The organism is Micromonospora sp. NPDC005299 (assembly GCF_042872345.1).
In the GTDB taxonomy this organism is placed as follows: Bacteria; Actinomycetota; Actinomycetes; order Mycobacteriales; family Micromonosporaceae; genus Micromonospora.
In genome coordinates, this window is the sequence record NZ_JBIAKG010000003.1 from 132,036 (window position 1) to 220,118 (window position 88,083).

The 88,083-nt window shown below is 72.7% G+C and carries 84 protein-coding genes, 2 pseudogenes and 1 riboswitch; of the genes and pseudogenes, 26 read left to right on the forward strand and 60 right to left on the reverse strand.

Annotation, left to right across the window (positions count from 1 at the left end; genetic code table 11):
* The first annotated feature begins 212 nt into the window (after positions 1–212).
* From eccE to rarD, 4 genes are all read left to right on the forward strand, one after another.
* Positions 213–2,018 (forward strand): type VII secretion protein EccE, encoded by a 1,806-nt coding sequence (eccE, locus tag ACFYPD_RS09900; protein ID WP_387110888.1) that lies wholly within the window; start codon positions 213–215, stop codon positions 2,016–2,018.
* 47 nt (positions 2,019–2,065) lie between these two features.
* Entirely contained in the window at positions 2,066–2,452 is a 387-nt protein-coding gene (locus ACFYPD_RS09905; protein ID WP_151461348.1) for a phage holin family protein, read from the forward strand.
* 95 nt (positions 2,453–2,547) lie between these two features.
* A complete protein-coding gene (locus ACFYPD_RS09910) occupies positions 2,548–3,036 on the forward strand; it encodes a GNAT family N-acetyltransferase (protein WP_387110889.1) in 489 nt (162 codons plus the stop codon).
* Positions 3,033–3,956, forward strand: coding sequence for an EamA family transporter RarD (gene rarD, locus ACFYPD_RS09915; RefSeq protein ID WP_387110891.1), 924 nt, complete (start codon positions 3,033–3,035; stop codon positions 3,954–3,956). The genes ACFYPD_RS09910 and rarD overlap by 4 nt, the downstream gene beginning before the upstream one ends.
* Before the next feature lie 7 nt (positions 3,957–3,963).
* Here rarD and ACFYPD_RS09920 read toward each other — a convergent pair whose 3' ends face one another.
* On the reverse strand, positions 3,964–4,680 hold the full coding sequence (locus ACFYPD_RS09920; protein WP_387110892.1) for an anti-sigma factor family protein: 717 nt from the start codon (positions 4,678–4,680) through the stop codon (positions 3,964–3,966).
* Positions 4,677–5,192: a sigma-70 family RNA polymerase sigma factor gene (locus tag ACFYPD_RS09925; RefSeq protein WP_387112320.1), complete on the reverse strand. Its 516-nt coding sequence runs from the start codon at positions 5,190–5,192 to the stop codon at positions 4,677–4,679. Before ACFYPD_RS09925 ends, ACFYPD_RS09920 begins: the two co-directional genes overlap by 4 nt.
* Before the next feature lie 221 nt (positions 5,193–5,413).
* Here ACFYPD_RS09925 and ACFYPD_RS09930 point away from each other — a divergent pair.
* Positions 5,414–7,524 (forward strand): annotated as a pseudogene (locus ACFYPD_RS09930) (PhoX family protein).
* Between the two features lie 66 nt (positions 7,525–7,590).
* Here ACFYPD_RS09930 and ACFYPD_RS09935 read toward each other — a convergent pair.
* Positions 7,591–8,373, reverse strand: coding sequence for an IclR family transcriptional regulator (locus tag ACFYPD_RS09935; RefSeq protein WP_387110894.1), 783 nt, complete (start codon positions 8,371–8,373; stop codon positions 7,591–7,593).
* 154 nt (positions 8,374–8,527) lie between these two features.
* Between ACFYPD_RS09935 and ACFYPD_RS09940 the strand changes: the two genes are divergently transcribed.
* A complete protein-coding gene (locus ACFYPD_RS09940; RefSeq protein WP_387110895.1) occupies positions 8,528–9,706 on the forward strand; it encodes an MFS transporter in 1,179 nt (392 codons plus the stop codon).
* Between the two features lie 111 nt (positions 9,707–9,817).
* Here ACFYPD_RS09940 and ACFYPD_RS09945 read toward each other — a convergent pair whose 3' ends face one another.
* The 20 genes from ACFYPD_RS09945 to mqnC form a co-directional block, all read right to left on the reverse strand.
* Positions 9,818–10,900 carry a polyprenyl synthetase family protein gene (locus ACFYPD_RS09945; protein WP_387110897.1) on the reverse strand — a complete coding sequence of 361 codons (1,083 nt, stop codon included), beginning with the start codon at positions 10,898–10,900 and terminating at the stop codon, positions 9,818–9,820.
* An 87-nt stretch (positions 10,901–10,987) separates the two neighbouring features.
* Entirely contained in the window at positions 10,988–12,541 is a 1,554-nt protein-coding gene (gene nuoN, locus ACFYPD_RS09950) for an NADH-quinone oxidoreductase subunit NuoN (protein WP_387110899.1), read from the reverse strand.
* Positions 12,538–14,070 carry an NADH-quinone oxidoreductase subunit M gene (locus tag ACFYPD_RS09955; protein ID WP_387110901.1) on the reverse strand — a complete coding sequence of 511 codons (1,533 nt, stop codon included), beginning with the start codon at positions 14,068–14,070 and terminating at the stop codon, positions 12,538–12,540. The genes nuoN and ACFYPD_RS09955 overlap by 4 nt, the downstream gene beginning before the upstream one ends.
* Positions 14,071–14,134: 64 nt before the next feature.
* Complete coding sequence (nuoL, locus tag ACFYPD_RS09960) at positions 14,135–16,093, reverse strand: NADH-quinone oxidoreductase subunit L (RefSeq protein ID WP_387110903.1); 1,959 nt, start codon at positions 16,091–16,093, stop codon at positions 14,135–14,137.
* Between the two features lie 10 nt (positions 16,094–16,103).
* The gene (nuoK, locus tag ACFYPD_RS09965; protein WP_073834091.1) at positions 16,104–16,403 is read right to left on the reverse strand and encodes an NADH-quinone oxidoreductase subunit NuoK; all 300 of its coding nucleotides are present in this window, start codon (positions 16,401–16,403) and stop codon (positions 16,104–16,106) included.
* Complete coding sequence (locus ACFYPD_RS09970; protein ID WP_387110904.1) at positions 16,400–17,170, reverse strand: NADH-quinone oxidoreductase subunit J; 771 nt, start codon at positions 17,168–17,170, stop codon at positions 16,400–16,402. Before ACFYPD_RS09970 ends, nuoK begins: the two co-directional genes overlap by 4 nt.
* Positions 17,167–17,808 carry an NADH-quinone oxidoreductase subunit NuoI gene (nuoI, locus tag ACFYPD_RS09975; protein ID WP_387110906.1) on the reverse strand — a complete coding sequence of 214 codons (642 nt, stop codon included), beginning with the start codon at positions 17,806–17,808 and terminating at the stop codon, positions 17,167–17,169. Before nuoI ends, ACFYPD_RS09970 begins: the two co-directional genes overlap by 4 nt.
* 1 nt (position 17,809) lies before the next feature.
* Positions 17,810–19,165, reverse strand: coding sequence for an NADH-quinone oxidoreductase subunit NuoH (nuoH, locus tag ACFYPD_RS09980; RefSeq protein WP_387110909.1), 1,356 nt, complete (start codon positions 19,163–19,165; stop codon positions 17,810–17,812).
* A gap of 61 nt (positions 19,166–19,226) precedes the next feature.
* A complete protein-coding gene (locus tag ACFYPD_RS09985; RefSeq protein WP_387110911.1) occupies positions 19,227–21,707 on the reverse strand; it encodes an NADH-quinone oxidoreductase subunit G in 2,481 nt (826 codons plus the stop codon).
* Complete coding sequence (gene nuoF, locus ACFYPD_RS09990) at positions 21,707–23,023, reverse strand: NADH-quinone oxidoreductase subunit NuoF (protein ID WP_387110914.1); 1,317 nt, start codon at positions 23,021–23,023, stop codon at positions 21,707–21,709. The genes ACFYPD_RS09985 and nuoF overlap by 1 nt, the downstream gene beginning before the upstream one ends.
* Positions 23,020–24,135 carry an NADH-quinone oxidoreductase subunit NuoE gene (nuoE, locus tag ACFYPD_RS09995; RefSeq protein ID WP_387110917.1) on the reverse strand — a complete coding sequence of 372 codons (1,116 nt, stop codon included), beginning with the start codon at positions 24,133–24,135 and terminating at the stop codon, positions 23,020–23,022. The genes nuoF and nuoE overlap by 4 nt, the downstream gene beginning before the upstream one ends.
* Positions 24,136–24,190: 55 nt before the next feature.
* On the reverse strand, positions 24,191–25,516 hold the full coding sequence (locus ACFYPD_RS10000; protein WP_387110920.1) for an NADH-quinone oxidoreductase subunit D: 1,326 nt from the start codon (positions 25,514–25,516) through the stop codon (positions 24,191–24,193).
* On the reverse strand, positions 25,513–26,250 hold the full coding sequence (locus ACFYPD_RS10005) for an NADH-quinone oxidoreductase subunit C (RefSeq protein ID WP_387110923.1): 738 nt from the start codon (positions 26,248–26,250) through the stop codon (positions 25,513–25,515). The genes ACFYPD_RS10000 and ACFYPD_RS10005 overlap by 4 nt, the downstream gene beginning before the upstream one ends.
* A gap of 55 nt (positions 26,251–26,305) precedes the next feature.
* Complete coding sequence (locus ACFYPD_RS10010) at positions 26,306–26,983, reverse strand: NADH-quinone oxidoreductase subunit B family protein (protein WP_357332497.1); 678 nt, start codon at positions 26,981–26,983, stop codon at positions 26,306–26,308.
* A gap of 14 nt (positions 26,984–26,997) precedes the next feature.
* A complete protein-coding gene (locus ACFYPD_RS10015; protein WP_073834101.1) occupies positions 26,998–27,363 on the reverse strand; it encodes an NADH-quinone oxidoreductase subunit A in 366 nt (121 codons plus the stop codon).
* Between the two features lie 122 nt (positions 27,364–27,485).
* Positions 27,486–28,760: a geranylgeranyl reductase family protein gene (locus tag ACFYPD_RS10020; RefSeq protein ID WP_387110926.1), complete on the reverse strand. Its 1,275-nt coding sequence runs from the start codon at positions 28,758–28,760 to the stop codon at positions 27,486–27,488.
* Between the two features lie 133 nt (positions 28,761–28,893).
* Positions 28,894–29,112, reverse strand: a complete 219-nt coding sequence (locus ACFYPD_RS10025) for a hypothetical protein (protein ID WP_091261244.1) — start codon at positions 29,110–29,112, stop codon at positions 28,894–28,896.
* 76 nt (positions 29,113–29,188) lie between these two features.
* Complete coding sequence (locus ACFYPD_RS10030) at positions 29,189–29,899, reverse strand: demethylmenaquinone methyltransferase (protein ID WP_387110928.1); 711 nt, start codon at positions 29,897–29,899, stop codon at positions 29,189–29,191.
* 95 nt (positions 29,900–29,994) lie between these two features.
* Positions 29,995–31,251 (reverse strand): cell wall anchor protein, encoded by a 1,257-nt coding sequence (locus ACFYPD_RS10035; protein ID WP_387110930.1) that lies wholly within the window; start codon positions 31,249–31,251, stop codon positions 29,995–29,997.
* Between the two features lie 333 nt (positions 31,252–31,584).
* Complete coding sequence (gene mqnC, locus ACFYPD_RS10040; protein ID WP_387110931.1) at positions 31,585–32,775, reverse strand: cyclic dehypoxanthinyl futalosine synthase; 1,191 nt, start codon at positions 32,773–32,775, stop codon at positions 31,585–31,587.
* A gap of 277 nt (positions 32,776–33,052) precedes the next feature.
* Between mqnC and ACFYPD_RS10045 the strand changes: the two genes are divergently transcribed.
* Positions 33,053–33,583, forward strand: a complete 531-nt coding sequence (locus ACFYPD_RS10045; RefSeq protein ID WP_387110934.1) for a hypothetical protein — start codon at positions 33,053–33,055, stop codon at positions 33,581–33,583.
* A 55-nt stretch (positions 33,584–33,638) separates the two neighbouring features.
* Here the strand turns inward: ACFYPD_RS10045 and paaE are convergent, their stop codons facing one another.
* The 5 genes from paaE to paaA are packed head-to-tail and all read right to left on the reverse strand — an operon-like array spanning position 33,639 to position 37,327.
* Positions 33,639–34,775 carry a 1,2-phenylacetyl-CoA epoxidase subunit PaaE gene (gene paaE / locus ACFYPD_RS10050; RefSeq protein ID WP_387110937.1) on the reverse strand — a complete coding sequence of 379 codons (1,137 nt, stop codon included), beginning with the start codon at positions 34,773–34,775 and terminating at the stop codon, positions 33,639–33,641.
* On the reverse strand, positions 34,772–35,251 hold the full coding sequence (gene paaD / locus ACFYPD_RS10055; protein ID WP_387110940.1) for a 1,2-phenylacetyl-CoA epoxidase subunit PaaD: 480 nt from the start codon (positions 35,249–35,251) through the stop codon (positions 34,772–34,774). The genes paaE and paaD overlap by 4 nt, the downstream gene beginning before the upstream one ends.
* The gene (gene paaC, locus ACFYPD_RS10060) at positions 35,248–35,982 is read right to left on the reverse strand and encodes a 1,2-phenylacetyl-CoA epoxidase subunit PaaC (protein WP_387110943.1); all 735 of its coding nucleotides are present in this window, start codon (positions 35,980–35,982) and stop codon (positions 35,248–35,250) included. Before paaC ends, paaD begins: the two co-directional genes overlap by 4 nt.
* On the reverse strand, positions 35,979–36,266 hold the full coding sequence (gene paaB / locus ACFYPD_RS10065) for a 1,2-phenylacetyl-CoA epoxidase subunit PaaB (RefSeq protein WP_091261268.1): 288 nt from the start codon (positions 36,264–36,266) through the stop codon (positions 35,979–35,981). Before paaB ends, paaC begins: the two co-directional genes overlap by 4 nt.
* Entirely contained in the window at positions 36,263–37,327 is a 1,065-nt protein-coding gene (gene paaA / locus ACFYPD_RS10070) for a 1,2-phenylacetyl-CoA epoxidase subunit PaaA (protein ID WP_387110946.1), read from the reverse strand. Before paaA ends, paaB begins: the two co-directional genes overlap by 4 nt.
* A gap of 371 nt (positions 37,328–37,698) precedes the next feature.
* Between paaA and ACFYPD_RS10075 the strand changes: the two genes are divergently transcribed.
* Positions 37,699–38,664 carry a hypothetical protein gene (locus ACFYPD_RS10075; RefSeq protein ID WP_387110948.1) on the forward strand — a complete coding sequence of 322 codons (966 nt, stop codon included), beginning with the start codon at positions 37,699–37,701 and terminating at the stop codon, positions 38,662–38,664.
* Positions 38,664–39,599 (forward strand): hypothetical protein, encoded by a 936-nt coding sequence (locus tag ACFYPD_RS10080; protein WP_387110951.1) that lies wholly within the window; start codon positions 38,664–38,666, stop codon positions 39,597–39,599. Before ACFYPD_RS10075 ends, ACFYPD_RS10080 begins: the two co-directional genes overlap by 1 nt.
* 73 nt (positions 39,600–39,672) lie before the next feature.
* On the opposite strand, the gene ACFYPD_RS10085 is transcribed toward ACFYPD_RS10080, so the two are convergent.
* From ACFYPD_RS10085 to ACFYPD_RS10095, 3 genes are read right to left on the reverse strand one after another with little or no spacing between them, the layout of a single operon-like run.
* The gene (locus tag ACFYPD_RS10085; protein ID WP_387110953.1) at positions 39,673–40,524 is read right to left on the reverse strand and encodes a menaquinone biosynthetic enzyme MqnA/MqnD family protein; all 852 of its coding nucleotides are present in this window, start codon (positions 40,522–40,524) and stop codon (positions 39,673–39,675) included.
* A gap of 33 nt (positions 40,525–40,557) precedes the next feature.
* The gene (locus tag ACFYPD_RS10090) at positions 40,558–41,835 is read right to left on the reverse strand and encodes an MFS transporter (RefSeq protein ID WP_387110956.1); all 1,278 of its coding nucleotides are present in this window, start codon (positions 41,833–41,835) and stop codon (positions 40,558–40,560) included.
* 42 nt (positions 41,836–41,877) lie between these two features.
* Positions 41,878–42,459: an ArsR/SmtB family transcription factor gene (locus tag ACFYPD_RS10095; RefSeq protein ID WP_387110959.1), complete on the reverse strand. Its 582-nt coding sequence runs from the start codon at positions 42,457–42,459 to the stop codon at positions 41,878–41,880.
* Between the two features lie 183 nt (positions 42,460–42,642).
* On the opposite strand from ACFYPD_RS10095, the gene ACFYPD_RS10100 reads away from it, so the two are divergent.
* Positions 42,643–44,682 carry a HelD family protein gene (locus tag ACFYPD_RS10100; RefSeq protein WP_387110962.1) on the forward strand — a complete coding sequence of 680 codons (2,040 nt, stop codon included), beginning with the start codon at positions 42,643–42,645 and terminating at the stop codon, positions 44,680–44,682.
* A gap of 72 nt (positions 44,683–44,754) precedes the next feature.
* Here the strand turns inward: ACFYPD_RS10100 and ACFYPD_RS10105 are convergent, their stop codons facing one another.
* The 4 genes from ACFYPD_RS10105 to ACFYPD_RS10120 are packed head-to-tail and all read right to left on the reverse strand — an operon-like array spanning position 44,755 to position 46,980.
* Complete coding sequence (locus ACFYPD_RS10105; protein ID WP_387110965.1) at positions 44,755–45,357, reverse strand: hypothetical protein; 603 nt, start codon at positions 45,355–45,357, stop codon at positions 44,755–44,757.
* Positions 45,358–45,361: 4 nt separating this feature from the next.
* The gene (locus ACFYPD_RS10110; protein WP_151461307.1) at positions 45,362–45,715 is read right to left on the reverse strand and encodes a YbaB/EbfC family nucleoid-associated protein; all 354 of its coding nucleotides are present in this window, start codon (positions 45,713–45,715) and stop codon (positions 45,362–45,364) included.
* Between the two features lie 9 nt (positions 45,716–45,724).
* Entirely contained in the window at positions 45,725–46,651 is a 927-nt protein-coding gene (locus ACFYPD_RS10115; RefSeq protein WP_387110967.1) for a WXG100 family type VII secretion target, read from the reverse strand.
* Between the two features lie 8 nt (positions 46,652–46,659).
* A complete protein-coding gene (locus ACFYPD_RS10120) occupies positions 46,660–46,980 on the reverse strand; it encodes a type VII secretion target (protein ID WP_387110970.1) in 321 nt (106 codons plus the stop codon).
* A 177-nt stretch (positions 46,981–47,157) separates the two neighbouring features.
* Between ACFYPD_RS10120 and ACFYPD_RS10125 the strand changes: the two genes are divergently transcribed.
* From ACFYPD_RS10125 to ACFYPD_RS10135, 3 genes are all read left to right on the forward strand, one after another.
* Positions 47,158–48,045, forward strand: a complete 888-nt coding sequence (locus tag ACFYPD_RS10125; RefSeq protein ID WP_387110973.1) for an ABC transporter ATP-binding protein — start codon at positions 47,158–47,160, stop codon at positions 48,043–48,045.
* A gap of 9 nt (positions 48,046–48,054) precedes the next feature.
* On the forward strand, positions 48,055–48,792 hold the full coding sequence (locus ACFYPD_RS10130; RefSeq protein WP_387110976.1) for an ABC transporter permease: 738 nt from the start codon (positions 48,055–48,057) through the stop codon (positions 48,790–48,792).
* A gap of 95 nt (positions 48,793–48,887) precedes the next feature.
* The gene (locus ACFYPD_RS10135) at positions 48,888–49,646 is read left to right on the forward strand and encodes a VOC family protein (protein WP_387110979.1); all 759 of its coding nucleotides are present in this window, start codon (positions 48,888–48,890) and stop codon (positions 49,644–49,646) included.
* Positions 49,647–49,670: 24 nt separating this feature from the next.
* Here the strand turns inward: ACFYPD_RS10135 and ACFYPD_RS10140 are convergent, their stop codons facing one another.
* From ACFYPD_RS10140 to ACFYPD_RS10155, 4 genes and pseudogenes are all read right to left on the reverse strand, one after another.
* A complete protein-coding gene (locus ACFYPD_RS10140) occupies positions 49,671–50,450 on the reverse strand; it encodes an ABC transporter ATP-binding protein (protein WP_387110981.1) in 780 nt (259 codons plus the stop codon).
* The gene (locus ACFYPD_RS10145) at positions 50,447–51,535 is read right to left on the reverse strand and encodes a FecCD family ABC transporter permease (RefSeq protein WP_387110984.1); all 1,089 of its coding nucleotides are present in this window, start codon (positions 51,533–51,535) and stop codon (positions 50,447–50,449) included. Before ACFYPD_RS10145 ends, ACFYPD_RS10140 begins: the two co-directional genes overlap by 4 nt.
* Before the next feature lie 125 nt (positions 51,536–51,660).
* On the reverse strand, positions 51,661–52,599 hold the full coding sequence (locus ACFYPD_RS10150; RefSeq protein ID WP_387110987.1) for an ABC transporter substrate-binding protein: 939 nt from the start codon (positions 52,597–52,599) through the stop codon (positions 51,661–51,663).
* A gap of 111 nt (positions 52,600–52,710) precedes the next feature.
* Positions 52,711–52,802, reverse strand: a riboswitch (cobalamin riboswitch).
* 106 nt (positions 52,803–52,908) lie between these two features.
* Positions 52,909–54,213: pseudogene (locus tag ACFYPD_RS10155) on the reverse strand (M14 family metallopeptidase); the annotation flags it as partial.
* Between the two features lie 206 nt (positions 54,214–54,419).
* Between ACFYPD_RS10155 and ACFYPD_RS10160 the strand changes: the two are divergent.
* Positions 54,420–55,739 carry a C39 family peptidase gene (locus ACFYPD_RS10160; RefSeq protein WP_387110990.1) on the forward strand — a complete coding sequence of 440 codons (1,320 nt, stop codon included), beginning with the start codon at positions 54,420–54,422 and terminating at the stop codon, positions 55,737–55,739.
* A gap of 29 nt (positions 55,740–55,768) precedes the next feature.
* Positions 55,769–57,109 (forward strand): C39 family peptidase, encoded by a 1,341-nt coding sequence (locus tag ACFYPD_RS10165; RefSeq protein ID WP_387110993.1) that lies wholly within the window; start codon positions 55,769–55,771, stop codon positions 57,107–57,109.
* Between the two features lie 55 nt (positions 57,110–57,164).
* On the opposite strand, the gene ACFYPD_RS10170 is transcribed toward ACFYPD_RS10165, so the two are convergent.
* From ACFYPD_RS10170 to mqnE, 4 genes are all read right to left on the reverse strand, one after another.
* Positions 57,165–57,650, reverse strand: a complete 486-nt coding sequence (locus ACFYPD_RS10170; protein WP_387110996.1) for a hypothetical protein — start codon at positions 57,648–57,650, stop codon at positions 57,165–57,167.
* Positions 57,651–57,702: 52 nt separating this feature from the next.
* A complete protein-coding gene (locus ACFYPD_RS10175; protein WP_387110999.1) occupies positions 57,703–57,981 on the reverse strand; it encodes a DUF4229 domain-containing protein in 279 nt (92 codons plus the stop codon).
* A gap of 85 nt (positions 57,982–58,066) precedes the next feature.
* Complete coding sequence (locus tag ACFYPD_RS10180; protein ID WP_387111001.1) at positions 58,067–58,495, reverse strand: hypothetical protein; 429 nt, start codon at positions 58,493–58,495, stop codon at positions 58,067–58,069.
* 10 nt (positions 58,496–58,505) lie between these two features.
* Positions 58,506–59,675 (reverse strand): aminofutalosine synthase MqnE, encoded by a 1,170-nt coding sequence (mqnE, locus tag ACFYPD_RS10185; RefSeq protein ID WP_387111004.1) that lies wholly within the window; start codon positions 59,673–59,675, stop codon positions 58,506–58,508.
* A 239-nt stretch (positions 59,676–59,914) separates the two neighbouring features.
* On the opposite strand from mqnE, the gene ACFYPD_RS10190 reads away from it, so the two are divergent.
* The 4 genes from ACFYPD_RS10190 to ACFYPD_RS10205 all read left to right on the forward strand — a co-directional run bounded on the left by ACFYPD_RS10190 (position 59,915) and on the right by ACFYPD_RS10205 (position 65,817).
* Positions 59,915–61,504, forward strand: coding sequence for an NlpC/P60 family protein (locus tag ACFYPD_RS10190; protein ID WP_387111007.1), 1,590 nt, complete (start codon positions 59,915–59,917; stop codon positions 61,502–61,504).
* Positions 61,505–61,615: 111 nt separating this feature from the next.
* On the forward strand, positions 61,616–62,953 hold the full coding sequence (locus tag ACFYPD_RS10195; protein WP_387111010.1) for a hypothetical protein: 1,338 nt from the start codon (positions 61,616–61,618) through the stop codon (positions 62,951–62,953).
* A 186-nt stretch (positions 62,954–63,139) separates the two neighbouring features.
* Positions 63,140–65,077, forward strand: coding sequence for a DEAD/DEAH box helicase (locus ACFYPD_RS10200; RefSeq protein ID WP_387111012.1), 1,938 nt, complete (start codon positions 63,140–63,142; stop codon positions 65,075–65,077).
* A gap of 119 nt (positions 65,078–65,196) precedes the next feature.
* Positions 65,197–65,817 carry a putative glycolipid-binding domain-containing protein gene (locus tag ACFYPD_RS10205; protein WP_387112322.1) on the forward strand — a complete coding sequence of 207 codons (621 nt, stop codon included), beginning with the start codon at positions 65,197–65,199 and terminating at the stop codon, positions 65,815–65,817.
* A gap of 4 nt (positions 65,818–65,821) precedes the next feature.
* Here ACFYPD_RS10205 and ACFYPD_RS10210 read toward each other — a convergent pair whose 3' ends face one another.
* Genes ACFYPD_RS10210 through ACFYPD_RS10220 form a run of 3 tightly spaced genes read right to left on the reverse strand, consistent with a single transcriptional unit; the run spans position 65,822 to position 68,271 of the window.
* Positions 65,822–66,913, reverse strand: coding sequence for a PLP-dependent cysteine synthase family protein (locus ACFYPD_RS10210; protein WP_387111015.1), 1,092 nt, complete (start codon positions 66,911–66,913; stop codon positions 65,822–65,824).
* A gap of 10 nt (positions 66,914–66,923) precedes the next feature.
* Positions 66,924–67,766 (reverse strand): SDR family NAD(P)-dependent oxidoreductase, encoded by an 843-nt coding sequence (locus ACFYPD_RS10215; RefSeq protein WP_387111018.1) that lies wholly within the window; start codon positions 67,764–67,766, stop codon positions 66,924–66,926.
* Between the two features lie 46 nt (positions 67,767–67,812).
* The gene (locus ACFYPD_RS10220; protein ID WP_387111021.1) at positions 67,813–68,271 is read right to left on the reverse strand and encodes an Lrp/AsnC family transcriptional regulator; all 459 of its coding nucleotides are present in this window, start codon (positions 68,269–68,271) and stop codon (positions 67,813–67,815) included.
* A gap of 268 nt (positions 68,272–68,539) precedes the next feature.
* On the opposite strand from ACFYPD_RS10220, the gene ACFYPD_RS10225 reads away from it, so the two are divergent.
* Positions 68,540–68,806 carry a BldC family transcriptional regulator gene (locus tag ACFYPD_RS10225; RefSeq protein WP_013473529.1) on the forward strand — a complete coding sequence of 89 codons (267 nt, stop codon included), beginning with the start codon at positions 68,540–68,542 and terminating at the stop codon, positions 68,804–68,806.
* Positions 68,807–68,859: 53 nt separating this feature from the next.
* On the opposite strand, the gene ACFYPD_RS10230 is transcribed toward ACFYPD_RS10225, so the two are convergent.
* A complete protein-coding gene (locus tag ACFYPD_RS10230; RefSeq protein ID WP_387111024.1) occupies positions 68,860–69,504 on the reverse strand; it encodes a UbiX family flavin prenyltransferase in 645 nt (214 codons plus the stop codon).
* Between the two features lie 160 nt (positions 69,505–69,664).
* Between ACFYPD_RS10230 and ACFYPD_RS10235 the strand changes: the two genes are divergently transcribed.
* The gene (locus ACFYPD_RS10235) at positions 69,665–70,627 is read left to right on the forward strand and encodes a terpene synthase (protein ID WP_387111027.1); all 963 of its coding nucleotides are present in this window, start codon (positions 69,665–69,667) and stop codon (positions 70,625–70,627) included.
* A gap of 12 nt (positions 70,628–70,639) precedes the next feature.
* On the opposite strand, the gene mqnP is transcribed toward ACFYPD_RS10235, so the two are convergent.
* Complete coding sequence (gene mqnP, locus ACFYPD_RS10240; protein WP_387111030.1) at positions 70,640–71,554, reverse strand: menaquinone biosynthesis prenyltransferase MqnP; 915 nt, start codon at positions 71,552–71,554, stop codon at positions 70,640–70,642.
* A complete protein-coding gene (locus tag ACFYPD_RS10245; protein ID WP_387111033.1) occupies positions 71,554–73,014 on the reverse strand; it encodes a menaquinone biosynthesis decarboxylase in 1,461 nt (486 codons plus the stop codon). Before ACFYPD_RS10245 ends, mqnP begins: the two co-directional genes overlap by 1 nt.
* 154 nt (positions 73,015–73,168) lie before the next feature.
* Here ACFYPD_RS10245 and ACFYPD_RS10250 point away from each other — a divergent pair, with 154 nt between their 5' ends.
* Positions 73,169–74,041, forward strand: a complete 873-nt coding sequence (locus tag ACFYPD_RS10250) for an alpha/beta fold hydrolase (RefSeq protein WP_387111037.1) — start codon at positions 73,169–73,171, stop codon at positions 74,039–74,041.
* A gap of 9 nt (positions 74,042–74,050) precedes the next feature.
* On the opposite strand, the gene ACFYPD_RS10255 is transcribed toward ACFYPD_RS10250, so the two are convergent.
* Positions 74,051–74,611 (reverse strand): carboxymuconolactone decarboxylase family protein, encoded by a 561-nt coding sequence (locus tag ACFYPD_RS10255; RefSeq protein WP_387111040.1) that lies wholly within the window; start codon positions 74,609–74,611, stop codon positions 74,051–74,053.
* A 64-nt stretch (positions 74,612–74,675) separates the two neighbouring features.
* Between ACFYPD_RS10255 and ACFYPD_RS10260 the strand changes: the two genes are divergently transcribed.
* Both ACFYPD_RS10260 and ACFYPD_RS10265 read left to right on the forward strand, forming a co-directional pair.
* A complete protein-coding gene (locus ACFYPD_RS10260) occupies positions 74,676–75,146 on the forward strand; it encodes a MarR family winged helix-turn-helix transcriptional regulator (protein WP_387111043.1) in 471 nt (156 codons plus the stop codon).
* 53 nt (positions 75,147–75,199) lie between these two features.
* Positions 75,200–75,418: a hypothetical protein gene (locus ACFYPD_RS10265; RefSeq protein ID WP_387111046.1), complete on the forward strand. Its 219-nt coding sequence runs from the start codon at positions 75,200–75,202 to the stop codon at positions 75,416–75,418.
* Here ACFYPD_RS10265 and ccsB read toward each other — a convergent pair.
* The 6 genes from ccsB to hemL are packed head-to-tail and all read right to left on the reverse strand — an operon-like array spanning position 75,403 to position 81,436.
* Complete coding sequence (gene ccsB / locus ACFYPD_RS10270; RefSeq protein ID WP_387111049.1) at positions 75,403–76,383, reverse strand: c-type cytochrome biogenesis protein CcsB; 981 nt, start codon at positions 76,381–76,383, stop codon at positions 75,403–75,405. The genes ACFYPD_RS10265 and ccsB overlap by 16 nt on opposite strands.
* Positions 76,383–78,005 carry a cytochrome c biogenesis protein ResB gene (locus ACFYPD_RS10275; protein ID WP_387111052.1) on the reverse strand — a complete coding sequence of 541 codons (1,623 nt, stop codon included), beginning with the start codon at positions 78,003–78,005 and terminating at the stop codon, positions 76,383–76,385. The genes ccsB and ACFYPD_RS10275 overlap by 1 nt, the downstream gene beginning before the upstream one ends.
* Complete coding sequence (locus tag ACFYPD_RS10280; RefSeq protein ID WP_387111055.1) at positions 78,005–78,874, reverse strand: cytochrome c biogenesis CcdA family protein; 870 nt, start codon at positions 78,872–78,874, stop codon at positions 78,005–78,007. Before ACFYPD_RS10280 ends, ACFYPD_RS10275 begins: the two co-directional genes overlap by 1 nt.
* Positions 78,874–79,446, reverse strand: a complete 573-nt coding sequence (locus tag ACFYPD_RS10285; protein ID WP_387111058.1) for a TlpA family protein disulfide reductase — start codon at positions 79,444–79,446, stop codon at positions 78,874–78,876. The genes ACFYPD_RS10280 and ACFYPD_RS10285 overlap by 1 nt, the downstream gene beginning before the upstream one ends.
* Positions 79,446–80,093 (reverse strand): histidine phosphatase family protein, encoded by a 648-nt coding sequence (locus ACFYPD_RS10290; RefSeq protein WP_387111061.1) that lies wholly within the window; start codon positions 80,091–80,093, stop codon positions 79,446–79,448. The genes ACFYPD_RS10285 and ACFYPD_RS10290 overlap by 1 nt, the downstream gene beginning before the upstream one ends.
* Before the next feature lie 5 nt (positions 80,094–80,098).
* Positions 80,099–81,436: a glutamate-1-semialdehyde 2,1-aminomutase gene (hemL, locus tag ACFYPD_RS10295; protein ID WP_387111064.1), complete on the reverse strand. Its 1,338-nt coding sequence runs from the start codon at positions 81,434–81,436 to the stop codon at positions 80,099–80,101.
* Positions 81,437–81,586: 150 nt separating this feature from the next.
* Here hemL and ACFYPD_RS10300 point away from each other — a divergent pair, with 150 nt between their 5' ends.
* Complete coding sequence (locus tag ACFYPD_RS10300; RefSeq protein WP_387111067.1) at positions 81,587–81,919, forward strand: STAS domain-containing protein; 333 nt, start codon at positions 81,587–81,589, stop codon at positions 81,917–81,919.
* An 87-nt stretch (positions 81,920–82,006) separates the two neighbouring features.
* On the opposite strand, the gene ACFYPD_RS10305 is transcribed toward ACFYPD_RS10300, so the two are convergent.
* Positions 82,007–83,599 carry an ABC transporter permease gene (locus tag ACFYPD_RS10305; protein ID WP_387111070.1) on the reverse strand — a complete coding sequence of 531 codons (1,593 nt, stop codon included), beginning with the start codon at positions 83,597–83,599 and terminating at the stop codon, positions 82,007–82,009.
* The gene (locus tag ACFYPD_RS10310) at positions 83,596–84,498 is read right to left on the reverse strand and encodes an ATP-binding cassette domain-containing protein (protein WP_387111073.1); all 903 of its coding nucleotides are present in this window, start codon (positions 84,496–84,498) and stop codon (positions 83,596–83,598) included. The genes ACFYPD_RS10305 and ACFYPD_RS10310 overlap by 4 nt, the downstream gene beginning before the upstream one ends.
* 91 nt (positions 84,499–84,589) lie before the next feature.
* Between ACFYPD_RS10310 and ACFYPD_RS10315 the strand changes: the two genes are divergently transcribed.
* Complete coding sequence (locus tag ACFYPD_RS10315) at positions 84,590–85,093, forward strand: GbsR/MarR family transcriptional regulator (RefSeq protein WP_387111076.1); 504 nt, start codon at positions 84,590–84,592, stop codon at positions 85,091–85,093.
* A gap of 4 nt (positions 85,094–85,097) precedes the next feature.
* Here ACFYPD_RS10315 and ACFYPD_RS10320 read toward each other — a convergent pair whose 3' ends face one another.
* Both ACFYPD_RS10320 and ACFYPD_RS10325 read right to left on the reverse strand, forming a co-directional pair.
* The gene (locus tag ACFYPD_RS10320) at positions 85,098–85,655 is read right to left on the reverse strand and encodes a two-component system response regulator (protein WP_091261373.1); all 558 of its coding nucleotides are present in this window, start codon (positions 85,653–85,655) and stop codon (positions 85,098–85,100) included.
* On the reverse strand, positions 85,652–88,083 hold a 2,432-nt coding region (locus ACFYPD_RS10325; RefSeq protein WP_387111079.1), incomplete at its 5' end, for an ATP-binding protein. The genes ACFYPD_RS10325 and ACFYPD_RS10320, both read right to left, overlap by 4 nt.

The window sequence follows — 88,083 nt, forward strand, 5'->3', positions numbered from 1 at the left end:
CCGCGCCCCTAGGCCCCGCCCCCCGCCCCCCGCCCCCCCCCCCCCCGCCCCCCCCCCCCCCCCCCGCGCCCGGCGGGCGCGCTCGACGGAACTCGTCGCTGACGGTAGCCGTCCGACTCCGGTTCTGCTACCCCCTCGGGCTCCCCTGTGGACGACGAAGCTCTACGATGAGCCACGGCGGCGTCACCCGGCGAACGGGCGGAGGAGGTGCGGTGACCGCGACCACCACCGTCCGGCCGGCGTCCGCCGACCCACCACACCGGACCCGGCGCCCGGCACCGCCCGTCCGGGCCGGGCAGGTGGTGACGGCGCAGGTGGCGGTGGCGGCGCTGGTCGCGGCCGTGGGCCGGGGCGTCCTGGTGACCGCGGCCGCCCTGCTGCTGGCGGCGGTGCTGTTGCCCGCCGCCTGGGTCCGGCTCCGGGGCCGCTGGCTCTTCGAGTGGCTCGCCGTCGGCACGGCGTACCTGACCCGGCGGCGCGGCCTCCCGGCCACCTCCGGGCCGGCGGCGCTGCTGGAGTTGGCCCGCCCCGGCGCGGCGCTCCACGCGGCGGAGCTGGCCGGCGGCCCGGCGGCGGTGCTGGAGGATGCCGCCGGGATGACCGCGCTGCTGGAGATCGGCGATCCGGACGACCTGCTCGGCGACGGCCCGCGGGAGCTGCCGCCGCCGCTCGGCCTGCTGCCCCCGGCGGGGCCGGAGAGTCCACCGGTCCGGATCCAGCTGCTGTTCTCCGCGTCGCCCGCGCCGGCACCCGCCGCCGGAGCGGGCACGGCCGGCACGTCGTACCGGCAGCTCACCGACGGGCGGCTGGCGGCCCGGGCCCGGGTCGTCCTGGCCGTCCGGGCGCTCCGGGTCGACGGCTGGTCGGACGACGAGCTGCGCCGGGCCCTGTCCGGCACGGTCCGGCGGATCGTGCGCCGGCTCGGCCCGCTCACCGGTCGCCCCCTCGGCGGTCCCGCGGCGCTGCGCGTGGTGGCCGAACTGGCCCACCACGACGCCGGGGCTCCGGTCCGGGAGAGCTGGCCGGCGGTGACCGTGGGCGGGCTCCCGCAGACCACCTGGCGGCTGCGCCGCTGGCCCGATCCGCGCACCGACGCCGCGCGGCGGCTGGTGCCCCGGCTGCTGGCGCTGCCGGCGACCGCCACCACCGTCTCGCTCTGCGTGGGCCCACGTGCCGGCGCGGACGCCGCGCCCACGCCGGCCGAGCTGACCGTACGTCTGGCCGCCCACACCCCCGCGGAGCTGTCGGTGGCCGAGCGGGCGCTGCGCCGGCTCGCCGGGGATCTCGGCACCGAGCTGCGCCGACTCGACGGCGAGCACCTGAGCGGGCTGGCCGCCACCCTGCCGCTGGCGGTGGCCCGGCCGGACGCACCCCCGGTCGGGCCCGAGCTGGCCGCCCTGGAGTTCGCCCTCGGCGAGTCCGGGTTGATGGTGGGCGCCAACCGGCACGGCGGCGCGGTGACCGTACGCCTGTTCCGCCCCACGACGACCCGGCTGCTGCTGGTCGGTGGGGTGCGCGCCGCCCAGCTGCTGACGCTGCGGGCGCTGGCGCTCGGCGCGCGGGTGGCGGTGCAGACGGCGCGGCCCCGGGTCTGGGAGCCGTTCGTCCGCGGGGTCGGCGCGCCGGGCGGCGCGGTGCCGCTGGTCCCGCCGGGGCGGCCGGTCGGTGGCGCGCCCGGCTCCCCGCTGCGTCCCCTGCTGCTGGTGGTCGACGCCGGCCCGGTGCCGCCGGAGGTCGGCCCGGCGGCGGCCTGGCAGTCCGTCCTCGTGGTCCGCGACGAGCTGACCCCGGCCGACACGGCCGCGTTGGCCCGCGCCGACCTGGCGATCCTGCAACCGCTCGACCCCGGCGAGGCGGCGCTGGCCGGCGCGGCGCTCGGCCTGGGCGACTCGGCGGAGTGGCTGACCCGGATCCGGGACGACATGGTGGCGGTGGTGAACCGGCGGGCGCTGCGCTGGGCGCTACTCTCGCCCACGCCGATCGAGTCGCAACTGGTCGGTCGCCCGGCCCGCCACTGAGCCGGCACGGGTTCCGCGAGTCGACGCGGCGTGGCACGATCCCGGCCATGGATTTTCTGAAGGGTCTCCTGATCCGGCTGGGCACGACGGCAGTGGCGTTCTGGTTGGCCACGCTGCTCATCCCGGGCATCACGCTGGACTCGGATTCGGCCACCGAGACCGTGACCACGCTGGTGCTCGTCGCGGTGATCTTCGGGGTGGTCAACGCGGTGCTCCAGCCGATCATCAAGACCGTCGGCTGCGGGTTCTACCTGCTGACCCTCGGCCTGATCGCGCTGGTGGTCAACGGCCTGCTCTTCCTGCTCACCAGCTGGATCGCCGGTGAGGCCGGGCTGCCGTTCCACGTGGACGGCTTCTGGCCGGCCGCGGTGCTGGGCGCGCTCTTCGTCGGCATCGTCACCTGGATCCTCGGCGCCGTCCTCGACCGCGACTGAGCCCGCACCACCCGTCGATTCCCGCCCGCCGGCCCAGGCCAGTGGGCGGGAATTGGCTGGTGAGGCCAGGTTGGGCCGCGACTAGGGTCGGAGTGGTGTTCACCCTGACCCGCCCCGACGGCTACCTGCTCAGCACCGATCCGGACCGGCTCGACCTGGACCGGGTGCACCACTGGCTCTCCACGGACGCGTACTGGGCGCTCGGGCGGGACCGGGACACGGTCGGGCGGGCCTTCGCCGGGTCGATCGGCTTCGGCGTCTACCGGCCCGGGGACGGGCGCCAGGTGGCGGTGGGCCGGGTGGTCACCGACCGGGCGACCTTCGCCTGGCTCTGCGACGTCTACGTCGACCGGGCCGAGCGGGGCCGAGGGCTGGGCACCTGGCTGGCCGGAGCGGCCCGCGACCACCTGGCCGAGTGGGGCGTACGCCGGATGGTGCTGGCCACCGCCGACGCGCACGGGGTCTACGCGAAGGTCGGCTTCACGCCGGTCGAGCCGGGCCGCTGGATGGAGTACGACCAGCGCGTGACCCAGCTCACCGGAAAGGACCAAAGCGCCGGTTCACCACTTACGGTGGAGGGGTGAACCAGACCCGTCTCGGCTACCTCTACGGTTTCGGCGCGTACCTGCTCTGGGGTTTCTTCCCGATCTACCTGAAGCTGCTCCGCCCCGCCGGTCCGGTGGAGATCCTCGCGCACCGGATCGTCTGGTCGGTGGTCTTCGTGGCGCTGCTGCTGGCCGCGATGCGCAACATCGGCTTCCTGCGGGCACTGGCCCGGCGACCCCGGGCGCTGGCCGCCATCACGGCCGCCGCCGCGCTCATCGCGGTCAACTGGGGCACCTACATCTACGGGGTGAACTCCGACCGGGTGGTGGAGACCGCCCTCGGCTACTTCATCAACCCCCTGGTCGTGGTGCTGATCGGGGTCTTCGTGCTCCGCGAGCGGCTGCGCCCGGCGCAGTGGGCGGCGCTCGGCGTGGGTGGCCTCGCGGTGGCGGTGCTGACCGTCGACTACGGCCGGCTGCCCTGGCTGGCCCTCGTGCTGGCCTTCAGCTTCGCCGGGTACGGGCTGGTCAAGAAGCGGCTCGGGCTGCCCGCCGCGGAGGGGCTCTTCGTCGAGTCGGCGGTGCTGGCCCTGCCCGCGCTGGCCTACCTCGGCTGGCTGGGCCGGCAGGGTGAGGCGACCTTCGGGCACGGCTCGGCCGGGCACACCGCGCTGCTGGTGCTGGCCGGCGCGGCCACCGCGATCCCGCTGCTGCTGTTCGCCGGGGCGGCCAATCGGCTGCCGCTGACCGGGTTGGGCATGCTGCAGTACCTGGCGCCGATCCTTCAGCTCGGCTGCGGCGTGCTGGTCTTCCACGAGCCGATGCCGCCGGCCCGGCTGGCCGGGTTCGGCCTGGTCTGGCTCGCCCTCGTGGTGTTCACCGTGGACGCCCTCCGCCACACCCGCCGGACCCGCGCGCAGGCGCGGGCCGCCGCCCTGGTGCCCGCCGGGACCCGCTGACCACGCCTCAACGGGCGTCGAAGGCGAGCACCGGGGTGCCGTCGGCGCGGACCAGTTCGAGGCGCACCAGCTCGCCGTGGGTGAAGTGGGTGGCGCCGACCACGCGGACGTTGTCGCCGGGGGCGGCCAGCCAGGTGCCGACCTGCTCCGTCGCGCCGTCCGGGCCGTGCGCCACCAGCCGGAACGTGTACGCCTCACGGTGACCGGCGCGCTGGTCGTATCCGCAGCGCATGGTGACCTCGGTTCCCCACCTCTTGTCGGTCAGGCCGACCTCGGCGTGCAGCGGCACCGCGCCGGCGACCGGACGCATGGCCGTCATGGGCACCTGCGCCGTCGCGGTGGCCGTCGCCGTCGCCGTCGGTGGCGGGGCGGCGGGCGGGCGGACCAGGGACACCCCCACGCCGGCCAGCACGGCGAGCACGGCCGCGGCGAGCGCGGTCAGCGCGTACCGTCGCCGGGACCGCGACCGCTCGCGGCGCCGGCGGTCCCGTGCGGCGTCGAGCAGCGCGGGCACCCGGGAGGTCTCCGTGGCGGACGGCAGGAACTGCTCCAGCCCGGCCGGGTCGAGCCGGCCCAGCAGGCCGGGCAGCACGGCGATCTCGGCCACCGCCTCGCGGCAGGACGCGCAGCCGGCCAGGTGCCGCTCGTAGGCGGCCCGGTCGGCGGGGGCGAGGGCGCCCAGGACGTACGCGCCGTCGTCGTGCTCGAACTCGCAGCGGGTCATCCGGTCACCCCCATCTCGGCCAGCACCAACCGTAGTGAGCGCAGCGCGTAGTGGGTCCGCGACTTCACCGTGCCCGGCGGCACCCCGAGCCGGGCGGCCGCCTCCGCCACCGACCGCCCCTGGTAGAAGCACTCGACGAGCACCTCACGATGGGTCGTGCTGAGCCGGTTCAACGCCTCGGCCACGGTCCACGCCTCCACCGCCCGCTCCGTCTCGTCGACCGTCTCGGCAGGTTCGGGCAGCTCGTCGGTGAAGACCTCGCCGACCCTGGTGGACCGCCGGCGCCAGGCGTCGATGGCCAGGTTCCGGGCGGTGGTGAAGAGCCAGGCGCGGACGGAGCCACGCCGCGGGTCCAGCGACTCGGGGTGCCGCCAGGCCCGGAGCAGCGTCTCCTGCACCAGGTCCTCGGCGCGCGACCGGTCGCCGTTGACCAGCCGAAGGGCGTGCGCGAAGAGCGCGTCGGCATGCTCGTCGTGCAGCGCGCGCAGCAGTTGGGCGTCGTGGTCGCTGATGGCGGTACCTCGCTTCCGGCGGCGGGGAGACCGGCGATGCGTTCGCCCTTTGATACGTGCCGTGACGCCGAACGGTTCAGCCGCAGGTCACGCCGCAGCTGTTCACGTCTGGTTCATTCTCCTGCCGGTGACCGCTCACCGGGCCCTGGCAGCGTCCGGCCCGTACGTGCGACCGGGTGAACCGGGCGCGCCACCGACGTCCGATCAGGAGGCACCACCCCATGAGCGACCGTCCTCGGCTGCTCCCGCTGCTGGGCGCCACCCGCCACGGCGCCCGGGACGCCATGACCTGCCAGTACCGGTGTGGCAACGCCTGCGACCACCCGGTGCCGAACCGTTCCGACAACCCGTACTTCGGGGACCTGGTCGACGCCGAGGTCTCCCGGCGGGGCGTGGTCCGGGCCGGTGCGGCCGGCGCTCTGGTGCTCGGCTTCGGCGGCGCCGTGGCCGGCGCCCTGGCCGGCGCGGCCCCGGCCGCCGCCGTCCCGGCCGTCCCCGGCGCGGGCGAGGCCGCCGCGCCGGCCGGCGGCGTGGGCAGCGGCGCGCTGACCTTCAAGCCGATCCCGCCGAACAAGCTCGACACCCTGGTCGTGCCGAACGGGTACGACCACGCCGTGGTGATCAAGTGGGGTGACCCGGTGGTGCCGGGCGCGCCCGCGTTCGACGTGCACGCGCAGACCGCCGCCGCCCAGGCGAAGCAGTTCGGCTACAACAACGACTTCGTCGGGGTGCTGCCGATCGACCGCAAGCGGGCGCTGCTGGTGGTCAACACGAGTACACCAACGAGGACCTGATGTTCCCCGGCTTCACCAGCCAGGACGCGCTCTCGGTGGAGCAGTTGCGGGTGGCGATGGCCGCGCACGGCATGTCCGTGGTGGAGCTGGAGCGGGTCGACGCCACCGGGCAGTGGCGGCCGGTGCGCAGCGGCCGCCGGCAGTACAACCGGCGGGTCACCGCGCTGGCCACCAAGTTCGAGCTGACCGGCCCGGCCGCCGGCTCAGCCTGGCTGCGCACCGCCGCCGACCCGAAGGGTCGTACGGTGGTCGGCACCCTGAACAACTGCGCCGGCGGGATCACCCCGTGGGGCACGGTGCTCTCCGGCGAGGAGAACTTCAACCAGTACTTCGTCGGCGGCGACGGCGCGCCCGAGGAGCTGAAGCCGAAGCTGCTCCGCTACGGCATCCCGACCGACGTGCGGTACCCGAGCGGCAGCCGCAAGTGGGAACGCGCCGACGAGCGCTTCGACCTGGCGAAGCACCCGAACGAGGCGCACCGCTACGGCTGGGTCGTCGAGATCGACCCGTTCGACCCGGAGAGCCGCCCGCGCAAGCACACCGCGCTGGGCCGGGTCAAGCACGAGGGCGCGAACGTGATCGTCGCCAGGGACGGGCGCGTGGTCGCGTACATGGGCGACGACGAGCGCTTCGACTACCTCTACAAGTTCGTCTCGGACAAGAAGTTCATGCCGGGCAACTCGTGGGTGGCGCGCAAGCACAACCTGACCCTGCTGGAGTCGGGCACGCTCTACGTGGCCGCCCTGGAGGGCACCAGCGCCGCCGAGATCGACGGCACCGGCAAGCTCCCCTCCGACGGGGCGTTCGACGGCCGGGGCCGCTGGATCAAGCTGGTCAGCGGCAGCCGCTCGTACGTCGAGGGGATGACCGCGGCCGACGTGCTGACCTTCACCCGCCTCGCCGGCGACAAGGTGGGTGCGACCAAGATGGACCGTCCGGAGGACGTCGAGCCGAGCCAGCTCACCGGCAAGGTCTACGTGGCGCTGACCAACAACACCGACCGGGGCAAGGCCGGCAAGGCGGCGGCCGACGAGGCGAACCCGCGCAACCTCAACAAGCACGGGCAGATCCTGGAACTGGTCGAGGACCGCGGCGACAACGCGGCCGAGACCTTCGCCTGGTCGCTGCCGATCGTCTGCGGCGACCCGACCGACCCGTCGACCCACTTCGCCGGGTACGACAAGACCACGGTGTCCCCGATCTCCTGCCCGGACAACGTCGCCTTCGACGCCACCGGGAACCTCTGGATCTCGACCGACGGCAACGCGCTGGGCAGCAACGACGGCCTCTTCGCCACCGCCGTCGAGGGCCCCGAGCGCGGTCACCTGAAGCAGTTCCTCACCGTGCCGCTCGGCGCGGAGACCTGCGGCCCGTTCATCACGAAGGACAACCGCTCGGTCTTCGTGGCCGTGCAGCACCCGGGCGAGATCACCGGCGCCTCGGTGGAGAACCCGGCCTCGACCTGGCCGGACGGCGACTTCGCCAAGCCGGGCGTGGTCGTCACCTGGCGCCTCGACGGCCGCCCGGTCGGCAGCTGACCCCACCCCGGGCGGCCGGCAAAGGGCCTCTTCCCCGCCGGGAAGGGGCCCTTCGGCCGTCACCCCTCAGGCGTCCGCGGCGATGCCGTCGGCGACCGCGCGGGCGACGGTGAGCAGCTTGGCCCGGACCACCCGGGCGGAGGTCATCATCTCGCTGGCCGGCAGCGCGCAGGCCAGCACGACGCGGCGCTCGATGTCCTTGTCGGGGGTGACCAGCACCGCCGCGCACGCCACCCCCTGCCGGAACTGCCCCAGCTCCAACTGCATGCCGCGCCGGTCGCCGGCGGCCAGGTCCGCCTCGAGCGCCTCAGTGGTGGTGAGGGTCGCGCCGGTGAACGGCCGCATGCCGTATTCCCGCAGGTAGCGGAAGCGCTGCTCGGCGGTGAGGGTGGCGAGCAGGCTCTTGCCGAGCGCGGTGGCGTGCGCCCCCTCGTCGAAGCCCGGCACCAGATCCTCCAGGTACGGCGAGCGCGGCCCCTCGGACACCGCCGTGACCGCCACCTGGCCGCCCACGAACCGGCCCAGGTAGTGACTCCAGCCGGTGTCCGCGGCGGCCCGCCGCAGCGCCTCCCCGACCGGCGGCGGCCCGCGGAACGCGGTGACCAGCTCGCGGTAGCGGTCAGCGACCTCCAGCCCGACGATGTACGTGCCGTCCTCCCGACGGATCACGTAACCCTCGTAGGCCAGCGTGCGCACCAGGTGGTAGGTGGTGGCGACGGTCAGCTCGCAGCGGCGGGCGATCTGCTTGACGGTGAGGCCCTTCGGCGCACGGCCGACCGACTCGAGCACTCGTAGCGCGCGGGAGACACTTCGGATCAGGTCCGAAGGTTCCGCCAAGGGGTCACGCACAACCACCTCCGCCGCCGGGGACTTACACCATATGAAAAACAGGCCGAGTGCGAAATGCCTGTTCGGATCGAGGATGCCAGATCACCGGGCACAGACAGTGCACCGACAGACACGATCAGCTGCCGAAACGCGGCTGGCGTAGGTTTGCCGGACCATGACCGAAACAGCGCTGCACCCCGCTCCGCCCGCGCCCCGGCGTACCGTCCGGGTCAACGCGGGCGCGATCGCCACCACGATCGCCTGCGTCCTGCCCGTCTTCCTGGTCGGCGGCCTCGCGGTGCAGATGGGCGACGACCTCGACTTCACCCCCGCCGGGCTCGGGCTGGCCGTCTCGGTCTACTTCGGCGTCAGCGCCCTCGCCTCGGTGCCCTCCGGCGCCCTGGTCGAGCGGTACGGGTCGGCCGTGGTGGCCCGCGCCGGCATCCTGCTCTCCGCCGGCTCGCTGCTGGCCGTGGCGGGGCTGACCCGGTCGTACCCGGTGCTGGTGGCGCTGCTCGCGCTCAGCGCCGCCGCGAACGCCCTGGGCCAGCTCGCCAGCAACGCCGCGCTGGCCCGCCACGTGCCCGCCCACCGGCAGGGGCTCTCCTTCGGGGTGAAGCAGGCCGCCATCCCGGTCTCCACCCTGCTGGCCGGCGCGGCGGTGCCGACCGTCGCGCTGACCGCCGGCTGGCGCTGGGCGTTCGTGGTGGCCGCCCTCGCGGCGCTGGCCGCGCTGCCGGCCGTACCCCCGGCCGAGCGGGACCGGGTCCGGCCCGCCGCCGGCCGGGCGGGCCGGGCCACGACGGCTCTGGTGGTGGTCGGCGTGGCGGCGACCCTGGCGGCCGCCGCGGCGAACGCGCTGGGCACCTTCGTGGTCGACTCGGCGGCCGGCCGGGGGCTGTCCCCGGCGCTGGCCGGGCTCACCCTCACCCTGGGCAGCGCGGTCTGCGTGGCGGCCCGGGTGGGCGCCGGCTGGCTGGCCGACCGCCGGGCGACCGGGCACGTCGCGCTGATCGCCGCGATGCTGGTGGTGGGCGCGGTGGGGCTGGTCCTGCTCGCGGTCGCCGGCCCGGTGCCGCTGGTCGCCGGCGTGGTGCTCGGCTTCGGCCTGGGCTGGGCCTGGCCCGGGCTGATGAACTTCGCCGTGGTCCGGCTCCACCCGCAGGCCCCGGCCGCCGCCACCTCGATCACCCAGACCGGGGTGTACGCGGGCGGCTGCCTCGGCCCGCTCGGCCTCGGCACGATCGCCGAGGCGGCCGGCTACCCGGCGATGTGGGTCACCGCGGCGGCCGCCATGCTCCTCGCCGCCCTGTTCATGCTCACCGGCAGCCGGCTGCTGTCCCGCGCCTCCTGACCCACCCTCAGCGCGTCGATCATGACGCTGGCGGCAGTTCAGTAGATCGACATCGCCGCCAACCTCATGATCGACCGGCTGGGCGGGCCAACCGGGGGCCGGTGGAGCGGGTCAGCTGGTGCGGTCGGCGATGTAGTCGCAGAGCGATTCGAGGGCGCGGCGGGCCGGGCCCTCAGGGAGCGGGGCGAGGCGGGCGCGGGCGTCCTCGGCGTAGCTGCGGACGGTCTCCCGAGCGCGCTTGAGCGCCGGGGAGTCGCGGAGCAGGCCGAGGGCCTCGGCGTGCAGCGCGTCGTCGACCAGCGGGCCGGTGGCCAGGATCTCCCGCAGCCGGACGCTGGCCGCGTCGGAGTCGTCGGAGGCGAGCGCGTAGAGCACCGGCAGGGTCGGCACGCCCTCGCGCAGGTCGGTGCCGGGCGTCTTGCCCGACTGCACCGACTCGCTGGCGATGTCCAGCAGGTCGTCGGAGAGCTGGAAGGCCACCCCGATGATCTCGCCGTAGCCGGCCAGAGCCTCGATGTGCTCGGCGGACGCCCCACCGAACATGCCGCCGAAGCGGGCCGAGGTGGCGATCAGCGAGCCGGTCTTCTCGGCGATGACGTGCAGGTAGTGCGCGACCGGGTCGGTGCCGCGCGGGCCGACCGTCTCGGCGATCTGCCCGTGCACCAGCCGGGCGAAGGTGCGCGCCTGGAGGCGTACGGCCTCCGGCCCCAGGTCGGCCGCGATGGCCGCGGCCCGGGCGAAGAGGTAGTCGCCGACCAGGATGGCCACCGAGTTGGTCCAGCGGGAGTTGGCGCTCGGGGCGCCCCGGCGCACGGCCGCCTCGTCCATGACGTCGTCGTGGTAGAGCGTCGCCAGGTGGGTGAGCTCCATCACCACGGCGGCGGGTACGACGTGCGCGGCGTCCGGGTCGCCGAACTGGGCGCCCAGCGCCACCAGCAGCGGGCGGAACCGCTTGCCGCCGGCCTCGACCAGGTGCCGGGCCGCCTCGGTGACGAGCGGATCGGCGCTGGCCACGCTGGCCCGCAGATCGGTCTCGACCCGATCCAGGAGGCCCAGCACGGACGCCTCGACGCGCGGATCGGCGAGGTGCAGTCCGAGCGCGCCGAACTGACCCGTGCCCTCCGGGCCCGGACGACCGCCCGGCCCGGTGGCACCTGAACGCTCGCCAGCCGGAATCACCACGCCATCAACCATGCCACACCCGTTCGACCTGCCCAGCGAGGGGGATACGGACCGGGGGCCGGTACGCCATGGCGTACCGGCCCCCGGAGGGAACCAGGGTCATCGCACGAATTCGGCGGCACCGTTGGCCAGGTCGAGCAGGGGCGCCGGGGCGACCCCCAGGACCAGCGTGGCGAGCACGCCGATGACCAGGGCGGCCGAGGTGAGCGCGCCCGGCACGGTGACCGTCGGGGTGGCGTCGCCCGGCTCGGAGAGCCACATCATCACCACGACCCGCAGGTACGGGAAGGCCAGCACCATGCTGGTCAGCACGCCGGCGATCACCAGCCAGGCCTGGTTCGCGTCCAGCGCCGGGGCGAAGACGGCGAACTTGCTGGTGAACCCGCTGGTGAGCGGGATACCGGCGAAGGCCAGCAGGATGAACGTGAAGATCGCCGCGAAGAACGGCGACCGGCGGCCCAGCCCGGCCCAGCGGGACAGGTGGGTGGCCTCCCCGTCGGCGTCCCGGACCAGGGTCACCACGGCGAACGCGGCGAGCACCGAGAAGCCGTACGCGACCAGGTAGAACATCGTGCCGGAGAGCCCCTCCTTGCTGGGCGCCAGCACGCCCACCAGGAGGTAGCCGGCGTTCGCGATCGACGAGTACGCCAGCAGCCGCTTGATGTCCGTCTGGGTGACCGCCAGCACCGCGCCGACCAGCATGGTCAGCACGGCCACCGCGCCGAGCACCGGGGTGAAGTCCCAGGAGGCGCCGGCGAACGCGACGTGGAAGACCCGCAGCAGGGCGCCGAACGCGGCGACCTTGGTGCAGGCGGCCATGAAGCCGGTCACCGGAGTGGGCGCGCCCTGGTAGACGTCCGGGGTCCAGACGTGGAACGGGGCGGCGGCGGCCTTGAAGAGCAGGCCGATGGCGAGCAGCGCCATGCCGGCGAAGAGCAGCACCGGGCTGGACGAGGACTCGGTCACCGCGGCGTGCACGGTGGCGAAGTCGACGCCGGCACCGCGGTTCGGGATCCCGGAGGTGAAGCCGTAGATGAGGGCCACGCCGAAGAGGAAGAACGCCGAGGCGTACGCGCCGAGCATGAAGTACTTCAGCGCGGCCTCCTGGCTGAGCAGCCGCCGGCGGCGGGCCAGCGCGCAGAGCAGGTAGAGCGGCAGCGAGAAGACCTCGAGCGCGATGAACATGGTCAGCAGGTCGTTCGCCGCCACGAAGGTCAGCATGCCGCCGATCGCGAAGGTGACCAGCGGGTACACCTCGGTGGCGCCGCCCATCCCGTCGGCCTGCCGTCGGTCGTCGTCGGACTCGGCGGTGACCGCGGCCTGGGCCACGAAGGCCCCGCCCCGCTCCACCGTGCGCTCGCCGACGAGCAGCAGCGCCATGGCGGCCAGGATCAGGATGGCGCCCTGGAGGAAGAGCGTCGGCCCGTCCACGGCGATGGCCCGGCCGGCGGTGATCAGCCGGTCGTCGGCGTTCAGGATCACCATGGTCAGTGCGGCGAGCACGGCCAGCAGGGCGAGCGTGAGCTGCACCGCGTTGCGCAGGCGGCGCGGCACGAACGCCTCGACCAGGACGCCGACCAGGGCGGCGCCCAGCATGATCAGGATGGGAGCGAGCGCCGCGTAGTCGATCGACGGCAGCTTCAGTTCACTCACTTCGCGGCCTCCTGGACGCTGCCGACCTCAGGGGCGGGATCGGTCTTGCCGACGTCCTGCATGGTCGCCTGGACGGCGGGGTTGATGACATCGGTGACCGGCTTGGGATAGAAGCCGAGCAGCACGATCAGCGCGATCAGCGGAGCGACCACGATCTTCTCGCGCAGGCTGAGGTCCCGGCGCATGCCGTCGACCTCGGTCAGGGCCGGGTTGAGGGTGCCCTGGGTGGTGCGCTGCACCATCCACAGCACGTAGGCCGCGGCCAGGATGATGCCGAGCGTGGCGATCACCGCGACCGGCTTGTTCGTGGTGAACGTGCCGATCAGCACCAGGAACTCGGAGACGAACGGCGCGGTACCCGGCAGCGCCAGCGAGGCGAGACCGGCAAAGAAGAGCACCCCGGCGAGCACCGGCACCAGCTTGCCCGCGCCGCCGAAGTCGCTGATCAGCGCCGAGCCCCGGCGGGCGATCAGCATGCCCACCACGAGGAAGAGCAGGCCGGTGGCCAGGCCGTGGTTGAGCATGTAGAGCACCGCGCCCGTGCCGGCCTGGGTGGTGAAGGCGAAGATGCCGACCCCGATGAACCCGAAGTGCGCGATCGAGGTGTACGACACCAGCCGCTTGAGGTCGTTCTGCCCGACCGCCAGCAGCGCGGCGTAGATGATGCCGATCACGCCGAGCGCCAGCGCCCACGGGGCGAACCACCGCGACGCCTCGGGGAAGAGCGGCAGGCAGTACCGCAGGATCCCGAAGGTGCCGACCTTGTCCAGCACGCCGACCAGCAGTGCCGCCGCGCCGGCCGGAGCCGCGCCACCGGCGTCCGGCAGCCAGGTGTGGAACGGGAAGAACGGCGCCTTGATCGCGAACGCGAGGAAGAAGCCGAGGAACAGCCAGCGGGCCGTGTCGGTGGCGAACTCGGCCTGGCTGAGCGCCTGCCAGTCGAAGGTCTTCCCGCCGACCACCCAGAGGCCGATCACCGCGGCCAGCATGAACAGGCCGCCGACCAGGGAGTAGAGGAAGAACTTGACCGCCGCGTACTGCCGCTGGTGGCCGCCGTAGCTGCCGATGAGGAAGTACATCGGCACCAGCATGACCTCGAAGAACACGTAGAACAGGAAGACGTCGGCGGCGGCGAAGACGCCGATCATCGTGCACTCGAGGACGAGCAGCAGCGCGAAGTAGACCGGCACCGAGCGCTTGGACGACTCGGCGTCGTGCCACGACGCCAGGATCACCAGCGGCACCAGGATCGCGATGAGCATCAGCATGACCAGCGCGATGCCGTCCACCTCGAAGGTGAAGTTGACGCCCCAGTTCGGGATCCACGCGTACGACTCGCGGAACTGGAACCGGTCACCGTCGGCCTGGAAGGCGATCCACATGGCCACCGAGAGCACCAGCACCAGCAGCGACCAGCCGAACGCCACGAGCTTGGCCAGGTCCGGGTTGCGCCGCGGCAACAGGGCCACCACCAGGGCGCCGACCAGCGGTGCCACGGTCAGCACCGAGAGGAACGGGAAGTTGGACATTATTCGGCCTTACCTCCGTCGTGACTGCGTGGCCCGCCGGCGGGGGCGGCCGCGTTGAGGTCGATCACGCCAGCCACCCCGCCTGCACCGCCAGGAAGGCCGCCACCACGAGCAGCGCGCCGGTGAGGATCGAGGTCGCGTATGACCGCACGAAACCGGTCTGCAGCCGCCGGAGCCGGCCCGAGCCCCCGCCCACCGCGGCGGCGAGGCCGTTGACCAGCCCGTCGACGCCCCGGTTGTCGAGGAAGACCAGCGCCCGGGTGAGGAAGATGCCCGGCTTCTCGAAGACCGCCTCGTTGACGGCGTCCGTGTAGAGGTTCCGGCGGGCGGCGGTGACCAGCACGCCGGCCGGCTGCGGCTCGGTGGCCGTGCCGTTGCGGAACAGGAACCAGGCCAGCCCGGCGCCGAGCACGGTCACCAGCACCGAGAGCGCGGTGATCAGCCAGTGCGCGAGGACCGGGGCGTGCTCCGCGTGCTCACCGCCGAGGCCAGCGGTCGCCTCCAGCCAGTCCGGCACGGTGGTGGCCATCAGGCCACCGGCAGCCACCGAGCCGATCGCCAGCAGGATCAGCGGGACGGTCATCAGCTTCGGCGACTCGTGCGGGTGCTCGATGTCCTCGGTCCACCGCTTCGGGCCGTGGAAGGTGAGCACGAAGAGCCGGGTCATGTAGAACGCGGTGAGCCCGGCGCCGAGCAGCGCGGCCAGGCCGAAGAGCCAGGCCGTCCAGCCCTCCCGCTCGAAAGCGGCCGCGATGATCGGCTCCTTCGAGAAGTAGCCGGAGAGCGGCGGGATGCCGATGATGGCGAGCCAGCCCATCATGAAGGTCAGCCAGGTGACCTTCATGTACTTCGACAGGTTGCCGAAGCGCCGGATGTCCACCTGGTCGTTCATGCCGTGCATGACCGAGCCGGCGCCGAGGAACATGTTGGCCTTGAAGAAGCCGTGCGCCAGCAGGTGCACGATGGCCAGCGCGTACGCCGCGCCGCCCAGGCCGACGCCCAGGAACATGTAGCCGATCTGGCTCACCGTGGACCAGGCCAGCACCCGCTTGATGTCGTCCTTGGCCGCGCCGATGACGCAGCCCATCAGCAGGGTGACCGCGCCGACGCTGACCACCACGAGCTGGAGGGTGTGGTCGGCCGAGAAGATCGGGTTGGAGCGGGCGATCAGGTAGACGCCCGCGGTGACCATGGTCGCCGCGTGGATGAGCGCGGAAACCGGGGTCGGGCCCTCCATGGCGTCCGGCAGCCACGCCTGGAGCGGGAACTGGCCGGACTTGCCCGTCGCGCCGAGCAGGAGCAGCAGGCCGAGCACCAGCACGGTCGTGCTGCTCAGCGCGCCGACGCCGTTGAAGACCTCGTCGTACTGGGTGGTGCCCAGCATGGCGAACATGACGAAGATGCCGATGGCCAGGCCGGCGTCGCCGACCCGGTTCATCAGGAACGCCTTCTTGCCGGCGGTGGCCGCGCTCGGCCGGCCGTACCAGAAGGAGATCAGCAGGTACGACGCCAGACCGACGCCCTCCCAGCCGAAGTAGAGCATCACGTAGTTGTTGCCGAGCACCAGCAGCAGCATCGCGGCGACGAACAGGTTGAAGTACCCGAAGAACCGCCGCCGGCCCTCGTCGTGCGCCATGTACTCGACCGCGTAGAGGTGAATCAGGAAACCCACCCCGGTGATCAGCAGCACGAAGACCGCGGCCAGCGGGTCGAAGAGCAGACCGAAGTCCACCTTGAGGTCGCCGACCGTGATGAACTGCCAGAGGCTCTGCTCGACCTGCTTGTTCTCCAGCCCACGGAGCTGGAAGAAGTAGGTCAGACCGAGCACGAACGCGGCCCCGATGGCCGCCACGCCCAGCCAGTGACCCCAGCGGTCCGCCCGCTTGCCGAGCAGCAGCAGGATCGCCGCGCTCACCAGCGGGATGGCCACCAGCAGCCAGACACTGCCCAGAAGCCCATCTGCCGTCGCGAAGGCGACGGTTCCGGCCGGTTCGGCCTGGGCGTACGTCAGAATCTCTTCCACCACGAGCCCCTCAGTACTTCAGCAGGTTGGCGTCGTCGACGCTCGCCGAGCGCCGGGTCCGGAAGATCGACATGATGATGGCGAGCCCGACCACGACCTCGGCCGCGGCCACCACCATCACGAAGAACGCCATGATCTGGCCGTTCAGGTCGCCGTTGATGCGGCTGAACGTGACCAGCGTCAGGTTGGCCGCGTTGAGCATCAGCTCGACGCACATGAACAGCACGATCGCGTTGCGCCGGATCAGCACGCCGACGGCGCCGATGGTGAACAGCACCGCCGCGAGGATCAGGTAGTAGTCCGGGGTCATTTGTCGGTCCCCTTCAACGAGGTCTCCTCGGCCGTCAGCTCGCGCACCGGCAGGATCGCCGGGATGCTGCGGTCGGTCAGCCGGCCGTCGGGCAGGCGGGCCGGGGTGGCCACCGAGGACGACGTGGCGAAGACGCCCGGTCCGGGCTTCGGGCCGGGGTAGTTGCCGGGGCGGAACCGGGCCTTCATGGTGGCGACCTGGTCCATCCGGTCCTCCTTGCGCCGCTCCACGTGCGCCAGCACCATCGCGCCCACCGCGGCCGTGATGAGCAGCGCGGAGGTCAGCTCGAAGGCGAAGACGTACTTGGTGAAGAGCAGCCGGGCGATGCCCTGCACGTTGCCCTCGGCGTTCGGCTGGTCCAGGCCGGCCGCCTGCACGCCCTCCAGCGCCCGGTAGAGCCCGGAGCCGACCAGGCCGGCGAAGCCGAGCCCGAGCACCACGGCGGCGACCCGCTGGCCGCGCAGCGTCTCGATGAGCGAGTCGGAGGCGTCCCGGCCGACGAGCATCAGCACGAACAGGAACAGCATCATGATCGCGCCGGTGTAGACGATGATCTGCACCATGCCGATGAACGGTCCGGCCTGGAGGACGTAGAACACGCCCAGGCAGAGCATGGTCAGCACCAGCCAGAGCGCCGAGTGCACCGCGTTGCGCGCCCAGACCATGCCGAGGGCCCCGATCAGGGCCAGCGGGGCGAGGATCCAGAAGGTGACCTCCTCACCCCCGGACACCTGGCCCGCCGCGGCGAGCACCGTCTGACTGGTCATGCCCCTGCTCCCTTGCCCGCCTCGGCCCGCTGCGCGGCCTGCTCGGCGCCGGGGAAGGTCACGCCGGGGTGCTCCTCCACCTGGTACCGGCCCGGGCCCATCGGCGAGTGCTCCGCGCCGGCCGAGGTGCCCGGGTTGGTCAGCCCGCCGACGTAGTAGTCCTTCTCGCTGTCGCCCAGCCGCATCGGGTGCGGCGGCTGCTCCATGCCCGGCAGCAGCGGCGCGAGCAGCTGCTCCTTCGTGAAGATCAGGTCCTGCCGGTTGTCCCGGGCCAGCTCGTACTCGTTGCTCATGGTGAGCGAGCGGGTCGGGCAGGCCTCGATGCAGAGCCCGCAGAAGATGCACCGGGCGTAGTTGATCTGGTAGACGCTGGCGTACCGCTCACCCGGGGAGAAGCGCTGCTCCTCGGAGTTGTCGCCACCCTCCACGTAGATCGCGTCCGCCGGGCAGGCCCACGCGCACAGCTCGCAGCCGATGCACTTCTCCAGCCCGTCCGGGTGCCGGTTGAGGATGTGCCGCCCGTGGTAGCGCGGCGCCGAGACCGGCGGCTTGAACGGGTAGTCGGTGGTGACGACCTTCCTGAACATGTGCGAGAAGGTGACCCCGAAGCCCTTGAACGTTCCGGTGATCGCGCCCACGTCACACCTCCCCTGACTCGGAGCCGGCGACGACGTTGGCCGGCTCCCGCTCGGCGACCACGCGCTTGGTGCGCGGGCTCGGCGGAACCTGAAGATCCATCGGCGGCAGCGGGAAGCTGCCGTGTGGACGGCTGTTCACCTGCTCCTGGAGCGGCGGCTTCGGCGCCTTCTTCCGGCTCGGCCAGAAGAGCGTGGCCAGCAGGAGCACGCCCGCGCCGATGCCGGTGGCGAGCAGCCGGTCCTTGGTCTGCCAGTCCTCGATCGAGCGGAGGCCGCTCAGCACCAGGATCCAGACCAGGTTGATCGGCAGCAGGACCTTCCAGCCGAAGCGCATGAACTGGTCGTAGCGGAGCCGGGGCAGGGTGCCCCGCAGCCAGACGAAGACGAAGACCAGGATGATGACCTTGCCGAAGAACCAGAGCATCGGCCACCAACCCGAGTTGGCGCCCGCCCAGAGGGTGATCGGCCAGGGTGCCCGCCAGCCACCGAGGAAGAGCGTGGTGGTGACCGCGGACATGGTCACCATCGAGACGTACTCGGAGAGCATGAAGAGCGCGAACTTGAGCGAGCTGTACTCGGTCATGAAGCCCGCGACCAGCTCCGACTCCGCCTCGGGCAGGTCGAACGGCGCCCGGTTGGTCTCGCCGACCATGGCGATGAAGAAGATGATGAAGCTGGGCAGCAGCAGGATCGCGTACCAGCCGGGGGCCGGGACCTGCTGGCCGGCGATGGTCAGCTCGGTGGCGTCCCCCTGCGCGGCGACGATCCCGCTGGTCGACATCGTGCCGGCGGTCATGAACACCGCCACGATGCTCAGTCCCATGGCGACCTCGTACGAGATCATCTGGGCGCTGGACCGCAGGCCGCCGAGCAGCGGGTACGTCGAGCCGGAGGCCCAACCGCCGAGCACGATGCCGTAGATGCCCATCGAGGAGCAGGCGAGGATCACCAGCACCGCCACCGACACGTCGGTGACCTGCAGCGGCGTGTGGTGGCCGAAGATGCTGACCATCGGGCCGAACGGCACCACCGACAGCGAGGTGACCGCGCAGATCACCGAGATGGTCGGGGCGAAGAAGAAGACCACCTTGTCGGCCGTCCGCGGGAGGATGTCCTCCTTGAAGGCCATCTTCAGACCGTCGGCGAGGGTCTGCAGCAGGCCGAACGGGCCGACCTGGTTCGGGCCGGGCCGCACCGCCATGCGGCCGACCACCCGGCGCTCGAACCAGACGCCGAGCAGCGTGGCCAGCAGGCCGAAGACGAACGCGAAGACGATCTTGCCGAGGACCAGCCACCACGGGTCCTTGCCGAAGTCGGCCAGCGTCGGGTCCTGCGCCGCGAGGATGACGGTGTTCACTGCACCCACCTTTCGTTCGCGACTGCGGGGCTCACTCGCTCCGCTCGTTCACTCCTCGCGCTCACTGGGCACTCCCGGTGTTGAGGAGCGGACCCGGACGGCCGGCCGCGCCCGCGGCGATCGCCGCGGCGGAGACCTTCACGACCTCGCCGGACGTCGCGCCGAGGCTGCGCCGGACGGTCGAGCCGGGTGAGTTGGTCGGCAGCCAGACGACGCCGTCCAGCATCTCGGTGATCGCGGTCGGCAGGGTGACCGCGCCGCGGTCGGTGCCGACGGTCACCGGGTCACCGTCCGCGACGCCGAGCGCCTCGGCGGTGCCCTTGCCCAGCCGGACCACCGGTGGGCGGGCGGTGCCGGCGAGGTGCTCGTCGCCGTCGGTGAGGCTGCCCAGGTCGAGGAGCTGGTGCCAGGTCGCCAGCACGGCCTCACCGGCGCCGGGCTGGGGCACGGCGGCCGGCTCGACCGACGGGGCGGACGGCCGGTCCACCCGGGTCGGCGGCAGCCCGCCCAGCTCCCGGCGGACGCTCTGCACGTCGCCGGTGCCGAGCCGCACGTCGAGCTGCGCGGCGATCGCGTCGAGCACCCGGCCGTCGGTCATCGCGCCGGTGTCCAGCACCTTCTCGAAGGTGCGCAGCCGGCCCTCCCAGTCGAGGAAGCTGCCGGCCTTCTCGACCACCGGGGCGACCGGGAAGACCACGTCGGCCCGGCGGGCCACCGCGCTCATCCGCAGCTCCAGGCTGACCAGGAACGGCACCGCGTCCAGGGCCTGCTCGGCCAGGCGCGGGTCGGCCAGGTCGGCCGGGTCGACGCCGGCCACCACGAGGGCGCCGACCTGACCGTTGGCCGTGGCGGTGAGGATGCCGTCGGTGTCCCGGCCGGCCTGGCTCGGGATCACCCCGGCCGGGATGTCCCACGCCTCGCCCAGCTCGGCGCGGGCGGCCGGCTCGGTGACCACGCGGCCACCGGGGAGCAGGTTGGGCAGGCACCCCGCGTCGACCGCGCCGCGGTCGCCCGCGCGCCGCGGCACCCAGGCCAGCTTGGCCCCGGTGCGCCGGGCCACGTCCGCCGCGGCGGAGAGGCCGCCGGGCACCGCGCCCAGCCGCTCGCCGACGATCAGGACAGCGCCCGGCTGGCTCAGGGCCTCGGTCACCGTGGCGTGCTCGGCCAGCACGCTGGCCTCCTCGCCCGGCATCACCCGGGCCAGCTTGGCCCCGAGCTTCTCCAGGCCGCGGGTCGCGAACGGCGCGAGCGCGTACACGGTGAGCTTCTTCTTCAGGTACGCCTTGCGCAGCCGCAGGAAGAGGATCGGGCACTCCTCCTCCGGCTCCAGGCCGACCAGCACCACCGCGGGCGCGTTCTCCACGTCCGCGTAGGTCACGTCGGTGACCCCGGCGACGCTGCTGGCCAGGAAGTCGGCCTCCTCGCGGGAGACCGGGCGGGCCCGGAAGTCGATGTCGTTGGTGTGCAGCGCGACGCGGGCGAACTTCCCGTACGCGTAGGCGTCCTCGACGGTGAGCCGGCCGCCGGTCAGCACCGCCGTGCCCTGCCCGCCGTCCCGGGCGGCACGCAGCCCGTCGGCGGCCCGGGTCAGCGCCTCGCTCCAGGACGCCTCGCGCAGCTCACCGGTCTTGTCGTCCCGCACCAGCGGGGTGGTGAGCCGGTCGAACGCGCGGGCGTACTGGAAGCCCCAGCGGCCCTTGTCGCAGTTCCACTCCTCGTTCACGGCCGGGTCGTCGCCGGCCAGCCGGCGCTGCACCTTGCCGCGCCGCCAGTCGGTGCGCTGGGCGCAGCCGGCCGCGCAGTGCTCACAGGCACTGGGGGTGGAGACCAGGTCGAACGGGCGGGCCCGGAACCGGTACTGCGCGCCGGTCAGCGCGCCCACCGGGCAGATCTGCACGGTGTTGCCGGAGAAGTAGGAGTTGAACGGGACGTCGCCCGCGTCACCCTCCTCCCCGTACGCGTCGTCCCGGTAGATGTTGATCTCCTCGGCGGACGACCGGCCCATCAGGTCGATGAACTTGTCGCCGGCGATCTCCTCGGAGAACCGGGTGCAGCGCTGGCAGAGCACGCACCGCTCGCGGTCGAGCAGCACCTGGGTGCTGATCGGCAGCGGCTTCGGGTACTCCCGCTTGTGCTCGTGGAACCGCGAGTCCGTGCGGCCGGTGGACATGGCCTGGTTCTGCAGCGGGCACTCGCCGCCCTTGTCGCACATCGGGCAGTCCAGGGGGTGGTTGAGGAGCAGCAGCTCCATCACCCCCTCCTGGGCCTTCTTGGCGACCGGCGAGGTGAGCTGCGTCCGGACCACCATGCCGTCGGCCACCGTCTGGGTGCAGGAGGCGACTGGCTTGCGCTGGCCCTCCACCTCCACCAGGCACTGCCGGCAGGCGCCGGCCGGGGCCAGCAGCGGGTGGTCGCAGAACCGCGGGATCTCGGTGCCCAACTGCTCGGCGACCCGGATCAGCAGCGCCCCCTTGGGGGCGGTGACCTGGACGCCGTCGATGGTCAGGGTGACGGTCTCGGTCTGCTTGGCTACGTCGGTCATCAGTGGGCTCCCACCAGCTGCTTCTCGGAGAGCTTCGGCGCGGTACGTCCCTCGATGTAGTCGAGGTAGTCCTGCTTGAAGTACTTCAGCGACGAGGTCACCGGACTGGTCGCACCGTCACCCAGACCGCAGAACGAACGGCCGAGGATGTTGTCGCAGGTGTCGAGCAGGGTGTCCAGGTCCTCGTGGGTGCCCTGGCCGGCGAGGATCCGCCGGTAGACCCGGACCATCCAGTAGTTGCCCTCGCGGCACGGGGTGCACTTGCCGCACGACTCGTGGTGGTAGAACTCCAGCCACCGGTAGGTCGCGTACACCGGGCAGTCCTGGTCGGAGAAGATCTGCGTGGCCGTGGTGCCCAGGATCGAGCCGGCCGCCGCCACCCCCTCGAAGTCCAGCGGCACGTCCAGGTGCTCGGCGGTGAGCAGCGGCGTCGACGAGCCGCCCGGGGTCCAGAACTTCAGGGTGTGCCCGGGCTGCATGCCGCCGGCCAGCTCGATGAGCTCGCGCAGCGTGATCCCCATCGAGCACTCGAACTGGCCCGGGTTGGCGATCCGGCCGGAGAGCGAGTAGATCATCGGGCCGGACGACTTCTCCGTACCCATGGTCTTCCACCAGTCGGCGCCGCCCAGCACGATGTACGGCACGCTGGCGATGGTGCCGACGTTGTTCACCACGGTCGGGCTGGCGTACAGGCCGTGGGTCGCCGGGAACGGCGGGCGCAGCCGGGGCTGGCCCCGGAAGCCCTCCAGCGAGTCCAGCAGCGCGGTCTCCTCGCCGCAGATGTACGCCCCGGCGCCGGAGTGCACCACCAGGTCGAGGTCGAAGCCGCTGCCCTGGATGTTCCGGCCGAGGTAGCCCTTGGCGTACGCCTCCTGCACAGCGTTGCGCAGGCGGCGGGCGGCGTGCACGGCCTCGCCCCGGATGTAGATGTACGCCCGGTTGGCGCGGATCGCGTACGAGGCGATGATGACGCCCTCGACCAGCGAGTGCGGGTCGTGGGTCATCAGCGGCAGGTCCTTGCAGGTGCCCGGCTCGCCCTCGTCGGCGTTCACCACCAGGTAGTGCGGCTTGCCGTCGCCCTGCGGGATGAACCCCCACTTGAGACCGGTCGGGAAGCCCGCGCCGCCGCGGCCGCGCAGCCCCGAGTCCTTGATCAGCTGGATCAGGTCGTCCGGGTGCGCCTTGAGCGCCTTGCGCAGGGCGGCGTAGCCGTCCAGCTTCTCGTAGGTGCCGATCCGCCAGGCGTCCGGCGACAGCCAGCGCTTGGTGAGCACCGGCGTCAGCTTGGCCAGCGTCTCCGGCCGAGGAGCGGTCACTTCTGGACCCCCGTTTCGCTCGCGACGGCCGGGCCCGCGCCGTTGGCGCCCGCCCCGGCCTCCGCTTCCTTGAGGTTGCGCTGCTGCGCCCCGGCCTCGTCGCCGGCGGGCTTGCCGTCACCGGCCGGCGGGTTGGCCGCCGCGCCCGCGGACTCCGCCGCCTGCGCGTCGCGGGGCGCCGGCGCGGTGGTGTCCGTCGGGACCTTGGTGCCGGGGGCGTCCGCCACCGCGGTGCCCGCGTCGGGCTGCCGAGTCTCGGCGGTACGCACCTGCGGCGACTTGTCGTCCGGCGCCTTCACGTCCGGCGCGGTGCTGCCGGTGGCGGCCGCGGGTCGGGCCGGCTCGCCCGCGCCGGCGTTCCCGGCCGTCGGGGCGGGCTTGGCGGCCTCGGCCCGGGCCTTCGCCTCGGCGGCGGCCTTGTCGGCCTCGGCCTTGCTGCGGATCGGGGTGTTCGGGTCGAAGCCCGGCACCGAGATGCCGTGCTGCTCGGCCAGGCGCAGGCCGCGCAGGGTCGGCTCGCCCGGACCGCCGTCGCCCACCGCGCCGTCCCGCTCGTCGGCGAAGCCGGCGAGCTGAACGGCCATCTCCTTGAGGGTGCAGAGCCGGGCGCCCCGGGTCGGCATCGGCCGCCCGCCGGCCCGCAGCTCCTCCACCACGCCGAGCGCGCCCTGCGGGTCGACGTTGTCGAAGAAGTCGTAGTTGACCGTCATGACCGGGCCGTAGTCGCACGCCGCCAGGCACTCGGCGTGCTCCAGGGTGATCCTGCCGTCCGCGGTGGTCTCGTCGTGCCCGACGCCCAGGTGCTCGGCGAGGGTGTCGTAGACCTCCTGGCCGCCGAGCACGTTGCACATCGTGTTGGTGCAGACGCTGACCAGGTAGTCACCGGTCGGCTTGCGCTTGTACATGGTGTAGAAGGTGGCGACCGCGCCGACCTGGGCCTTGTTCAGGCCGAGCACCTCGGCGCAGAACTCGACCCCGGCCGGGGAGACGTAACCCTCCTCGGACTGGACCAGGTGCAGCAGCGGCAGCAGCGCCGAGCGGGACCGGTCCGCCGGGTACCGGGCGATGATCTCCCGCGCCCGCTCCCGGGTCTCTTCAGTGAAAACGGTCATCAGAGCCGCCCTTCGTTCGCGACTGCGGTGCTCCGCTGCGCTGCGCTCCTCGCGCTCACCGGTCACACCCCCCCATCACGGGGTCCAGCGAGGCGCCGCCGGCGATCACGTCGGCGATCAGGCCACCCTCGGCCATCGCCGGGAGGGCCTGGAGGTTGACGAAGCTCGGTTCCCGGTAGTGCACCCGGTAGGGCCGGGTGCCACCGTCCGAGACCGCGTGCACGCCCAGCTCGCCGCGGGGCGACTCGATGCCGACGTACACCTGGCCCGGCGGGACCCGGAAGCCCTCGGTGACGAGCTTGAAGTGGTGGATCAGCGACTCCATCGACTGACCCATGATCTTGGCGACGTGCTCCAGCGAGTTGCCCATGCCGTCGACGCCGATGGCGAGCTGCGCCGGCCAGGCGATCTTGCGGTCGGCCACCATCACCGGGCCCGGCTTGAGCCGGTCGAGGGCCTGCTCGACCAGCTTCAACGACTCCCGGATCTCGGCCAGCCGGACCAGGTAGCGGCCCCAGACATCGCCGTCGGTGTGGGTCGGGACGTCGAACTCGTACGTCTCGTAGCCGCAGTACGGCATGGTCTTACGCAGGTCCCAGGCGAGGCCGGCGGAGCGCAGCACCGGACCGGTCACCCCGAGCGCGAGGCAGGCGGTCACGTCGAGGACCGCCACGTTCTTCGTCCGCTCGATCCAGATCGGCTGGCCGGAGAGCAGGTCCTCGTACTCCTTGAGCTTCTTCGGCATCAGCTTGAGGAAGTCGCGGATCTTGACGATCGCCTCGTCCGGCACGTCCTGCGCCACGCCGCCCGGCCGCACGTACGCGTGGTTCATGCGCAGGCCGGTGATGGTCTCGAAGATGTCGAGGATGTACTCCCGCTCGCGGAAGCCGTACAACATCATGTTGATCGCGCCCAGCTCCATGCCGGTGGTGGCCAGCCAGACCAGGTGCGACGAGATCCGGTTGAGCTCCATCATCAGCACCCGGATGGTGGTGGCCCGCTCGGTCACCTCGTCGGTGATGCCGAGCAGCTTCTCCACCGCGAGCGCGTACGCCGTCTCGTTGAACAGTGGGGAGAGGTAGTCCATCCGGGTCACGAAGGTCGAGCCCTGGACCCAGTTCCGGTATTCGAGGTTCTTCTCGATGCCCGTGTGCAGGTAGCCGATGACCGAGCGGGCCTCGCGGACCGTCTCGCCCTCCAGCTCCAGGATCAGCCGCAGCACGCCGTGCGTGGACGGGTGCTGCGGACCCATGTTGACGACGATCCGCTCGTCGTTGATCGGGTCGGTGCCGGAGACGACCTGGTCCCAGTCCCCACCGGTGACGGTGAAGACCTTGCCCTCGGTGGTCTCGCGCTCGGTCGCGTAGTTCGACGTCGTCACTGGTAGGACCTCCTCCGGTCCGGCGGCGGGATCTCCGCACCCTTGTACTCGACGGGCACGCCGCCGAGGGGGTAGTCCTTGCGCTGCGGGTGCCCCTCCCAGTCGTCCGGCATGAGGATCCGGGTCAGGTTGGGGTGGCCGTCGAAGACGATGCCGAACATGTCGTACGTCTCCCGCTCCTGCCAGTCGGCGGTCGGGTAGATGCCGGTGACGCTCGGCAGGTGCGGGTCCTCGGCGGAGACCGCGGCCTCCAGCCGGACGCGCCGCCGGTAGGTCATCGAGGTGAGCTGGTAGATGACGTGCAGCCGGCGCTCGTCGGCGCCCAGGTAGTCCACCCCGGACACCGAGGAACAGAGTTCGAAGCGGAGCGCCAGGTCGTCGCGCATCACCTGGCAGACCTCGGCGATCCGCTCCGGGCGGACGTGCAGGGTCAGCTCGCCCCGGTCGACCACGACCTTCTCGATCGCGTCGCCGAACGCGGGGTACGCCTCCTCCAGCGCGTCGCGGACCTCGTCGAAGTAGCCCCCGTACGGCCGGGTGGCCTCCTCGATCGGCTTGCGCTGACGGACCAGGCCGCCGAAGCCGGAGACGTCGCCGCTGCCCTGGTTGCCGAACATGCCGCGCCCGGCCGGGCTGGCCGGCGGGTACTCCGCCGGGGCGGTGCTGCTGGCGCCGGCCGGGGTCGTCGGGACCGGCACGCCGCCGTCGTTGTTCTTGTCGTTCGGTGCCGTCACCGCGCCTGCCCTCCGTTCGCGACTGCGGGGCTCCGCTTCGCTGCACTCCTCGCGCTCACTTTGGGCCCCCCTGCGACTGGAGGTGGTTCTGCGCCTTCATCCAGTTCTCGATCCGCAGCTGCTCCTCGCGCCCCTCGCGGACCGCCTTCGTCCACTCGGCGCGCCGGGCCTTGTCGTTGCGGTACGACGACGGCATCGAGCCGTAGGGCACGACGGGCACGTCACCGCGCTCCTTGCGGGCCTCCAGCATCTTGCGGCCGTTCGGGCCCAGCGGCTCGTACATGATCTTCTCGCGGAGCTTGAGCACCGCGTCGATGAGCATCTCGGGCCGGGGCGGGCAGCCCGGGAGGTACATGTCGACCGGCACGATGTGGTCGACGCCCTGCACGATGGCGTAGTTGTTGAACATGCCGCCGCTGCTGGCGCAGACGCCCATCGAGATGACCCAGCGGGGCTCGGCCATCTGGTCGTAGATCTGGCGCAGCACCGGGGCCATCTTCTGGCTCACCCGGCCGGCCACGATCATCAGGTCCGCCTGCCGGGGCGAGGCCCGGAAGACCTCCATGCCCCACCGGCCCATGTCGTAGTGCGGACCACCGGCGGCCATCATCTCGATGGCACAGCAGGCCAGGCCGAAGGTGGCGCCCCAGACGGACGACTTCCGCGACCAGTTGACCAGCTTCTCCACGGAGGTGAGCAGGACGCCGGCCGGGAGCTTCTCCTCGATGCCCATCTGACGTACCTCCCTCAGTCCCAGTCCAGGCCGCCGCGCCGCCAGACATAGGCGTAGGCGACGAAGACCGCGACGATGAACAGGACCATCTCCACGAAGCCGAAGATCGGCAGGGCGTCGAAGGAGACCGCCCAGGGGTAGAGGAAGATGATCTCGATGTCGAAGACGATGAAGAGCATCGCCGTCAGGTAGAACTTGATCGGGAACCGGCCGCCGCCGACCGGCTGCGGGCTCGGTTCGATGCCGCACTCGTACGCCTCGAGCTTGGCCTTGTTCAGACGCCGGGGGCCGGCGAATCGGGCGGCGGCCACGGAGAACAGCGCGAACCCCGCGGCGAGGGCGAACAGCCCGATGATCGGTGCGTAAGGAGAGAGCGTCATCGTTATCTCCTGCTCGTCCTTCCCTGACCTCGGTGGTTGGCGAAAATCACACTATTCACGTCCCTCACGACCTCGACGGCGGGGGTCGATCTTTGTCGGTCCCGGGGTCCGGGACCGGTGGTCTACACGGCGGGTGCCACCCTCGTCATCGCGTTGATGACCCGGTCCATGGCGTCCCCGCCCCGGGGGTCGGTGAGGTTGGCCAGCAGCTTGAGCACGAAGCGCATGAGCATCGGGTGCGGCATGCCGTGCTTGGTGGCCATCCGCATGACCTCGGGCCGGCCGATGAGCTTCACGAAGATCCCGCCGAGCCGGTAGTAGCCGCCGAAGCGGGCCTTCAACTCCTGCGGGTACGCCAGCAGGGCCCGCTCCCGCTCCGCGCCGGCCGGCCGCGCGAGCGCCTGCACCGCCACCTCGGCGGCCAGCTCGCCGGACTCCATCGCGTACGCGATGCCCTCGCCGTTGAACGGGTTCACCATGCCGCCGGAGTCGCCGACCAGCAGGACCCCCCGGGTGTAGTGCGGGACCCGGTTGAAGCCCATGGGCAGCGCGGCGCCGAGGATCGGGCCCTCCGCGTTGGCCTCGTCGGTCATCCCCCAGTCCTCGGGGGTGTTGGCCAGCCAGTCGGTGAGCAGCCGCCGGTAGTTCGTCTTGCCGAAGGCCGAGGAGGAGTTGAGCACGCCCAGGCCGACGTTCACCCGGCCGTCGCCGAGGCCGAAGATCCAGCCGTAGCCGGGCAGCAGCGCGTCGTTGCCCTTGGCCCGCAGCTCCAGCCAGGACTCCAGGTAGTCGTCGTCGTGCTTGGCGGGTGAGCGGTAGTAGCGGCGGACCGCCACGCCGATCGGCCGGTCCTCCCGCTTGGCCAGCCCGAGGGCGAGGGGGAAGCGGCCGGAGACGCCGTCGGCGGCGACCACCAGCGGCGCGTGGAAGCTGGCCGGCTCCTTGTCCGGGCCCACCTCGGCCTGCACCCCGATGACCCGGTCGTCGGCGTCGAGCACCGGAGCCAGGACGTTGACGCTGGTCCGCAGCTTCGCCCCGGCGGCAACGGCCCGCTGGGCGAGCAGGTCGTCGAAGTCGAGCCGGGTCCGGACCAGGCCGTAGTTGGGGAAGCTGGCCAGGTCGGGCCAGTCCAGTTCCAGGCGTACCCCGCCGCCGATCACCCGGAGGCCCTTGTTGCGCAGCCAGCCGGCCTCGGGCGAGGTGTCCACGCCCATCCGGATGAGCTGCCGCACGGCCCGGGGCGTGAGCCCGTCGCCGCAGACCTTCTCACGGGGAAATTCGGTCTTTTCCAGCAGCAGCACGCGTACGCCGTGCCGCGCCAGGTGGTACGCCGTCGCCGATCCTCCGGGACCGGCGCCCACGACGATGACGTCGGCGTCGTTCTCCACCGCGGTCATCCGCGCCTCCTCCCGCATGCTCGTGAAATGCTTCACAAGCCGATCGGGTTGGAGTCTATGACCGGCGTTACACCTGTATGCGCTGAGGGGGGCCTAACTCGCGGAAACAGGCCGGCGTGAGTCCGTCCGGCGGTCAGGAGCGGGCGGCGGTGGCGGGTCCCAGGCCGGCGTCGAGCCGGATCGCCTCCGGCAGGTGATCGCGCAGCGCGCCGCCGGCCGCGCGGTCGAGCGCGGCCAGCACCTCGGCGACCACCTGGCGGACGTCGGCGGGATCCGCGCCGGCCAACTCCCGGAGCTGGGCGATCAGTTCGGCCGCGTCGTCGTCGGTGGTCGCCTGGTCTGGTCCCGTCATGGGGGCGAGCCTACGGGACAAAGTAGACCTAAAACGGATATTCACGAAAAGGCCGGTTTCGGCGCCGGCCCGGGCGTCACTCCCGGGTCGCGCGGTGCAGCGCCACGACGCCACCGGTCAGGTTGCGCCAGGCCACCCGGCCCCAGCCGGCCGCGCCGATCCGCGCGGCCAGCGCCGCCTGGTCCGGCCAGACCCGGATCGACTCGGCGAGGTAGACGTACGCGTCGGGGTTGCTCGACACCGCGCGCGCCACCGCCGGCAGCGACCGCATCAGGTACGACAGGTAGACGGTGCGGAACGCCGGGTTGACCGGGGTGCTGAACTCGCAGACCACCAGCCGGCCGCCCGGCCGGGTGACCCGGGCCAGCTCACGCAGCGCCGCGTCGGTGTCGTTGACGTTGCGCAGCGCGAAGGAGATGGTGACCGCGTCGAAGCTCGCGTCGGCGAAGGGCAGCCGCAGGGCGTCCCCGGCCAGCAGCGGCACCTCCGGCCGGGTGCGCTTGCCGGCGTGCAGCATGCCGAGCGACAGGTCCGCGCCCACCGCGTACGCCCCGGAGTGGGCCAGCTCCTCGGTCGAGACGCCGGTGCCGGCGCCCACGTCCAGCACCCGCTCGCCGGGACGCAGCCCGAGCGCCGCCCGGGTGGCCCGCCGCCAGAGCCGGTCCTGTCCGAAGGAGAGCACGGTGTTGGTCAGGTCGTAGCGGGCGGCCACGCCGTCGAACATCGCGGCGACCTCGTGCGGCTGCTTGTCCAGGCTGGCGCGCTGGCCCTGCGGGGTACGGCTCACGTCTCCACTCTGCCAGCCGGCCCGCGCCCGACTCCTCCCGGGTACGCGAAAGGGCGGGGTGGTCACCCACCCCGCCCCGTCGCTGTCCAGCTCGGTCAGTCCTCGGTCCGCTCGTCGGTCGGGGTGACCAGGACCACCTTCCGGCGGCGGGAGAGCACCAGCAGCGCCCCGCCGGCCAGCAGGATGGCCGCGCCGACCCCACCGATGAGCCCGACCTGCACACCGGTCACCGGCAGACCGCCGCCGGCACCGCCGCCACTGCCACCGCCCGGGCTCGCGGTCACGCTCGGCTGGCCGGTCGGGCCGGGCGCGCCCGTGCCGGTCGGGGTGGGCTGCGGCGTGCCGGTCGGGTCCGGGGTGGGCTCGGCCGACAGGTCCACAAAGGCCTCGAAGATGGTGTGGTTGTCCAACTCGTCGACCTCGGCGAAGGCGCGCCGCTGTGCCGTGCCGGCGGCCTTGGGCGCCTCGTCCGGGGCACCCTCGGCAGCGTCCAACCCGTACGCGAAGAGGTCGCCCTCGTGCAGCACCGGCTCGGTGACCTGGGTGCCGACCCGGACCGTGACGTCCGCGGTGTAGTACTGACCCGGCTGGATCACCGCCCCGTCGTCCTCGCAGAGCGCCTGGGCCTTGCCCAGGATTTCCTGCCGCAGGCAGCCCTCGGGCAGGTCCACGAAGTCGACTCCGGCCGGCAGGGTGAGGCCGTAGAAGACGCCGGTGGCCGGACGGCTGCCGTCGTTGTAGACCGCCCAGTCCAGCGGCACCGTCACGCCACGTCGGACCGGCTTCAGGTCAGGCTCGGCCTGCCCGGCACCGTCGACCACCACGTTGTCCTGGATGTCCTGCACCCAAGCGGTGAGGTCGTAGCCCGGCCGGGTGACCTGGATCGGCACCTCGACGATGTCGTCGGCCGTGTTCGGCTGGGGGGTGCGGGTGCTCACGCCGGCGGTCAGCACACCGCCGTCGCCCTTGCCGCCGGTGCTGAACAGCGGGATGCCGAAGTCCTCGCTGGTGCCGGCGGGCAGGTCACCCAGCAGGCAGTCGTAGAACTGGCTGGAGACGACCCGGCAGCCGTCCGGCACCAGGTAGCCCACGCGGTTCAGCTTGAGGTCGTCGACCTTGACCCGGACGGTCACATCCTTCGCCTCGGCCGTGCCGACGTTGGTGACGGTGAACTTGAACGGCTTGGCCTGGGCGGCCTCGACGCCCTTGGCCAGGTTGGTGCTGATCGGGGCGAGGACGAGGTCGGGCAGGTCGGCCGCCTGGGCCGGAGTGCCGATTGCGCTCAGCCCGCCGACCGCGAGCAGGGCCACGGCGCCGGCGCGCGCCAGCGATGAGCGGTAGGTGATGGTCATGGATCCCCCGGGTACGGCACGTGCCGATGATTGCGGAACGCACGGACGCTACCGGAGCGACGTCCCGCCGCGCCAGAACCTGATCGATGAATTCGTCCGTCCTCTGCGGAGACACAGACAGCAGGGGCGGGATGGTGGACCATCCCGCCCCTGCTGCTGTGCGTTATGTGAACGACCCTCGCGGGCCGATGGAGGACGCCGTCAGGCGGACGACGACAGCGTAACCGGCAGCGTGGTCGCGCGGGCCGAGGTCGCGCTGGTCGCCGCCGTCCTGTTATCTCTCAGGTCGGCGACCCGGTCGCGGGTCGACCGTTCGGTCGACGGAACCGGCGGTCAGTTGACCTCGACCAGCGGGAGGGACTTCCCGACCCCGCCGCCCGGCAGGGCGATCGAGGAGAAGTGCGAGACCACCCGGTCGTCGCTCGGGTCGTCGGCCGGGGTGCGGTGCACGGCGAGCCGGTTGTAGAGGGTGTCCCGCTGGGCGGGGATGCGGTCCGCGGTGCGGATCATCGTGATCAGCTCGTGCAGGTTCGAGCGGTGCCGGGCGCCGGCCGAGGAGATGACGTTCTCCTCCAGCATGATCGAGCCGAGGTCGTCCACCCCCATGTGCAGGGCGAGCTGACCGACGTCCTTGCCGGTGGTCAGCCACGACGCCTGCAGGTGCGGCACCGTCTCGAAGAAGAGCCGGGCCACCGCGACCAGGCGCAGGTACTCCAGCGTGGTCGCCTGGGTGCGGCCCTTCAGGTGGTTGTTCTCCGGCTGGTACGTCCACGGGATGAACGCGCGGAAGCCGCTGGTCCGGTCCTGCACGTCGCGGATCATCCGCAGGTGCTCGATCCGCTCGGCGTGGGTCTCGCCGGTGCCCATCATCATGGTCGCGGTCGATTCGAGGCCCTGCCGGTGCGCCAGCTCCATGACCTCCAGCCAACGCGCGCCCGACTCCTTGAGCGGCGCGATCGCCTGGCGCGGCCGGTCCGGCAGCATCTCGGCGCCGGCGCCCGCGATCGAGTCCAGCCCGGCGGCCTTGATGCGGGCGATCGCCTCGTCCAGGCTCACCTCGGAGACCTTGGCCATGTGCAGGATCTCGCTCGGGCCGATCGAGTGGATCGCGAGCTGCGGGTACGCCTGCTTGACCGAGGAGAACAGCTCCTCGTAGTACTCCACGCCGTAGTCCGGGTGGTGGCCGCCCTGGAGCATCACCTGGGTGGCGCCCAGCTCGACCGCCTCGCCGCAGCGGCGCAGGATCTCCTCGGTCGGGTGGGTCCAGCCCTCCTTGTGCTTGGGAGCACGGTAGAAGGCGCAGAACTTGCACGCCGTCACGCAGACGTTCGTGTAGTTGATGTTGCGATCGATCAGGTACGTGACGATGTTGTCCGGGTAGCGCCGCCGGCGCACCGCGTCCGCCGCCTCGCCCAGCGGGTGGAAGGGCGCCTCGGTGTAGAGCAGCAGGGCCTCCTCGGGCGTGATCCGCCCGCCGTCCGCGCCGCGCTGCAGGATGTCGTCGATCTCCCGGCTCACCGTCACGTCCCCGAGGGTACGCCGCTGGAGCGCCGAGCCCGCCAGGGGTGCTCGGCGAGGGGCCCGCCAGCGGGACAACCAAGCCGCTGAAGTTGGCTTATCGTGCGGTGCTCTCAGACTTCGATCAAGGAAGAATCGTGACCGCAGCCTTCGCCAATCCGCCACAGGTCCCGCCCGCGCCCCAGCCGGCGGCCTGGCCCGGCACCGCCCTCACGTGCCGCTGCTGCGGCTCGGTCCCCGCGATCAAGGGGACGCTCCACGGCACCAGGGCTTCCTCCTCTTCATGCGCACCCTCACCCAGCGCGGCCCGTTCTGCCGGTCGTGCGGCATCGCCCTCTGCCGGGACCTGAGCGCGAAGACGCTCTGGCAGGGCTGGTGGGGCCCCATCTCCATGATCATCACGCCGCTGGTCCTCATCGGGAACCTCGTCACCCGGGTTCGGCTCGGCCGCCTCGGCGGGCCGGTGCCGGGCGCTCCGGGCACGCCCGCGACGCCGGGCAAGCCGGTGTTCCGGCGGGCGGCGGTGCTGGGTCTCGGCATACCCGTGGCGCTCGCCTTCGCCGTCGGCTGGTCGATCTCCAGCGACCCGTCCTACGCGGACGTCGGTGCCTGCGTCAGCGCCTCCGGCCTGAGCACCGACCCGTTCGTCAACGTCGTCGACTGCGGCGACCAGTCGGCCACCTACGTCGTCGTCGGCAAGATCGAGGACACCACGGACGACGCCCAGTGCGAGCGGTTCTCCGGCGCGGTCGCGGCCTACACCGAGAAGGACGGATCGCAGGAACTCCTGCTCTGCCTCGGCGCGAACCGCTGACGGTCCCCTCGGCCCGCCGCGTGCCGGTCCTGCTCAGCCGGCACGCGGCGTGCCGTCACGCGTCGTAGTCGACCGTGAGCTTGTCGGTGACCGGGCTGGACTGGCAGGTGAGGACGTAGCCGGCGGCCACCTCGTCCGGCTCCAGCGCGTAGTTGCGGGCCATGGTCACCTCGCCGAAGACCACCTTGGCCTTGCAGGTCGAGCAGACCCCGCCCTTGCAGGCGTACGGCAGCTCGCCGCGGACCTTGAGCGCGGCGTCCAGCACCCGCTCGTCGCGGCCCATCGTGAAGTTCGACGAGCGCCCGTCCAGCACGATCGTCACCTCGGCGCCGGTGCCGGGCTCGTCGGTCGGGCGCCGGATCGGCTCCGGCGGGGCGTCGACGTGGAACAGCTCGGCGTGCACGGCCGAGTCGGGCACGCCCCGGTCGGCGAAGACCGCCTTGGCGTCGACCACCATCCCGTACGGGCCGCAGAGGAACCACTCCTCGATCACGTCGCCGGGGACGACGGTGTCGAGCAGCCGGGTCAGCCGGTCGGTGTCGATCCGCCCGGACAGCAGCGCGGACTCGCCCATCTCCCGGGAGAGCACGTGCACCAGGTGCAGCCGGGTCGGCCACCGGTCCTTCAGGTCGGCCAACTCCTCGGCGAACATCACCGTGTTCGCCGTGCGGTTGCCGTACACCAGGGTGAAGGTGCTGGCCGGCTCGACGGACAGCGCGGTCGCGACCAGCGAGAGCACCGGGGTGATACCGGAGCCGGCGACCACCGCGCCGTAGTGGCGGACCCGGTCCGGGGCGAACGCGGAGGTGAAGTGCCCGAGCGGGGGCAGCACCTCGACGGTGTCGCCGCCGCGCAGGGCGCCGCAGGCGTACGCGGAGAAGGCACCGCCGGGAACCTCCCGCACCCCGATCCGCAGCCGGCCGTGCCGGGCCAGCTCGTCGGGGGTCGAGCAGATCGAGTACGACCGCCGCACGTCCGCCCCGCCTTCACCGGCGGAGCCGGTGGGCCCGCCTCCGCCGGCAAGCCGCACCGTCAGGTGCTGCCCGGCGGAGAACGCGAACGTCTCCCGCAGCTCCTCGGGCACGGCGAAGGTGATCGCCACGGCGTCGTCGGTGAGCCGGTCGACGGCGGCGACGGGCAGCGGGTGGAAGACCGGCCGGCGGCGGACCGGTCGGGTGATCGTGACAGTCACAGCGCCTTCAGGTGGTCGAAGGGTTCGGAGCAGGAGCGGCAGCGCCACAGGGCCTTGCACGCGGTGGAGCCGAACCGGCTGACCTGCTCGGTCTCCGGGGAGCCGCAGCGCGGGCAGCGGACGGCCAGGGTGAGCGGGACGACGCCGCCGCCCCGCGCGACCGGCGCGGGCGGGGCGATGCCGGCGGCGGCCAGCTTGGCCCGGCCGCGTTCGGAGATCCAGTCGGTGCTCCACGCCGGGGCGTACACGGTGCGGACCTCGACGTCCGGGTGGCCGGCGGTCGTGAGCGCGCGGCGGATGTCCGCCCGGATGACGTCCATCGCCGGGCAGCCGGTGTAGGTGGGGGTGATGGTGACGACGACCCGGCCGGTGCCCGGGTCCTCGTCGACGGACCGCAGGATGCCCAGCTCGTCGATGGTGACGACCCGGATCTCCGGGTCCACCACCGCCGCCACGGCCGCCCTGGGATCGGTCACCAGCTAGCTCCCGGGTGGGCGCGGTGCAGCACCTGCATCTCGGCCAGCAGGTACGAGAGATGTTCGGTGTGGACGCCGGCCCGGCCGCCGCCCGGTGCCCAGCCGTCGGCCGGCCGGGTCAGCGTGGCCTCGTCGAGCACCGCGGACACGACGGCGTCAAAGTCGGCCCGCAGGGTGGCCGGGTCGACCGGCGCCGCCGGGTCCGCGGTGAACAACTCGTGGGTGTACGGCCACACCTGGTCGACCGCGCCCTGCATGCGCCGGTGCGACTCCTCGGTGCCGTCGCCGAGCCGCTTCACCCAGAGCGAGGCGTGGTCCAGGTGGTACGCCGACTCCTTGCGCGCCTTCGCCCCGATCGCGGCCAGCCGCTCGTCGGCGCACCCGCTCAGCGCGGTGTAGAGCGGGAGCTGGTAGGCGGCCAGGAAGAACAGCTTCGCCATGGTCACGCCGAAGTCGCCGTTGGGCAGCTCGACCAGGAGGCAGTTGCGGAACTCCCGGTCGCCGCGCAGGTAGGCCAGCGCGTCCTCGTCCCGGCCGGCGTCCTCCAGCTCGCCCGCGTAGGTCAGCAGGAGGCGGGCCGCGCCGAGCTGGTCGAGGGCGATGTTGGCCAGCGCGATGTCCTCCTCCATCTCCGGCGCACGGGAGGTCCACTCGCCGAGCCGCTGCGCCGCGATCAGCGCGTCGTCGCCCAGGGCGAGGGTGAAGTCGAACAGCTCGGTCCGATCGCTCACAGGTGGGCCACCCCGTCCGGCACCTCGTAGAAGGTGGGGTGGCGGTAGACCTTGTCGGCCGCCGGGTCGAAGAAGGCGTCCTTCTCGTCCGGGCTGGACGCGGTGATCGCGCTCGCCGGCACCACCCAGATCGAGACGCCCTCCTGCCGCCGGGTGTAGAGGTCGCGGGCGTTGCGCAGGGCCAGCTCGGCGTCGGGGGCGTGCAGGCTGCCGACGTGGGTGTGCGACAGCCCGCGCCGTGCGCGCACGAAGACCTCCCAGAGAGGCGAATGGTCCGTGCTCATGCCGCCACCTTCTCCTTGTTCCGCTGCTTCGCCGCGTACGCCGCGGCGGCCTCCCGCACCCAGGCGCCGTCGGAGTGGGCCCGCCGCCGGTGCTCCATCCGCTGCCGGTTGCACGGCCCGTTGCCCTTGATCACCTGCATCAGCTCGTCGTAGTCGGGCTGGGTGTAGTCGTAGGCCTGCCGCTGCTCGTTCCAGCGCAGGTCCGGGTCGGGGATGGCGAGGCCGAGGCTCTCCGCCTGCTGCACGCACATGTCGACGAAGCGCTGGCGCAGCTCGTCGTTGGAGAAGCGCTTGATCTTCCAGGCCATCGACTGGGCGCTGTGCGTCGAGTCTCCGTCCGGCGGGCCGAACATGGCCAGTGACGGGTACCACCAGCGGTCCACCGCGTCCTGGGCCATCGCCTTCTGCTCCGGGGTGCCGTGGCCCAGGGTGTGCAGGATCTCGTAGCCCTGGCGCTGGTGGAACGACTCCTCCTTGCAGACCCGGATCATCGCTCGCGCGTAGGGGCCGTAGGAGCAGCGGCACAGCGGCACCTGGTTGACGATCGCCGCGCCGTCCACGAGCCAGCCGATCGCACCCACGTCGGCCCAGGTCAGGGTCGGGTAGTTGAAGATCGAGCTGTACTTCTGCCGGCCGTCGATCAGCAGCTCGACCAGCTCGTCCCGGCTGACGCCGAGCGTTTCCGCCGCGGCGTAGAGGTAGAGACCGTGTCCGGCCTCGTCCTGCACCTTGGCCAGCAGGATCGCCTTGCGCTTGAGCGAGGGGGCCCGGCTGATCCAGTTCCCCTCCGGCTGCATGCCGATGATCTCGGAGTGCGCGTGCTGGGCGATCTGCCGGATCAGCGTCTTCCGGTACGCCTCCGGCATCCAGTCGCGCGGCTCGATCTTCTGGTCGGCGTCGATCACGTCCGTGAAGTACGCCGCGAAGTCCTCGTCGGGCGCCGGTCCGCCGCGCCGCGCGCGTGCCGCCGCCTCGCGCAGCGCGGCCTCCGCCGCCTCCACCTCGCCGAGCAGGCCGCCGCCCGGGCCGTCCTCGGGCGGGGCGAAGTCGTTGCCATACATGAGGCCAGTGTTACAGCTCGCGCCCAATGACACCAGAGGGTGTAACAGGTTTCCGGACCTACCTTCTGCCACCGACCGACCGCTTCCAGTGATCGCTCCTGACCTGCGCAAACGTTGTGACCTCGGCCACGTGCCAAAGATGAATCCCCACAAGAGCGGCATAGCGGTCCAATGTCCCGCCTTCGCGGCGAGTTGCCGGGCGTCGGGATCTGGCATCCGGCCTGTCCGGAAGTAGACTTCGCCCGGCACACCGATCGGCTGCTGACGATCGCCACCGGCTCCAGGCCATTCCCCCGGCCTCGGCGATCAGGCCGAAACACATTCGGAAAGCGCCGGTCCCCCCGGCCAGACAATCTGGAGTTCACCCACTCATGCGACCTCGCGTGACCATGGTGCTCGCCATCGTGGCGGTCCTTCTCGGCGGCGGCATGCTGGTCCCCGCCGCGTACGCCAAGCTCTCCGGCGGCGACGGGATCAGCGGCCTCGGCGGCATCGGCGGCGGCGTGGCGCAGGTTCCCACGCCTGCCCCCAGCGCGCCCCCGAAGCCGACGCTGGCCGCCGGGCCGGTCTCGGTGGACTTCAAGGGCAAGTTCTTCTCCTGGGCGCTCATGGACCGGAAGACCGGCGAGATCAGCGGCGCGCCGAACATGAAGTCGACCAATTCGACCGAGTCGATGATCAAGGCGTGGATCGTCTCGGACTACCTGCGTGAACTCGGCGACAAGGCGCCCAGCTCGGTGCGCAAGAAGCAGGCGGATACCGCCATCCGGGACAGCAACGACATCTCGGCCGAGGCGCTCTACAACGCCGGCGGCCGCAAGCCGGTGCTGACCCGGCTGATCAAGATGTGCAAGCTGACCGACACGAAGATTGAACCCACCAAGGCCAAGTGGGCGTACACCCAGATGTCGCCGCGCGACGCGGTGCGCATGGGCGACTGCATCGGCGACGGCACCGCCGCCGGGCCGAGGTGGACGAAGTGGGTGTTGAACGAGATGGCCAACGTGCGCGGCAGCGTCAAGGACCAGAAGTCCGAGGCCGTCCAGGGCGGTCACTGGGGCATCGTCGACGGCCTGCCCGCATCGATCACGTCGCAGGGGCCGGTCAGCATCAAGAACGGCTTCACCATGCTCTGGGCCGACGGTCAGTGGCACGTCAACTGCCTCGCGGTTACCGACGACTGGACCCTGGCCGTGATGATGCGTTATCCCGGCGCCGGCGACACGAAGACCCCCTCGTACGGCGCGAAGGTCTGCGCCAGCGTCGCCACGCAGCTCGTGACCCCGCAGCCGGGCGCCGCACTCAAGGTGCCGCAGCAGCCGGTCGGGAAGCTCTGATGGCGGGCAGCCGGCGCCGGCCGGGCAGTGACCGCCGCCCGCTGCTCTACAGCGCCGTCGCCGTGATCCTGGTCGGCCTCGCGCTCGTCGCGCTCCGGCTGGTCCCCGGCTCGCCGCTGCGCCCCACGGCCGCCTCGCATCCGGCCCCGAGCGCCGCCGGCCGGTCCACGGGCGCGCCCACCGACCGCGACGCGCGTCCCGAGCCGTCGCCGTCGCCCTCGCTGACGCCGCTGCCGTTCGAGGCGCAGGACCTCGACAACCTGAACATCAAGGGCTGGTACGCCTGGAGCGTGCTGGACAAGCGGACCGGCGAGATCATCGGCTCGAAGAACATGAACGAGACGAGCACCACCGCCTCGATGATCAAGTCCTGGATCGTCGCCGACTACCTCCGGCGGGCGGCCGATGCCGGGCAGACCCCGAGCGACGCGAAGCTGGACGACGCCACCCAGATCATCCGGGACAGCGACAACACCCGGGCCGAGCAGTTCTACAACGGCGTCGGCCGGTCGGCCTCGATCAAGCGCCTGATCCAGATGTGCGACCTGACCGACAGCAAGGTCGCCAGCGACGGCGGCTGGAGCCGGACCGAGCTGTCCCCCCGGGACACGGCCCGGCTCGGCCGCTGCATCGACGACGGCCGCGCGGCCGGCCCGAAGTGGACCAAGTGGCTGCTGAACGAGATGCGGCTGGTCCGCGGCGCCGGCGACTTCGGCATCCGCAAGGCGTTCCCGGCCAAGGTGCAGAAGACCATCGCCATCAAGAACGGCTGGATCGACCGGACCAAGGAGCAGGAGATGCACATCAACTGCCTGGCGATCGGCGACACCTGGACGATGGGCGTGATGGTCCGCTACCCCATCAACATGGGCTACGACTACGGCATGAAGAACTGCGAGAAGATCACCGAGGCGCTGCTCCGCCCGGCGACCTGACCCGCGCCCTCAGCTCGCCGATGTGGCGGTGTCCCGATCCCGGGACGCCGCCACATCGCCGTCGTGGGCGGGGTCAGCCTTGGAAGAACTCGGGACCGCCCTCGGGCAGCGCCGGCGCCTCGCCGATCGCCGCGGCGCGGCGGGCGAACTCCCGCAGGCCGGCCACCTGCCGCTCGCCGAGGGAGAAGTCGAGGGTGCGGAAGTAGGTCGCCAGGGTCGCCGCGTCGAACGGCTCCCAGCGGGCCGCGGCCTCGGCCACCTGGTCCAGCTCGGCCAGGCACAGGTCACGCGAGCGCAGGAACGCCTCGTGCACCTCCTTGACCAGGCCGGGGTGGGCGGCGGCGAAGTCGCGGCGGACCGCCCAGACCGCGAAGACCATCGGCAGCCCGGTCCACTCCCGCCAGGCCTGCCCGAGGTCGGTCACCGCCAGGCCCTTGCCCGGCGCCTCGTAGAGCGCGCGCAGCGCCACGTCGCCGATCACCACCCCGGCGTCGGCCTCCAGCAGCATCTGGGTCAGGTCCGGCGGGCAGCGGAAGTACTCGGGGCGCACCCCGTACCGCTCCGCGAGCAGGAGCTGGGCCAGCAGCACCCCGGTACGCGAGGTGGAGCCGAGCGCCACCCGGGCGCCGTCCAGCTCGGTGAGGGGCCGGGTGGAGACCACATTGACCGAGAGCACCGGGCCGTCGCTGCCGACCGCGAGGTCCGGCAGGAGCAGCAGGTCGTCGGCGTTCCGCAGGTACTCCACGAGCGAGATCGGGCCGATGTCCAGGTCCCCGGCGACCAGCGCGGCGTTCAGCCGGTCCGGCGAGTCCTTGTGCAGGTCGACGTCGATCAGCGCCCCGGAGCGCATCAGCCCCCAGTAGATCGGCAGGCAGTTGAGGAACTGGATGTGCCCCACCCGGGGGCGGGCGATGCGGTCGGCCATGACCCGACGGTATCCCCGCCGGGTCGGGCCGGCTCAGCGGGAGGGGGTCGGAGTGGCCAACTCCGCACGCCGCTGGCTCCCCGGCCCGGCGGCGGGCCGGGCGGAGCGCTCGGCCCGGACCGCCCGCCACACCGGCCAGGACGCCCCGACGACCACCAGCACCCCGGCCACACCGCAGCCGGCGACCAGCGGCCGGGGCGCGGCCACCTCCAGCAGGACGCCGCCGATCAGGTAGCCGGCCATCCCGGCACCCTGGGCCGCGGCGCCGAAGACCGCGTAGGCCCGGCCGCGGACCGCCTCGGGCACCCGCCGGGCCAGCAGCAGGTTGTTGAAGACATTGTCGCCGCCGTTGCCCACCCCGCCGACCAGCCAGATCGGCACGAGCAGCCAGGCCGACGGCACCGCGGCCGAGGCCAGCACCGCCAGGCAGCAGCCACCGAGCAGGACCAGCCCGGCGCCGAGCAGCGCCCCGTCGTCGGTGAGCCGGCGGGCGAGCCGGGCGAACAGCCAGCCGCCGAGCACGATGCCCAACGGCCAGGCGCCGGTGACCAGGCCGTAGACCGTGGTGGTGCTGTGCAGCGTCTCCCGGATGAAGAAGACCTCGATGACGTTGATGGCGCCGACCGCGGCGATCACCGCGGCGAGGCTGCCCACCATCACCATCAGCAGCGGGTCGCGGCGGAACCGCCACGCGGGCGGCGGGGTCGCGCCGCCGGCGGCCGGCACCGCCGACCGGAGGCCACCCCGTCGGGTACGGATGAGCAGGCCGGCCACCACCAGGGCGAGGTAGCTGACGGCATCGACGAGCAGCGGCACCCGGGTGCCGAACTGGCCGACGAGCAGCCCGGCCAGCGCCGGCCCGGCGAGCGCGCCCAGCGTGCCGGCGGTCTGGTTCAGCGCGCCGGCCCGGGGCAGATCCTCGGCCCGGACCATGACCGGCACCAGCGCGGAGAGCACCGGCTGGGTGACCGCGAGCCCGGCCGCGAGCAGCGCCACCAGCGCGATGACCAGGGCCGGGTGCCCGGCGTACGCGAGCGCCAGGCAGATCGCGGCCTGGGCGAGCCCGGCGACCACCAGCAGGACCCGGCTGTCCACCCGGTCGGCGAGCCGGCCGGTCAGCGGGGCGAGCGCGACCAGCGGCAACGTGGCGGCGAGCAGCAGCCCGGAGACGGCGAGCCCGCCGGCCCCGGCGGACTGGAGCGCCAGGGTCAGCGCGCTGGCGGCGAGGAAGTCTCCGCAGCTGGAGACCCCCCGGGCGGCGGTGGCGAGCCAGACGTCCGACCAGCGCGAGGGACCAGATGCGAAGGGCATATTTCGAAAATAATCCTTCACACCTGATCGGCGCAACCCCGGTCAGTCGATGGGCAGCGCCCGGTACTGCACGGCGACCGTGCGGGCGCCCTCCGGCGGGTCCTTCCGCAGCCGGCGCCGATAGGGGTCCAGCAGCGCCTGGACGGCCTCGTTCAGCTCGGTCAACTCCTCGGCGGTCACCTGGAGCAGGCTGTCGCTGAACCAGGCCGCCTGATACCAGTCGCGCGGCTCGTCCGGGGCGCGCCGGATCCAGTCCCGGGCCCGCTGGCCGTCCCGGGCCAGGTGCGCGTCGACCACGGCCAGCTCGGCGGCGCGGGCCTCGGAGTCCGCGTCCTGCCCCGACTCGATGTAGTAGGACGGGCTGAACGCCCGCCAGACCCGCTCCCGGGCGTCCCCCCGGCTCGGAGCCTCCTCGATGAGGCCGAACTTCGCCAGCTCCCGGAGGTGGTAGCTCGTCGCGCTCGGCGAGAGCCCCGCGATCTCGGCACACTCGGTGGCGGTCGCACCGCCCTCGACCGTGCTGAGATGCTCCATGATCGCCATACGGGCCGGGTGGGCCAGGGCCCGCATCACCTGCGGGTCGCTGATCGTCACCCGGCGCTGCTCCGGACGCGCCTCGGTCATGCCACCCATGATCCCGCCTCGGCCGGTGCCCGGGAAATTCGGTTGCCCGCCGACCCGACCGGAGTAGGCTTTTCTGTCCCGCCTGACGGCCGTGGTGAGTAGCACCGCACAGGACGTCCCCGCGCCGACCCGAGGTCGGAAACGCGAGCGGCAGCGTTGTTCCCCGTGACGAGGAGTACGTGGATGACCCTGCACGCCCAAGAACAGACCCTGGACGCCGAGCTCGTCGCCGAGCGCGCCCACCTGGACACCTCCCGCGCGGCGCTGCGCCGGATGCGCGAGCGCGCCGAGTCCCTCTTCGCCACCGGTGACAAGGTGGCCGGGGACGCGTACACCGCCGAGCAGCTCGGCCGGCACATGGCCCGGCGGGTCAAGGAACTGGCCGACGACCCGACCACGCCGCTCTTCTTCGGCCGGCTCGACTTCGGTGACATTGATCCGGACCATGCCGGACGCGACTACCACGTCGGGCGCCGGCACGTCACCGACGAGCTGGGCGAGCCGCTCGTGCTGGACTGGCGGGCGCCGGTCTCCCGGTCGTTCTACCGGGCCAGCGCCCGTGACCCGCAGGGCGTCGCGGTCCGGCGCCGGTTCGGGTTCAGCTCCGGGGTGCTGACCAGCTTCGAGGACGAGCGCCTCGACCGGGGCGAGGAGCTGGGCACCGCCAGCCGCATCCTCACCGCCGAGATCGAGCGCCCCCGCGTCGGCCCGATGCGCGACATCGTCGCCACCATCCAGCCCGAGCAGGACGAGCTGGTCCGGGCCGACCTCGCCGACTCGATCTGCGTCCAGGGCGCGCCGGGCACCGGTAAGACCGCGGTCGGGCTGCACCGCGCCGCGTACTTGCTCTACCTGCACCGCGAGCGGCTGCGCCGGTCGGGCGTGCTGATCGTCGGGCCCAACCGGGCGTTCCTGTCCTACATCGCGGCGGTGCTGCCGGCGCTCGGTGAGGTCGAGGTCGAGCAGGCCACGGTGGAGGACCTGGTCGTCCGGGTGCCGGTCCGCGCGGTCGACGAGCCCGCCGTGGCCGCTCTCAAGCACGACGTCCGGATGGCCGAGGTGCTGCGCCGCGCGGTCGGCGCGCACATCGGCACGCCCACCGAGCCGATCATGGCCTCGGACGGCTCGTTCCGCTGGCGGATCGGCCTCGACCCGCTGCACCGGCTGGTCGAGGAGACCCGCCGCGAGGACCTGCCGTACGCGACCGGCCGGGACCGGGTCCGCGCCCGCGTGGTGGGGCTGCTGCAACGCCAGTCGGAGGCCCGCCGGGCCGACTCGCCCAGCGACGCCTGGTTGCGCCGGATGAGCAAGGCGAAGCCGGTCACCGAGTTCCTCGATGCGGTCTGGCCGGCGCTCACGCCCGACGGGCTGCTGCACCGGTTGAGGACCGACGCCGACGCGCTCGCCGCCGCCGCCGACGGCCTGCTCACGGCCGAGGAGCAGGAACTGTTCCGGTCGGGCCCGGTCGGGCGCACCCCGAAGGCGACCCGGTGGACCGCCGCGGACGCGGTGCTCATCGACGAGGCCGCCGGGCTGCTGGAACGGCCCGCCGGCTTCGGGCACGTGGTGGTCGACGAGGCGCAGGACCTCTCCCCGATGCAGTGCCGGGCCATCGCCCGGCGCAGCGAGCACGGCTCCATCACCCTCCTCGGCGACCTGGCCCAGGGCACCGCGCCCTGGGCGGCCACCGACTGGCGGGAGTCCCTGGCCCACCTGGGCAAGCCGGACGCGGCGGTGGTGCCGCTGAGCATCGGCTTCCGGGTGCCGGCCGCGGTGGTCGCCTTCGCGAACCGGCTGCTGCCGGCGCTCGCCGTCGACGTGCCCCCGGCGCAGTCGCTGCGCCGGGACGGCACGCTCGACGTGCGTACCGTCGAGGACCTGACGGCTGCCGCGGTGGCCGAGGTGCGGGCGGCGCTGGCGCACGACGGCTCGGTCGGCGTGATCGCCGCCGACGACACCGTGGACCGGCTCCGCGCGGCCCTCGCCGACGCGGGCGTCGAGACCGCGACCGCCGACGACGTGGAGGCCGCGGCCCGGGTCACCGTCGTCCCGGCGACCCTGGTCAAGGGCCTGGAGTACGACCACGTGGTGGTCGTCGAGCCGGCCGCGATCGTGGCCGCCGAGCCGCGCGGCCTGCACCGCCTGTACGTGGTGCTGACCCGGGCGGTGTCCCGCCTGGCGGTGCTGCACCGCGAGCCGCTGCCCGCCCCGCTGGCCGGCTGACCGGTGGTGCGACGCGGCTAACGGCCGCCGGCGACCAACCGTTGACGGGCCGGCGGCGAACGCGGCGGCGGCTCAGGCGGACAGCGCGGCCGCGACGTCCCGCAGCGGGCGGCCGGACTCGGCGATCGGCACGGTGAAGGCGAGCCAGGAGCCGTCGGCGAAGTCGAGGCGCAGGCGCTTCGGGTTCAGCCGGTGCCAGCCCACCCGGGCCGACGCCAGCTCCGCCCGCGACGCCGACCAGGCGATCCCGGTCTCCGCCACGGACCGCTCGTCGTCCGCCCGGCTGGACAGCAACTTCCTCGGCCCGCTCACACAGACCAGCAGCCGCCGGTCGGTGGCCACCAGCAGGGTGTCCCGCACCGCCAGGTCCGGGCCGGGCGGGCGCAGCGCGTGGTGCAGGCGGGAGGCCGCCGAACCGGGGGCGCCGCGCCCGGCGATGCCCCAGACCACCCGGTCCACCAGCCGATCGCCCCAGGCCCAACTGACCAGCGGCGAGATCACGTTGAGCAGCACGGCCCCGATGCTCACCCGGCCGGCGGGCGCCTCCCGCTTCGCCGCGTCGGGCGGCGGAGGTGGCGTCGCCCCGTTCGCCGCCTCGGCCTCCGCGTACGCCAGCACCCGCTCGCCCGGCTCGACGAGCTGGCCGATCCGGTCCCGGTATGCGGTCTGGTCCATCGGCTCAGTATCGGTCGTGGCCGTAGCCGTCGTCGGTGCGGCGCTCCGCGGCCGGCGCGTTGCCCATCACCTCGCCGACGATCTCCCGGACCCGGGCGGCGGCGGCCTCCTGGGCCCGATTCGCCGCGGCCGTGAACTCCTCGGCGAGGGTGTAGGAGTCGAGCCGCATGGCCCGCGCGTTGATCTCGGTGGAGAGGATCCGGCCGTCGGCGGCCGCCGTGACGGTGACCAGGCCGGAGTCGCTCACCCCCTCGGCGCTGCTCTGCTCCAGCTCGGCCATCCGCGCGCCGAGTTCGCGCTGCCACCCGTCCAGGTTGCGGGCCAGCGCCTCGATCCGGTCCAGGGCCGGGAACGTCATGGCTGCCTCTCAGTTCACGATCGAGTCGAAGACGTTCTGCACGCCCTTGGTGTACGGCCCCAGGTCCTCCGAGTAGGTGCCGTCCACCAGGTAGTTGCGGTCCTTGTGGCCGTCGGAGACGTCGTGCAGGCCGACCCCCGTGTCGAGCAGCGCGCCGCCGATGCCCGGGATGTTCACCGGCGACGCCTGGTTGATGGCGAACTTGCCGGGGAACAGGATGGCGGTCCGCTTCGCCATGAACCCGAACGCCTCTCGGCCGTAACCGGACTTGTTCCAGAGCCGGTACGCCTTCTTGGCCTGCTTCAGCTCCATCACCACCTGGCGGTACTTCATGAGCAGCTCGGCGACCCGCTCCAGCTTGGTGACCAGCTTGGTGAGGATCTCCGCGAACCGGGCCACGATCTTGACCATGCGGCCGACCGTGGTGGCCAGCCGGGCCAGCACCCGCACGACCGTGGCGGCCAGCGTCACGCCCGCGCTGAGCACGGCGGCCACCGCGGCGATGATCACCTCGGTCAGGAACCAGAGCAGGAACTCCAGGATCAGCTCGACCAGCAGGTTGAACGCGTCGACCGCCGCGTTCGCCGCGTCGACCAGCACCTCCTTGGTGCCGTCCAGCCCCTTGGCCAGCTCCTCGATCGCCTCCTCGACGGACTCCATCGAGGCGTGGAACTTCTCCGCCGCGTCGCCGTCCCAGGCGCCGCGCAGCCGGGCCCGGTCGGCGATCTGGTCGCCGGCGATCTGCCGCACCGCCTCGCCGGTGGAGAGGGCGAGCTGGGCCGCCTGCATGAGGTCGTCGGGCTCGCCGGCGACCAGCTCCAGCAGCTGCTCGAACGGCCAGAGCACGGCGTTGGAGAGCGGCTTGAACGGGTCCGGTGTGCCCGACACGATCTGCTCGAAGTAGGTCTTGTTGCGCTGCAACGCCTCGGTGCTCATCAGGCCCCTCAGCCGCCCGGCGTGAACATGTCGGTGGTCGCCACGTCGGTCCCGGTGTAGGCGTCGGCGGTGTCGCTGATCCCCTCGGCGATGTCGGCCATCACCTCGGCGCCGTCCTCCAGCCCCTGCAGGCACGCCTCGAACTGCTCGGCGTACGCGGCGGCGAGGCCGAACGACGCCGGCATGATGCCGAAGGCGTGCCGGGGCACGTGCCCGTCGTGGAAGACCCGGCGCAGCTCGCGGAAGCGGCCGGCCCGGTCCCGGGACGCGGCCGCGAACGCGGTCAACGCCTCCGGCTGGACCTGCAGGTTCCTGCTCGGACTCGTCACGTGGACCCTCCCCAGTGTCCAGTCGGCAGTGACCGTCGCCGGCGGGGCCGGACAACGGGATTACCACAGTAGGCGATCAGCACCCCTCCGCGCGGGGCGGTGGAACTCGCGCCGGCACGGTACACAGGTGAGGGCACGCCCCCGCCCGGGGCCGCAACCCCCCCGAGGAGCCTGACGATGATCCTGGCCCGCGCCGACCAGGTCAGCCGCCGCTACGGCGAGGTGCTGGCACTGGACCGGGTCGACCTGACCGTCCGCGCCGGGGAGCTGGTGGGCCTGCTCGGGCCGAACGGCGCCGGCAAGAGCACCCTGCTCAACCTGCTGGTCGGGCTGCGTCGCCCCACCGCCGGCCGGGTCGAGCTGCTCGGCGGCGACCCGCGCGACCCGGCGAGCCGGCGGCAGCTCGGGGTGACCTCGCAGGAGACCGGCCTGCCCGGCACGCTGCGGGTCGGCGAGGTGGTCGACTTCGTGTCCGCGCACTTCCCCGACCCGGTGCCCCGGGGCGAGCTGCTCGACCGGTTCGGCCTCACGGACCAGGTGCGCCGGCAGACCGGCGGCCTCTCCGGCGGGCAGCGCCGCCGGTTGGCGGTGGCGCTCGCCTTCGTCGGCCGGCCCCGCCTGGTGGTCCTCGACGAGCCCACCACCGGGCTGGACGTGGAGGCCCGACGCACCCTGTGGGAGGCCGTCCGGGGCTTCCACGCCGAGGGCGGCACGGTTCTGCTGAGCAGCCACTACCTGGAGGAGGTGGAGGCGCTGGCGGAGCGGGTGGTGGTGATCGGGCGCGGCCGCGTCCTCGCCGACGACTCGGTGGCGGCGATCCGCGGCATCGTCGGCGTACGCCGGGTCAGCCTGGTCGCCGACGACCTGCCCTCGCTGCCCGGCGTGGTGGCCACCGAGCACGCCGAAGGACGCACCCACCTGCTCACCACCGACGCCGACCAGCTCGTCCGGGATCTGGTCGCCGCCGGCGTGGCGTTCCGCGACCTGGAGGTCCGGCCCACCTCGCTGGAGGAGGCGTTCCTCACCCTGACCGCCGGCGACCGGCCCGCACCCACCCCCGCCTAGGAGACCTCCGTGCCGCTCGCCCTGGTCCACGCCCGCTACCAGCTCCTGGAGATCGTCCGGATTCCGGTCGCGGTGGTCGGCAGCGCCTTCTTCCCCGCCGCCGCCATGCTCTTCTTCGTGGTGCCGTTCGCCGGTGACGACGCCGCCGGCGCCACCTACGCCACCGCCGCCATGGTCACCTTCGCGGTGATGAGCGCCAACATCTTCCAGTACGGGGTGGGCGTCGCCGAGGACCGCGACCAGCCCTGGAACCCGTACACCCGGACCCTGCCGGCCGGGCCCGGGCCGCGCCTGGCCGGGCGGATCCTGGCCGGCCTGGTGCTGACCTACCTGTCGATGATCCCGGTGGTGGTGATCGCCGCGGTCGCCACCGCGGCCCGGGTGACCTTGGCGCAGTTCCTGCTCGGCCTCGCCGGCGTGGCGGTGATCTCGGTGCCGTTCACCCTGCTGGGCATGGCCATCGGCTACTCGCTGCCGAGCAAGGCGGCCATCGTGGTGGCACAGGTGGTGTTCTTCCCGCTGGCCTTCGGCGGCGGCCTCCTCTCCGGCCCGGACGACGCGCCGGGCTTCATCCAGGCGATCGCCCCCTACCTGCCGACCCGAGGCGCGGTCGAGCTGATGTGGGCGGCCGTCACCGACTGGCGGCCCGACCCCCGGGCCCTGGTGATGCTGATCGTCTGGGTGGTGGCGCTCGCGGCGGTCGCCGGGTGGGCGTACCGCCGGGACGAGGGGCGCCGCTTCACCTGACCTTTTAGTCCGAATCCGGCCCGGCGGCCGGCGAGACGGTGCCACGATGCCGGCAGGGCGTGCCAGCGGGGCCGCTCCCGGCGAGAGGGGTCAGCGTGGACGGCGTGGAGCCCGGCACGCCCTGCTGGGCCGACCTGGCCACACCCGGCCTGGACGACGCGAAGCGGTTCTACCCGGAGCTGTTCGGCTGGACCGGCCGGGTGGCCGCGGAGCCCTCCGCCGGCGGCTACACCACGTTCCTCAAGGACGGCCGGGCCGTCGCCGGTGCCGGGCCGCCCGCCGCCCCGGACCAGGTGCCGGTCTGGTCGACGTACGTGGCGACCGACGACGCCGACCTGGTCGCCACCCGGGTGGAGGCGGCCGGCGGCCAGGTGGTGGTCTCCCCGTTCGACGTCTTCGAGCAGGGCCGGATGGCGGTCCTCGCCGACCCGGCCGGTGCGGTGTTCAGCGTCTGGCAGCCGATGGCGATGCGCGGGGCGGAGTTGTTCAACGTCCCCGGCGCGGTGTGCTGGAACGAGCTGGTCACCCCCGACCCCGAGGGGGCGAAGGACTTCTACGCGCTGGTCTTCGGCTGGCACCCCGAGGAGCAGCCGAGCGGCCCGGTCACCTACACGGGGTGGCGGTGCGGCGCCCGGATCGTCGCGGGCATGATGCCGCAGCTGGAGCCGCTGCCCGAGGACCTGCCGGCGTACTGGACGGTCTACTTCGCGGTCGAGGACGCGGACGCCACCGCGGCCCGAGCGGCCGAGCTGGGCGGCACCATCCTCGTCCCGCCCCGGGACAACCCGGCCGGCCGCAGCGCCGCGCTCCGCGACCCCCAGGGCGCCCTCTTCTCCGTCACCGCCCTCCGCTGACCCAGGCGAGGAGGGGGCCCTCCTTCAGCGGGGGCGGACGGGGACGACCAGGGGGCCGTGGTCGCCGGGGATGACGCGGACGTTGGCGCGGTAGTGGCGGGCCAGCAGGGCTTCGGTGAGGACCTCCTGGGGTGGGCCGGCGGCGGCCACCCGACCCTCGGCGAGCAGGACCAGACGGTCGGCGTACTCGCCGGCGATGGAGAGGTCGTGCATGGTGGCGAGCACCGTCAGGTCGTGCTCGCGGCGGAGCTGGTCGACCAGCTCCAGCACCTCCTGCTGGTGGCCGATGTCCAGCGCGCTGGTCGGCTCGTCGAGCAGCAGCAGGGTGGCGCCCTGGGCCAGCGCCCGGGCCAGGAAGACCCGCTGCCGCTCGCCGCCGGAGAGGGTGGCCAGCTCGCGGCGCCCGAACGCGCCCAGGTCGAGCCGGTCCAGCACCTCGTGCACGGCGGCCAGGTCGGCGGCCGACTCGCGACCCAGCGCCGGGATGTACGGGGTGCGCCCCAGCAGCACGTAGTCGAAGACCGACATGCCGGCCGGCACCACCGGGGACTGCGCCACGGTGGCCACCACCCGGGCCCGGTCGCGGCGGCGGAGGGAGTTGATCGGCGTACCGAAGAGGGAGACCGCGCCCGGCGCGGGCAGCAGGCCGCCGACGGCGCGCAGCAGGGTCGACTTGCCGGCGCCGTTCGGGCCGATCACGGTGACCCACTCGCCCACCGCGACCGCCAGGTCCACGCCGGCCAGGATCGGCGTGCCGCCCAGCTCGACCCGGAGGCCGCGCAGCTCCACGGCGGGGGCGCTCATGTCAGCACCCGGCGGGCGGTACGCAGGACCAGCACGAAGAACGGGCCGCCGAGCAGCGCGGTGACCACGCCGATCGGGACCTCGGCGGGGGCGGCGGCGGTCCGGGCGACCACGTCGGTCAGCGCCAGGAACGCCCCGCCGAAGAGCATCGACAGCGGCAGGATCACCCGGTAGCTCGACCCGGCGAGCAGCCGTACGGTGTGCGGCACGATGATGCCGACGAAGCCGATCAGGCCGGAGGCGGAGACCGCGGCGGCGGTGCCCAGCGAGGCGGCGGCGATCAGCAGGTAGCGGGAGCGCTGCGGGTGCAGGCCGAGGCTGGTGGCCTCGTCGTCGCCGACGGAGAGCACGTCCAGCTCGCGCCGGTGCAGCAGCACCACCACGGCGGTGAGCACGAAGTAGGGCAGGACCAGCCGGACGTCGTGCCAGCCGGCGGTGGCCAGCCGCCCGAGCAGCCAGGAGTAGACCTGCTGGATGCTGTCGGAGTTCCGTTGCAGCAGGTAGGTCTGCCCGGCGGCGAGGAACGCCGAGACCGCCACTCCGGCCAGGATCAGCGTGGCCGGTGACCGGTCGCGCCCGCCGGCCGCGCCGAGCAGGTACGTCATGACGACCGCGCCGAGCGAGCCGACGAACGCGGCGAGGGGGATGGTGAGCGGCATCCCGGTCAGCGCCCCGCCGGCACCGGCGCCGAGCGCGATCACGGCGGTCACCGCGAGCCCGGCCCCGGCGGCCACGCCCAGCAGGTACGGGTCGGCCAGCGGGTTGCGGAAGACGCCCTGGTAGGCGCCGCCGGCCAGGGCGAGCAGGGCGCCGACGAGGAGACCGAGCACGACCCGGGGCAGCCGCAGCTCGGTGACGATGGCGATCTCCCGCTCGCTGAGCCCGCTGTCCAGGTGCACCCCGGGCAGCAGGTTGAGCAGCTCGGCGGCGACGCTGCCCGGGGGCAGGCTGACCGGGCCGAGCGAGACGCCGGCGACCAGCGCCACGAGCACCGCGCCGATGCCGGCGAGCAGCCAGCGGGTGCGCAGCCCGGCCGGCCGGACCGTCGCACCCGGTCCGGCCGGGGGCTCCCCACCGACCGTCACGGGCGCACCCGGCCCGGACGGGGTACCAGGCGCGGGCCGGTCCGCGCCGGGCACGCCGGCGGGCCGGGACGCGTCGGGCGTCCCGGCCGGCCGGTGAGCGTTGTCCGCCGGTCGCACGGTCACCGTCAGGCCGGGACCTTGGCGGTGGCGTCGACGATCGCCTTGAGCAGGTCGACGACCCGCGGACCCCAGCGCGACGCGATGTCGTCGTCCAGGCCGACGATCTGGTTGTTCTTCACGGCGGTGACGCCGGCCCAGCCGCTGCGCGCCTTGACGGTCTCCGGGGTCTGCTTGCAGCACTTGGTGTCGGCCAGGAAGACGAAGTCGGGGTTCGCCTTGACGATGACCTCCTGGGAGAGCTGCGGGTAGCCGCCGTTCTTCCCGTCGGCGTCCGCCGGGTCGGCGATGTTCTCCAGGCCGGCCAGCGCGTAGATCGAGCCGATGAAGGTCTTGCTGGTCGCGCTGTACAGCTCCGGGCCGAGCTCGTGGTAGTAGGTGAGCTTCTTCGCCCGCTGCGGCAGGTCCTTGGTGAGCGCCGCGATGTCGTCCTTCATCTTCTTGGTGACGGCGTCCGCCTCGGCCGGGTGGCCGGTGAGCTTGCCCAGGTCGCTGACCTGCTGGTACGTGTCGTCGAGGGTGGTCGCCGCCGGGGTGAGCAGCACCGGGATCTTCAGCGTGGTGAGCTGGTCGACGATCTTGTTGGTGTCGTTGGAGAGCACCACCAGGTCCGGGCTCTTCCCGGCGATCGCCTCGGCGTTCGGCTGGAAGCCGGAGAGGTCGCTCTTCGGCGCCTCAGGCGGGTAGTTGGAGTTGTCGTCGACGGCGGTGACCTGCTTGCCGGCGCCGATGGCGAAGAGCATCTCGGTCACCGACGGCGACAGCGAGACGATCTTCTCGGGGCGCTTCTCCAGGGTCAGCTTGCCGACGGTGACCGGGAAGGCGGCCGCCGCCGAGCTGCCGCCGGCGGCGGGGGTGTCGTTCGAGGTCTTCTCGGCGCAGCCGCCGAGGAGCAGCGCGCCGACCGCGAGGGCGGCGGCGAAGAGCCGGGGGGTACGTCTGGACATCGGTCCTCCTGTCGGTCGAGGAGCGTGGTGCTTCGCCGACAGGGACCTGGGCGGGCCCGTCCGCGAGGCGCCCTTCCTCGAGAGCGCGAGTCGCGACCGTGCCGCAGGCGACCTGGCTCGTCCCCACAGGTGTCGGCGCCGGCCGAGGCCGACGCCGTGTGCGGGGCATCACAGTTGCGGGACAGCGCCGGTTTCGCACCGGCTTCGCTGCGGGGTGGTCGGTGCCACCGTAGCGCATGACCAGCGGAGATCGTCCGGACGGGAGGGGCGGTGGGGACCCTGACGGGCCCCCACCGTGCATCGTGGTCAGCAGTACTGGCTCTGCTTCCCGATCGCCCGGTACGGGCAATCGGCGTACTCGGAGAGCAGCAGCACGGCCTCCCGGTTGCGGGAGGTCTGCGCGGGGATCACCTCGTCGGGCGGGTAGAAGCCGCCCCCGGAAGCCGACCCGGGATACATCTCGAAGGTGTACGCCCAGATCTTGTGGGTCCCCCACATCCAGTCGATGCTGGTGCCGTCGGCGATGTAGAGGTCGCTGGACTGTTCCGGGGTGTAGCCGTTGCTGGACGCCATCTGCCGGCCGATGGTGGCGAAGGTGTTGTACTGGTCGGCGTTCATCCCGGTGGCGGTGTTGCTGTACGTGTAGCCGTACGGCCAGAGCACCAGCTGCGAGTAGGTGTGGAAGTCGATGTTCGCTTTGATCTGCTGCACCCCGCCGACCACCCGGCTGTTGACGAAGGTGCGCAGCGCCGCGGTCTCGGGGGCGGAGAAGGCGGACGGGCCGCGGTAGGTCTCCGACGAGGTCGAGCCGGACGAGCCGCCGCAGCAGCCCCACTGGTAGGACCAGTTCCGGTTCAGGTCGGTGCCGACGGACGAGGAGCCGCTGTTCGGCTGCCGGTTCTTCCGCCAGGAGCGGTAGGAGCCGGTGGCGATGTCGTACTCGCTGCCGTCCGGGTTGACCGTGGGGACGATCCAGATCTCGCGGGAGTTGACGAGGTTGGTGATCCGGGAGTCGCTGCCGTAGTTGTCGGTGAAGAGGTTGAGCAGGTAGATCGCCATCTCGACGGTCAGGTGCTCGCGGGCGTGCTGCTGGGCGTTGAAGAGGATCTCCGGCTCGCTCTCGTCGGTGACGACGTTGTCGGAGATCTTCACGGCCATCAGGTCCCGGCCCTGGTACGACCGCCCGATGCTGAGCTTGCGGGCGATGGCGGGGTGGTCGGCGACCACGGTGTTCACCACCGCCGTCAACTCGGCGTAGTCGTGGTAGTTGGAGTCGGCGGGCGGGAAGGCGTACGCGACGGCGCCGGCGGCCGCGGCCGGGGCGACGTCCTTCTCCAGCCGGAAGCCGAGCCGGGTGATCGCGACGGCTTCGGCGGTGGTCGCCGTGACGTGCAGCACCCCGTGTTCGGAGTGGTCGATCGCCGCGCCGGTGCGGGCGACGGCACTGCGATCGGCGAGCGTGCGCGGGCCGAGCACCCGGTAGGCGACGGCGGCCGGTTCACCGTCCGGTGCGGGCCGGGCGGCGGCCGGGCCGGTGACCGCGGCGACGAGGGTCAGGCCGACGGCGGCGGCGAGGGCCAGCCGGCGGCGGAGCGGGGGCGTGCGGAGGGCCATGGACAACCTCCTCGGGGTACGGGCGATCCCGTTGTCCGCACACTTCACCAGGAGTCACATGGTCATATCAACATTCATCACTACGTGCTTCCATCCCGACCGGATCGTCACGCCGGCAATCATTTTCCATGCGTGAACCTCTGGCGAAACTTCCCTCCAGGCGCGACAGTGAACGGCAACGATGCGGTTCTCCTGGAGGAGCTGCCATGGACCGGACATCCCTGCGCACGGCCGCCGTGGCCGGCGCCACCACGCTCGCCCTCCTCGGCACCACCGCGCCGGCCGGCGCGACCACCGCCCTCACCCACGACGAACAGATCACCTGGCAGGGCTGGTCCGGCACGGCCTGGTCGGCCGGGACCGCGGCCGGCACCACCGGCACCGCCGCCGGCCTGACCCTGACCACCCCGATCGGCACCATCCTCTACAAGGACCCGCACAGCGGCACCCGGCGCACCTGGGCGTACGGGACCTGGACCTCGCCGCTCACCCAGGTCGGCTTCGCCGCCACGGAGCTGGTCACCTCGTGGAACGCCGACACCCCGGCCGGCACCTGGCTCCAGGTCGAACTCCAGGGCACCTACACCACCGGCACCCGCACCCCCTGGTACGTCATGGGCCGCTGGGCCTCGGGCGACGGCGACATCCGGGGCACCAGCGTCGACCGGCAGGGCGACAAGACCTCCGGCGTCCTCACCGACACGTTCGCGATCACCAACCCGTCCGCCGGGGTGCTGCTGCGGGCGTACCAGCTCCGGGTGACCCTCTACCGGGACCCGGCGTCGACCGTGACGCCGGTGCTCCGCTCGGTCGGCGCGATGAGCTCCACCGTGCCGGACCGGTCCACCGTCACCCCGAGCGCCGGGCACATCGCCTGGGGCACCGAACTGGCCGTGCCGCGCTACTCCCAGAACATCCACGCCGGGCAGTACCCCCAGTACGGCGGCGGCGGCGAGGCGTGGTGCTCGCCCACCTCCACGGAGATGGTGGTCGAGTACTGGGGCCGCAAGCCCTCCCCGGCCGACACGTCCTGGGTCGACCCGGGCTACGCCGACCCGACGGTCGACCATGCCGCCCGGATGACCTACGACTGGCAGTACGGCGGCACCGGCAACTGGCCGTTCAACAGCGCGTACGCGGCCAGCTTCCCCGGGCTGGAGGCCAAGGTGACCCGGCTGCACTCCCTGGACGAGCTGGAGCACTTCATCGCCGCCGGCATCCCCGTGGTGACCAGCCAGTCCTTCCTGGCGAGCGAGCTGGACGGGGCGGGCTACGGCACGGCGGGGCACCTCATGGTGGTGGTCGGCTTCACCGCCACCGGCGACGTCATCGCCAACGACCCGGCCTCGCCCAGCGACGCCACCGTCCGGCACGTCTACCGGCGCGACCAGTTCGAGCAGATCTGGCTGCGCACCAGGCGGACCACCGCGGGCGGCGGCACCGGCAGCGGCTCCGGCGGCGTCGTCTACCTGATCAAACCGACCGAGGTGGCCTGGCCCTCCGTGGCCGGTTCCACCAACTGGTGATCCATCCCTTCAAACCCAACGGAGTGCACATGGTCAGACCAGCCCTGCGCGCGGTCGCCCTCGTCGGCGCCGCCGCGCTCGCCCTCGTCGGTGTGACGGGGCCCGCCCACGCCGACAACAACCTGCCGGTCGTCTCGCACGACGAGCAGATCACCTTCCAGGAGTGGTCCAAGTACCCCGACTGGCGCGGCGGCACCCATGAGGGCACCTTCGCCATCCCGGGGAACCGCACCGGGATCACCATGGGCCGCCCGGCCGGCACCACCGAGTTCACCGACGAGCACACCGGCACGACCCGGACCTGGGAGTACGCGACCTGGACCTCGCCGGAGCGGACGGTCGGCTTCGACGCCAGTGAGCTGGTCGCCTCGTGGAACGCCGCGACCCCGGCCGGCACCTGGATCCAGGTCGAGCTGCACGGCACCTACAACACCGGGCAGCAGACCCCCTGGTACGTCATGGGCCGGTGGGCCTCCGGCGACCAGGACATCAAGCGGTCCACCCTGGACGGCCAGGGCGACCCCTGGTCGACCATCTGGACCGACACGTTCTCCATCGACGACGCCAAGGCCGGCGTGCTGCTGCGGTCCTACCAGCTCCGGCTGACCCTCTACCGCGCCCCGGGGCAGACCGCCTCGCCGCGGGTCTGGATGCTCGGCGCGATGAGCTCCAACGTGCCGGACCGGTTCACCGTCGCCCCGAGCAAGGGCGGCATCGCGTGGGGCCGGGAACTGGCGGTGCCGCGCTACTCGCAGAACATCCACGTCGGGGAGTACCCCGAGTACGACGGCGGCGGGGAAGCCTGGTGCTCCCCCACGTCGACGGAGATGGTGGTCGAGTACTGGGGCCGCAAGCCCTCGGCCGCGGACACTGCCTGGGTCGACCCGAGCTACGCCGATCCGACCGTCGACCACGCCGCCCGGATGACCTACGACTACGAGTACGAGGGCGCCGGCAACTGGCCGTTCAACACCGCGTACGCGGCCAGCTTCCCCGGCCTGGACGCCCGGGTCACCCGGATGCACTCGCTCGACGAGGTGGAACGCTTCATCAAGGCCGGCATCCCGGTGATCACCTCACAGTCCTTCCTGGCCAGCGAGCTGGACGGGGCGAACTACGGCACCTCAGGGCACCTCTTCGTGATCGTCGGCTTCACCGCCGACGGTGACGTGATCGTCAACGACCCCGCCTCGTCGTCCGACGACGCGGTGCGCAACGTCTACAAGCGGGAGCAGTTCGAGGAGATCTGGCTGCGCACCAAGCGCCACCGGGCGAACGGCACGGTGGCCTCCGGCTCCGGCGGCATCGCGTACCTGATCAAGCCGACCAACCGGCCCTGGCCGGTGGTGCCGGGCTCGACCAACTGGTGAACGCCGCGGGCCCGGCGCGGTCCCCGTTCGGGGATCGCGCCGGGCCCGGGTTTCGTCAGAGGGACGGGGCGAAGGAGGCCGGCGGGGCGGCGGGCTGCTTCCCCCGGCGGCGGTTCCGGATCGCCCGCACGATGATCCACACCCAGGCCACCAGGGCGGCCACACCGGCCAGGGCGAGCCCGGTCACCAGCAGGTACGTCGACCCGCCGGTGGTGGAGAAGACTCCCGCCCGGGCGCTCGTGTCCCGGGCCGGAGCGGTGGCGCCGACGGCGAGACCGTCGGGCGCGTCGTAGAGGATCACGTCGGCGCGACGGGCACCGCCCTGGTCGGCCACGAAGGTGCCGCGCCACTCGCAGTTGCGCCGGCCGCAGTCCTCGTGGACCGCGGTGAAGGTGCCCGGCGTGCCGCCACCGTTCTTCGCCTCCCAGGTGGGGGCGAGGTCGGTGACACTCAGCATCAGTCCGATGGCGGCGATGACCGGCAGGCCGATCCAGACGAAGACCTTCGTCCGCCACCCGTTGATCGTGTTCAGGAAACTCACGGCGGCAGACCCTAGCGGTCGGCATCGTTTCCTGCTGCCCCGCCCCGCGGGGTCAGCTCTCGCGGCGCTCGTCGGTGTGCTCGGCCTGATCGTCGCCGGCCAGCGCGGAACGCAGCCGCTCCTTCTCGGCGCGGCGCCGCTCCGACGCCTCGGACATCTCGCCGGCCATCTCGTCCCGCCAGCCGCGGAGCAGGAAGAACGACAGCGCGGCGGAGAAGACCAGCGCCAGCATCAGCCGCAGGAACATGTTCATCTCGACGAACCAGAGGGCCGCCAGCACGCCGACGAACAGCCCGATCCGGCCCAGCGTGTACTTGACCGCCGCGCTCACTGCGACGCCTCAGTTCGCGACTGCGCGGCTCGCAAACCCGGCTCACTCCTCGCGCTCACGCCCGTACTTCCTTCTCTCTCACGCCTCAGCCCGTCCGCCGGGCCAGCCAGTGCACGCCATGAAACCAGACCACCGCGTAGACCACGGTGAACACCGCCGCGGCCAGCGCGCCGGAGACCAGCGCCGGCAGCCCGGCGGCGAGGCCGGCGGCCAGCAGCCCGGCGAAGACGCCGAGCGCGATCCCGGCCAGCGCCGCGAGCACCCGGGCCGCGCCGAACTCCCAGGCCCGGAAGTCGTCCCAGAACAGCCAGAGCGGCAGGATCACCGCCAGCCAGCCGTTGGTCCGCCCGAACCCGCCCGCGCCCATGGTGGCGAAGGCCCACTCGAAGAGCACCAGCGCCAGCACGCCGATCACCAGCCCGGCGAGACTCACCCCGAGCAGGTCGCCCAGGGTGAGGATGCGCCCCTCGGCGTCCCGCCGGGGGAAGCTGCGCTGCTGCTCCTCGGTGCTCATCGACGTGCGGTCAGGCCCAGACCTGCTGCGGCTCGGCGCGGCGCTCGGCCAGCGACGGGGCCGCGTCGTACTCGCGGACGACCTCGTAGCGGGTGTTCCGCTCGACCGGACGGAAGCCCGCGTCCCAGATCAGGTTCAGCAGGTCCTCGCGGTGCATGGTGTTCGGCGTGCCGTACGAGTCGGCGTCGTGGGTGATCTTGTATTCCACGACCGAGCCGTCCAGGTCGTCGACACCGAAGTTCAGCGAGAGCTGGGCCACCGAGAGGCCGTGCATCACCCAGAAGTTCTTCACGTGCGGCACGTTGTCGAAGAGCAGCCGGGAGACGGCGAACGTCTTCAGCGACTCGGCCGGCGAGGCCATCGTGGTGCGCGCCTGGATCTTGTTACGGATCTTGCCGTCCGCCGAGTCCACGAAGTCGTGCTGGTAGCGCAGCGGGATGAAGACCGCGAAGCCGCCGGTCTCGTCCTGCAGCTCACGCAGCCGCAGCACGTGGTCGACCCGGTGCCGGGGCTCCTCGATGTGGCCGTACAGCATCGTCGCCGGGGTCATCATGCCCTTGCTGTGCGCCAGGGCGTGGATCCGCGACCAGTCCTCCCAGTGGCAGGCGTGGTCGACGATGTGCTGCCGGACCTCCCAGTCGAAGATCTCCGCGCCGCCGCCGGTCAGCGACTCCAAACCGGCGTCCATCAGCTCGTCGAGGATCTCGTCGGCACTCAGGCCGCTGATCTTCTCGAACCACTGCACCTCGGTCGCGGTGAAGCACTTGAGCTTGACGTTCGGCAGCGCCGCCTTCAGCTCGCGCAGCACCTTGGGGTAGTAACGCCAGGGCAGCGTCGGGTGCAGGCCGTTGACGATGTGCAGCTCGGTGAGCTGCTCGTCCTCCATCTCCTTGGCCTTGCGGACCGCCTCGTCGATGCGCATCGTGTACGCGTCCTTCTCGCCCGGCTTGCGCTGGAACGAGCAGTACGCGCACGAGGCGGAGCAGACGTTGGTCAGGTTGAGGTGCCGGTTGACGTTGAACATCACCCGGTCACCGTTCATCTCGGTGCGCTTGTGGTGGGCCAGCCGCCCCAGCCAGGCGAGGTCGTCGCTCTCGTAGAGGGCGACTCCGTCCGCACGGGTGAGCCGCTCCCCCGCGTAGACCTTCGCTTCGAGCTCACGCTTGAGTCCGGCGTCCATCGAAAGCCACGTCCCTTCCACCTGCGGTCCCGGTCGAGCGTACGTCGCGCGCCGGACGACCCGGCGACCCGGTCGACCGCGACGACCTACTTCACCGGACTCCCGGACGGTCGTCACCCTCCGCACATCGACATAGCTGCGTTGGTGAGGTAAGACAGGATGGGGCGGAACGCACACCGGTACCGTCCTGGCTCACCGCGCCCACCTCGCGCGGAACACACCAGACGACGGGGAGCGGAATGGTCGACAGCACCCAGGGCCGACGCCGACGAAACCGGATTCCGGTGATTTCGCCGGTGCTGCGCCCGGCGCTCTGGTCCGCCCTGCTAGGGGCGGTCGCGGCCGCGGCGCTGGCCACCCCGGCCTGGGCCGACCCGCTGCCCGACACCGTCCCCGACACCGGCTCCCGCCCCCAGGTCGCCGGCACCCTCCAGCTTCCCACCGTGCCCGGCGCCGTCCCGGGCCTGCCCGGCACGGTGACCGGCGGGCCCGGCCGCACCCCGGGCCTCCCCGGCGTCACGCCCGGCGTCACCAACCCCGCCGACGGCCCGCTGATCGCCCAGATCAACCAGGTCGACGCGCAGGTGGCCCAGCTCGGCGACACCCTGCTCAGCATCAAGGGTGAGCGGGACACCGCGCAGGCCGACCTGACCCTCGCCGCCGCCCGGCTGAAGGATGCCCAGGACGCGCTCGTCCGGGCCCAGGAGAACGCGAAGACCGCCGCCGCCGACGCGTTCAAGGCCGACGCCGCGCTGCCGCCCGGCGAGTTCGGGGCCAGCCTGCGCGAGCTCGCCAACCTCCAACGGATCACCCGGGGCGACAAGGCCGAGGGCGCCACCACCGGGGTGACCGGCGAGCTCACCCGGGCCACCACCGCCGAAGAGGTGGCCCGCCAGGCGCACGCCTCGGCCGAGCGGCGCGCCGCCGAGAAGACCGCGGAGTACACCCGGGTCGAGACCGACCTGCACAAGCAGGAAGCCACGCTGCTCAAGCTCCGCAGGGACAACGCCGCCAAGCTGCGCGAGATCGAGCGCCGCGAGGACGCCGCCGAGCAGCAGTTCGGCAGCTCGTACGTCGTCAACCAGAGCGTCAGCGGGCGGGTCGCCGACCCGCGGGCGCTGGCGGCGGTGCGCTACGCCCTCGCCCAGCTCGGCGACCCCTACCTCTGGGCAGCCGAGGGGCCGGACCGGTTCGACTGCTCCGGCCTGGTGCTCGCCTCCTACCAGGCGGCCGGCTACCACGGGCTGCCCCGGGTCTCCCGGGACCAGTACTACGCCACCCGCTCCCGCACCGTCGACCCCAACGCGCTCCTCCCCGGCGACCTGCTCTTCTTCGCCTCGGGCAGCAGCTGGACGAGCATCCACCACGTCACCATGTACATCGGCAACGGCAAGATGGTCGAGGCGCCGCGAACCGGTGACGTCGTCAAGATCTCCGTGGTCCGCTGGTCCCGGCTCTACGCGGCCACCCGGGTGATCGGCGCGGTCCCCGCCCCGGCCACCCCGGCGCCGGTCCCGACGCCGCCGACCACCCCGGCGAAGCCCAACCCGACGCCGAAGCCGACCAGGACGGCCACGCCCAAGCCGACCAAGACGGCCACGCCCAAGCCGACCAAGACGGCCACGCCGAAGCCGACGCCGAGCACGTCGAGCCCGACGCCCACCCCGTCGACCTCGCCGAGCACCACGCCGACGCCCACGCCGAGCCCGTCCGACACGTCCAGCCCGTCGCCGACCAGCACCGCCACCGCCGAGCCGACCGACGGCGCCGCCGACCCGACCGGCAGCGCGGCCGGGAGCACCTCGGCGAGCCCGAGCGCCACCGACTGACCCAACCGCCCACTCCGACTGTGCTCCCGGGCCGGAATGTGGCACGGTGAGATCCAGGCACGCCCGGCCGGCGCCACGGTCGGGGGCGAGCGTGGGGCGCGGAGGGGCGAGATGGGCGAGCAGGACGTTCCGGCGGAGACGGTCCACCCCGGATCCGCGCCCGACGCCGCCGACCGGCCGGCCGATCCCGCCGAGGAGCAGCCGGGCCAGGCCGCCCCGGTGGCCGTCGCCCGGGCCCGGGTGAGTGTCGCCGGCGCCGCCGCGCCGCCCCCGTCCGAGGAGCGGCCGAGCGCGCCGGCCACCGGCACCACGTACCGGGCGGGTGGCCCGGCCGAGTCCGTCCCGGCGCTGGACCGGCGCCAGCCTGGTGCCTCCGTCCCGCCGCCGTCGACCTGGTCCGCCTTCGCCGCCGCCGAGCGCCCCGGAGCGGAGGCGCCGGGCGCCGAGGCCGGCCAGCCGCAGGCCGCGAAGACCCCCGTGCCCGCTCAGGGGCAGGCCCGGGCCAGCGCGTCGGTCCCCGGGCTGACCAAGGTCTCGGCCGACGAGGTCGCCGCCGCCGCGGTCGCCGGGACGTCCGGCAGCGCCAAGGTCTACCGGGCCGCACCGGTCAATCCGGAGCCGCCCGAGCCGGCCCAGCCGCCGGAGCCGGCCCAGCCTCCGACGCCGCCCGTGCCGGAGCCCGAGCCGGCGCCGACCCCGGTACCGGGTCCGACCCCGCCTTCCCCGGCCCCGCCCGGGCCGGCGCCGGAGCCCCCGTTCCGGCCGGTGCCGCCGGTGCCCGCACCGCCGCCGAGCCCGACCCCGCCGGTGCCCGCACCGCCGCCCGGCCCGACCCCGCCGGGACCGGTGCCCCCGGTGCCGGGGCCGCCGGCGCCGCCGCCGGGACCGCCCGTGCCCCCGCCTCCGCCGCCGCCCGGGCCGATGCCCGCACCGCCGTTCCCGCCGCCGCCCGCCATGGCCGGCGTACCGGGGTCGACGCCCTTCGCGGGCGCCGGGCAGCCGGGCGTGCCCGAGGCGCCGTGGGCCGCGGCGCCGTCCGCCGCGCCGCCCACCGCGTCACCGGTCGTGCCCGCGCCGGCCCTGCCCACCTGGCCGCCGTCGACCAACCCCACCGAGTACGCGTCCGGGGCGGCCGCCCACCACCCCCGTCCGACCGCCCCGCCGGGCGGTCGCGACCCGGGCGGCAGTGTGTACGGCGGCACCGAGGGGCCAGGCTTCGCCACGGTCTCCTTCCCGCAGGGCAACCCGCTGGAGAACTCCGGCTCGCTGACCGGGCACATCCTGGCCCAGGGCTGGACCGAGGACTCCCCGGCGACCCGGTCGAGCAACACCAAGGTGGTGATCGTGCTGGCCGGTGCACTGGCGCTGCTGGTGGCGATCAGCCTGGTGGTGGTCTTCCTGGCCAACGACGCGCTGAGCGGGATCACCGGCAACGCGCTGACCAGGTGACGGGGTGAGCCCGCCCACTACGCCCTCGCGGCGCGGTGGCGGGTTCGCCGGATCGCCGTACACTTGGGGAGATCACTGACCCGGCGCGCCCGATGCGCGCCCATGGGCGATCTTGCGGGCGAATCGGCGGCGTGACGAAGCCGCGGCGGGCCATCGCGAAGATGCGCCCCGCTCGAAAGGCTTTTCTTGACCACGTTCGCTGCCACCGGCACGTCCCCGTCCGCCGACCCGACCATCGACACCCCTGACTTCGCCGCCCTCGGCCTGCCCCGCCAGCTGGTCGAGGCGCTCGCCCGGCAGGGCATCACCACCCCGTTCGAGATCCAGCGGGCCACCGTGCCGGACGCCCTCGCCGGGCGCGACGTGCTCGGCCGCGGCCAGACCGGCTCGGGCAAGACCCTCGCCTTCGGCCTGCCGGTGATCGCCCGTCTCGCCGAGCGGAACCGGGCCCGGCCGCTGCACCCGCGCGCCCTGATCCTGGTGCCCACCCGTGAGCTGGCCATGCAGGTCAACGACGCGCTGGTGCCGCTCGGCAAGGCGGTCGGCATCTTTCTGAAGACCGCCGTCGGCGGCGTGCCGTACGACCGGCAGATCGACGCGCTGCGCCGCGGCGTGGAGATCGTCGTGGCCACCCCGGGGCGGCTCCGCGACCTGATCGATCGCCGCGTCTGCAACCTCGACGACGTCGAGGTCACCGTGCTGGACGAGGCTGACCAGATGGCCGACATGGGCTTCCTGCCCGAGGTCACTGAGCTGCTGTCGAAGACGCCGGCGGACGCCCAGCGGCTGCTCTTCTCGGCCACTCTGGACAACGACGTCGACAGCCTGGTCAAGCGGTTCATGACCGACCCGGTCACCCACTCGACCGCGCCGGCGACCGCGGCCGTGTCCACCATGGACCACCACCTGCTGCTGATCCCGCCGCACGAGAAGTTCGCCGTCGCGGCGTCCATCGCGGCCCGCGAGGGTCGCACGATGCTGTTCGCGCGTACCCAGCTCGGGGTCGACCGGCTGGTCGAGCAGCTCGCCGCCGTGGGCGTGCGGGCCGGCGGCCTGCACGGCGGCAAGACCCAGCGGATGCGCACCCGGACCCTGGCCGAGTTCCGCGAGGGCCGGATGAACGTGCTGGTCGCCACCGACGTGGCGGCCCGAGGCATCCACGTCGACGGGGTGTCGCTGGTGCTGCACATCGACCCGCCCAAGGACCCCAAGGACTACCTGCACCGGGCGGGTCGCACCGCGCGGGCCGGTGAGTCCGGGGCGGTGGCGACCCTGGTGCTGCCGAAGCAGCGCCGGACCACGCTCGCCATGCTGGAGAAGGCGGGCGTCGAGCCGGCCGAGACCCGGGTCCGCGCCGGTGACCCGGCGCTGGCCGAGCTGATCGGCGCCCGCGAACCCAGCGGCGTGCCGGTCCGCGAGGAGCCGGAACCGCGCCGGGGCCGCTCGGGCGACCGGGACGGGCGCGGCGAGCGCCGCTTCGGTGACCGGCCGACCGGCCGGAGCTTCGATCGGGGCGACCGCCCGACCGGCGGCCGCGGCTACGACCGGCCCTCCGGCGAGCGGCGCTTCGACCGCGACGACCGGGGCTTCGGCGAGCGACGTCAGGCGGACCGGGGCGGATTCGACCGGGACGCGCGCGGCGACCGGCGCTTCGGCGACCGCGACGAGCGCGGCTCCGGCCGGCCCTCGGGCGACCGCCACTTCGCCGAGCGGGCCGGCCGCGACCAGCACCGGCCGACCGGCGCCGGTCGCGGCTACGACCGGGACGCGCGCGGCGACCGGCGGCACGACGACCGACCCGCCGGCGGGCGCGCCTACGGCGACCGGCCCACCGGCGCCGGCTACGGCGACCGGGACGGTTCGCGCCGCTACGGCGACCGGCCCACCGGCGGCGGTTACGGCGACCGGGACGGCGCGCGGACCTACGGCGACCGGCCCACCGGCGCGCGCGGCCACGGGGACCGGGACGGCCGCCGCTACGAGGACCGCCCGCAGGGCGAGCGGGGCGAGTTCCGCCCGGCCGAGCGTCGGGGCGGCTTCCGGCCGGAGGCGCGGGGTCGCGAGGACCGGCCGCGCGACGACCGGCGCGGCTTCGGCGGCCGTGCGCCGGCCCGCACCCACTGACCCGGAGCAGTCCCGCCGCACCAGCACCGACGCCGCCGTCGAGCCACCGCTCGGCGGCGGCGTTCGTGCATCCGCTGCCGGTGTCCGCCCGGTCGCGTAACGTCCGGTTCATGCCGACCATGCCGAAGTCGCTGTTCTGGACCCGGACCGACACCGCCGGCTCGGAGCACGTGGTGCTCGACGACCGGCAGGGGCTGACCGCGCAGGGCGTGGCGTTGGCCGTCGACCCGATCCCGTACACCTGCCGCTACCAGCTCACCGTGGGCGCGGACTGGTCGACCAGCCGGCTGGAGGTCACCGCGGAGGGCGCGGGCTGGTCGCGGACCGTACGCCTGGAACGGGGCGGGGACGGGTGGCGGGTTCGCACCGGCGAGGAGGGTGACCTGGACGCGGCGTTGCGCGCGGCTGGACATCCGCCGGCCGGGTTGCCGGGCACCGACGACCCGGGCCGGCTGGACGAGGCGCTGGACGTCGACTTGGGCGGCTCGCCGCTGACCAACACCCTGCCGGTCCGTCGGCTCAACCTGGGTCGGGCCCCGGCCGACCAGCCGCGCACCGTGACCGTCGCGTGGGTGCTGCTGCCCGGCCTGGCGGTGCTCCCCGCCCAGCAGATCTACAGCTCTCTCGGCCCGGGCCGGGTCCGCTACGCCAGCGACTCCTTCACCGCCGACCTGGACGTGGACCAGGAGGGTTACGTGGTGCGCTACCCGGGGCTGGCGGAGCGGATCGACCCGCGCTGACGGCTCAGGCCGGCCAGGCGCCGGTGGTCAGGAAGCGATCGATGGTGGCCAGGTGCGGGGCGAGGTCGAGGCCCTGCCCGGCCACCCACTCGTCGGCGTAGTAGGTGTGCGCGTAGCGGTCGCCCGGGTCGCAGATCAGGGTGACCACCGAGCCGGTCCGGCCGGCGGCCAGCAGCTCAGCGATCAGCGCGAAGGCGCCCCAGAGGTTGGTGCCGGTGGAGCCGCCCACCCGGCGGCCGAGCACCGCCGAGCCGGCCCGCATGGCGGCCAGCGACGCGGCGTCCGGCACCTGCATCATCCGGTCCACGACGCTGGGCAGGAAGGACGCCTCGACGCAGGGCCGGCCGATGCCCTCGATCCGGGAGCCCTTGTCGGTGCGGACCGACCAGTCGCCGGCCTGCCACGCCGGGTAGAACGCGGAGTTCTCCGGGTCGACCACGCAGAGCTTGGTGGGCAGCCGGCGGTAGCGGGCGTACCGGCCGATGGTGGCGCTGGTGCCGCCGGTGCCGGCGCCCACCACGACCCAGGCCGGCACGGGGTGCCGTTCCAGGGCGAGCTGCGCGTAGATCGACTCGGCGATGTTGTTGTTGCCCCGCCAGTCGGTGGCCCGCTCGGCGTAGGTGAACTGGTCCATGTAGTGCCCGCCGGTGTCCTCGGCGAGCCAGCGCGCCTCGATGACCACCTTGGCCGGGTCCGCCACCAGGTGGCAGCGGCCGCCCTGGAACTCGATCTGGGCGATCTTCTCGGGCGAGGTGGAGGCGGGCATGACGGCGATGAACGGCACGCCGAGCATCCGCGCGAAGTACGCCTCGGAGACCGCGGTCGAGCCGGACGACGCCTCGACGATGGTGGTCTCCGGGCCGATCCAGCCGTTGCAGAGCCCGTACAGGAACAGCGACCGGGCCAGCCGGTGCTTGAGCGAGCCGGTGGGGTGCACCGACTCGTCCTTCAGATAGAGGTCGATGCCCCACTCCCGGGGCAGCGGGAAGGGCAGGAGGTGGGTGTCGGCGGAGCGGTTGGCGTCCGCCTCGACCGTGGCGATGGCCTCGGTCACCCAGCTTCGGCTGGCCTCGTCACACCGGTCGAGATGAGTCACGCCGGCAACGTTACAAGCGAGGCCCGCTCGCCTCGGGACCCGCCCGGCGCGCCTGCCGGCGCTGGCCGGCCCGGCCGGCGGCCCGGACCACCGGGGTGAGGGCCAGGGCGAGCCGGGGGAAGGCGTCCAGGAGCCGCACCTGGGCGCCGCGCCAGCGCGGCAGGCTGACCACCGGCCGGGGCCGCCGGGCCAGCCGTACGGCCCGCGCGGCCACCCGCTCCGGGGTGAGCAGCGACCCGGTGAAGGACGCCAGGGCCCCGGGGTCGTCGAGCTTGTCGTGCAGCATCGGCGTCCAGATCCCGTCCGGGCAGAGGCACGACACGTGTACGCCCCGGACGCCGGCCATCCGCAGGTCGGAGAGGGTGCCGAGGCTGAACGCCAGCAGGGCGTGCTTGCTGGCCGCGTAGACGGTCTCGCCGGGGGCGGCGATCAACCCGGCCAGCGAGACGACGTTGAGCACGTGCCCGTGGCCCTGCTCCCGCATCACGCTCAGGGCCGCGTGGGTGCCGTTCATCGCGCCCAGCGCGTTCACCTCGACGAGCCGGCGCCGGGTCGCCGCGTCGTGCGTCCAGGACGGTCCGGTGGCCAGGATGCCGGCGTTGTTGACCCAGAGGGCGAGCCCGCCCGGCGCCCCGGCCGCCTCGGCGGCCACCGCCGCGCAGGCCGCCTCGTCGCGGACGTCGAGCGCGCGGGACCAGCCACCGAGCGGCGCCGCCGCGGTGGCCACGGCCTCGGCGTCCACGTCGGTGAGCAGCACCCGCCGGCCGTCGGCGTGCAGCGCGGCGGCGATTGCCCGGCCGAGGCCGCCGGCCGCCCCGGTCACCACGGCGGCGCCCCGTCCCGGAGTCGTCATCGGCGCACGGTAGCGCCCCGGGCCGGCCGGGACCAGAGCGAGGTGGTCAGGAGGCGGCGGATTGGAGCGGCTGGGGGCGGTTCTCCCACTTGGTCGACAGGGCGATGCCGGTGCGGGTGGAGGCCACCCCGGCCGTCCGGTTCAGCCGGACGATCAGCTGCTCCAGTTCGGCGATGGTGCCCACCCGCGCCTTCAGCAGGAACGATTCGACGCCCGCCATGAAGTAGCAGGACTCGATCTCCGGCATCTGCCGGAACGCCTCCAGCACGTCGTCGGTGTCCGCGGTCGAGTCCTCCACGATGCCGATCAGCGCCGTGACGCCGAGCCCGATCGCCTCCGGCTCCACCTCGGCCCGGTACGCCCGGATGACGCCGCCCGACTCCAGCTTGCCGACCCGCTCGTGCACCGCCGGGGCGGAGAGGCCGACCTGGCGGGCCAGCTCGGCGTACGACAGGCGGGCATTGCCCCGCAACAGCTCCACGAGGCTCAGGTCGATCGCGTCCACGGAGAGTGACCCTATCCTTTCGGGCGTAACGCCCACCACGCGGCATCAGTTGAACATGACGTCACGTTGCCGTTCACAAACGTGCAGTCACGGGGGTTCTACGCCGGTAGCATTTACTAACTTCTCACTGTGTGCGTTTTTCGCGTTTGGCGGACACGCCAGGTCGCTGGTGCTGTAATTGCCATACGTCCCTCATGACGGCTCTGGGCTCGCACCGGCCGGGGGCAGTGTGTTCAGCCGGGGGCTTCGTCGACGCGAGGAGGGGGCTGTGGACACTGGAGATCGCCTGCTGACACCGGGTGAGGTCGCCGCGCTGTTTCGGGTTGACCCGAAGACCGTGACCAGGTGGGCAGCGGCCGGCCGGATCGGCAGCATCCGGACTCCAGGCGGGCATCGCCGGTTTCGGGAATCCGAGGTGCGGGCCCTGCTTGAGGGGGAGGGCATGCTGGACGAGGCGGAGGACATGGGCAAGGCACGCAACATGGGCCCGACCGCCTCGACCGGCCCGGGGCCGGCGAACGCCGGAATGTACTGAGGCGACACCGATCGGGACGCGGTCCGGCTCGGTCCGCGTCCCGATCAGCGCCGTCAGGTGAGATCCGGGTCCCGGCGGGCGGCGGCCAGCTCACCGGACCAGCGGCGGAACAATGTGTGCGGCACGCCGAGCGCGTCCAGCACCTTCCCGGCCACGAAGTCGACCAGTTGCTGGGCGGAGGCCGCCGCCCCGGCCCCGTAGAAGCCGGGACTCGCCGGCAGGACCACCGCGCCGGCGTCGTGCAGCGCGATGAGGTGCTCCAGGTGGCTGCGGGTCACCGGGGTCTCCCGGGGCACCACCACCACGGGCCGCCGCTCCTTGAGGTTCACCTCGGCGGCGCGCTGCAACAGATCCTTCGAGAGCCCGATGGCGATGCCGGCGCAGGCCGCCGTGCTGGCCGGGACGACGGCCATGCCGCGTACCCGGTAGGAGCCGCTGCTCGGGCCGGCGGCCAGGTCACCGGCCGGCCAGTGCCGCAGGTCCGCGTCGGCGAGGTCGCGGCCCAGCCAGGCGGCCAGGTCCTCCATCCAGTGCCCGTCCCGGAACGCCCTGCCGGTCTCGTCGAGAATGGTCAGGCGGGCGGCCCGGGAGACGATCAGGTCCACCGCCTGACCGGCGTCGAGCAGGCCCCGGACGACCGCGGCGGCGTACGGCGTGCCGGAGGCACCGGAGACGCCGACCACCCATGGTTCGCGCATGCCGTCCAGACTGCCTGGTCGATCCGGGCGCCGGGCGGCGACCCCCGGCGGAGTGTCCCGCTTGTCCCGCGACAAGCAGTGTTTGTCCGCCGGGTCGGCGGGCGTGCCGGGAACGTGGGATTCTTCCGTCGGCGATTCACGTCGATGGAAGGGACCGGTGATGACGGCGGCGGTGCTGCGGGCGTTGCGGTCCGAGTGTCCGATCCCGCCCCGCCTCTCCCCCCACGCCGACGCCGTGCAGGAGTGGCTCATCGGCCAGCTCGACCGGCTCGGCCTGCCGCTGGACCCGGCCATGCGGGAGCGGTTGGCCCGGGCCGGCTTCGCCCGCTACGCCGGTCGCCTCTACCCCGACGCCAACGAGCCCGACCTGCGGGCACTGGCCGCCCTGTTCACCTGGTTCTTCCTGGTGGACGACGCCTGCGAGGGGCCGGACCGGCTGGCCCCGACGCAGATCCGGGCGCTGCGCGACGGGGCGCTGGCCCTGCTCCGGGAGGGTCCCCGGGCCCGCCATCCCGGCTTCTCCGGCCCGCTGCGCCGACTGCTGGTCCAGGCGTGGCGGGAGCCCCGGCGCCGGATGCCGGCCCGCTGGCGGCTGCGCTTCGCCGACGCCGTGGCCGACCACCTCGACGGCGCCTGGCGGGAGGCGGTCGCCACCGTCGCCGGGCGGCCACCGGGCGTCGCCGAGTACGTGCAACTGCGCCGGGCCACCTCGGCGGCGTACGTGTCGTATCCCCTGATCGAGTTCGCCGCCGGGCGGCCGCTGCCCGACGCGGTCTACCACCATCCCGCGCTGCGGCAGCTCGCCGACCTCGCCAACGACCTGCTGTCCTGGTACAACGACCTGGCCTCGCTGGAGCGTGACCGAGGGGGCGCCGGGGGCCACAACCTGGTGCTGGCGGTGGCCGCCGAGCGGGGCGTGCCGGTGCCGGCCGCGGTCGACCTGGTCGCCGCGCGCTGGCGCGCGGAGATGGCCCGCTTCATGGCGCTGCGCGCCGCGGTGCCGTCGTTCGGGCCCGCGCTGGACGAGGCGGTCACCGCCCACCTCGACGGGCTGGCCAACGCGGTCCGCGGCACGGTCGACTGGACGCTGGAGAGCGCCCGCTATCCCGCCGCGACCGGCTGACCCGGCCGCCGCTCAGGGGCGCAGGTCGAGGCGGACCAGCAGATCCAGCAGGGCGAAGACGAACAGCGCGATGCCGACGAAGCCGTTGGCGGTGAAGAACGCCCGGTTGACCTTGCTGAGGTCGGTCGGGCTGACCACCAGGTGCTGGTAGCCGAAGGCGACCGCGGTGAACGCCAGCCCGATCCACCAGAGCCAGCCGAAGCCGACCAGCGCACCGAACCAGATGAACAGCGCGAAGGTCACCACGTGCGCGACGGTGGAGGCGTGCAGCGCGAAGCGCCGGCCGTAGCGGGCGGGGACGCTGTGCACCCCGATCTCCCGGTCGATCTCGGAGTCCTGGCAGGCGTAGATCAGGTCGAAGCCGCCGATCCAGAGGCCGACGGCCGCGCCGAGCAGCCAGGCCGGCCAGGAGCCGTCGAGGGTGCCGGTGACGGCCAGCCAGGCGCCGACCGGGCCGACCGCCTGGGCGATCGCCAGGATGGCGTGCGGCCAGTTGGTGAACCGCTTGCCGTAGGGGTAGACGACCAGCGGCACCACGGCGAGCGGGGCGAGCGCCAGGCAGAGCGGGTTGAGCAGGGCGGCGGCGGCCAGGAAGACCACCAGCGCGACGACCGCGCCGGTCCAGGCCGTCCGCACGCTCACCGCCCCGGTCACCAGTTCCCGGTTTGCGGTACGCGGGTTCCGCGCGTCGATCCGCCGGTCGAGGATCCGGTTGGCGGCCATGGCGAACGTCCGCGCGCCGACCATCGCCACGGTGATCAGCAGCAGGTCGAGCCAACGCACCCGCCCACCGTCGACCTGCATGGCGGTCAGCGCGGACAGGTACGCGAACGGCAGCGCGAAGACCGAGTGCTCGATCGCGACCAGCTTGAGGAAGGACTTGACCCGGCCCGGGCGTTCCACCGGGACCTCGGCGACGGTGGCCATCAGATGCCGTACTCCTTCCAGCGCTTGTCGACCAGCGAGACCACCTCGGGCGACATGGTCATTTCCTCGGGCCAACCCCGGGTGTAGCCCTCGGTGGGCAGCTTGCGGGTCGCGTCGAGGCCCGCCTTGCCGCCCCAGAACTGCTGGTACGAGGCGTGGTCCAGGTGGTCCACCGGGCCTTCGGTGACCAGCAGGTCCCGGGCGTAGTCGACGTTGCCGAAGGCGCGGAACGCCACCTCGTTGTAGTCGTGCACGTCGCAGTCCTCGTCGACGATCACGATCAGCTTGGTCAGCGACATGAGGTGCGCGCCCCAGATCGCGTTCATCACCTTCTGCGCGTGCTTCGGGTAGCGCTTGCGGATGGAGACGATCGCGCAGTTGTGGAAGACGCCGGCGGCCGGCAGGTCGTAGTCGACGATGTCCGGGATCATCAGCTTGAGCAGCGGCAGGAAGATCCGCTCGGTGGCCTTGCCCAGGCCGTGGTCTTCCTGCGGCGGCTTCGAGGTGATGATCGAGTGGTAGACCGGGTCGCGCTGCATGGTCATCGTCTCGACGTGCAGCACCGGGAACGGCTCGACCGGGGTGTAGAAGCCGGTGTGGTCGCCGAACGGACCCTCGGGCAGCCGCTCGCCGGGCTCCAGGTAGCCCTCCAGCACCACCTGGGCGTGCGCCGGCACCTGCAACGGCACGGTGAGGCAGTCGACCATCTCCACCCGCTCGCCGCGCAGGAAGCCGGCGAACAGGTATTCGTCGATGTCGCCGGGGAGCGGCGCGGTCGCCGCGTACGAGACGACCGGGTCGCAGCCGATGGCGATGGCGACCGGGAGCCGCTGGCCGAGCCGCTCGGCGACGGCGTGGTGCGCCGTGGAGTCCTTGTGGATCTGCCAGTGCATGCCGAGGGTGTTGCGGCTGTGCTGCTGGAGCCGGTAGAGGCCGAGGTTGCGCTTGCCGGTCTCCGGGTGCTTGGTGTGGGTCAGCCCGAAGTTGTGGAAGATCCCGCCGTCGCCGGGCCAGACCTGGAGGCCGGGCAGCCGGTTGAGGTCGACGTCGTCACCGCGGTAGACCACCTGCTGGCAGGGCGCGGTCTTGACCTTGCGGGGCGGCACCGACTTGAGCTGCATGACCTTGCCGAGGCCCTCGCGGATGCCGGACCAGCCGACCGGCAGCTCCGGCTTGATCAGTCCGCCGATCCGCTCGCCGATCTCGTCGAGCGTGTCGACGCCGAGCGCCATGGCCATCCGCTTCTCGGTGCCGAACAGGTTGATCGCCACCGGCATCTCGCCCCGGGTGGGCCGCTCGAACAGCAGCGCCGGCCCGCCGTCGCGGACGGTCCGCGTGACCACCTCGCTGATCTCCAGCGTGGGGTCGACCGGGACGCTCACCCGCCGCAGCTCGCCTGCGGCCTCCAGCACCGCGAGGAAGTCCTTGAGATCGGTGTACGGGAAGCCACGAGCCGCCATGCCCGCCAGTCTCCCGCACCGGTGTTCTCAGCGTCCAAGCCGGGTGGTGTGAGCTGAGCCGTGGCGTCGGGCGAGCGCACCCGGCGCGGTCGGCCGGCCCCGCATGGCTCTCCACTCACCGGGTAGTCGAGCCGCCGGACGAGAGGGGGCGCCGATGGGCGAGGGACGGGTCCCGGCAGGGTTCACCGAGCAGCGGACCCGGGTCGGTGACGTGACGATCAACCATGTCCGCGGGGGCAGCGGGCCCCCCCTGGTGCTGCTGCACGGCTACCCGCAGTGCTGGCGGATGTGGCGGCACCTGCTGCCGGTACTGGCCGAGTCGTTCGAGGTGGTCGCGCCCGACCTGCGGGGCTTCGGCGACAGCGACGCCCCGACCGACGGCTACGACAAGAAGAGCGTCGCCGCCGACCTGCACGGGCTGCTGACCGGGCTCGGCCTGGTCGAGGACATCCGCCTGGTCGGTCACGACCTCGGCACGATGGTCGCCTACGCCTACGCTGCCGCCCATCCCGACCGGGTGTCCCGGCTGGCGCTCACCGAGGCGCCGATCCCCGACGAGAGCATCTACGCGATTCCGGCCCTTACCGCCGCCGGCCCGGCGGTGTGGAACTTCGGCTTCTTCAATCTGACCAACGGCCTGCCGGAGCAACTCGTCACCGGCCGGGAACCGCTCTGGGTGGACCGGTTCACCGACTCGATCATGGTCAACAAAGGCAGCATCGGGCCGGAGGAGGCGGCGGAGTACGCCCGGCACCTGCGGGACCCGGCCCACCTCTGGGCCAGCTTCGCCTACTTCCGGGCGTTCGGCCAGGACGTGGCGGACAACGCCGCGTACCGGTCGACGAAGCTGCCGATGCCGGTCCTCGCCGTCGGCGCCCGGGCCAGCCTCGGCGAGCAGGTGGCCGAGCAGGTCCGCCGGTACGCCGACACGGTCACCGGCGAGGTGGTCGAGGAGTGTGGCCACTGGCTCTTCGAGGAGCGGCCGGCCGAGCTGGCGGACCTGCTGCTGCCGTTCCTGCGGAACTGAGGCCGCCGGTCAGGCGGCCGGGGACCAGGCGTACGCGGCCAGCGGCGGGTCGACCGGAGCCCCGGTGAGCCGGTTGGCGAAGGTCGAGATCGTGTACGTGCCGACGCCGAGCACCACGTCCAGCGCGTGCCGTGGCTGCCAGCCGCCGGCCAGGAAGGCGTCCAGGTCGGCGTCCGGGACGGCACCCCGGTGGTCGAGCACGGCGACGGTGAACCGGCGCAGGGCCTCCAGGCGCGGGTCGGGCAGGGCGGCGCCGGCCCGGAGCGCCTCGATCAGCTCGGGCGCGGCGCCCTGCCGGGTGAGCGTCGCGGTGTGCATGGCCACGCAGAGGTGGCACTCGTTGCGGGTGGCCACGGTCAGCACGACCACCTCCCGGGCGACCGGGTCGAGGTCGGTGGACTCGAAGACGGCGTTGGCGGTGAGGAAGCCCTTGAGCAGTTCGGGCGACTCGGCCATGAGGGCCACCGCGCCGGGCAGGTGGCCGAGCTTGCGGTGGATGCCGGCCATGGTGGGACGGGCGGCGGCGGGTGCGGTGTCGGGAGTGTGGGCGGTGAAGACCGGTCGGGACATGACAGGTACCCCTGACGTAAGATAGTCAACGTGGTTGACGAAATAGTAAACGGGGTTGTCGAACATGGCAACGCCTGACCGCCCCGGCTTCGCGCTCCCGCTGCTCCTGCTCGCCGGCTTCCGCACGCTCATCGACGACCTGCACGCCGAACTGGCCCGGCAGGGGCACACCGAGTTGCGCCCGGCCCACGGCTTCGTGCTCCAGGCCGTCGGCCCCGCCGGTACCACCGCCTCCGACCTGGGCCAGCGGCTGGGCATCTCGAAACAGGCGGCCGGCAAGACGGTCGACCGGCTGGTCGCGCTCGGCTACCTGGAACGCGCCGACGACCCCGCCGACGCTCGGCGCAAGCTGGTCCGAATGACGGCCAAGGGCCACGACGGGCTGCGCCGCTCGGCGGTCCTCTTCGACGAACTGCGCGACCGCTGGGCGGCGACCCTCGGCGCCGACCGGGTCGCGGCGATCGAGGACGACCTGCGCCGGATGGTCCCGGCCGACGTCTTCCGCCTCGACGTCCCGGGCTGGTTCGGCGGGTGACAATGCTCGCCGGGTCTTGACCGCTGCGGGGCACCGGCCGCCAGGATGGGCGGATGGACGACGCGTACGTGGTGGGTGATCCGGACGGGCTCAGCCCCTTGCAGGCCGAGATCCGCGACGCCGTGGCCCGCGAACTGCACGCCCAGTTCGCGCTGCGGGCCGACCGCCTCGACCTGGCCGACCTCCCCGAGGTGGCCTACCAGATCACCCGGCGCGTCGACGGCGTGCTGAGCAACCGCCGGTCAGCGGGCGGGGGTCAGAGGCCGGCGTAGGAGTGCAGGCCGGTGAAGAAGAAGTTGACCCCGAACAGGTTCATCAGCATGGTCAGGAAGCCCACGACCGAGATCCAGGTGGCCACGTTGCGCTTGACGCTCGGGGTGGCCCGGGCGTGCAGGTAGCCCGCGTAGACCACCCAGGAGATGAACGCCCAGGTCTCCTTCGGGTCCCAACCCCAGGCGCGACCCCAGGCCGCCTCGGCCCAGATCGCCCCGGCGATCACCGCGAAGGTGAAGACCGGGAAGGCGAAGGCGTGCAGCGTGAAGGTCAACCGCTCCAGGCCGGCCGCCGCCGGCAGCCGCCGGGCCAGGGTGTACGGGAAGCTCCGCTTCCCCTGCTCCCAGCCGGCCCGCATCAGGTAGGCCACGGCCGGCACCACGCCCAGCAGGAAGATGCCCGAGGCAAAGATGATCGTCGACACGTGGATGATGAACCAGTAGGACTGGAGCGCCGGCATGAGCGGCACGACCTGCACGTAGAGCTTCAGCTCGGCGAACGCCAGCAGCAGCACCATGACCAGGGTCAGGAACAGCCCGAGCCGGCGCAGTGACGGCTGCTTCCAGAGCACCACGAGCCAGGCCGCCGCCCCGATCCAGGTGACCGTCAGCACGAACTCGTACATGTTGCCCCAGGGCATCCGCTCGGCGGCGATGCCCCGGGTGACCACCGCGCCCAGGTGCAGCGCGGCGGCGAGCGCGGTGATCCAGGCGGCGATCCGCCCGGCCAGCGCGGCGCGGGCGGCGGAGCGGCCGGCTCGGGCCGCGGCCGGGGTGACCGGGCTGGCCGGCTCCTCGACCATCCCGCCGGGGCCGCCGACGCCGGCGCCGACCAGCTCGCGGGCCGGGGCCGCCACCGGCACCTTCCGGGCGTTGCCCAGGGCGTACTCGACGGCGTGGCTGATCATCGCGACCAGGTACGCCAGGATCGCGAACGTGACCAGCTGGTCGGAGAGTGCGGACATCACTCGTCTCCTTCTCGCGCCCGCCGGTCGTTTCGCCCGTCGTCGCTGACCGCGGCGACGAGCTGCGCGAACTCGTCGGCAAACCCTGGATGCTCGGTGCGCGGCAGCCCACCGGCCTCCACCAAGCTACTACCGCTCGTCGGAGATCCACCGTCCGGGGGCGTCACCCGGAACCAGACCCGGCGCCGCCGGGCGAAGAGCGAGCCCATCAGCCCGAGAAGCAGCGTCACGCAGGCGACCAGCAGTAGCGTCTGGCCGGGGGCATACCGCACGGAGATGTTGACGTAGGGCTTCGTGCCGACGAACTCGAGCGTGCTGCCGTCGTCCAGGGTCCACTTCTCGCCGGGGCGCAGCAGCTTCTCACCGATCTGCTTCAGCTTGCCGTTGTCGACCTGCCGCTGGTCGAGCTTGTAGACCGAGCCGGGGATGCCGGCATCCAGACCGAGGTTGCCACGGTAGGCGACCAGCCAAACTGCCGGGTTCCGCTCCTCCGGCCAGGTCGAGCGGTTGAACGGCCCCTCGTCCGGAGCGGTGGGCATGTAGAGGCCGTCGAAGGCCACCTGCTGGTCCGGGGCGCGGGTGCGGGTCTTCGGGTCGACGTTCGCGTCCGGGAAGGCAGCGACGCCCCCCTCGGTGACGGTGGCGTCGCCGGTGGTCAGGAACGGCTCGTCACTGGTCTGGCTGCGGCCGTACTTGTCGGTGTACTTCAGGATCGGCGCGTACCCGTGGCCGAGCAGGTAGACGTTGGCCGAGCCGAGCCGCAGCGGCGAGTTGACCGAGAAGCTGGCGGTCCGCGCCGGCCGGCCGTCCAGGTGGTCAACCGTCACGGTGGCCCCGTAGCGCGACGGTTGCCCGCTCGGCAGGTACTTCGCCTCGAACCGGTCCAGGGTGAGGCAGAACTGCGGCAGGTCCGCGCTGTCCACCCGGGGGCCGAGCGACGCCTCGGCGTACTGCTGCCGGCTGTTGCAGAAGGCGTTGTCCGCGCCGGCCGTCAGCAGCTTGTTGCCGTGCCAGCCGTACCAGGAGCCGAGCGCGACCCCGAGCAGGACGGCGATCAGCGAGACGTGGAAGAGCAGGTTGCCGGTCTCCTTGAGGTAGCCCTTCTCGGCGGAGACCTCGTCGCCGCGGACGGTGACCCGCCAGCGACGCCGGCGCAGCAGCGCCGCGATCGCCTCGGGGTCGGCGGCGGCCGGGGCCTCCAGCACCGCGTGCTGGGGCAACCGCTCCAGGCGCTTCGGGGCGGCCGGCGGCCGCATCCGCAGCGCGCGGACGTGGTCGCGGGCCCGGGGCAGGAGGCAGCCGACCAGCGAGGTGAAGAGCAGCAGGTAGATGGCGGAGAACCAGACCGAGCCGAAGACCTCGAACATGCCGATCTGGTCGAGCCGGGGCGCCAGGTCGGGGTGGTCGACGAAGTACTCGTTGACCTTCTCCGGGCTGACGCCGCGCTGCGGCAGCACCGAGCCGGGGATGGCGGCGATCGCCAGCAGGAAGAGCAGGATCAAGGCGGTACGCATGCTGGTGAGCTGGCGCCAGGAGTTGCGCAGCAGGGCCAGCACCGGGTTGACCCGTCGCCGGGGCGCGTCGGCGGGCGGCGCGGCCGGCCGGTCGTCCACGGTCGTCATCAGATGCTCACCTCGCCCACACCCACGTGCGTCTGCAACCAGATCACGAAGTCCTGCCAGCCGCCGGTGACCAGCGCCACGCCGATCAGGATCAGCAGCGCACCGCCGATCCGGGTGACCCAGCGGCTGTTGCGCCGGACGGCGCGGAACACCCCGAGCAGGCGGTGGAAGCCCAGCCCGAAGACGACGAACGGTACCCCCAGCCCGAGGCAGTACGCCACGGCGAGCAGCACCGCCCGGTCGGTCCGCCCGTCGACGGTGGCCATGCCGAGCACCGCGCCGAGGGTCGGGCCGGTGCACGGCAGCCAGCTCAGCGCGAAGACGGCGCCGAGCACCGGAGCGCCGAGCAGCCCGGCGGCGGGGAGCCGCCGGATGCGGAACTCGCGCTGCATCCCGGGGACCACGCCCAGGTAGCCGAGGCCGAGCACCACGATCAGGGCGCCGATGACGATCTCCAGCGTGCGCTCGTGCGCGAAGAGGAGCTTGCCGACGCCGGAGAAGAGGATCGCGGTGGCGGTGAAGACCGCGGTGAAGCCGGCGATGAAGAGCATGGTGCCGGCCAGTACCCGCCCCTTCACGGCGGCCACCGGCCGGGCCGCCGGGGGCGCCGCGACCGCCACGCCGCCGCTCGGCTCACCTTCGGCGTCAGCAGGGGCCCCCTCCGCCACCGGAGGGGTTGACCGGCGGCCCTTCCCTTCCGCCCGACCCTCCAGGTCTGCGCCGGCCAGCCCGGTGACGTACGACAGGTAGCCGGGCATCAGCGGCAGGACACACGGGGAGAGGAAGCTGACCAGCCCGGCGAGCGCCGCGGCCCCAACGGCCAGCAGCAGCGGGCCGGACTCGGCGAGCTGGCGGAAGGTCTCGCCCATCAGCGGGATCCGGACGCCGGCTGCTCCGCCGCGATCCGCTCGACGACGGGCTGGAGTTCGTCCCGGGTGACCGCCCGGCGGATCACCACGGCGACCCGGCCGTCGCGGTCCAGGACGACGGTCGCCGGGGTGGTGTTCGGCGGGATGTCGAAGTTGAGCGCCTGCCGGCTGGCCGGGTCGAAGAGGCTCGGGTAGGTCACCCGGCCCTCCTCGAAGGCGATCGCCTTGTCCTTGCTGTCCTGCACGTTGACGCCGAGGAAGGTCACCCCGGACGCCTTGGTGGCCTGGTAGGCGGCCTCCAGGTCGTCGGCCTCCGCGCGGCAGGGCGCGCACCAGGAGCCCCAGAAGTTGACCACGACCACCTGACCGCGGGCCTCGGCGATGTCGTAGCTGCCGCCGGTGAGCAGCTCACCGCTCACCTTCGGGGTCTTCGACCGCTGGTCGGGGGCGCAGGTGATGGTGACGCCGTCGCTCGCGCAGCGGCTCTCCTCGCTGCCGGAGGAGCAGCCGACCAGCGCCGTCACGGCGGTGACGGCGGCGAGCAGGGCGGCGGCGAACCTCCGGCTGGGCATCAGGCTCCCTTGGCCGTCCGGGCGGTCGGCGAGATCGCGATCAGGTGGGCCGCGGGCTCGGAGTAGCCGATGCCGACGATCTTGGCACCGTCGAAGTGGAACGAGGTGAGGCTGGCCAGGCCGCACTGCCGCTTGCGCGGGTCGTGCCAGAGCCGCTTGCGCTCGACGTGGCGGCGCAGGGTCCAGATGGGGAGCTGGTGGGAGACGAGCACGGCCTCCCGCCCCTCGGCGGCGACCCGGGCGGCGTGCAGCGCCCCGAACATCCGCTCGGCGATCACCTGGTAGGCCTCGCCCCAGGACGGGGTGACCGGGTCGCGCAGCACCCACCAGTTGCGCGGGTCGCGGAACGAGCCGTCGCCCGGGGAGACCTTCTTGCCCTCGAACCAGTTCGCGCTCTCGATCAGCCGCTCGTCCACCCCGACCGGCAGGCCGAACTGGGCGGCGATCGGCTCGGCGGTCTGCTGGGCCCGCTCGAGCGGGCTGGCCACCACGTGCACCACGGTGCGCTCGGCGAGCGCCTGGGCGGCCGCCTTGGCCATCTGGACGCCCAGCTCGGAGAGGCGGAAGCCGGGGAGCCGGCCGTAGAGGATGCCGTCCGGGTTGTACACCTCGCCGTGCCGCAGCACGTGGACCACCGTCTCGCTCACTGTTGCTACCCCCCGTGTCCTGCCGCTGCCGCCGCGTTCGCCGCCTGCGGAAGGGCCGCGGCGATCTGCTCCAGGGCGGCGTCGTCGATCGCCGCCGACACGAACCACGACTCGAACGCGCTCGGCGGCAGGTAGACGCCGGCGGCGAGCATGGCGTGGAAGAACGCCTTGAACGCGGGCACCTGCTGGGTACGGGCGCTGTCGTAGTCGGCCACGTCGGCGTCGGTGAAGAAGATCGAGAACATGTTGCCCGCGTACGACAGGCGGTGCGGCACCCCGGCGGCGGCCAGCGCCTCGGTGGCGAGCTTGCCCACCGCGGCGGCCGTCTCGTCGAGGCGGCGGTAGAGCGCGTCGTCGGCCAGCCGCAGCGTGGCCAGGCCGGCGGCGCACGCGAGGGGGTTACCGGAGAGGGTGCCGGCCTGGTAGACCGGGCCGGCCGGGGCGAGCTTCGCCATGATCTCCGCGCGCCCGCCGAACGCCGCGGCGGGCAGGCCACCGCCCATGACCTTCCCGTACGTCCACAGGTCGGCGTCGGACGGGTCGAGGCCGTGCCAGCCGGCGCGGGAGACCCGGAACCCGGTCATCACCTCGTCGACGATCAGCAGCGCGCCGTGCGCGTGGGCGATGCGGGCGAGCTGCTGGTTGAACTCGTCGCGCGGGGCGATCACACCCATGTTGCCGGCGGCGGCCTCGGTGATGATCGTCGCGATGTGCGGGCCCTCGGCGGCGAAGACTTCCTCGACCGCGCGCAGGTCGTTGTACGGCAGCACGATGGTGTCGCCCGCGGCCGCTCCGGTCACGCCGGGCGAGTCGGGCAGGCCGAAGGTGGCCACGCCCGAGCCGGCGGCGGCGAGCAGCGCGTCGGAGTGGCCGTGGTAGCAGCCGGAGAACTTGACGATCTTGGCCCGACCGGTGAAGCCGCGGGCCAGCCGGATCGCCGACATGGTCGCCTCGGTGCCCGAGTTGACCAGGCGGACCTGCTCCACCGGGGTCCGCGCGACGATCTCCTCGGCCAGGTCGACCTCGCCCGGGGTCGGGGTGCCGAAGCTGGTGCCGAGCGCGGCGGCCTCGCGCAGCGCCTCCACCACCGCCGGGTGGGCGTGACCGAGGATCAGCGGCCCCCAGGAGCAGACCAGGTCGACGTAGCGGCGACCGTCGGCGTCGAAGAGCCAGGGACCCTCCCCCCGGACCATGAAGCGCGGGGTGCCGCCGACGGCACGGAACGCGCGTACGGGGGAGTTGACCCCGCCGGGCACGATGGCCGTGGCGCGGTCGAACAGGGCCTCGGAGGCCGGTGCGTCGGCCGGGTAGCGGCCGGATCCGGCGGAAAAGGTATCGGTCACGATGCCGCCATTGTGTCAGCGCCGGGCGGCTGATCGGCAGGCACCCCGCACCGAGGGTTACCGGGCTCACGCCCCGTCCGTGCGGCACGGGTCAGCCACCGGCGGGTCGCTCGACGGGCCCGTTGGTCGCGATCGCGATAGGCTGACCGGGTGGATCGTGCCGAACTGTCCATCACGCTACACCGGACGGGTGACGAAGCCGTGCTTCGCCTTGCCGGTGAGATCGACATGCTCACGGCCGCCCAGCTGTCGACAGTCGTCAACGAGGTGCTGGCCGAGCCCCCGCCGCGCATCGTGCTCGACCTGGGCGGGGTCACCTTCTGCGACTCGCAGGGCCTCGGGACGCTCGTGGTGCTCAGCCGCAAGGCCAGCCGCGCCCAGAGCCTGCTGGTCCTGAGCAACGTCGGCGACTTCCTCCTCCGCGTCCTGGACATCACCGGCCTCCGCTCCGCCCTGATGATCCGCAACGAAACAGCCCCCTGACACCCCCGCGTTGATCAAGAGGTTTGCGTCTGCCGAGACAGGATTTCTGACGCAAACCTCTTGATCAACCGGGTCGGGCCGAGCCGGTCAGGTGACGGGGACGTCGCGGCGGCGGAAGGCCGACAGGCCGGCCGCCGCGAGGACCAGTGCCACGGCGGCCAGGGTCCAGAGCGGGGTGGCGCTCCAGGTGTCGCGGAGCACCTGCGGGGTGTGCGTGAACGGCGACAGGTCCAGCAGCCACTGGTCGAGTTCGAGCACCGCGCCGAGCTGGCCGACCAGCACGCAGACCGCCAGCACCGCCCAGGCCACCGCGGCCAGCCGGGGCAGCAGGCCGTAGAGCAGCACGGCGAACCCGGCCAGCACCCAGGCGGCGGGCGCGTGAGCCAGCCCGGCGCCGAGCATCCGGGGCAGCTCCCGGGGCACGTCGTGCACGCTCAGCCCGTACGTCAGGCCGGTGGCCAGGCCGGTCATGGCGAGCACCACGACCGGGCCGACCAGCGCGAACACCACGTGTGACAGCAACCAGGTGGAGCGGTGCGCGCCGGTGGCGAGCACCGGTTCGGCATGCCCGGCGGACTCCTCGGCGCGCATCCGCAGCGCGGCCTGGATGCCGTAGCCGGCCGCGGCCAGCCCGGCCAGGCTGAGGGTGGCCCCCAGGTACGCGTCGGCCAGGCCGGAGGCCCCGCCGATCCGGGCCATGATCTGCTCCAGCTGCGGGTTCCCCTCGACCGAGCGGCCGGCCGCCTGGGCGGCGCCGCCGAGGATCAGCCCGAGCAGGCCGAAGCCGACCGACCACCAGAGGATCTGCCCCCGGTGCAGCCGCCAGGCCAGCCCGAACGGGCCGGCGAGCCCCCGGCCGGCGGTGGCCGGCCCGAGCCGGGGCGGCAGCACCCCCGCGCCCAGGTCGCGGCGCACCGAGACCGGATACGCGGCCGCGGCGAGCAGCGCCGACGCGACCAGCGGCAGCGCCGGCACCCACCAGCGCTCCCCCTCGAAGGGCCGGATCCGGGGCGCCCAGCCCAGCGGGGAGAGCCAGCTCGGCCAGTCGTTGGCGGCGGTGTCCCCGACCATCCGCAGCGCGAAGGAGGCGCCGAGGACGGCGATCCCGATGCCCCGGGCCCCGCCCGCGGTCTCGGTGAGCTGGGCGGTCAGCCCGCCGAGGGTCGCGAAGACCACGCCGGTGAGCGCCGTGCCGAGGCCGTACGCGTACGAGCCGGCGGCCGGCAGCCCGGTGGACGCCAGCCCGGCCGCGGTGAGCAGGCCCAGCAGCAGGTCGGCCGCGTACGTGACGAGCAGTGCCGCGGTCAGCCCGGCGTGCCGGCCGAGCACCCCGCCCCCGAGCAGTTCCCGCCGGCCGGCCTCCTCCTCCACACGGGTGTGCCGGATGACGGTGAGCAGGCTGGCCAGCGCCACGATGACCAGCAGGAAGCCGCCGCGCTGGGCGGTCAGGGCACCGACGCTCTCCCCGTAGACCGGGCCGAGCAGCGCGACGATCGAGGGGTTGCGGGCGGTGCCGGCGGCGTACGCGGCCCGCTCGGCGGCGGTCGGGAACAGCTCGAAGAAGCTGGTCGCGTACGTCATCGGCAGCACGGCGAGGACCAGCACCCAGAGCGGGAGCAGGAGGCGGTCCCGGCGCAGGACGAGCCGGGCCAGGTGCCAGGTGCCGGCGAGGGTGCTCATCGGGTCAGCTCCTCGGGGACCGCCTCGTAGTGCCGCAGGAACAGCTCCTCCAGCGTCGGTGGCGTGCTGACCAGGCTGCGCACGCCCAGCTCGGTGAGGCGACGCAGGGCGGCGTCCAGCGCGGCGGAGTCCACGTCGAAGCGCACCCGGTTGCCGTCCACCCGCAGGTCGTGCACGCCGGTCAGGTCGGCCAGCCCGTTCAGCGGGGCGGCCACCTCGGCGTCGATCGAGGTGCGGTGCAGGTGGCGCAGCTCGGTGAGGGTGCCGGACTCGACCGCCCGGCCGTTCCGGATGATCGTGACCCGGTCGCAGAGCGCCTCCACCTCGGCCAGGATGTGGCTGGAGAGCAGCACCGTGCGCCCGTCCTGCTTGGCCCGGCGTACCCAGTGCTGGAAGACCTCCTCCATGAGCGGGTCGAGCCCGGAGGTGGGCTCGTCGAGGATGAGCAGCTCGACGTCGGAGGCGAGCGCGGCCACCAGGCCGACCTTCTGCCGGTTGCCCTTGGAGTAGGCCCGGCCCTTCTTGCGCGGGTCCAGCTCGAAGGACTCCAGCAGCTCGGCCCGGCGCTTCGGGTCGAGCCCGCCACGCAGCCGGCCGAGCAGGTCGATCACCTCGCCGCCGCTCAGGTTGGGCCAGAGGGTGACGTCGCCGGGCACGTACGCGAGGCGCCGGTGCAGCGCGACGGCGTCCCGCCAGGGGTCGCCGCCGAGCAGTCGGACGGCCCCCGCGTCCGCCCGCAGCAGACCGAGCAGCACCCGGATGGTGGTCGACTTGCCGGAGCCGTTGGGGCCCAGGAAGCCGTGCACCTCGCCGGCGCGGACGGTCAGGTCGAGTCCGTCGAGCGCTCGGGTCCGGCCGAAGGTCTTCACCAGGCCGGACACCTCAATGGGAGTTTCCATACTTCGGAAGTTACGCTCGTTTCACAAACTTGTGAAGACAGTGAGATCTGAGAGACGATCGGACCCGACGCGCACCGAGGAGATGATGCCGATGACCCCGCCGCCCAGGCCGGACGAGGAAGAGGTCCACCTCTTCGTGGAGCGGATGGCGATGGCCTTCGCGGACGTCGGCTTCCCCCGGATGGCCGGCCGGGTGCTCTTCACCGTGATGAGCGCGGACGAGCCGCTCACGGCCAGCGAGATCGCCGAGCGGCTCGGCGTCAGCGCGGCGGCCGTGTCCGGCGCCGTGCGCTACCTGACCCAGTTCGCCATGCTGGTCCGCGAGCCGGTCAAGGGTTCCCGGCGGGACCGCTACCGGATGCCGGTCAATCCCTGGTACGAGGCCACCATCACGAAGACCGGCCTCTACAAGAACTTCATCGACATCGCCAACGGCGGGGTGGACGCGCTGCAGGGGCGGAGCACCCCGGCGGGCGAGCGGGTGGCCGAGATGCGGGACTTCTTCCTCTTCGTACAGGAGGAGGTCGACGCCCTCGGCGAACGGTGGCGGGCCCGGCGCGCCGCGACCGGACACGGCGACCGGGCCGGCACCTGAGCGCTCAGGCGTTGTTGCCCCAGCGGGCCTGCTCCAGCAGGTCCACCGCACGCTCCCGGGACTCGGGGTCGTCGTCGGCACGCAGCAGCGCCGTCGCCTCGTCCACCGCGTCGGTCAGCACCCGCCACTGGGCGTCGCGCTCCCGCACCAGGTCCGACTGGGCGGCGAGCTGCCGGGTCTTCACCCACAGCTCGACGAAGACCGACACCTTGGCCCGCAGCACCCACGGGTCGAAGGGCTTGGTCAGGTAGTCGACCGCGCCGACCGCGTAGCCCCGCAGGGCGAGCTGGGCATCCTTGTCCGCGGCCGTGAGGAAGATGATCGGCACGTGCCGGGTCCGCTCCCGCCGCTTGATGTGGGTGGCGGTCTCGAAGCCGTCCATGTCCGGCATCTGGGCGTCCAGCAGGATCACCGCGAAGTCGTCCACCAGGAGCTGCTTGAGCGCCGCCTCGCCGCTCTCCACGGCGACCGACTGCACCGGAAGCCCCTGGAGGATCGCCTCCAGGGCCATCAGGTTCTCCCGCCGGTCGTCCACCAGCAGCGCCTTGGCCATCTGGGTCACGGAGTCTCCTCGCCTCGGCTCCGGCCGATCCAGGACGCCATCATCTCGATCAGCTCGTCCAGATCAACCGGCTTGGTGATGTAGTCGCTGCCCCCGGCCGCGATCGCCGACTCCCGGTCACCGGGCATCGCCTTCGCGGTCAGGAACACGATAGGCAGGTCCGCGAAGCGATGGTTGCGGCGGATCTGCCCGGTCGTCTCGTAGCCGTCCTGGTCCGGCATCATCGCGTCCATCAACACGATGTCCACCTCCGGATGCTCGGCCAGTTGGCGGACGCCGTCCGCCCCGTTGTCCGAGTACAACACGGTCATCCCGTGAAGTTCCAACGCGGAGGTCAGCGCGAACACGTTCCGGACGTCGTCATCGATGATCAGAACGGTCACGCCCTCCAGCCGGCGGGTCGCCGGTGTCTCCTGCGGCTGCGGCAGCTCCATGGGCATGAGCAGGGACGACGGCAGGCCCGCGCGCTGCGGCGAGGGCGGCGCCGGCGCCACCACCGCGTCCGGCGCCAGCACATCGGGTACGAAGAGAGTGAACGTCGACCCCTGCCCGGGCGCGGAGGACACGGTGATCGTGCCGCCGAGCAGGCGGGCCAGGTCCCGGCTGATCGACAGGCCCAGGCCGGTGCCGCCGTAGCGCCGGCTCGTGGTGCCGTCGGCCTGCTGGAACGCCTCGAAGATCAGCGAGAGCTTGTCGTCCGAGACGCCGATGCCGGTGTCGATCACCGTGAACGCGATGACCTGCCGGGCGTTGGTCAGCGCCGGCACGTCGAAGACCGCGTTCTCGGCGGCCGGCGCGATGCGCAGGGTCACCGCGCCGTTGTCGGTGAACTTCACCGCGTTGGAGAGCAGGTTGCGCAGGATCTGCTGCAACCGCTGGGCGTCGGTGACCAGCGCCGGCGACAGGTCCTTGCTGATCCGTACCTGGAAGTCGAGGCCCTTCTCCTCGGCCTGCGGCGCGAACGCCTGCTCGACGTAGCCGCGGATCTCGGAGAAGTGGATCTCGGTCGGCTCCACGTCCATCCGGCCCGCCTCGATCTTGGACAGGTCGAGGATGTCGTCGATCAGGGAGAGCAGGTCCGACCCGGCGCTGTGGATGGTCCGGGCGAACTCGATCTGCTTCGCGCTCAGGTTCTGCTCCGGGTTCTCGGCGAGCAGCCGGGCCAGCAGGAGCAGCGAGTTCAGCGGCGTACGCAGCTCGTGGCTCATGTTGGCCAGGAACTCCGACTTGTACGCCGACGCCCGGGTGAGCTGCTGCGCCTTCTCCTCCAGGCCGAGCCGGGCCAGCTCGATCTCCCGGTTCTGCGTCTCGATGTTGGTCTTCTGCTCGGAGAGCAGCTTCGCCTTGTCCTCCAGCTCGGCGTTGGTGCGCTGGAGTTCCGCCGACTGCTCCTGCAGCTCGTGCGCCAGCCGCTGCGACTGCGCCAGCAACTCCTCCGTACGCCGGTTGGCCTGGATGGTGTTGACCGCGACGCCGATGGTGAGCACCAGCCGCTCCAGGAACGCCAGGTGCAGATCGGAGAAGGTGGTCACCCCGGCGAACTCGATCACGCCGAGCAGTTCGCCCTCGAAGAGGACCGGCAGCACCACCAGGTCGGCCGGGGGTGTCTCGGCCAGGCCGGAGCGGAGCACCAGGCGCCCGTCGGGCAGGGCGTTGACCCGGATGGTCCGCCGGGACAGGGCGGCCTGCCCGACCAGCCCCTCGCCGGGCCCGAAGGTCACGTCGTGCCCGCGGGCGACGTAACCGTAGGAGGCCGTGAGCCGCAGCCGCATGCTCCCGTCGGAGCTGTCCGCCAGGAAGAACGCGCCGAGCTGCGCGTCGACCAGCGGGGTCACCTCCATCATGATCATGCGGCAGACCTCGCCGAGGTCCCGCTGGCCCTGGAGCAGGCCGCCGATCCGGGCCAGGTTCGAGTCGAGCCAGCCCTGCTCGGCGTTCTTCTTGGTCGTCTCCCGGAGGGTGACGATCATCTGGTTGATGTTGTCCTTCAGCTCGGCGACCTCGCCCTGCGCCTTGACGCTGATCCGCTGGGTCAGGTCGCCGCGGGTCACCGAGGTGGAGACCTGGGAGATCGCCCGGAGCTGGGTGGTCAGGGTCGAGGCGAGCTGGTTGACGTTCTCGGTGAGGTCGCGCCAGGTGCCGCTGACCCCCTTCACCTGCGCCTGACCGCCCAGCTTGCCCTCGATGCCGACCTCGCGCGCCACCCGGGTCACCTCGTCGGCGAACGAGGAGAGCTGGTCGACCATGGTGTTCACGGTGTTCTTCAGCTCCAGGATCTCGCCCTGCGCGTCCACCGTGATCTTCTGGCCCAGGTCACCCTTGGCGACGGCGGTGGTGACCGAGGCGATGTTCCGCACCTGGCTGGTCAGGTTCGACGCCATCGAGTTCACGTTGTCGGTCAGGTCCCGCCAGGTGCCGCTCACGCCCC

What these genes read in the sequence shown, in the direction of transcription:
- ACFYPD_RS09905 (WP_151461348.1), top strand. Translation starts at nt 2,066, where the DNA reads ATGGATTTTCTGAAGGGTCTCCTGATCCGGCTGGGCACGACGGCAGTG.
- ACFYPD_RS09920 (WP_387110892.1), bottom strand. Translation starts at nt 4,680, where the DNA reads ATGACCCGCTGCGAGTTCGAGCACGACGACGGCGCGTACGTCCTGGGC.
- ACFYPD_RS09940 (WP_387110895.1), top strand. Translation starts at nt 8,528, where the DNA reads ATGACCGAAACAGCGCTGCACCCCGCTCCGCCCGCGCCCCGGCGTACC.
- ACFYPD_RS09945 (WP_387110897.1), bottom strand. Translation starts at nt 10,900, where the DNA reads ATGGTTGATGGCGTGGTGATTCCGGCTGGCGAGCGTTCAGGTGCCACC.
- ACFYPD_RS09955 (WP_387110901.1), bottom strand. Translation starts at nt 14,070, where the DNA reads ATGTCCAACTTCCCGTTCCTCTCGGTGCTGACCGTGGCACCGCTGGTC.
- nuoK (WP_073834091.1), bottom strand. Translation starts at nt 16,403, where the DNA reads ATGACCCCGGACTACTACCTGATCCTCGCGGCGGTGCTGTTCACCATC.
- ACFYPD_RS09970 (WP_387110904.1), bottom strand. Translation starts at nt 17,170, where the DNA reads ATGACCAGTCAGACGGTGCTCGCCGCGGCGGGCCAGGTGTCCGGGGGT.
- ACFYPD_RS09985 (WP_387110911.1), bottom strand. Translation starts at nt 21,707, where the DNA reads ATGACCGACGTAGCCAAGCAGACCGAGACCGTCACCCTGACCATCGAC.
- nuoE (WP_387110917.1), bottom strand. Translation starts at nt 24,135, where the DNA reads ATGACCGTTTTCACTGAAGAGACCCGGGAGCGGGCGCGGGAGATCATC.
- ACFYPD_RS10010 (WP_357332497.1), bottom strand. Translation starts at nt 26,983, where the DNA reads ATGGGCATCGAGGAGAAGCTCCCGGCCGGCGTCCTGCTCACCTCCGTG.
- ACFYPD_RS10015 (WP_073834101.1), bottom strand. Translation starts at nt 27,363, where the DNA reads ATGACGCTCTCTCCTTACGCACCGATCATCGGGCTGTTCGCCCTCGCC.
- ACFYPD_RS10020 (WP_387110926.1), bottom strand. Translation starts at nt 28,760, where the DNA reads ATGACCGCGGTGGAGAACGACGCCGACGTCATCGTCGTGGGCGCCGGT.
- ACFYPD_RS10025 (WP_091261244.1), bottom strand. Translation starts at nt 29,112, where the DNA reads ATGACGGGACCAGACCAGGCGACCACCGACGACGACGCGGCCGAACTG.
- ACFYPD_RS10035 (WP_387110930.1), bottom strand. Translation starts at nt 31,251, where the DNA reads ATGACCATCACCTACCGCTCATCGCTGGCGCGCGCCGGCGCCGTGGCC.
- ACFYPD_RS10045 (WP_387110934.1), top strand. Translation starts at nt 33,053, where the DNA reads ATGCGCACCCTCACCCAGCGCGGCCCGTTCTGCCGGTCGTGCGGCATC.
- paaB (WP_091261268.1), bottom strand. Translation starts at nt 36,266, where the DNA reads ATGAGCACGGACCATTCGCCTCTCTGGGAGGTCTTCGTGCGCGCACGG.
- paaA (WP_387110946.1), bottom strand. Translation starts at nt 37,327, where the DNA reads ATGTATGGCAACGACTTCGCCCCGCCCGAGGACGGCCCGGGCGGCGGC.
- ACFYPD_RS10075 (WP_387110948.1), top strand. Translation starts at nt 37,699, where the DNA reads ATGCGACCTCGCGTGACCATGGTGCTCGCCATCGTGGCGGTCCTTCTC.
- ACFYPD_RS10080 (WP_387110951.1), top strand. Translation starts at nt 38,664, where the DNA reads ATGGCGGGCAGCCGGCGCCGGCCGGGCAGTGACCGCCGCCCGCTGCTC.
- ACFYPD_RS10085 (WP_387110953.1), bottom strand. Translation starts at nt 40,524, where the DNA reads ATGGCCGACCGCATCGCCCGCCCCCGGGTGGGGCACATCCAGTTCCTC.
- ACFYPD_RS10090 (WP_387110956.1), bottom strand. Translation starts at nt 41,835, where the DNA reads ATGCCCTTCGCATCTGGTCCCTCGCGCTGGTCGGACGTCTGGCTCGCC.
- ACFYPD_RS10095 (WP_387110959.1), bottom strand. Translation starts at nt 42,459, where the DNA reads ATGACCGAGGCGCGTCCGGAGCAGCGCCGGGTGACGATCAGCGACCCG.
- ACFYPD_RS10100 (WP_387110962.1), top strand. Translation starts at nt 42,643, where the DNA reads ATGACCCTGCACGCCCAAGAACAGACCCTGGACGCCGAGCTCGTCGCC.
- ACFYPD_RS10105 (WP_387110965.1), bottom strand. Translation starts at nt 45,357, where the DNA reads ATGGACCAGACCGCATACCGGGACCGGATCGGCCAGCTCGTCGAGCCG.
- ACFYPD_RS10110 (WP_151461307.1), bottom strand. Translation starts at nt 45,715, where the DNA reads ATGACGTTCCCGGCCCTGGACCGGATCGAGGCGCTGGCCCGCAACCTG.
- ACFYPD_RS10115 (WP_387110967.1), bottom strand. Translation starts at nt 46,651, where the DNA reads ATGAGCACCGAGGCGTTGCAGCGCAACAAGACCTACTTCGAGCAGATC.
- ACFYPD_RS10125 (WP_387110973.1), top strand. Translation starts at nt 47,158, where the DNA reads ATGATCCTGGCCCGCGCCGACCAGGTCAGCCGCCGCTACGGCGAGGTG.
- ACFYPD_RS10140 (WP_387110981.1), bottom strand. Translation starts at nt 50,450, where the DNA reads ATGAGCGCCCCCGCCGTGGAGCTGCGCGGCCTCCGGGTCGAGCTGGGC.
- ACFYPD_RS10150 (WP_387110987.1), bottom strand. Translation starts at nt 52,599, where the DNA reads ATGTCCAGACGTACCCCCCGGCTCTTCGCCGCCGCCCTCGCGGTCGGC.
- ACFYPD_RS10160 (WP_387110990.1), top strand. Translation starts at nt 54,420, where the DNA reads ATGGACCGGACATCCCTGCGCACGGCCGCCGTGGCCGGCGCCACCACG.
- ACFYPD_RS10165 (WP_387110993.1), top strand. Translation starts at nt 55,769, where the DNA reads ATGGTCAGACCAGCCCTGCGCGCGGTCGCCCTCGTCGGCGCCGCCGCG.
- ACFYPD_RS10180 (WP_387111001.1), bottom strand. Translation starts at nt 58,495, where the DNA reads ATGAGCACCGAGGAGCAGCAGCGCAGCTTCCCCCGGCGGGACGCCGAG.
- mqnE (WP_387111004.1), bottom strand. Translation starts at nt 59,675, where the DNA reads ATGGACGCCGGACTCAAGCGTGAGCTCGAAGCGAAGGTCTACGCGGGG.
- ACFYPD_RS10190 (WP_387111007.1), top strand. Translation starts at nt 59,915, where the DNA reads ATGGTCGACAGCACCCAGGGCCGACGCCGACGAAACCGGATTCCGGTG.
- ACFYPD_RS10195 (WP_387111010.1), top strand. Translation starts at nt 61,616, where the DNA reads ATGGGCGAGCAGGACGTTCCGGCGGAGACGGTCCACCCCGGATCCGCG.
- ACFYPD_RS10205 (WP_387112322.1), top strand. Translation starts at nt 65,197, where the DNA reads ATGCCGAAGTCGCTGTTCTGGACCCGGACCGACACCGCCGGCTCGGAG.
- ACFYPD_RS10215 (WP_387111018.1), bottom strand. Translation starts at nt 67,766, where the DNA reads ATGACGACTCCGGGACGGGGCGCCGCCGTGGTGACCGGGGCGGCCGGC.
- ACFYPD_RS10230 (WP_387111024.1), bottom strand. Translation starts at nt 69,504, where the DNA reads ATGCGCGAACCATGGGTGGTCGGCGTCTCCGGTGCCTCCGGCACGCCG.
- ACFYPD_RS10235 (WP_387111027.1), top strand. Translation starts at nt 69,665, where the DNA reads ATGACGGCGGCGGTGCTGCGGGCGTTGCGGTCCGAGTGTCCGATCCCG.
- mqnP (WP_387111030.1), bottom strand. Translation starts at nt 71,554, where the DNA reads ATGGCCACCGTCGCCGAGGTCCCGGTGGAACGCCCGGGCCGGGTCAAG.
- ACFYPD_RS10245 (WP_387111033.1), bottom strand. Translation starts at nt 73,014, where the DNA reads ATGGCGGCTCGTGGCTTCCCGTACACCGATCTCAAGGACTTCCTCGCG.
- ACFYPD_RS10250 (WP_387111037.1), top strand. Translation starts at nt 73,169, where the DNA reads ATGGGCGAGGGACGGGTCCCGGCAGGGTTCACCGAGCAGCGGACCCGG.
- ACFYPD_RS10255 (WP_387111040.1), bottom strand. Translation starts at nt 74,611, where the DNA reads ATGTCCCGACCGGTCTTCACCGCCCACACTCCCGACACCGCACCCGCC.
- ACFYPD_RS10260 (WP_387111043.1), top strand. Translation starts at nt 74,676, where the DNA reads ATGGCAACGCCTGACCGCCCCGGCTTCGCGCTCCCGCTGCTCCTGCTC.
- ACFYPD_RS10265 (WP_387111046.1), top strand. Translation starts at nt 75,200, where the DNA reads ATGGACGACGCGTACGTGGTGGGTGATCCGGACGGGCTCAGCCCCTTG.
- ccsB (WP_387111049.1), bottom strand. Translation starts at nt 76,383, where the DNA reads ATGTCCGCACTCTCCGACCAGCTGGTCACGTTCGCGATCCTGGCGTAC.
- ACFYPD_RS10275 (WP_387111052.1), bottom strand. Translation starts at nt 78,005, where the DNA reads ATGACGACCGTGGACGACCGGCCGGCCGCGCCGCCCGCCGACGCGCCC.
- ACFYPD_RS10280 (WP_387111055.1), bottom strand. Translation starts at nt 78,874, where the DNA reads ATGGGCGAGACCTTCCGCCAGCTCGCCGAGTCCGGCCCGCTGCTGCTG.
- ACFYPD_RS10285 (WP_387111058.1), bottom strand. Translation starts at nt 79,446, where the DNA reads ATGCCCAGCCGGAGGTTCGCCGCCGCCCTGCTCGCCGCCGTCACCGCC.
- ACFYPD_RS10305 (WP_387111070.1), bottom strand. Translation starts at nt 83,599, where the DNA reads ATGAGCACCCTCGCCGGCACCTGGCACCTGGCCCGGCTCGTCCTGCGC.
- ACFYPD_RS10310 (WP_387111073.1), bottom strand. Translation starts at nt 84,498, where the DNA reads ATGGAAACTCCCATTGAGGTGTCCGGCCTGGTGAAGACCTTCGGCCGG.
- ACFYPD_RS10315 (WP_387111076.1), top strand. Translation starts at nt 84,590, where the DNA reads ATGACCCCGCCGCCCAGGCCGGACGAGGAAGAGGTCCACCTCTTCGTG.